Here is a 113,766-nt window from a genome sequence, read left to right as displayed (position 1 = left end):
GCGGTCAGCGACCGCCGTCGCAGCAGCCACAGCGCACCGGCGCCGAGGAGTCCGGCGACGGCGGCGCCGAGGAAGGCGAAGAGGGCGATGAGAAGGGTGTCGTGCACCGTTACCGGCCCTCCCCGGCGTCCGGGGCGACCGGATCCGCCGAGCCCGCCGGTTCGAACCGGTATCCGACGCCCCACACGGTCTGCACCAGCCGCGGGCGCGCCGGATCCGCCTCGATCTTGTTGCGCAGGCGGCGGACGTGGACGGTGACCGTCGACAGGTCGCCGAAGTCCCAGCCCCACACCTCGCGCATCAGGTCCTCGCGGCTGTACGCGCGTCCCGGGTGCCGCAGGAAGAAGGCGAGGAGGTCGAACTCGCGCAGGGTGAGGGCGAGTTCGCCGCCGTCCTTGGTGGCGCGGCGGGCCGCCGGGTCGACGGTGAGACCGGCCGCCGCCAGCGGACGGACCCGGGCACCGGCGGCGGGCCGGGACCTGCGCAGGACCGACTCCACGCGCAGCACCAGCTCGCGCGGGCTGAACGGCTTGGTCACGTAGTCGTCGGCGCCGACCTCCAGGCCGAGGATGCGGTCGTCCTCGTCGCCGCGCGCGGTGAGCATGACGACCGGGACCGGGCCGCTCTCGCGCAGCCTGCGGCACACCTCCAGGCCGTCCATGCCGGGCAGCATCAGATCGAGGACGACGAGATCCGGCCAGTGCGCGGCGGCCCCGGCGAGGGCGCCGCGGCCGTCCCCGGCCCGGTCCACCAGATACCCGGCGCGTTCCAGGTAGCCGGTCACGACCTCGGCGACCGTGGGGTCGTCGTCGACGACGAGCACCCGGCCCGGCGCGCGCTCCTGCGGCTGTTGCTGCTCCATGCCCCCAGCGTCGCACCGCCCCCGCGCCCGCGTCGCCGCCCGCCGGGCCCGGTGCCTCGGACGTCCGTGTTTCGTAAGGAGCTGAAGCCCGTTTTGCCCGATTGATGTTCGTAGGGTGGACGCCGTGCTGAACTCTCCTCCGCCGTCGTCCGCCGAGGCCGTCGACGTCGTGCTGCCCTGCCTGAACGAGGCCGGGGCGCTGCCCTGGGTGCTGTCCCGGATCCCGCCGGGCTGGCGTGCGCTCGTCGTGGACAACGGTTCGACCGACGGCTCCGCCGACCTGGCCCGCGAGCTCGGCGCCACCGTCGTCACCGAGACGCGGCGCGGCTTCGGCGCGGCCTGCCACGCGGGGCTGACCGCGGCCACGGCCCCGTACGTCTGCTTCTGCGACTGCGACGCCTCCCTCGACCCGGCGCTGCTCGTGCCGTTCGTCCGTGAGGTGCGCGCCGGGGAGGCCGACCTGGTGCTCGGCCGGCGCCGTCCGCAGGGCCGCGGCGCCTGGCCCGCGCACGCCCGCGCCGGCAATCTCGCGCTGTCCCGGATGCTGCGCCGCCGCACCGGCCTGCGCCTGCACGATCTCGGCCCGCTGCGCGCCGCCCGCCGCGAGGCGCTGCTCGGCCTCGGCCTGACCGACCGGCGCAGCGGCTATCCGCTCCAGATGGTGGTCCGCGCCGCCGACGCGGGCTGGCGCGTGACGGAGCACGACGTCCCCTACCGCCCCCGCACCGGCACCTCGAAGGTGACGGGCACCTGGCGCGGGACGTGGCAGGCGGTACGCGACATGAGCCACGTCCTGTCCGAGGCCCCGCGCCCGTGAGCACCCCCGCTCCCCCGCAGCTCTCCCCCGCCCGAGAGGCCCCCATGACCACCCTGCTCGTCATCGCCAAGGAACCGCGCCCCGGCCGGGTCAAGACCCGGCTCACCCCGCCCTTCACCCCTGAAGAGGCGGCCTCGCTCGCCGAAGCCTCGCTCGCCGACACCCTGCACACGGTGGCCGCGACGCCCGCCCGGCGCCGGGTGCTCGCGCTCGACGGCGCGCCCGGTCCCTGGCTGCCGCCCGGCTTCGACGTCGTGCCGCAGGGCACGGGCGGGCTCGACGAACGGCTCGCGGCCGCCTTCGCCGCCTGTTCCGGGCCGACGCTGCTGATCGGCATGGACACCCCGCAGGTGACACCGGAGCTGCTCGCCGTGGAGTTCGGCACGCCCGACGCCGCGAACGACGCCTGTTTCGGCCCGGCCGCCGACGGCGGGTTCTGGGCACTGGGTCTGAGCGACCCCGACCCCGCGCTGCTGCTCGGGGTGCCGATGTCGGCGCCCGACACGGGAGCCGTGCAGCGCGCCCGGCTCGTCGCCGCGGGCCTGCGCGTCAGGGACCTGCCGCCCCTGCGCGACGTGGACACGGCCGCCGACGCGCGGGCCGTCGCCGCCGAGGCCCCGCACTCCCGCTTCGCCGCGCGGCTCGACCGGTGTCGGGCGGCGACCGCCCGATGACCCTCGCGCACGGCCTCGACCCGGCACCGCACCGCTCCTGGTCCGCCGACCCGTACGCGGACGCCCTGCGCACCGGCCGCGGCCCCCTCTATCTGCGGCGCGGCGACGGCTGGCTGCTCCCCCTGGACGTGGAGCGCTGGTGCACCCGCGCCGACGCGGTGGACCGCGCGCTGCTCGACCGGTGCGAGGGGCCCGTCCTCGACGTCGGCTGCGGTCCGGGCCGGATGGTCGCGGAGCTCGCCGCCCGCGGGGTCCCCGCCCTCGGCATCGACATCAGCGCGGCCGCCGTCGCCCGCACCGCAGGGCTCGGCGGCCCGGCCCTGCTGCGTTCCGTCTTCGCGCCGCTGCCCGGCGAGGGCCGCTGGGGCACCGTCCTGCTGGCCGACGGAAACCTCGGCATCGGCGGCGACCCGGCGGCGCTGCTCGCCCGCGTCGCCCAACTCCTGACGCCCGGCGGCCTGCTGATCGCCGAGACGGCGCCGCTCGACGTCGACGAGCGGGTCAGCGTACGGATCGTCGGGCCGACGGCGGCGCAGAGCGCGCCGTTTCCGTGGGCCAGGGTCGGCACCCCGGCGCTGCTGCGGGCCGCCGCCCGCACCGCGCACTGGCGGCCCATCGCTCAGTGGTCGGCGGAGGGCCGCTGTTTCGCCGCCCTGCGCAGCCGGACCGGCAGCAGCAGCGCCGAACAGGCGAAGAGCGCGGCGGTGATCAGCAGCCAGCGCCCGAGGAACCCGTCCGCCGACAGCGTGGTGGCCGACGTGTAGTGCCGGGCGGCACTGCCGCTGATCATCGGGAACCACACGAGCAGCAGCAGCCCCGACAGCATCGCGGGAACCCGCACGTGCCCGGCCCAGGCCCGCCGGCCGCCCTCGCCCATGGCGCCGAGCGCCCCGAGGACGGCCCGGTCCACGGCTCCGTACAGCGGGAGCAGGACCAGGTCGTGCACGAGCGCCGCCCCGGCGAACCATACGCAGACCAGGAACCAGTCCCCGGCCAGCAGCCGCACCCCGGCGTAGGCGGCGAGCGCGAACGAGCACATCAGCAGGACGAGTTGGAACGGACTGCCCAGCTTCATCGGACCGCCTCCCGGAGATCGCCGAAGGTCAGCCGCGCGACCCATTTCGTGTTCAGCACACCGGGCGCGGCGGGCACGATGATCCGGGCCGGGTAGCCGTGATCGGGCGTCAGCGCGGCCCCGTTGACCTCCAGGGCGAGCAGCGAGCGCGGGTCGCGCACCTGGGCGGCGCTCAGGGCCGCCCGCCGGAACGCGCCGCGCCGCTGCAACGACTCCACCAGCACATCGGGCACCGCGCCCGCCCCGAACCCGGCCAGCTCCGCCAGATCCCGCAGCCGCACGCCCCGCCACGTCTGGTCGGACGTCGACCAGCCCTCCACGCAGGCGATGGGCAGCGCGGCCGTGTGCTGCGGCAGCCGCAGCAGCTCGGGTCTGCTGAACCGCACGGTCCCGCCGGGCCCGTCGAGCACCAGCCGCCACGCCTCGTCCGCCGTCTCGCGCGGATCGATCCCCCGGGACGCGGCGGTCTTGTTGATCTGGAACCCGGCGGGCCCGCTCCCCGGCTCCGCCCAGCCGTGCGGCGCGAGCAGCGCGGTCCGCCGCAGCGGCCCGTCGAACCCGCGCCCCGCCGTGGTGCCCAACAGCAGCACCGACGCGCCCCCGACCACGCCCAGCGCCCCGCGCCGCGACACGGTCGGCGCGGCGGGCCGGGTCGCGACCAGCTCACCGGTGTCACGGAGCGCCCCACGGCGCAGATTCCGCACGGCGGCCGGCGCCCGCAGCACGACGTGCAGGGCGAACGCGGCGAAGAACACCCAGGCCCCGTAGAAGTGCAGCGGATAGAAGGAGCCCGGGAAGACGTACTCCAACTGCACGTTGAGCACCCCGGTGACGAACTCGAACAGCACCCCGCCGACCAGCATGAGCAGCGAGATCCGCTCCAGCGCGTGGGCGAGGGAGCGCACGGGCGGCAGCGCGAACAGCTTGGGCACCACCGACCACAGCTTGGCCAGCAGTACGGGGATCAGGGTGATCCCGAGCGTCACGTGGACGCCCTGGGTGAGCCGGTACAGCCAGTACGGGCGGGTGGGCCAGCCGAAGAGGTAGAAGCCGAGCAGCCCCTTGTCGGGCGTCTTGTCGTTGACCGGCGAGAGGCCCGGGTTGTACGCGGCGTAGGACAGGAGCCCCGTCACGAACAGCACGGTGATCCCGGACAGCAGCACCAGACCGAGCACCGACGTGAACCACGGCCCGCGCACGGGGCTGCGCCAGAACGCCGGGGAGGTCGGGGAAACGGCAGTGCCGAACTTGCGTGACATGCGCCGACCGTAGGCCGCGGCACCCCGCGCGCGGGGCTCCCGACACATGACGAAACCCTGACGTCCGCCCGCGCCGCACCGCTGCCGGCGGCCGGGCCGCCTAGCGTTCCCGGTGTGATCCGCTCTCTCCCCCGTGCCGTCCGCCGCGACCTCTACGCCGTCGGTGCCGCCGCCCTCCTCGTCACGGCGGCGGCGCTCGTCGGCACCTGGATCGAGCGCGAGTACGGCACCCTGCACGTGGGGTGGCCGCCCCTGTACTCACGCTGGCTCCCGCACGTGGGCCCCGGCACCCCGGCCGCCCTCGTCGTGGCGGCCGCCGTCATCACCTGGGGTCCGCGCCTCGCCGCCCGGCTGCCCTGGCGCGGGCTGCTCGCGGCGGCCTGGGCGACCGCGATGGCGTGGACCTGGTCGCTGGCCCTGATCGACGGCTGGCGGCGCGGCGTCGCGGACCGGCTGACCACGAAGTACGAGTACCTCCAGGTCATCGACCGCTTCCGGGACATCCCGGCGACCCTGCGCGACTTCACCGGCCACATCCTGCTGCACTCCCCCGACCACTGGCCCCCGCACGTGGCGGGCCATCCCCCGGCGGCGACCGTCACCTTCGTCCTGCTGGACCGGATCGGACTGGGCGGCGGCGCGTGGGCGGGCGCGTGGGTCATCACCGTCGGCGCGTCGGCCTGCGCCGCGGTCCTGGTCACCGTGCGCGCGCTGGCGTCCGAGGAACTGGCGCGCCGGGCGGCCCCGTTCCTGGCGATGACCCCGGCCGCCGTCTGGATGGGCACGTCGGCGGACGGCTACTTCACGGCGGTCGCCGCCTGGTCCCTGGCCTGTCTGGCGCTGGCCGTGACGGGTCACCGCCCGCGCCTCACGGGCTTCGCGGCAGGTCTGCTGTTCGGCCTGACCTGCTATCTCTCGTACGGCCTGACGCTGTTCGCGCTCATCGCGGGCGCGGTCGTGCTCCTCGGCACCCACCGGCTGCGCCCGCTGCCGTGGGCCCTGGCGGGCCTCGTCGTCGTCCCGGCGCTCTTCACACTTCTGGGCTTCGACTGGTGGGAGGCGTACCACCTGCTGACCACCCGCTACTACGAGGGCGCGGGCGGCATCCGGCCCTACGGTTACTGGATCTGGGCCAACCTCGCCTGCACGGTCCTCCTGATCGGCCCCGCCTCGGTCGCGGGCCTGCGCCGCGCGCCCACCGCCCCCACCGGCCCGCCGCGCCGCCTGGCCCTGCTGACGGCGGCCGCCCTGACGGCGCTCCTCCTGGCCGACCTCTCCGGCATGAGCAAGGCGGAGACGGAACGCATCTGGCTCCCCTTCGCAGCCTGGCTCCCCGCCTCCTGCGCCTTCCTGCCGGGCCCCCGCGCCTGGCTCACCGCCCAGGCCGTACTGGCGCTGCTGCTGAACCATCTGTTGTTGACGGGATGGTGAACGCGGCGCCCGGCAGAGCCCTCGCCGGGCGATCCGCTCAGCCCTGCTGGTCCAGCTCGTCGGCGAAGGCGCGGAGAGCGTCGGCCAGTTCCTTCTTGGTGGGCAGTTCGTCCACCTTCTTCTCCAGGCCGTCGATGCGCTCGGCCAGGTCGTCGAGGTCCGCGGGATCCGTGGGAGAGGTGGTGGGCCCGTCCGTGGGGTTCGGCGTCGGGTCGGCGCCGCCCGTGCTTCCCTCGTCCGTACCGCCCGAGATACCTCCGGCCACACCGGAGTCACCGCCACCGGAGTCACCGCCGCCGGTGTCGGCGCCGGCGCTTCCTCCTCCGTCGGAGGGTTCCACGGACACGTCGCTACGACCGGAATCCGCGCCGCCCTGGTCCGCCACGGCCATCGCCCCGCCCACGCCCAGCACCATCGCGGCCGCCGCACCGACCAGTGCCACGGTCATCCGGCGCGCACGGAACTTCCCCATGATTGTCATGCGACGGACACTAACGACGGATTCGTGCGGAAGGATCCCTTCCGGAGATTCGGGCAACACCCGGGCAACGCGTCCATCTGAGTGGATGTTGCGCCGCGTCACACCCGGCCTGTTTTGACACGCCGTCAGGCCGGGGTAAGAAGGGCCCAGGTCAGAACGATTCTGCGTGGGGCCTGTGGTGGGGCGGGTGGGACTCGAACCCACGGCCGACGGATTATGAGTCCGCTGCTCTAACCGGCTGAGCTACCGCCCCGTACGGCGCGCCGCGCACATTTGTGCGCGCCGTCTGCCGCAGCATAGCCGCTCATACGATCTCCTGCTTCGGATGGTTCGGCTCTGCACGACCTTGAGGACATCGGTCGCGGCCGACCGGTTCCACCAGGCACGAAAAAGCCCCCCGGAGTGAACTCCGAGGGGTCTTGTTCGACAGCTCTCCCGACTGGACTCGAACCAGTAACCTGCCGGTTAACAGCCGGCTGCTCTGCCAATTGAGCTACAGGAGATCGAGCTCCCCCGACTGGACTCGAACCAGTAACCTGCCGGTTAACAGCCGGCTGCTCTGCCAATTGAGCTACAGGGGAATGACCTCGTTTGCTTCGAACGCGGGTGCCCGGGTACTTGCCAGGCGGCGTGCGCTCGCTGCGACACATACATTAGCGCAAGCAGGGGGGTGCTCCGCCAATCGGTATCCCCCCGGCGATCATCGAGCACGACGGTGACCGCCACGACGACCGCACCGTCCATGACGCCTCGCTAGGGAAAGGGTGGCCGACATGCGCTACCGGCTCACATTCATCGCCGGTCTGGCCCTGGGTTACGTACTGGGCACCAGGGCCGGACGCGAGCGGTACGAGAAGCTCAAGAAGACCGCTCGCGAGATCTCCCAGAACCCCGCCGTACGCAATACGGCCGAGTCCGCCGCGCAGCAGACGCGGGAGGTCGCCGGGAAGGCGTTCCACTCCGTCAGCGCCAAGGTGGAGGGCAAGGTTCCGGACTCCGTGGCCGACCGGGTGCGGTCGCTGCGCGAGCGCACCGGCTCCGGTGACGACGACGACTGGGGCACCAGCAACACCTGAGGGCACGCGCACCTCGGCGGTGCGGCAGAATTTCAGGCATGGGGATAGTCGCCGGGCTGGACAGTTCGCCCGATTTCACGCGCATTGTCGTTTGTGACGCGGACACCGGAGCCGTGCTCCGGCAGGGGTACGCCCCCCATCCGCTGGAGACCGCGGAGGGCGGCGGGCGGCCCAGTGACGTCGATCCCCAGGCCTGGCTGCTGTCGCTCGGCGAGGCGGCCGGCGGCGGGCTCCTGGAAGGCGTACAGGCCATCGGCGTGTCGGCGCAGGCCAACGCGCTGGTACCGCTGGACGGACAGGGCAACACCGTGCGCCCGGCCCTGGTGGGCGCCGACAAGCGGGCGCAGGTGGCGGCCGCCGATCTGATCGACCGGCTCGGCTCGCGCGAGGCGTGGGCCGAGGCAGTGGGCTGTGTGCCGCAGGCCGCGCAGCCGGTGACCAAGCTGCGCTGGCTGGCCCGGAGCGAGCCGGAGAACGCGCGGCAGGTGGCCTTCCTCATGCAGGCGCACGACTGGCTGGTGTGGCAGCTGCTCGGCCGCCCGGCCCGGCGGACCACCGACCGCGGCGGCGCCTCGGGCACCGGCTACTGGTCCGCGGCCACCGGCTCCTGGCGGCCCGACCTCGTGGAGCTCGCGCTCGGTCAGCGGGCCGCGCTGCCGGAGGTGCTCGGCCCCGGCGACGCCGCGGGCACGACCCCGGAGGGGCTGATCATCTCGGCCGGTACCGGGGAGACCATGGCCGCCGCGTTCGGCCTCGGCGTCTCCCCCGGCGACGCCGTCGTCTCGCTCGGCGCGTCCGGCTCGGTGATGGCCGTGCACCACGAGGCGCTGGTGGACTCCAGCGGCTCCATCACCTCACTCGCCGACGCCACCGGCATGCACCTGCCGGTGGTGCACACGCTGAACGCGGTGCGCACGCTGCGCGGCACGGCGGAGATGCTGGGGCTCGACGGCGGGCTCGACGAGCTGTCGGAGCTCGCCATGAAGTCGACGCCGGGCGCCCACGGACTCGTACTCCTGCCCTATCTGGAGGGTGAGAAGACGCCGAATCTGCCGCACACGGCCGGCACCCTCAGCGGGCTGCGGCGGGAGTCCATGAAGCCCGAGCATCTGGCGCGGGCCGCCTTCGAGGGCATGCTGTGCGGGCTCGCCGACGCCCTGGACGTGCTGCGCGGGCGCGGGGTCGAGGTGCGGCGGGTGTTCCTGCTCGGCGCGGCCGCCGAGCTGCACGCCGTGCAGGCCGTGGCGCCGATGCTGTTCGGCACGCAGGTCGTGGTGCCGCAGCCCGCCGACTACGCGGCGATCGGCGCGGCCCGGCAGGCGGCCTGGGCGATGAGCGGGCAGCTGCCGATGTGGCAGGGCGCGGCCACTCAGGTGTTCGAGGCGGGCGAGGAGCTCCCGGTGGGCCAGGCGGTGCGCCAGCAGTTCCGCGCGGTGCGCGAGCAGATCCACCCGGGAGCCTTCGCCCAGTCCTAGAACATCTGTCTTCCATGGCCGGTCTTTGAGCACTCTTGGGTTAATCAGTTGAGGTAACGCGGGTGGAGTGTCCGACGATAGGGGTCCATGCGTCGTCGTTTCGACGGGACGCGTCCCCCTCTCCCCGACACTCCCCAACCGCTCTCATCCAGTTCGCCGACCACCGAGAGACAGAGCGTGCTCATACGACTCCTGCGGACCCATCTCGGTCCGTACAAGAAACCCATCGGGCTGCTCGTGCTGCTGCAGTTCCTGCAGACCTGCGCGGCCCTGTATCTGCCCACTCTGAACGCGGACATCATTGACAACGGTGTCGTCGACGGCGACACCGGCTACATCCTCACGTACGGCGCGCTCATGCTGGGCGTCACGGTCGTCCAGGTCGTCTGCAACACCGGCGCCGTGTACTTCGGCGCCCGCACCGCCGCCGCGCTCGGCCGCGACGTGCGGGCCGGGGTCTTCGACCGGGTGCAGTCCTTCTCCGCCCGCGAGGTCGGCCGCTTCGGGGCGCCCTCGCTGATCACCCGCACCACGAACGACGTGCAGCAGATCCAGATGCTGGTGCTGATGGGCTTCACGCTGATGGTGTCGGCGCCGATCATGTGCGTCGGCGGCGTGATCCTGGCCCTGGGGCTCGACGTGCCCCTGTCGGGCGTGCTGCTCGCCGTGCTGCCCGTGATGGCGATCGTGCTGACGCTGATCATCCGCAGGATGCGGCCGCTGTTCCGGTCCATGCAGGTCAAGCTGGACACCGTGAACCGGGTGCTGCGCGAGCAGATCACCGGCAACCGCGTCATCCGCGCCTTCGTGCGGGACGACTTCGAGAAGGACCGGTTCGGCGCCGCCAACTGGGACCTGACCGAGACCTCGCTGGCCACCGGCCGGATCATGGCACTGATGTTCCCGTTCGTGATGACGATCGTGAACGTCGCCTCCATCGCCGTGGTCTGGTTCGGCGCCCACCGCATCAACAGCGGCGGCATGCAGATCGGCGACCTGACGGCGTTCCTCTCGTACCTCATGCAGATCGTGATGAGCGTGATGATGGCCACCTTCATGTTCATGCAGGTGCCGCGCGCCGAAGTGTGCGCGGAGCGCGTGCAGGAGGTGCTCGACACCGAGTCCAGCGTCGTCCCGCCGGCCGCCGACACCTCCGTACGGGAACTGCGCCGGCGCGGGCACCTGGAGCTCCGCGGCGCCGAGTTCGGCTACCCGGGCGCCGAGGAGCCGGTGCTGCGCGCGGTGGACCTCGTGGCACGGCCCGGGGAGACCACGGCGATCATCGGCTCGACCGGCAGCGGCAAGTCGACGCTGCTCGGCCTGGTCCCCCGGCTGTACGACACCACGGCGGGCGTCGTGTACGTGGACGGGGAGGACGTCCGCGGGATCGACCCCGAACTGATGGCGAAGACGGTCGGACTCGTCCCGCAGAAGCCCTATCTCTTCTCGGGGACGGTCGCGTCCAACCTGCGGTACGGGCGTCCCGACGCGACCGACGAGGAGCTGTGGCACGCCCTCGAAGTGGCGCAGGCCAAGGACTTCGTGTCCGAGCTGGAGGGCGGGCTCGACGCGCCCGTCGCCCAGGGCGGGACGAACGTCTCCGGTGGCCAGCGCCAGCGGCTCGCCATCGCGCGCACGCTCGTCCAGCGGCCGGAGATCTACCTCTTCGACGACTCCTTCTCCGCGCTCGACTACGCCACGGACGCGGCGCTGCGCCGGGCGCTCGGCGACGAGACCGCCGAGTCGACCGTGGTGATCGTGGCCCAGCGCGTGGCCACCATCCGCGACGCCGACCGGATCATCGTCCTCGACGAGGGCCGGGTCGTCGGCACCGGACGCCATCACGAGCTGATGGCCGACAACGAGACGTACCGGGAGATCGTTCTCTCCCAGCTGACGGAAGCGGAGGCCGCCTGATGAGCGGGCCGATGGCGGCGCGGATGGCGGCCGGTGCGCCCGGTTCGCGCTCGATGGACTTCAAGGCGTCCGGCAAGCGGCTGCTGAAGCGGCTGGCCGCCCACCGTGCGTCGGTGGTGGCCGTCCTGGTCGCGGTGGTGATCAGCGTGGGGCTCTCGGTGATCGGGCCGAAGATCCTCGGGCACGCCACCGACCTGCTGTTCGGCGGGATCATCGGCGGGCAGACGCCGGCCGGGCAGACCAAGGAACAGGTGATCGAGGGCCTGCGGGCCAAGGGTGAGAACGGCATGGCCGACATGCTCGGCGGCGTCGACTTCACCCCCGGCCAGGGCGTGGACTTCGACAAGATCGGGCAGGTGCTGCTGATCGGGCTCGCGGTGTTCGCGTGCGCGGGCCTGGCGATGATGATCGGCACCCGGCTCGCCAACCGGGCGATCAACCTGGCCGTGGCCAAGCTCCGCACGGACATGCAGGCCAAGCTGTCGCGGCTGCCGCTGTCGTACTACGACCAGCAGAAGCGCGGCGAGGTGCTGAGCCGGGCGACCAACGACATCGACAACATCGGGCAGACGCTCCAGCAGACGATGGGCCAGATGCTCAACTCGCTGCTGACCATCATCGGCGTGCTGACGATGATGTTCTGGATCTCGTGGCTGCTCGCGCTGGTCGCGCTGGTCACGGTGCCGCTGTCGGTGTTCGTCGCGGCGAAGGTCGGCAAGCGGTCGCAGCCGCAGTTCGTGCAGCAGTGGAAGACCACCGGCCGGCTGAACGCGCACATCGAGGAGATGTACACCGGCCACACGCTGGTGAAGGTGTTCGGGCGGCAGAAGGAGTCGGCGGAGCTGTTCGCCGAGCAGAACGAGGCGCTGTACGAGGCCGCGTTCAAGGCCCAGTTCAACAGCGGCATCATGCAGCCGCTGATGTTCTTCATCTCGAACCTGAACTATGTGCTGGTCGCGGTCGTCGGCGGGCTGCGGGTGGCCTCCGGCACCCTGTCGATCGGTGACGTCCAGGCGTTCATCCAGTACTCGCGCCAGTTCTCGATGCCGCTGACGCAGGTCGCGTCGATGGCGAACCTGGTGCAGTCGGGTGTCGCGTCGGCCGAGCGGATCTTCGAGCTGCTCGACGCCGAGGAGCAGTCGCCCGACCCGGCCTCCGCCGAGAAGCCGCAGAACCTGCGCGGGCACGTCGAGTTCGAGCACGTCGCCTTCCGCTACCAGGAGGACAAGCCCCTCATCGAGGACCTGTCGCTCACGGCGGAGCCGGGCCACACCGTGGCCATCGTGGGGCCGACGGGCGCGGGCAAGACGACGCTCGTCAACCTGCTGCTGCGCTTCTACGACGTCACCGGCGGCCGGATCACCCTCGACGGGGTGGACATCGCGAAGATGTCCCGCGACGAACTGCGGGCCGGGATCGGCATGGTCCTCCAGGACACCTGGCTGTTCGGCGGCACCATCGCGGAGAACATCGCGTACGGCGCCGCCAAGTCCACGTCCCGCGAGGACGTCGAGGAGGCGGCGAAGGCCGCGCACGCCGATCGCTTCATCCGGACACTGCCCGACGGGTACGACACCGTGATCGACGACGAGGGCACCGGGGTGAGCGCCGGTGAGAAGCAGCTCATCACCATCGCCCGGGCGTTCCTGTCCGACCCGGTGATACTGGTCCTCGACGAGGCGACCTCCTCCGTCGACACCCGGACCGAGGTGCTGATCCAGAAGGCCATGGCGCGGCTCGCCACCGGGCGGACCTCGTTCGTCATCGCGCACCGTCTGTCGACGATCCGCGATGCCGACACGATTCTGGTCATGGAGAACGGCGCCATCGTGGAGCAGGGCTCGCACGACGCGCTGGTCGCCTCCGGCGGGGCTTATCAGCGGTTGTACGAGGCGCAGTTCGCGCAGGCCGTGGCTGAGGTGGACTAGGTTTCGTCGTCGTCCTCAGGGGCGTGGGGGTTGCTCGCGCAGTTCCCCGCGCCCCTGTCGGCGCGCCTACGGGGCAGCCTCCCTAATCCAGGTAGCCACGCAGCTGGTCGGCGAAGGCGTGGTCCCTGAGTTTGTTCAGGGTCTTTGATTCGATCTGGCGGATGCGTTCGCGGGTGACGCCGAAGATGCGGCCGATCTCCTCCAGGGTGCGGGGGCGGCCGTCGGCGAGGCCGTAGCGGAGCTGGACCACCTTGCGTTCGCGTTCGCCGAGGGTGGAGAGGACCGCCTCCAGGTGTTCGCGCAGCAGGAGGAAGGCCGCCGACTCCACGGGGCTGGTCGCGTCGCCGTCCTCGATGAGGTCGCCGAGCGCGACGTCGTCCTCCTCGCCGACCGGGGCGTGCAGCGAGACCGGTTCCTGGGCCAGGCGCAGGACTTCGCTGACGCGCTCCGGGGCCAGTTCGAGGTGGGCGGCGACCTCTTCGGGGGTGGGCTCGTACCCGCGCTCCTGGAGCATGCGGCGCTGGACGCGGATGACCCGGTTGATCAGCTCGACGACGTGGACCGGGACCCGGATGGTGCGTGCCTGGTCGGCGAGGGCGCGGCTCATCGCCTGCCGGATCCACCAGGTCGCGTACGTCGAGAACTTGTAGCCGCGGGCGTAGTCGAACTTCTCGACCGCGCGGATCAGGCCGAGATTGCCCTCCTGGACCAGGTCGAGCATGGTCAGGCCGCGGCCCACGTAGCGCTTGGCCACGGAGACGACCAGGCGCAGGTTCGCCTCGATGAGGCGGCGCTTGGCCATCCGGCCCATCACCACCAACTTGTCGAGGTCGAGGGTGAGTTGGGAGCCGAGGTCGGGCGCCTTGGTGAGTTTCTCCTCGGCGAAGAGGCCCGCTTCGACGCGTCGCGCCAGGTCCACCTCCTCGGCCGCGGTGAGCAGGGGGATGCGGCCGATCTCGCGCAGGTACTGGCGGAACAGGTCGGACGAGGGGCCGCTGGTGTCGGCGCGGGCGCCGCGCACGGGTTCGGGCGGCTCGACGCTCTGCGCGGGCTCGCTCTCGCTCTCCGGCGGCTCCGCGGAGTCGTCCGACTCGGGGTGGTGCGTGACGCGGCTCTGTGGCGGCACCGTGGCGAGGACGTCGGCGTCCTCCACGGCGTCGGGGTCGGACAGGGCCTGCGCTGTGCTGTCGCTTTGAGTGAGGGTCTGGGTCTGCACGGGGGCGACCTCCAAGGTGATCGCTTCTGAGGCGTGCGGCAGGGGGGGGGCGGCAGCGGCGGTTACGTCACTGTCCGTCCCGTACGCGATGAGCGGAACCGCGGGGGTTTCGGACCCTTTGCTGTCCGGGCTCCGGCCGCGCTCCGAGGACTCAGGCACCGCCACCCAGTGTGGAGTACGACACAGTGCCGCCACGAGGGGCGTGCGATGACTTTTTGAGTCCGGTGCGTGACCGCTCGGTTACCGTGCTGTACGAGTGCCCCTGCTTCCCTGCCCGGAACGCACGCAAACGGCGCGGGGTTGCATCCCGGGCTGCTGTCCGCCCCGCCAGGGGCGCGGGCTGCACACATCAGCGCCTCCGGCGCGGGCCGCGATCAGCCCCGATAGGGGCGCGGGGAACTGCGCGAGAAGCCCCACCGGGCCGCACCCGCGAACGGCGCTGTACTGGCCGCCCCTTAGAGCGCTCACCCCGCACCGGGGTGCCGCCTTGCCCACCCTGCCGCCCCAGGCGGCAGATTGCCCAAGGCGGCGGGCGGGGCGGGTGCTGGTCCGGGTAGGGAGCGGAGCTACAGCGCGTCGGCGCCGCGTTCTCGGAGGGACTGGTCGTACTGCTGGAGGATCCACAACTCGTTCTGGACCGTGGCCAGTTGGGCCGGGTCGTTCGCGGAGTGGAGGCGGGTGAAGGTGCCCTGGACGTCACGGATGCGGCGCTCCACGGCGCGGCGACGGACGGCGACGAGTTGCATGTCGGCGTAGGCCTGGTCGACGGTCTTGCGATGGATGGCCTCGACGGCCAGCTCGGTGACCATGGCGCGCACGGCGTCGTCGGGCGCGGCCTCGCGCACCGAGACGAGATAGGTGTGCGAGTCGTGCACGCCCTGCTCGGCGCCGCCCGCGTCGAGAATGGCGGCGCGCACGGCGGCGTACGGCGCGGCGGTGAACTCGTCGACCCCGTACGCGTCGAACATCGGGGAGACCAGGTCCGGGTGCTGGAGTGCCAGCTTGAGCAGTTCGCGCTCGGTGGTGAACACCGGGTTGCGCAGCGTGAGCGCGGGCCCGCCGAAGGCGTGCGGCGCCGCGCCGATCGGCGCGGCCTGCGGGGAACTGGCCGGGGCCGGCCCCTTGCCGCCCCGGTCGCGGGCCCAACGGGCCAGCTGCGCCACCCGCTTGACCACGAACTGGGTGTCGAGGATGCCGAGCATCCCGGCGAGCTGGACGGCGACCTCGTGTTGGGAGGCGCTGTTCTTGATGCGGGCGACGACGGGCGCGGCCTCGTCGAGCGCGGCCGCGCGGCCCGCCGGGGTCTCCAGGTCGTAGCGCGCGACGATCTGGCGGAGCGCGAACTCGAAGAGCGGGGTGCGGGGCTGGACGAGGTCGGCGACCGCGTCGTCCCCCTTGGCCAGGCGCAGGTCGCACGGGTCCATGTTGTCCGGCGCGATGGCGATGTAGGTCTCGGCGGCGAACTTCTGGTCGTCCTCGAAGGCGCGCAGGGCGGCCTTCTGGCCGGCCGCGTCGCCGTCGAAGGTGAAGATCACGCGCGCCGAGCCGTTGTCCATGAGCAGGCGGCGGAGGATCTTGATGTGGTCGCCGCCGAACGCGGTGCCGCAGGTGGCGATGGCGGTGGTGACGCCCGCGAGGTGGCAGGCCATGACGTCCGTGTAGCCCTCGACGACGACGGCGCGGGAGGACTTGGCGATGTCCTTCTTCGCGAGGTCGATGCCGTAGAGGACCTGGGACTTCTTGTAGATCGGGGTCTCGGGCGTGTTCAGGTACTTCGGGCCGTTGTCGTCGTCGCGCAGGCGGCGGGCGCCGAAGCCGACGACCTCGCCGCCGATGTCGCGGATCGGCCACATCAGGCGGCCGCGGAAGCGGTCGATGGGGCCGCGGCGGCCTTCCTGGGAGAGCCCGGAGAGGGTCAGCTCCTTGTCGCTGAAGCCCTGGCCGCGCAGGAAGCGGGTGAGGTGGTCCCAGCCCGCCGGGCTGTAGCCGACGCCGAAGTGGGCGGCCGCCGCCTGGTCGAAGCCGCGCTCGGCGAGGAACTTCCGGCCGATCTCGGCCTCCGGGGACCCCAGCTGATCCACGTAGAACTGCGCGGCGACCTTGTGCGCCTCGACCAGGCGGATGCGCTCGCCGCGCTGGTGGGTGGGGTTGTACCCGCCCTCCTCGTAGCGCAGCGTGATGCCCGCCTGGCCGGCCAGGCGCTCGACCGCCTCGGAGAAGGAGAGGTGGTCGATCTTCATCACGAACGTGATGGTGTCGCCGCCCTCCTGGCAGCCGAAGCAGTGGAAGAACCCCTTGCTCGGACTGACCTGGAAGGACGGTGACTTCTCGTCGTGGAAGGGGCACAGGCCCTTCAGGTTGCCGCCGCCCGCGTTGCGCAGTTGCAGGTACTCGGACACCACGGCGTCGATCGGGACCGCGTCCCGAACCGCCTTCACGTCCTCGTCATTGATCCTGCCTGCCACGCGGCAAGTCTACGGTCCCCCACCGACAGTCCTGTCACTCCTCCCGTCACTCCTCCAGAAGATCACCGAGGGGAACGCTCGGGTCCGACAGGCGCTCGGTGCCGGGCCGCGCGCCGGTGCGGATCAGCTGCTGGATGGGGTCCGTGACGTCCCACACATTCACGTTCATCCCCGCGAGGACCTGGCCGTCGCTCAGCCAGAAGGCGATGAACTCGCGCTTGCCCGCGTCGCCGCGGATCACCACCTGGTCGTAGCTGCCCGGGGGCGCCCAGCCCGAGTACTCCAGGCCCAGGTCGTACTGGTCGGAGAAGAAGTAGGGCACGCGGTCGTAGGTGACGTCCCGGCCCAGCATGGCGCGGGCGGCGGCCGGGCCGCCGTTCAGCGCGTTCGCCCAGTGCTCGACGCGCAGGCGGCGGCTGTAGAGCGGGTGCTGGAGCCCGGCGACGTCACCGGCCGCGAAGATGTCCGGGTCGGAGGTGCGCAGGGTCGCGTCGACCGCGATGCCGCCGCCGTGCTCGCGGTCCACCAGGTCGAGGCCCGCGGACTCGGCGAGCGCGGTGCGCGGGGCGGCGCCGATCGCGGCGAGCACGTCGTGCGCCGGGTGCTCCTCGCCGTCGTCGGTGAGCGCGGCGAGCACCATGCCGTCGTGGCCGGTGATCTCGGTGAGCCTGGCGCCGAAGTGGAAGCGGACGCCGTGGTCGCTGTGCAGCTCGGTGAAGATCTGGCCGATCTCGGGGCCGAGGACGGAGTGCAGTGGGGTGGCCTCCGGCTCGACGACGGTGACCTCGGCGCCGTACTCGCGCGCGGCGGCGGCGATCTCCAGGCCGATCCAGCCGGCGCCGGCGATCACCAGGTGTCCGTTGTCCCGGCCGAGGGAGGCCAGGACGTGCTTCAGGCGCTCGGCGTGGGCGAGGCGGCGCAGGTGGTGGACGCCCGCGAGGTGGGTGCCGGGGATGTCGAGGCGGCGCGGCTCGGCGCCGGTGGCGAGCAGCAGCTTGTCGTAGCGGATGAGGGTCGCGTCGCCGAGCCGGACCGTCCTGGCCGCCCGGTCGATCGCGGTCACCGTCTGGCCGAGGTGCAGCTCGATGTCGTGGCTCGCGTACCAGGCCGGTTCATGGACGAAGACGCTGTCCCGCTCCTCCTTGCCCTGCAGATAGCCCTTGGACAAGGGCGGACGCTCGTACGGGTGGTCCCGTTCGTCACCGATGAGGATCACTCGGCCGGTGAAGCCCTCCGAGCGGAGTGTCTCGGCGGCCTTCGCGCCGGCGAGCCCTCCTCCGACGATGACGAACGTCTGGTCCGCGTCGACCACTTGATGCCTCCTCGTTGCGCTGCCGTCATATGCGAGCGTCCCGCACGCAGCGTGATGGGGGAAGGGGGCGTGGCCCTATCGGGGCACGCCCCCTGTGTCTTTTGCCTACTCGCCGTAATGGGAGCGCTTGTACGGCGGGTGCGGGGTGTGGTGGGTTGCTCGCGCAGTTCCCCGTGCCCCTGACGGGGCGCCTTGTGCAAGCCGTGCGTGCAGGGTGCGGGCCGAGGCGTCCGTCAGGGAGGCGATCTGGTCGACGATGACGCGCTTCTTCGTACGGTCGTCGGGGGCGTCGTCGAAGAGGGCGCGGAACTGCGGGTCCAGGCCGTCCGGGGCGCGGGCCGTCAGGGCCTCGGCCAGCTCGGCGACCACGATGCGCTGGTCGGCGCGGAGCGCCTCCTGCTGCGGGCGCTGCATCACGTACCGGTCGGCGACCGCCTTGAGCACCGCGCACTCGTACCGGGCCGCGCGCGGGACGACCAGCTCGGCGTCGTACCGGGTGAGGGGTCCGGTGCCGTACCGCGCCCGGGTCGCGCCCTCGGCCGCCAGGCAGAACCGGCCGATGAGCTGGCTGGTGGCGTCCTTGAGGCGGGCCTGGGCGACCGCCGTGCCGTCGTAGCCGTGCGGCCACCACTCCTGGTCGAGGAGGCGGTCGAGGGCGGCGGACAGCTCGGCGGGGTCGGTGTCCGCCGGGACGTAGCGCCCGACGGCGACCGCGAAGACGTCGGCCCGCTCGGGCTCGGCGTGCAGCACGTTCGGATCCAGGTGGCCCGCGTGCAGGCCGTCCTCGATGTCGTGCACCGAGTACGCGACGTCGTCCGCCCAGTCCATGACCTGCGCCTCGAAGCAGGTGCGGCGGCCGGGCGACGTCTTGCGGATCCAGTCGAAGACGGGGCGGTCGTCCTCGTAGACCCCGAACTTCACCGAGTGCGGGTCCGTGGGGTGCTCGCCGCGCGGCCACGGGTACTTGGTCGCCGCGTCGAGCGCCGCCCGCGTCAGGTTCAGTCCTACGCTGATCAGCTCGCCCGAGCCCTCGGCGCGGACGAAGCGCTTGGGCTCGATGCGGGTGAGGAGTCTGAGCGACTGCGCGTTCCCCTCGAAGCCGCCGCAGTCCTGGGCCACTTCATTGAGCGCCTGCTCGCCGTTGTGCCCGAAGGGCGGGTGGCCCAGGTCGTGCGAGAGACAGGCCGTCTCCACCAGGTCGGGGTCGCAGCCGAGCGCCGCGCCCAGCTCCCGGCCGACCTGGGCGCACTCCAGGGAGTGGGTCAGGCGGGTGCGCGGGCTGGCGTCCCAATGACGGCTCGTGGTCCCCGGGGTGACGACCTGGGTCTTTCCGGCGAGGCGGCGCAGCGCCGCCGAGTGCAGGACCCGGGCCCGGTCGCGCTGGAACGCGGTGCGGCCCGGGCGCTTGTCGGGCTCGGGGGCCCAGCGCTCGGTCGCGTCCTCGTCGTACGTGTCGCTGCCTTCCATGCCCCGACAGTAGACGCAGGCACTGACAAAAGGGCAGGTACCGGCGGACGGGGCGGTGTACTCAGGCCGTCGCGAGGTGCGGGGTGAAGGCGGTGCCGGGGGCCGCGAGTGCGCTGTCGTAGCGGTGCAGGACGAGGCGGGCCATCGCCGGGTGGGTGCCGAGCGGGGCCGCGGCGATGCCCCGGCCCGTGGCGAGCGCGGCGGCGGACTCGTCGGCGAAGCGGCCGGGCGCGGTGAAGTAGGAGGCGACGGCGATCCTGGTGCGGCCGCGCGCGGAGAGGGCGCGGACGGCGGTGGCCACGTCGGGCGCGGCGGCGGAGGCGTAGCCGGGGACGACCGGGACGCCGAGGCGCCGGGCGAGGAGGTCGGCGGTGCGGCGGGTGTCGACGGCGGCCTGCGGGTCCCGCGAGCCGGCGGCGGCGAGGACCACTCCGGTGCGGCGGCGCTCGTGCTCGGGCAGCGGGCCCTCGGGCCAGCCCGCCGCCGTGAGCCGGTCGTGCAGCGCGTCGACGAGGAGCGGGTGCGGGCCGAGCGGTGCGGCGACGACGGTGCTCAGGTGGCCCGCGGCGGCCGCCGCCGCGGGTATGTCCCGCTTGACGTGGTGGCCGCGGGAGAGCAGCAGCGGGACCAGGACGGCACGGCCCGCGGGGAGGGCGGCGAGGGTGTCGCCGAGCAGCGGGGCGTTCAGTTCGATGTGGCCGAGGCGGACGGTCAGCTCGGGGCGCAGCTCGCTGATGTCCGCCACCAGTTCGGTGACGGTGGCGAGGGCGCCGGGGTTGCGGCTGCCGTGTGCCACGAGCACCAGGGCCGGGGGCCGGGGGCGCTCGCGCAGGGGGCGGCGGTTGCTGAGCTGGTTGCCGAGTTGGGTGCTGATCATGGTGAGGAGTCCCGCCGTGCTGTCCAGTTCCGCCGTGGTGGCGTCGCGTTCTGTCGTGCGGGAGTGGTGGGTGCCGTACGACGTGTCCGTCATGGAGCGATCCTGCCGGAAGGGGGTTGCCGGGCTGTTGCGGGGTGGTGACGGGTGGTTGCGCGGGGTTCACCGTGCGGGGTCCGGCGCGGTGAGCGTGAACCGTCGGGGGCTCGGCGGCGTCCTGTGCCTGCGAGAGGTCCCTGTCTGCCCGGAGGTCACGTCCGATGCGCCTGCCCCGCCCGCGTCTGCCCCGCACCCGTCAGGAACAGCGGCGGGCGGTGCAGGTGGTCATGGCGCTGTGCGTGCTGGCCCTGGCGCCCTCGGCCTGGCTGTTCGCGTCGGCCGGTGACCGGCTCCGCGACGTCTCCGACGTGCCGCGCACCGATGTCGCCGTGGTGTTCGGGGCCGGGCTGTGGGACGGGGAGCCGTCGCCGTATCTCGCCCATCGGCTCGACGCCGCGGCCGAGCTGTACCGCTCCGGGCGGGTCCGGGTGCTGCTCGTCACCGGGGACAACAGCCGCGCCGAGTACGACGAACCCGATGCCATGCGTACGTATCTGACCCGGCACGGGGTGCCCTCGGGGGCCGTCGTCAGCGACTACGCCGGGTTCGACACCTGGGACTCGTGCGTGCGCGCCAAGAAGATCTTCGGGGTGGACCGGGCCGTGCTGGTCACTCAGGGGTTTCATGTGCGGCGGGCGGTGGCTCTGTGCGAGGCGGCCGGGGTTTCTTCTGTGGGGGTCGGGGTCGATGAGGTGCATGACGTGACCTGGTATGCCGGGGGTGCGCGGGAGGTTCTGGCTGCCGGGAAGGCCGTGGTGGACGTGGTGTTCCGTCCTGACCCGCATTTTCTGGGGCGCGAGGAGGATGGGGTACGGGCAGCACTGGACCGCTGACCGCGCAGTTCCCCGCGCCCCTTTCCGCTTGTCGTTCGGGCGCGGGCCGGTGGCCGCTTCTCGCGCAGTTCCCCGCGCCCCTAAAACCAGTTCGTCACGCGCGCCTCTCGTCGTGGCTGGTCGCGCAGTTCCCCGCGCCCCTGAGATGCGCACTTCGTGCGCCATCTCATCAGAGAGGCGCGCCACCGCTGTCTCGTCGGGAGGCGCGCCACCGTCGCCCCATCAGGAGAGGCGCGCCACCGTCGCGCTCATCGGGAGGCACACCACCGTGCCCCCATAGGGAGGCGCGCGGAGCGCAGCCTCAAGGGGAGGCGGCGCGCAGCGCATGCCTCAGGGGCGCGGGGAACTGCGCGAGAAGCCCCACCGGCCGGTGGACGAAGTGCGACCCAGGGGCGCGGGGAACTGCGCGACCAGCCACGACGGTGGCGCGCGTAACGAACAACCCAGGGGCGCGAGCAACCACGACGGTGGCGCGCGGGAGGAACCAGCCGCGCGTCACCGCACCTCTGCCGCGACCCACCCCAGATAGTCGGCAGCCCCGCGTACCACCGGCACCGCGATGATCTCCGGCGTGGTGTAAGGGTGATGGGACCTCAGCCAGGATTCCAGGGCCTCGTAGCGCGCCTCCGTCGTTTTCAGGAGGATCTGCCACTCGCGCGCCGTCTCCACGACTCCCTCCCACCGGTACACGGACATGACCGGCGCGCTGACCTGGGCGCAAGCGGCCACGCGGGCGTCGACGGCGCCGCGGGCCAGGGTCTCGGCGCGGTCGGCGTCGTCGACGGTGGTGAGGACGGCCAGTACGGAGGCGGGGGATTCAGGGTTCGGCATGGGGCCATTGTGCTTTCACAGCTCCGGCACAGCGGCACTCTGGACGCCTCTTGTCATGACCGCTTAAAACTGAGAGGCCATCAGCGAGTCGCCGCCCTCCGCAGAGGAGACCGATGAGATCGATCGCCGGACCCGCCACGACAGCCACGGCCGCGGCCACCCTGCTCCTCGCCGCCCTGTCCCCCGCCGCGCACGCCACGCAAGCCACGCAAGGCGCTGACACCCCGCGCCCCACCCGCGCCGAGGCGATCGCCCACGCCGCGACGGCCCTGACCGAGCACGCGGGCACCCTTTCCCTGACCCCGGCCCAGGACACCTCCGTACGGGACGTGATCGTCGACAGGGACGGCACCCAGCACGTCCGCTACGACCGCACCTTCCGCCGGCTCCCGGTCCTCGGCGGTGATTTCGTGGTCCACCTCGGGCCCGACGGAGCCTACGAACGCGCCGACCGCGCCACCAAGGGCACCCCGAGCGTCCCGACCACGACCCCGAAGGTCGCCGCCCCGCGCGCCGCCGACCTGGCCGCGGGCGCGCTGCGTTCCGCGCACCCGGGGGCGGCCCTGCGCGGCCTCACCGCCCGGCCCGAGCTCGTCGTGGACGCGCTGCACGGCTCCCCCGTCCTCGCCTGGCGCACGAACGCCGTGGCGAAGGACTCGCTGGGCAACCCGGTGGCCCGTACGGTGCTCACCGACGCCGGCACCGGGCGGCGGATCGACGCGTGGGACAGCATCGAGACGGCGACCGGCGACGGCAGCTCCCTGTACTCCGGCACCGTCGCGCTGGAGACGACCCAGCAGGCAAGCTCGTACCAGCTCAAGGACGCCACGCGCGGCGGCACGTACACGGGCGACGCCAAGAACAAGACCGACCTGTGCATCCTCGGCATCTGCCTCAGCCGCGCCCCGGCGACGCTCTTCACCGACGCCGACAACCACTGGGGCACGGGTACGACGGCCGACCGCGCCTCGGCCGCCGTCGACGCGCAGTACGGCACGGACGAGACCTGGGACTACTACCGGGAGGTCCACGGCCGCAGCGGCATAGCGGGCGACGGCAAGGGCTCGTACAACCGCGTGCACTACGGAAGCAACTACAACAACGCCTTCTGGGACGACAGTTGCTTCTGCATGACGTACGGGGACGGCGACGGGACCACCTTCGGGCCGTTGGTCGCGCTCGACGTGGCGGGCCACGAGATGTCGCACGGCGTGACCTCGTCGACGGCCGAGCTGACCTACTCCGGTGAGTCCGGCGGGCTCAACGAGGCGACCTCCGACATCTTCGGCACCCTCGTCGAGTTCCACGCGGGCAACACGGCCGACCCCGGCGACTGGCTCATCGGCGAGAAGATCGTCAAGCCCGGGTTCGGGAAGGCGGCGCTGCGCTTCATGGACCGGCCGAGCAAGGACGGGAAATCGGCGGACTGCTGGAGTTCGAGCGTCGGCAGCCTCGACGTGCACTACTCGTCCGGCGTCGCGAACCACTTCGCGTACCTGCTCGCCGAGGGCAGCGGCCCGAAGGTGATCGGCGGGGTCCAGCACGACGGCACCACGTGCGACGGCTCGACGCTCACCGGGATCGGCAAGGACAGGCTCGGGGCCGTCTGGTACCGCGCCCTGACGGTCTATATGACGTCGTCGACGAAGTACGCGGGCGCCCGCACCGCGACCCTGAGCGCGGCCAAGGACCTGTACGGGGCGGGCAGCACGGAGTACGCGGCCGTGGCCGCCGCCTGGAAGGCGGTGTCCGTGAACTGACGCTCCGCCAGTCGCGGCGGCGCCCGGCGGGCGACCGGATCACCCGGTCGCACGCCGGGCGCCGCCTTTCGGGCAATTCTCCTCCGACACGCCGATGACCTGCTGGAATGTTCCCGTCGGACCGTCAGCAGAACACCCTGAAACGGCTTTCTGACGGCGCATCAGGAGGCGCGGTGGTGCGACTGCCACTTACCTCGTGCTTGCAGGGCGCGTCCGCCGCCCGAGCTGGACGCACAAGGAGCAAGCAACGATGCGCACAGGCCGACCGCTGACCGCCGTCGCATTCGCCGTCGCCCTCACCGGGCTCGGGGCCGCCCCCGCGGGCGCCTCGCAGGGCGGCCTCGAGGTCTATCCGGCGACCACGGCCCCCGGGGCCACCGTGACCGTGGACACCACCGCCTGCGGTCCGCAGGGCACGGCGTCGGGCGACGCCAGCGCGGTCGGCGCGGGCACCTTCACCCTCGCGCCGAAGGCCGCGGACGCCGACGCCGACGCGGCCGGCTCCTTCACCGTTCCGCCGTCCGCGCAGCCGGGCACGTACGAGATCGTCGCCCGCTGCTCCGGCGGCACCGTGGTCACCGGCGACCTGATCGTGTCCCTCGCCGGGGCGGGCGGCTCGCCGGGCGCCCAGATGCCCCGCGGACACGTAGAGACGGGGGTCGGCGGCGCGCTCGGTCCCGACCCCGTGCAGACCGCGGCGGGTGTGGCGGCGCTGGCCGTCGCCGCCGCGGGCGGTACCTGGCTCCTGCATCGCCGGGCGAGAGGCGATGGGATCTGACGGACGGTTCCGACGGGCCGCACGGGCTCCCTCCGCCGTCCGCGCGCCCGTCCCTGCCCCGTCCGTCGTCCACCGGTACCGCCACCTCCCCGCCCCTCCGGCCGCACCCCCCTCGCGGCCGGAGGGGCCGGGGCAGGCCGTGTTCAGGAGCGTTCAGGGGTCCTGCCGCTCCGGGAGTGTTCGGGAGTCCTCATGCGCCTGCGCAACCTCGACGACCGCCGGGTCAACGCGGCCATAGGGGCGGTCACCGTGCTCGCCCTGTGCTCCGGCGGCTGGCTCCTGGCCAGCGGCTCGAAGGGGCACCCGCCGCCGCAGCCGGCCGCGGCCGAGGCCCGGCCCGGCACCGCGCGGCAGGACCCCGGCGCGGCCCCGATGTCCCCCTCCCCGCCCGACCGCGTCCGCATCCCGTCGCTGCGCGTGGACGCCCCGCTGATGGGCCTCGGCCTGAACCGCGCCGGGAGCCTGGACGTGCCGCCGCCGCAGCGCAAGAACCTCGCGGGGTGGTACGAGGCGGGCATCCGCCCCGGCGAACGCGGCACGGCGATCGTCGCGGGCCACGTCGACAACGCCGAGGGCCCCGCCGTCTTCTACGACCTCGGCGCCCTCACCCGGGGCCGCACCATCGAGATCGACCGGCGCGACGGCTCGGTGGCGGTGTTCACGGTCGACGCCGTCGAGGTATACAAGGCCGACGCGTTCCCCGACGAGAAGGTGTACGGGGCGGCCCGGCGGCCCGAGCTGCGGGTGATCACGTGCGGCGGCCCGTACTCACGGCGGACCGGCTACCAGGGGAACGTCGTGGTGTTCGCCCATCTGACGGGGAGCAGGTAGCGAGCGGGGGCCCACTGCTCGGGGAGGAGCCGCCCGCCGGGATCACTCCGGCGGGCTGGTGCGGACGGCCAGGACGGCGGCCGTGTCGTCGTCCGGGCCGTGGCCGCTGTAGCGGCGCAGGTCCTCGGCGAGGGCGGGCAGGACCTTGCGGTCGGGGGTGTCCTGCCAGCACGCGAGGCGGTCGGCGACGGGGTAGAAGTCGCCCGCGGCGTCCCGGGTCTCGCTCACCCCGTCGGTGTACATCAGGATCCGGTCGCCCATGCCGAAGGGGACCTCCTCCACCACGTACTCGTCGGTCATGCCCAGGTCCAGGTGGACGGGGAGCGAGACCCGGCGGAAGGCGACCGGGCGGGCGGGGCCGCAGCGCGGCTGGAGCACCGGTGGCGGGTGGCCGCAGCTGAGCAGCCGCAGCACGGGCCGGTCGAGCGGGATCTCGGCGAGCAGCACGGTGGCGAACCGGTCGGCGTCCCGCACGTCGGCGCGTGCCGTGTGCCGTTCCATCGCGGTCTCCAGCCTGCGCGCGATGGCCGGCAGATCGGGCTCGGTGTACGCGTACTCGCGGAAGGATCCGAGGAGGACGGTCGCGGACTCCACGGCGCCGAGCCCGTGCCCCTGGACGTCGCCGATCATCATCCGTACGGCGCCCGGGACCTTCAGCGCCTTGTAGAAGTCCCCGCTCATGTGGGCCCCGGCGACCGGTGTCTCGTAGAGCAGGTGGAGATCGAGCGGGCCCAGGCGTTCGGGCAGCGGGTGCTGGACGGCCCGCTGGACCACGTCGGCGACCTGCCGCGCGTGGCGCAGTTCGCGCTCGCGGCTCAGCCGTACCGCGCTGGACCAGGCGGCGACGGCGCTGATGACCAGCATGAGGACGATCACCGCGAGGCCGCCGGGCATGAACGCCACTCCGCGTTCCGCCTCCAGCAGGAGGATCACCAGGGTCGCCGCCGCGCCGAAGACGAGGGTGGCCGCGACGCCCCAGGACACGGCCGCCAGACCGGGCACCACGTAGAGGAACGCGTCGTAGCGCTCGCGCCCGGGCGTGAAGGTGTCCGTCACGGTCGCCGCCGCGATCATGATGGTCGGCAGCGCCCGCACCACCGCGTACCGTGTCGTCCCCTTCGCTTCCTGCCGCACTCAACGATCATTGGCGACCGGTCGCCGCACCGCACCCCGAGCCGGGCCGACCGGCCCCGCGTCACCGCTTCAGGCCACCCACTGCTCGTACGCCATCTTCACCACCAGCGCGCACACCACCGTCAGCAGCACGATCCGCACGAACCCGGCGCCGCGCTTCAGCGCCGTGCGGGCGCCGACCATGCCGCCGGCCAGGTTGAAGACGGCCATCAGCGCGGCCAGCTGCCAGTACACCGTGCCCTTGAAGGCGAACATCGCGAGCGCGCCCGCGTTGGTGCAGCAGTTGACGATCTTGGCGGTGGCGGAGGCGGTCACCAGGTCGAGGTGGAGGATCGCGGTGAGGGCGAGCACCAGGAAGGTGCCGGTGCCGGGGCCGATCAGGCCGTCGTAGAACCCGATGCCGAGGCCGGCGAAGCCGATCGCGGCCAGGATGCGGCGGGGGGAGGCCGGGGTCGCGGACGGGTCCGTGCCGAACGACGGGCGGAAGATGACGAAGGCGCCGACCCCGACCAGGACCACCATGACGATCGGCTTGAGGACGTCCGTGCTCAGGCCCGCCGCGAGCGCCGCGCCGCCCGTCGAGCCCGCGAGCGCCGCGAGACCGATCCGGACGGCGAGGCGTACGTCGACGGGGGCCTTGCGGGCGTAGGTCACGGCGGCGCCCGTGGTGCCGACGATGGCGACGGCCTTGTTGGTGCCGAGCGCGTACGGGCCCGCGTGCGCGCCGTTCGGCAGGCCGAGCAGCAGCGCGGGGAGCAGCAGCAGACCGCCGCCGCCGACCACCGCGTCGACCCAGCCTGCGGCGAGCGCGGCCACGCACAGGACGACGGTGGTGGTCAGGGATATGTCAGGCATGATCGCGAGCCTACGGACGGGATACGTGTGTGGTCCACGAATGTGTGGAGAGTTGAGGCTTTTCTGAGGTCGACGTTCCGGAACGGGGAGCGGCCCGGTCGGGGGCGGCGGGAGCGGCCGGGTCGACGGTCAGGGCGAGGCAGGCCGCGACGAGGGCGCTCGCCGAGGTGAGCCCCGCCGTGAGTCTGCGGCGGGCCTGGACCGTGGGCGCGTGGAAGGTGCGGGCGGGACTGGCGTGGCGGCCCATGGGCGGCTTCTCCGGGAGTCTCAGGTGCGTAGGTCGACAGGTCGGGGTCAGTACGTGAAGGACTCGGCGTGGACGCGGTCCGCCGGGACGCCGGCGCGGGCCAGGGCCGTCGTCGCGGCCGCGGTCATGCCGGGCGGGCCGCACACGTAGACGTCGTGGTCGGCGAGGCCGGGCACGAGGTCGCGCAGGGCCTGCGGCGCGAGGGGGTCGTAGGCGGCGTCGGAGGGGCCGAGGAGGTAGTGCAGGGCGGCGCGGCGGGTGCGGGCGATGGACTCCAGTTCCTCGCGCAGGATGAGCCGGTCGGCGTTGCTCGCGCGGTACAGGAGGGTGAGGTCGCCGGGTGCGCCGGGCAGCGTCTCGAACAGGGCGCGCAGCGGTGTGATGCCCACTCCCCCGGCGAGCAGCAGCACCTTGCGGCGGGTGCGCCGGTGGGCGGTGAGCGCGCCGAACGGGCCGGTGGCGACGACCCGTACGCCGGGCCGCAGCCGGCGTACCCGCCGGGTGTGCCGGCCGACGGCCTGCACGGTGATCCGTACGTGGTCGCCGTCGACGGGCGCGGACAGCGAGAACGGCAGGGCCGTGCTCCACAGTCGCCGGGTGAGGAACCGCCAGCGGAAGAACTGGCCCGGTTCGGCGCGCAGCATGCCGAGGTCGCGGCCGCGCATCAGGACGGAGACGACGCCGGGGCCCTCGGTCCGTACGTCGACGACGCGCAGGGCGTGCCGCAGCGCCTGCCGCGCCGGGACGACGAGGCGGTACCAGACCAGGAGGACGGCGACGGTGGCGTGCAGCAGCGACCACAGGCCGAGGCTCAGCGGGTTCGAGGCGATGTCGGGTCCGGCGAGCTGGTGCGCGAAGGCCAGGGCGGCGCCGAGGTACGTGAGCAGGTGCAGGCCGCGCCAGGTGGTGTGGCCGACGCGGCGGCGCACGGCGCGGGCGCTGCTCACGCCGACGGTGACGAACAGCAGGGTGCCGGCCGCCGCGGCGGCGAGTCCGGGGTAGCCGAGGAGTTCGGTGACCGTGGTGACGAGGTCGGTGCCGGTGTGGGCCGCGTAGGCGAGCAGGGCGAGGACGACGTGCGCGGCGCAGAGCGTGAGGACGTGCCGGCCGCCGCGGGCGTGGTGCCGGGCGAGCCGGTCGGCGCCGACGCCGTGCTCGATGGCGGGGACCCGCGCCATGAGCAGGAGCATGACCAGGATTCCGTATCCGGCGAGCAGTCCCGTCAGATGGGCGCCGCTCGCGAACAGCGCGTCGAGCCGTGGCGAGAAGCCGGCCTGCGCGGCCCACAGGAGGCTCACGGCGGCGGCGCCGGTGGCGATCCCGGTGCGCAGCGCGGCCGGGGTGACCCGTACGGGGGCGGCGGGCCGGATGCGCGGGGCACGGCGCGGGCGCGGGGGTACGGGCCGGGCGGGGGCGGGTCCCTCGGTCTGTCTGCGATAGGCCGACAGAGCCGGGTAGCGGGGAAGTTCGGGTTCGACGGCCTCGGTGCTCACGTCCGGCACACTAGGCTCCGGCGGACCGGAATACCGGCTGGTCAGAGTCGCCAGGGAGATCCTTAAGGTCCCCTTCAGGAGGGCCTGAACACGGGTTAAGCGTCGACGGGTTCGTCGTCGGGTGCGGGTGCGTGGGGGCTGGTCGCGCGGTTCCCCGCGCCCCTGAAGGCGCGCTGACGCGCAGCCTTCCCCCGGGGGCGCACGGAGGGTGCGCTTCAGGGGCGCGGGGAGCCGTGCGACCAGCCACGACGCGACCCGCGGAGGTCCTCACACCCTCCGTCCCGCCTCGCTGAGCCCACCGTTCCCCCGCCGAAACTGACGGGACGCCACCGAGAAACGTCCGCCCGCGAGGCTGCGGAGCATGACCGCACCGTACGCGTACGACGGAGGCCTCTGACATGGCGCCAGACCCGGCCGGACCGGCCCTGCCCACCCTCGTCCTCGTCGGCCACGGCATGGTCGGCCAGCGTTTCCTCGAAGCGGCCGCCGAGCGCGGGCTCACCGCGTCCCACCGGGTCGTCGTGCTCTGCGAGGAGCCCCGGCCCGCCTACGACCGCGTCCACCTGACCTCCTACTTCTCGGGCACGACACCCGAGGAGCTGTCCATGACGGACCCGGAGTTCATCGAGCGGCACGGCATCGAGCTGCACGTCGGGGACCCGGCGGAGGCCGTCGACCGGGAGGCGCGGACGGTACGCGCCCGGTCCGGCCTGACGGTCACCTACGACACGCTCGTCCTGGCCACCGGCTCCTACCCCTTCGTGCCGCCGGTGCCCGGCAAGGACGCCACCGGCTGCTTCGTGTACCGGACCATCGAGGACCTGTACGCGATCGAGGAGTACGCGAAGAACAGCGCGACGGTCGGCGCCGTGGTCGGCGGCGGGCTGCTCGGCCTGGAGGCGGCGGGGGCCCTCCAGGGGCTCGGGCTCGCGACGCACATCGTGGAGTTCGCGCCCCGGCTGATGCCCGTACAGGTCGACGAGGGCGGCGGAGCGGCGCTCCTGAGGACCATCGGGGACATGGGGCTCGACGTCCACACCGGGGTCGGCACCCAGGAGGTCGTCGCGGACGCGGACGGCCGGGTCACCGGCATGAAGCTGTCGGACGGCCGCGAACTCGCCACCGATCTCGTGGTGTTCTCCGCCGGGGTCCGGCCGCGCGACCAGCTCGCCCGCGACATGGGCCTGTCGGTGGGCGAGCGCGGCGGCGTCGCGGTCGACGAGCAGTGCCGCACCAGCGACCCGGACGTCTACGCGATCGGCGAGTGCGCGCTCGCGAGCGACGGCCGGGTGTACGGGCTCGTCGCCCCCGGCTACGAGATGGCGCTCACCGCCGCCGACGCGATCGCCTCCGGCACCTCCCTGACCGCCTTCACCGGCGCCGATCTGTCCACCAAGCTGAAGCTCCTCGGCGTGGACGTGGCCTCCTTCGGCGACGCGCACGGCACGGCCGACGGCTGCCTCGACGTCGTCTACGCGGACGCCCGCTCGGGCACGTACAAGAAGCTCGTCATCGGCGCCGGGGGCGAGTTGCTCGGCGGGATCCTGGTGGGCGACGCGGAGGCGTACGGCACGCTGCGCGCGCTCACCGGCACGGTGCCGCCGGTCGCGCCCGAGTCGCTGGTGCTCCCGGCGGGGTCCGGCGGGGCCGCGCAGCTCGGTCCCGAGGCGCTGCCCGACGAGGCCGTCGTCTGCTCCTGCCACAACGTGACCAAGGGCGAGGTCCGCGCGCACGGCACGCTGCCCGAGGTGAAGAAGTGCACCAAGGCCGGTACGGGGTGCGGCAGTTGCGTCAAGCTGATCGGGCAGCTGCTGCCGAAGAGCGGTGACGGTGGACTGTGCGGCTGCTTCCGGCACACCCGCCAGGAGCTGTACGAGATCGTGCGCGTCCGGCGGATCACCGGCTTCGCCCAGCTCCTCGACGAGTACGGCCGGGAGGCGGCGCGCGGCGGCGAGGGCTGCGAGGTCTGCAAGCCAACGGTCGGTTCGATCATCGCCTCGCTCGCGCCCTCGATCGGCGCGGACGGCCATGTCCTGGACGGCGAGCAGGCGGCCCTCCAGGACACCAACGACCACTTCCTCGCGAACCTCCAGAAGAACGGGTCGTACTCGGTCGTGCCGCGGATCCCGGGTGGTGAGATCACTCCGGAGAAGCTGATCGTGATCGGTGAGGTGGCCCGCGACTTCGGGCTCTACACGAAGATCACGGGCGGTCAGCGGATCGACCTGTTCGGTGCGCGGGTGGATCAACTGCCGATGATCTGGACGCGGTTGGTGGACGCGGGGTTCGAGTCCGGGCACGCGTACGGCAAGTCACTGCGGACCGTGAAGTCGTGCGTGGGGCAGACCTGGTGCCGGTACGGGGTGCAGGACAGCGTGCGGATGGCGATCGACCTGGAGCTGCGCTACCGGGGCCTGCGCTCCCCGCACAAGCTGAAGTCGGCCGTCTCCGGGTGCGCCCGCGAGTGCGCCGAGGCCCAGTCGAAGGACTTCGGCGTCATCGCCACGGCCAACGGCTGGAACCTGTACGTGGGCGGCAACGGCGGCATGACACCCCGTCACGCCGATCTGCTGGCGCAGGACTTGAGCGACGCCGAGCTGGTCCGGCTGATCGACCGCTTCCTGATGTTCTACATCCGCACCGCCGACCGCCTGGAGCGCACCTCGGTGTGGCTGGAGCGCGTCGAGGGCGGCCTGGACCATGTGCGGGACGTCGTCGTGCACGATTCGCTCGGCATCTGCGACGAGCTGGAGGCCCTGATGCGGGCCCATGTCGCGCACTACCGCGACGAGTGGTCGGACACCATCAACGACCCCGAGCGCCTCGCCCGCTTCGTGTCCTTCGTGAACGCCCCGGGCACCCCGGACCCGACGATCCGCTTCGTGCCCGAGCGCGACCAGATGAAGCCCGAACTGCCCCTGATCCCCCTGGAAGGACTGGCTGTCCGATGACCACGGCTCCGATCGCTCCCGAGAAGACGACCGTCATGGTTCAACTGGCCTTGGAAGATGATTGGTTGACGGTGTGCGAGCTGTCCCGTCTCACACCGGGGCGCGGTGTCGCGGCCCTGCTGCCGGACGGCCGGCAGGCGGCGGTGTTCCTGGACCGCTCCGGCCAGGTGCACGCCGTCGACAACACCGATCCGTTCACCGGGGCGTCGGTGCTCTCGCGCGGGCTGCTCGGCTCGGCGCAGGGCCGCCCGTTCGTGGCCTCGCCCCTGCTGAAGCAGCGGTTCGACCTGGAGACGGGGCGCTGCCTGGACGACGACGGGGTCGCCGTACGCGCCTACCCGGCACGCGCCATCAACCCGCAGCACGCCGGATAGTTGACCGTCCGTTCCGGAAACGCATAGGGTCGTTCCGTGGCCAGGACCAAGGAATTCGACCCCGACGCGGCGTTGCAGGCGGCCGTGGAGCTGTTCCATGCGCGCGGTTACGAGGCGACGTCGATGGCGGACCTCGTCGACCGGCTCGGCATCGGGCGCGCGAGCCTCTACGCGACGTTCGGCAGCAAGCACGAGCTGTACCTGAGGGCGATGGACCGGTACGCCGAGTCCACCGGCGCGGTCACCGTCGCCGAACTGTCGGGCGACGGCCCGCCGCTGGCGGCCGTGCGCGCCCTGGTGCGCCGCTTCGCGGCCGAGGCCGCCACGGGTGAACGGCGCCTGCTGGGCTGCCTGGTGACCAACACGGCGGCCGAGCTGGGCCCGCACGACACCCAGGCCGCGCGCCGCGTGGAGCGGTCCTGGGAGGAGATCGAGACGCTGCTGCACTCGGCGCTCGTACGCGCGCGGGCCAGGGGCGAACTGCCCGAGGACCGCGACCCGCGCACGCTCGCCCGGATGCTCCTCGTCCTGCTCCAGGGCATCCGGGTCACCGGCAAGGTGTCGCAGGACCCGGCCCGGGTCAGGGACGCCGCCGAGCAGGCCCTGACCCTGCTGGACTGAACTCCCGCAACCCCTCCCCTCACCCCTTCCGCTACCCGAATACTGGACTGCTCGTTCAAGAAAGAGGTACGCCATGTCCCGCACCCGCTTCTCCGGCCGGACCGCTCTCGTCACCGGCGCCGGTTCCGGCCTCGGCCGGGCCGTCGCGCTGGCGTTCGCCGCGGAGGGCGCGAACGTGGTCGTCGCGGGCCGCACGCCCGGCCCGCTGGAGGAGACCGTCGCCCTGATCGAGGCGGCGGGCGGCACCGCGCTCGCGCACCCCGCCGACGTGCGCCGCGCCGACGACATGACCGCAGCCGTGCGCGCCGCGGTCGACCGCTTCGGCTCCCTCGACGTGGCGGTGAACAACGCGGGCGTCTTCCGCGGCGGCGCCCCGATCGCCGACCTGCCGGCCGACGACTGGCAGACCTTGCTCGACATCAACGTCACGGGCGTCCTGAACGCACTCCAGGCAGAGGTGGCCCGGATGCGCGCCCAGGAATCGGGCGGCGCGATCGTCAACATCTCCTCGAACATCGGCCCGCACCGCACCAGGCCCGGCGTCACCGCGTACGGCGCCGCCAAGGCCGCCGTCTCCGCCCTGACCCGCGGCGCGGCCCTCGACCACGTCACGGACGGCATCCGCATCAACGCGGTGAGCCCGGGCCCCGCAGCCACCTCGATGTCCCTGCGCCCGGACGAGACGGAGCCCGAACGGGAGATCCGAATGAAGTCCGAGTCCCCACTGGGCCGCGTCGCGACGACGGCCGAGGTCGCGGCGGCGGTGCTCTATCTGGCCTCGGACGACGCGGGCTCGGTGGTCGGCACGGATCTGGTGATCGACGGCGGGGCAGCGGCATAACTCCCATCAGGCACTGCGCGCGGTGGAACGTGGCGGGAACAGTGGAGAACTCGCCACTGCACACCATCGGGTCATGACGCGTGTGAAAAACTGCCTGCCGACCATTGCCACCGGAGCATTGGTGCGTCCAAACGAGCAGAAGTCGGGGGACTTGCATGACGGGTTACTACGTCGATCCTGAGGTGCTTCGCGCGTCAGCAAAGTCGATCATGAAAGCCGTAGAGGCTGTCAGCAAAGTTCACTTGGACAAACTCAGCGGTGAGAAAACCGAGTTCGGACACGACGATGCCTCCGCCGCCTACAAGGAGTTCCTGGCGACCTGGCACCAGGCCCTGACGAAGGTTCTCAAGGACGAGTCCGAAGGCTCCGCGGACGGCTTGAAGGACTCAGCCGACCGGTATGAGCAAGACGATGGTCGGACCGCCGACGCCCTTGCGAAGCGTGCCGGCAGCCAGTGAGCTGAGGGGGAGCAACGACAGTGGCAGCGCGACTGGGAGAAACCCAGGATCCGAAGGAACTCATACCGGGCGACGCGCTCAGACTTCATGAGCAGGCCGCCCATCTGACCACTTGGTCGAAGACGCTAGAGGGAATCGGGGACGATCTGAAGGCCGTACGTGTCGACGGCTGGACCGGTGCGGCGAGTGACGCCTTCTGGGAGGACTTCGCCCCTCAGGCAGGCAAGTGGTTGCGGGGCGCGGACTCCTTGAACGCTGCAGCGGAGGCACTGCGGGCGTACGCCGACACCGTCGCATGGGCACAGGACAAAGCCGCAGACGCCATCGACCAATACGAGGGCGGCGACCTGCTCACCGCAGGGGTCACGCTGCAATCCGCTCGAGAGCAGCTGGAGGAAGCCGGGGAGACCACGGCCGAGCGGTTCAAGGCCCAGGGCGGCTCCGCCTCAGGCGCCCCCGCGTGGCTGTACTGGGCGGCACAGGACGCCAATACCTCGCCGTGGGCCCTGGGCGTGCAGATCCGCAACCCACTTGAGTACGAAAATCTCCTGAAGTACCCCGACGACCCGGACAGGGAAGTCCGGACATACAAAGGCTGGGGCACCAACGAAGACCGAGAGACAGCCGAACAGCGGCGGGAGAGAGGTGCCCACGGCGTCAGGGTCGCTGGTGTCTCTGTCTTCGGTGACGCCAAAGTGTGGGAGGAAGCGGCCGAGGGCCGCGGGGAGGCACTCGGCGGAGACGTCGCGGGACGTGTGAACGTCTCCGCCCTCGGAGTGGAGGGCAGTGCCGGGGCGGGGATCGAGGACGGCAGGCTCCAGGCGCAGGCTTCCGGGAAGGCCTACCTTGCCCAGACCACAGCAGAGGGGAAGTACGAGGCCGGACTTTTCGAGGCATCAGGCAAGGCGCAAGCGTTCGCCGGTGTCGATGCGAGCGCCAAGGCGAGTATCGGAACGGACGGCGCCCACCTTGGGGGCGAGGCCCTTGCTGGGGCGAAAGCCTCGGCGGAGGGGCATGCCTCGGTGGCCGGTGTCGGAGTCGGTGGCACCGCTGAAGGCTGGGCCGGCGCCGGCGTCTCAGCCCATGCCGACGCTGGCATGGAGGACGGCAAGCTGGTGATCGGCGGGGACGTGGGGGCCGCGCTTGGCCTAGGTGGCAAGGTGGGCTGGCAGGTCGAAATCGACCCGAGCAAGGTCGCGGACGCCGTGGACGACGGAGTGGATGCGGTCAAGGACTGGGGCGGGGGCGTGGCCGATACGTTCGACTCGATGTTCTAGCGCATCGGAATGGGCTTGGCGCGACCACCACTCGGCGCGACGAGACTCCTCACCCCATGCCCCCCTACACACATAGGAGTTGAACCAACATGCCGGGAACTCTTCCGGTACCGCTGACCTGCGAGATCCCCGAGGGCTGGGAGGCAGCGCCGCCCGAGGAGGTCGGCGCGCCGCAGGCGGCCTTCGTGGCCCTGCATTCCGCTTCGCGCGGCTCGGGATTCATGCCGAACATCACAGTGACCGGCACGGTCCGAGAGGACGGCGCGAGTCTGCACCGCGTCGCTGACGAGTCGGTGCAGCGGTTGCAGGAGACGGTCGGTCCGGTCACCCTCGTCAAGCGCACCGATGTGGGGACTCACTTCAAGCCAAGTCTGATCGACGCACCAGGTGTCGTACAGAATCTCCGAATCGCCGCCAATGTCAACGGCCAGCCGGAGCAGCTCGCCCAGAGCCAGCTGATCCTGCTCCTTGAGGATCCAGACCAGCCACGCCGACTCGCAGAAATCGAGATCGCGCTCACCGCGCGCTTCGACCAGCTACAAGACGTACTCGACGACTTCCAGGAGTTTCTTCGTACCGTCCGCCCCGCAGGGCGCAGCGACGTCGGAAAGGGTGGGGGCTGACGCGATGTCCGACGGCATGCGGGAGTTCATCGTCACGGCAGTCATCGTCGTGCTGTTCATCTCCCTTTCCTCACTCTGGCGGCGCCGGAAGCGGCGCCGGCAGCTCGGCAAGTACCAGGAGTTCACGAAGCGGCTCGGCTGGCAGTACGTCGAGCGTCCGCGGAACGGGGAGGTCGCCCGGCTGATGCGGGACGAGCCGTTCCCGCCCGGCGAGGCCACGAAGCGACGTCCCTCCGACTACTGCCACGGCACCTACCGCGGTCGTCCCGCCTGCTCCTTCGAGGCGACCCTGACCCGCCTGTCGTTCCCCGGAGCGGGCGACGACGACAGTGGGAAGCCGACCGCCGTCGCTTTCTGGGCCACCCAACTCCCCTACGCGGTCGGCGATTTCTCCGTACGTCACACGAACCGTGTGTCTCGCGCCTTCGGCGGTCCTGACGACCTGCGCATCGGACACCCCGAGTTCGACGAGCAGTTCACGGTTCGTGGACTGCAGGAGAGTGCCGCTGTCGCCGCGCTGCGGGGCCCGCTCGCGGAGTTCCTGCTCGCCGACCCGCGCAGCAGGGATTTCGCGCTGCGGTTCATCGGCACCGAGGTGATGGCGTGGGAGAAGGGCGAGCAGTCGCCCGACAAGATCGAGGCGGTGCTGCAGTTCCTGGGCGAGATCGCGGACCGTCTTCCCGTACCCGCCGCCGTGCCGGCCCAGGCAGGCGGTTTCGCGGGCGACGAGCTGATCCGGCACGCGCGGGCGGAACTCGCCGCCACAAGGGCTCCGTATCGCATCGAGATCAGTCAGTCACGCCTGGACGTCGTACCCGAACTGACCGATCCTCGCTGGCAGGAGGTGCTGGGCGAAGGCGGGCAGGACAGGGTCTACGTATGGAGGATCAGCTGTGATCCGCAGAAGAAGAGGATCACCAGCAGCCTGCGACACCACCGGGTGACCGTCACGGACGGCGGACATCCGGGGAACGGCCCCACCTTGAGCCTGGGCGGCGAGTTCGCACAAGACGGCTTCGGCCGTCGCGCCTCCGGCGCGGACCCGATGTCGGACCCGGCCTTCGGATCCGCCCTCGTCGGGCGGGCCGCAGCGAGGGCGGGGTGGCGGTCGTAGGGCGACGGCACCGCGGGCAGGCCCTGGCCCGAGGCTCGAGTCCGTCAGTCCTTCAACCCCTCGTACACCACCCCGGTCAACTGCTCCGAAGCCGCCCAAAGCCGCTCCCCCGCCGCGTCGTTGACGGTCCACGATGCGCGCCAGGACCTGGACGGGGCGCCGCGCAACATCAACAGGCGTGGGCCGTAGAAGTCGTCGGGCTGTACGCGCCGGGCGGTCGCCGCGTACAGGGTGGGGAGCGCTCCGTCCTCGGCGGGCTGGGCCAGGAGGCGGTTGCCCGTTTCGAAGAGGCGTTCCAGTGCCGCCCGGCCCTCCATCCGGGCGCCGCGCGCGTGCAGGGGCGTGGCGGCGTACCCGGGGTGCGCGGCGACGGCGAGGGGGCCGCTGGCGGTGGCGCGGCGGGAGAGTTCGTGGACGAACAGGAGGTTGGCGGTCTTGGCGCGGGCGTAGGCCGTCCAGCGCCGGTAGCTCCGCTCGCTGTTGAGGTCGGCGATGTCGATGTTGGCCAAAGCGTGCAGGGCGCTGGAGACCGCGACGACGCGGGGCGCGGGCGCCTCCAGGAGGCTCGGGAGCAGCAGGCCCGTCAGGGCGAAGTGGCCCAGGTGGTTGACGCCGAACTGAGTCTCGAAGCCGTCGGCGGTGCGGCTGTACGGCAGGGCCATGACCCCGGCGTTGTTGACCAGGAGGTCGAGGGGGCGGCCGGTCCAGCCCTCGGCGAAGCCCCGCACGGAGGCCAGGTCGCCCAGGTCGAGGGCGGCGAACTCGACGGCGGCGCCCGGCACCTCGTCGCGGATCCGGTCCACGGCCGTGCTGCCCCGCTCCGCGCTGCGGCAGGCGAGGACAACCTGGGCTCCGGCGCGGGCCAGCTCGCGCGCGGTGACGTAGCCGATGCCGCTGTTGGCTCCGGTGACCACGGCGGTGCGGCCGCTCTGGTCGGGGATGTCGCGCGCGTTCCAGCCGGTCATGGCTGTGCTCCCTGGACGGATCGGGCGGATGGGGCGGTGGTGGTTGCCCCTCAGTTAAGTGGGAGGCCGCGTTCCGCTCAACCCCGCCTTCCCGGCCACGCGCAAGGGCGGCACCCCCCGCACAGGGGTGCCGCCCTTGCCTTGCGCACCGGAGCCGCCGCGATCGGTGAGGGTCGGGGACCGACGGCGGCTCCGGCTGTCATCGGGCGTCAGCGGTGGTCGCTGCCCGCCGACGTCGAGGCCGCCCGGCCCGCTTCGAGGCGGGCGACCGGGATGCGGAACGGCGAGCAGGAGACGTAGTCGAGGCCCACCTCGTGGAAGAAGTGCACCGACTCCGGGTCACCGCCGTGCTCACCGCAGACGCCGAGCTTGAGGTCGGGGCGCGTGGCGCGGCCGGCCTCCACGGCGTTGCGGACCAGGGAGCCGACGCCGTCCTTGTCGATCGTCTCGAACGGCGACACCCCGAAGATGCCCTTCTCCAGGTACGCGGTGAAGAAGCTGGCCTCCACGTCGTCGCGGGAGAAGCCCCAGACGGTCTGCGTGAGGTCGTTGGTGCCGAAGGAGAAGAACTCCGCGGCCTCCGCGATCTGGCCGGCGGTCAGCGCGGCACGCGGCAGCTCGATCATGGTGCCGATGGCCAGCTTCAGCTTGACGCCGCTGGTGGCCTCGACCTCCGCGATGACCCGGTCGGCCTCCTCGCGGACGATCTCCAGCTCCTGGACGGTGCCGACGAGCGGGATCATCACCTCGGCGCGGGGATCGCCCTTGGCGTTCTTGCGCTCGGCGGCGGCCTCGGCGATGGCCCGTACCTGCATGGCGAACAGACCGGGGATGACCAGGCCGAGACGGACACCGCGCAGACCCAGCATCGGGTTCGACTCGTGCAGCCGGTGCACGGCCTGGAGCAGGCGCAGGTCGTTCTCGTTGGCGTCCTGGCGGGACTCGGCGAGGGCGACGCGCACCGACAGTTCGGTGATGTCGGGCAGGAACTCGTGCAGCGGCGGGTCGAGGAGGCGGACCGTGACCGGGAGGCCGTCCATCGCCTCGAACAGCTCGACGAAGTCCTGCTTCTGGAGCGGCAGGAGCTCCTCCAGGGACTTCTCGCGCTCGTCGTCGGTGTCGGCGAGGATCAGCTTCTCGACCATCTCGCGGCGCTCGCCGAGGAACATGTGCTCGGTGCGGCACAGGCCGATGCCCTGGGCGCCGAACCGGCGGGCGCGCAGCGCGTCCTCGGCGTTGTCGGCGTTGGCGCGGACCCGCAGCCGGCGGACCCGGTCCGCGTAGGCCATGATCCGGTGGACCGCGCCGACCAGCTCGTCGGCGTCGTCGGCGCCCGCGTGCATGCGGCCCTCGAAGTACTCGACGACCGGCGACGGGACGACGGGCACCTCGCCGAGGTACACCTTGCCGCTGGAGCCGTCGATGGAGACGACGTCGCCCTCCTCGACGACCACGTCACCGACGGTCATCCGGCGGCGCTTGGTGTCGACCTCCAGGTCCTCGGCGCCGCAGACACAGGTCTTGCCCATGCCGCGCGCGACGACGGCCGCGTGCGAGGTCTTGCCGCCGCGCGAGGTGAGGATGCCCTCGGCGGCGATCATGCCGTCGAGGTCGTCGGGGTTGGTCTCGCGGCGGATCAGGATGACCTTCTCGCCCGAGCGCGACCACTTGATGGCGGTGTACGAGTCGAAGACGGCCTTGCCGACGGCGGCGCCCGGCGACGCGGCGATGCCGCGCCCGAGCTGCTCGACCTTCGCGTCCTCGTCGAACTTCGGGAACATCAGCTGCGCGAGCTGGGCGCCCGTGACGCGCTGGAGCGCCTCGGCCTCGTCGATCAGGCCCTGGTCGACGAGCTGGGTGGCGATCCGGAAGGCGGCACCGGCGGTGCGCTTGCCGACGCGGGTCTGGAGCATCCACAGCTGGCCGCGCTCGATGGTGAACTCGATGTCGCAGAGGTCCTTGTAGTGGTTCTCAAGGGTCTCCATGATCTGCATGAGCTGGTCGTACGACTTCTTGTCGATGTTCTCCAGGTCGGCGAGGGCGACCGTGTTGCGGATGCCCGCCACCACGTCCTCGCCCTGCGCGTTCTGGAGGTAGTCGCCGTAGACGCCCTGGTGGCCGGAGGCCGGGTCGCGGGTGAAGGCGACGCCCGTACCGGAGTCGGGGCCGAGGTTGCCGAAGACCATCGAACAGACGTTGACGGCGGTGCCGAGGTCGCCGGGGATGCGCTCCTGGCGGCGGTAGAGCTTGGCGCGGTCGGTGTTCCACGACTCGAAGACGGCCTTTATGGCCAGGTCCATCTGCTCGCGCGGGTCCTGCGGGAAGTCGCGTCCGGCCTCGGTCTTGACGATCTTCTTGAAGCGCGTGACCAGTTTCTTGAGGTCGGCCGCGTCGAGGTCGGTGTCGACGGTGACCTTCTTGGCGTGCTTGGCCTTCTCCAGCTCCTCCTCGAAGAGCTCGCCGTCGACGTCGAGCACCGTCTTGCCGAACATCTGGATGAGGCGGCGGTACGAGTCCCAGGCGAAGCGGTCGTCGCCGGCCTGCTTGGCGAGGCCCTGCACCGACTTGTCGGAGAGACCGATGTTGAGGACGGTGTCCATCATGCCGGGCATGGAGAACTTGGCGCCCGAACGGACCGACACCAGAAGGGGGTTGTCGGGCTGGCCGAGCTTCTTCCCCATCTGCGCCTCAAGGGCGTCGAGGTGCTGGGTGACCTCGTCACGCAGTGCCACCGGCTCCTCGCCGCTGTCGAGGTAGACCTTGCAGGCATCGGTGGTGATCGTGAAGCCCGGAGGGACCGGAAGACCCAGGTTGGTCATCTCGGCGAGGTTGGCACCCTTGCCGCCGAGGAGGTCCTTGAGATCTTTGTTGCCCTCGGTGAAGTCGTAAACGAACTTCGCTACCTGAGGATCCTTGTTTTCCGACACGGGTCTCGACTCCTCGAGGCTCGGGTGGCTGCCCTGACGGCGAGGAACATACCCAGATCCAAGGGCTGTGGGTACGTCCACTCAGCTGTCATGCGGCCGTAACCACCCGTCCGCCAGGAGATCGAAAGTGACCAGCGGGTAGGCCACCCATCCCGCCCGCTTTCAAGTCTCGAAAACTCAACCCCCGTAGAGCCCGGATATCGCTCACATGAGCATGCCTACCACTCATATGCGTTCAAGAAATAAATGATCGAGCGGTGGCACTCAGTGCCAGGGCTTGAAGAAGCACAGACGAGGATTTCGCGCTCATCTGAGCGCAAGGGGTATCAGAGGTGGCGAGAATCACGCCGTTTGAAGCGGCTCGCGGACGCTCCGATGTCAGCATGCGGACAGCGATACGGGCGGTGAGCCGCGCGAAACGGGCTTGTCACACGCCCAGAGCCGCGAGCCGCCGCTCCGCCCGCTCGGGGGCGTACAGCTCCTCCACCACCAGCGCTGCCGCTCCGATGAGCGCGGAGCGCTCGCCGAGCCGCGCCGTGACCACGTCCAGATGCGCGGTCGAGCGGGGCAGCGCGCGCTGGTAGAGGAGTTCACGCACGCCCGTCAGGAAGGGAGTTCCGGCCAGATCTCCGGCGATCATGAGAACGCCCGGATTGAGGAGCGTCACGACGGTCGCGAGGACCTCGCCGACGTCCCGCCCCGCCTCCCGCGCGAGCCGCACCGCCTCCGGGTGCCCCGCGGCGAGCAGTTCCCGTACGTCCCAGCCGGAGGCGGCGGGCACCCCGGCCTCGGTGAGCCGGCGCGCCAGGGCCCGGCCGCTGGCGACCGCGGCCAGACAGCCGTACGAGCCGCACTTGCACAGCGCGGCCGCCGCCTCGGGCGCCTGCGGTACGCGGATGTGGCCGATGTCGCCCGCACCGCCGTCGATGCCCCGGTAGATGGCGCCGTCCACGACGACCCCGGCCCCGATCCCCGTGGAGACCTTGACCAGGACGAAGGCGCGGCAGCCGGGGTGGGCGGCGCGCTGCTCTCCGTACGCCATGAGGTTGGCGTCGTTGTCGACGAGGACCGGCAGTTCGGGCGGGGTGGCCGCGTGCTCGGCGGCGGCGCGGGCGAGTCGGCCCGCGATGTCGTAGCCGTCCCAGCCCGGCATGATCGGCGGCTGTATGACGCGGCCGCTGTCGATGTCCACCGGGCCGGGCACGGCGAGCCCGATCCCGCATACGGTGCCGGGGTCCCTGCCGGCCTCCTTGAGCAGGTCGCCGAACCAGACGCCGAGCTGGGTCAGGACGGTCTCCGGGCCCTCGTCCACGGTGAGGTCGCCGGTACGCTCGGCGAGGACCTCGCCGGACAGGGTCAGGACGGCGGCGCGGGCGTGCCGGGTGTCGAGGGCGGCGGCGAGCGCCACGGCGTGCGTGTCGTCGAACTCCAGGTGGATCGAAGGGCGCCCGCCCAGACGGGAGTTGACCGCCTCCGCGGCGCCCTCGCGCAGCCAGCCGGCCCGGAAGAGCCGGTCGAGGCGCTGGCCGACGGTGGCCCGGGACAGACCGGTGGCCTCCTGGAGCGCGCCGCGCGTGGTCGCGCGGCCACTGCGCACGAGCTGCAACAGATCCCCGGCGTTCGCCTGGTTCCCGGCCATCGGGCCCACCCCCTTGCGTTCATCAACTGCGCGTTACATTCTAGGTTTTGCGTGTTAAGTAGACGTAACTCTATGCTGCCTGCTGCGTAACCGACACCCTGTCAGGGGTTCGGCTTCTTTCGGCCCGGCAGTCCCGCAGTCCACGGGAGACCATGTGGAGCACACCACCGAGCGGCAGGCGACCGCGGCCGGCGCGGGACGGCGCGGGCAGCCGCCCGATCCGCTGCGGGAGCGTGCCGTCGACGTCCTCGACGCCAACTGGACGGGCGCGTCGACCGTCCCCTCGCGCACGCTGTACCCGCACCAGTGGTCGTGGGACTCGGCGTTCATCGCGATCGGGCTGCGCCACGTCTCCCCCTTGCGCGCCCAGTCGGAGCTGGAGACGCTGCTGAGCGCCCAGTGGGGCGACGGCCGGATTCCGCACATCGTGTTCAACCCCTCCGTCCCGCTGGACGCCTACTTCCCCAGCCCGGACTTCTGGCGCTCCTCCACCGCGGGCCGCGCCGCCGGAGCCCCGGCCGCCGTGCAGACCTCGGGCATCGTGCAGCCTCCCGCGCACGCGCTGGCCGCCTGGCTGGTGCACCGCGCCGACCCCGCCCTCTCCCGCTCGCGCGGCTTCCTGCACCGCGTGTACCCCGCACTCGCAGCCTGGCACCGCTATCTGCTGCACCGCCGCGATCCGGGCGGCGGCGGGCTCGCCTCGGTCGTGCACCCCTGGGAACAGGGGATGGACAACAGCCCGTGCTGGGACGCCCCGTTGAGCCGGATCACGCCGGCCGAGCCGCGCACCTTCCGACGGGCCGACCTGACGCACGGCGCGGCCGACGACCGCCCGACGGACCTCGACTACGGCCGGTACGTCCGCCTCGCGGCGGACTACCGCGACGGCCACTACGCCGACGGGGCGGGCGAGTTCGCGGTGGAGGACCCCTCCTTCAACGCGCTGCTCGCCGCCTCCGAGCACGCGCTCGCCCGGATCGCCTGCGAGCTGGGAGCGGCGGGGACGGCCCGGCACGCGCGCGCGGAGCGGCTGACGGCGGCGCTCGTCGACCGGCTGTGGGACCCGGCCGCGGGCATGTTCTTCTGCCGGGACGTGCGCGGCGGCGGGCTGATCCGCGAGTACGGCGTCTCGGGGCTGATCCCGCTGATCCTGCCCGCGCTGCCGCGCACCGTGGTCCGCGGGCTGCTCGACACCGCGCGCGGCCCGCACTTCGGCCTCGGCGACGGGGTGCGGCTCGCGCCGAGCTACGACCTGCTGGGCCCCGCCTTCGACCCGCACCGGTACTGGCGCGGCCCGGCCTGGTTCAACACCAACTGGCTGCTGGAGCGCGGGCTCCGGCTGCACGGCGAGCACGCGCGGGCGGCGCGCCTCCGGGCGGCGCTGCTCGACGCGGCGGACGCCTCGGACTTCGCCGAGTACGTCGATCCGTACACGGGAGCGGGTTGCGGCGCCCGCGGCTTCGGCTGGACCGCCGCACTCACACTGGATCTGCTGGACGGGCAGCCGGCGCGGGACGCCGACGGCGAGACGGACGCGGAGCACCGGCGGCCGCTGCCGCCGTGGTCGCGGATGCCGGACACCGCCGGGCGAGCGGGACCGCGGGGACAGGGCCGGAGGGAAGGAACCTCTCGATGACGGAGACATTCGGTGGCAACGGATACGGCCAGGGACAGGGCCGCACCGCACAACTCCTGATCCGCGGCGGCACGTTCGCGGCGCTCGACGCGGGCGGCGGGCTGAGCGCGGTGCGCGGAGCGGTCTCCTCGGACGGCCTGTTCGTCCGGGACGCCCGGCACCTGTCCCGCTGGCAGCTCACCGTCGACGGGTCCGCACCCGAGGTGCTCACACCGCTCTCGTACGAGGACGGGGGCGTTGCGCGCTGTGTCCTGGTCCCGCGCGGTGGGCGCCAGGAGCCTCCCGCGTACACGCTCTTCCGTGAACAGGCCCTGGGTGACGGCTCGTTGGTGGAGCTGTTGCGCATCGTGTCGAACCGGCCGGTGCCGACGACGGTCCGGGTGGCGCTGACCGTCGACGCCGACTTCGCCGACCAGTTCGAGCTGCGCTCCGATCACCGCACCTATACGAAGACCGGCGCGGTCCGCACGCGTGAAGCCCTCGACGACGGTGTGGAGTTCACCTACACGCGGGGCGACTGGCGCTCGTCGACGACCGTGACCAGCGATCCGGCGCCGGAGGCCGTCGAGGAGACGGGGACCGGGGCGCGCCGTCTGGTGTGGGCCCTGGAGCTGCCGGCCCAGGGCAGCGCCGGGCTCACCCTGCGGGTGGCGGCGCTGCCCTCGGGCGGCGATCCGGTGCCGGTGCCCGCGAGTCCGGCCGCGGCAGCCGCGGAACTCGCTTCCTCCGTCGCGGAGTTCAGTGCGGGCGTGGAGCTTCCCGGCGCCTGGCCGGAGCTGGCCACGGCCTGTTCGCGGGGGCTCGCCGATCTGGCGGTGCTGCGGGTGCCCGCGGCCGGTCCCGACGGGGAGCGGCATCTGGTGCCGGCGGCCGGAGTGCCGTGGTTCCTGGCGCTGCTGGGCCGCGACGCCCTGCTGACGTCCCTGTTCGCCCTCCCCTACCGGCCCGAGCTGGCCGCGGCCACGCTTCCGGTGCTCGCCGCGGCCCAGGCCACCGAGCAGATCGAGGGGGTCGTCGCCCAGCCCGGGAAGATCGTGCACGAGGTGCGGCACGGGGAGCTGGCGCACTTCGGGCAGGTGCCGTACGGGCGCTACTACGGCTCGGTCGACGCGACGCCGCTGTTCCTGGTGCTGCTCGGGGCGTACACGGAGCGCACCGGGGACTCCGGGCTCGCCCGGCGCCTGGAGTCGCACGCGCGGGCCGCGGTGGGCTGGATGCTGGACCACGGCGGGCTGACGTCGCGCGGGTACCTGGTGTACCGCGCCGACCAGGGCGGTCTGGCGAACCAGAACTGGAAGGACTCCCCCGGCGCGATCTGCTCCGCCGACGGGAGCCGGGCGACCGGGCCCGTGATGGCGGCGGGCGCCCAGGGATACGCGTACGACGCGCTGCGGCGCACCGCCGTGCTGGCCCGCACCGTCTGGGACGACGTGGTCTACGCGGAGCTGCTGGAGCAGGCGGCTGCCGATCTGCGGGATCGTTTCGTGCGGGATTTCTGGATGCCGGAGAAAGGGTTCCCCGCGCTCGCGCTCGACGGTGACGGGCGGCAGGTCGACGCGCTGGCGTCCGACGCCGGGCATCTGCTGTGGTCGGGGCTGCTCGACAAGGAGTACGGGGCGGCGGTGGGGCGGCGTCTGCTGGAGCCGGACTTCTTCTCGGGGTGGGGTGTGCGCACCGTGGCCGCGGGTCAGCCCGCTTATCACCCGCTGTCCTACCACCGGGGTTCGGTGTGGCCGCACGACAACGCGCTGATCGCGTTGGGGCTTGCTCGGTACGGGCTGCACGATGAGGCGCGGGTGATTGCCGGTGGGGTGGTCGCGGCGGCCGTCGCCTGCGGTGGGCGGTTGCCGGAGGTGGTCGCCGGGTACGCCCGCGACGCGTATCCCGCGCCGGTCCCTTTCCCGTACGCGTGCGCGAGGGAGTCCCGGTCGGCGGCGGCACCGTTGGCGCTGTTGAGCGCCGTTGGGGGTTAGGGGTCGCGCGGGTGACTGATCGCGCAGTTCCCCGCGCACCCTGGGCAGTTCTTCACGCGCGGCCCGGTGACCGCTTCTCGCGCCGTTCCCCCGCGCCCCTAGGTTCGTTCTTCACGCGCGGCCCGGTGGCCGCTTCTCGCGCAGTTCCCCGCGCCCCTGAGATGCGCACTTCGTGCGCCATCTCATCAGAGAGGCGCGCCACCGCCGCCCCATCAGGAGAGGCGCGCCACCCCTGCCCCCATCGGGAGGCACACCACCGTGCCCCCCATCGGGAGGCGCGCGGAGCGCAGCCTCAAGGGGAGGCTGCGCGCAGCGCATGCCTCAGGGGCGCGGGGAACTGCGCGACCAGCCACGACGAGAGCCGCGGACGAAGAACTGCCCAGGGGCGCGACCAGCCACGACGCTGGCGTGCCCGGAAGACGGTCCAGGGGCGCGGGGAACTGTGCGAGAAGGGGTGCCGGGGCGGGGTGAGGGGGCCGGGGGTCAGCCCCCCGACGTGTCCAGTTCGGCGTCCTCGGAGAGGCCCGCGCAGTCGTACGGGTCCTTCAGCCAGCCGTCCGGGAGAACCACCCGGTTGTTGCCGGACGTGCGCCCCCGGGGCCCATCGGCGCCGGCCGGCCAGTCCTGGTCCAGGTCCAACTCGTCGAGCCCGGACCGGAGTTCATCCAGCGACGACGTGATCGCCAGCCGCTTGCGCATCTCGGAGCCGACCGAGAAACCCTTCAGGTACCAGGCCACGTGCTTGCGGAAGTCGATGACCCCGCGGGCCTCGTCCCCGATCCACTCACCGAGCAGCGTGGCATGCCGCACCATGGCGTCGGCGACGACCCGGAGCGTCGGACGGACCCGCTCCTCACGCCCCTCGAACGCGGCGACCAGGTCAGCGAAGAGCCACGGCCGCCCGAGGCAGCCCCGGCCCACGACGACCCCGTCGCACCCGGTCTCGCGCACCATGCGCAGCGCGTCGTCGGCCGACCAGATGTCCCCGTTGCCGAGCACCGGAATCTCCGGGACGTGCTCCTTGAGGCGGGCGATGGCGTCCCAGTCGGCCGTGCCGCCGTAATGCTGCGCGGCAGTACGCCCGTGCAGCGCGATCGCGGTGACGCCCTCCTCGACCGCGATCCGCCCGGCGTCCAGGAACGTGATGTGGTCGTCGTCGATGCCCTTGCGCATCTTCATCGTGACGGGGAGATCCCCGGCGCCGGTCACGGCTTCCTTCAGGATCGCCCGGAGCAGCGGCCGCTTGTACGGCAGCGCGGAGCCGCCGCCCTTGCGCGTCACCTTGGGGACCGGGCAGCCGAAGTTCAGGTCGATGTGGTCGGCCAGACCCTCCTCCGCGATCATGCGGACGGCCTTGCCGACGGTGGCCGGGTCGACGCCGTACAGCTGGATCGAGCGGGGCTTCTCGGTCTCGTCGAAGTGGATCAGCTGCATGGTCTTCTCGTTGCGCTCGACCAGGGCGCGGGTCGTGATCATCTCGCTGACGAACAGGCCCTTGCCGCCCGAGAACTCCCGGCACAGGGTCCGGAACGGCGCGTTGGTGATGCCCGCCATGGGGGCGAGGACCACGGGCGGCGTGACGGTGTGCGGTCCGACGGTGAGGGGCTGGGTCGTAGCGGTCATGCCACCCATTGTCCCGTACGCCGAACGGGGCTCCGCACGGATTACCCTGCGCCCATGACCGCCGAGCAGCCCACCGCCCCGACCAGCGGGGAAAAACTCCCGAAGGGCGAGGGCACCCACACCCTCGACACCCGTAGCCTGCGCGCCCTGGCCCACCCCCTCCGCATCAAGATCATGGACTCGCTGCGCGGCGACGGACCGGCCACCTCGGCGGTGCTGGCCACCCGGTTCGGCGAGAACACGGGCACGCTGAGCTGGCATCTGCGCCACCTCGCGGAGAACGGGTTCATCGAGGAGGACGAGGACCGCGGCACCCGGCGCGAGCGCTGGTGGAAGGCGGTCCACAAGACGCAGGTGCTGCCCACGTCGAAGCTGCGCAAGGACCCGGCGGCCCGCGCCTCGCTGGATCTCTATCTCGGCCAGATGGTCCAGGACATGGCGGACCACGTCACCGCGTACCTGGCCGAGGAGTGGGGCGAGGAGTGGGAGGGCGCCTCTCTGCTCGCCGACTGGAACGACCTGCGGCTGACGCCCGCGGGCCTGAAATCGCTGCGGGTCGAGCTGATGGAGCTGGTCAACCGGTACGCCGAGGCCCCCGAGGAACCGGGCGCGCTGCCGGTGAAGGCGCAGATCCAGCTGTTCCCGCGGCGCGAGCGCCCCTGACGCCCGTACACCCACCCGAGATTCGCCCCTGACCAACCCCTGCCCACATTGCAGAGACTTCTCTGCAAATACCTCTATGCAGAGAACTCTCTGCAAGCTACGCTCCTCGCCATGCCCACCCCACCGTCACCCCCGTCGTCCCCGCGCCCCCTCCTGCGGCGCCACCGCGACTTCCGCAGCCTGTGGATCGCGTCCACCACCGGCCGCACCGGCGCCTCCGTGGCCTCGGTCGCGCTGCCGCTGACCGCGCTCACGCTCCTGGACGCCTCCCCGTTCCGGGTGTCGCTGCTGACCGCCGCCGCCTGGCTGCCGTGGCTGCTCATCGGGCTCGTCGCGGGCGCCTGGGTGGACCGGCTGCCGCGCCGCCCGCTGATGCTGGTCTGCGACGCGGTGTCGTTCACGGCCATCGCGGCGATACCGGCGGCCCACTGGCTCGGCGTGCTCACGTACGCGCAGCTCCTGGTCACGGCGCTGCTCACCGGGACCGCGACCGTCTTCTTCCAGACCTCCTACCAGGTGCTGCTGCCCCGGCTGGTCGACGGCGAGGACCGCGCGGCGGCCAACTCGACGCTGCACGCGAGCGAGGAGGCCGGGAAGCTCGCCGGGTACAGCGGCGGCGGCGCGCTCGTGGCGCTGCTCGGTCCGGCGGGCGCGATGGGCGTGCAGGCCGCGGCGTTCGCCGCGTCCTTCGCCTCGGTCCTCGGCCTGCGCCACCGCGAGCAGCGGGTACGGCGGCCCGCGGCGGGCGGCACGAACCTGGTCCAGGAGATCCGCGAGGGCCTCGCCTTCACCTTCCGCGACGGCTACATCCGGGCCTTCGTGCTGTGCGGCGCCGCCGCCAACCTCGCCCTGATGGGCTACCAGTCGATCCTGGTCGCCTTCCTGGTCCGCGAGGCGCAGCTGACTCCGGGCACGGTCGGCGTCGTGATGGGCGCGGGCGGGCTCGGCGGGATCGCGGGCGCGTTCGCCGCCCGCCGGCTCGGTGCCCGGTTCGGGACGGCCCGCGCGGTGTACGTGCTCACCCTGGGCACCCCGTGCCTGGCGCTGCTCATGCCGCTCGCCGCGCACACCCCGCTCGGCGTCGCGCTGTTCGCCGTCGGCTACACGGCCGTGGTCTTCTCGGTCGTCGCGGAGAACACGCTGACCGCGACCTTCCAGCAGGACTACACCCCGGCCGCCCTCTACGGCCGCTCGCGCACCGCCTCCGCGTTCGTCAACTACGGCACGATCCCGCTCGGCGCCCTGCTGGGCGGCGCGCTCGCCGAGACGCTCGGCCTGCGCCCCGCGATGTGGCTGACGGTGGCGCTGCTGCCGCTGTGCGGTCTGATCCTGCTGACCTCACCGATGCGCCACGACCGCGACCTGCCGACCACCGGTCCCGGTCACCCGGCGGAGGACGACGCGGAGGAGAGTGCCAGCGCCTCCAGCCGCTCCTCGGTCTCGTCGTCGGCGGGGAGGTAGGCGACCACCCGGTACGCGTCGTCGTCCGGGGCCAGCCACATGTGCCGGTGTTCGAGGCGCAGCAGCCCGATCGCCGGGTCGGGGTGCAGATACCGCTTGACGTGCGAGACCACCGGCGCGACATCGCGCCGCTCCCACAGCTCGCGGAACTCCGGTGACACCGCGAGCAGCGCGTCCACCGGCGCCCGCCAGGCGGGTTCGCCGACGTGCTCGGCCATCGCCTTGCGGTACTTGGCGACCAGGTCGCGCCGCATCGCGTCCAGGTCCAGGAACTGGGTGCGCCAGCGGTCGTTCATGAACATCCCCCACAGGGCGCTGCGGTGCTCCGGCGCGGACTCCTCCGGGGCGCCGAACACGTCGGCGTGGGCGCGGTTGTGGGCGAGCATCTCGTAGCGGGCGTTCTTCAGTTCCGCCGGGTAGGGCTCCAGGCGCCGCAGCATGCGCAGGATCGTGGGGGTGACGGCCGGGGACTCGGCCGCGGCGCGCGGGTCGGTGGCCCCGGCGAGGGCGAAGGCGTGGGCGCGCTCGGCGGGGTCCAGGAGCAGGGCGCGGGCGATGGCGTCGAGGACTCCGGCGGAGACGTTGATGGCGCGGCCCTGCTCCAGCCACGTGTACCAGGTGACGCCGACCGCGGCGAGGTGCGCGACCTCCTCGCGGCGCAGCCCGGGGGTGCGGCGCCGGGCGGTGCCGGGCAGGCCGACCCGGTCCGGGGTGATGCGCTCGCGGCGGCTGCGCAGGAACGCGGCCAGCTCGGCGCGGCGCAGCTCGGCGGACGTGGGGTCGGCGGAGGCGGCGGGGACGGCGACGGCGCTGGGCATGTCACCAGGATGCGCCCGCTCCCATCCCGTTGCCAGGTACTGCCTGTAACAGGATGAAGAGGCTCTGGTACCAGGCTGAGCGGCGGAGGATCGTCGTCGTCATGGCTTCCACCTCGCGTGCCCGTCCGGTCCCCACTCCGGCTACCGTCGATTACATGCCCGATGCACCCACCCTGACCGCGCGGCGGCGCATGCTGATCCTGGCGATCTGCTGCATGAGTCTGCTGATCGTCAGCCTCGACAACACCGTCCTGAACGTCGCCCTGCCAGCCATGGCGAAGGACTTCGACGCCACGCTCTCGGGCATGCAGTGGACGATCGACGCCTACACGCTCGTCCTCGCCTCGCTGCTGATGCTGGCCGGTTCGACGGCCGACCGGATCGGGCGCCGCAAGGTCTTCATGACCGGGCTCGTGATCTTCACGGCCGCGTCGGTGGCCTGCTCCCTCGCGCCCACCCTGGAGTCGCTCGTCGCCTTCCGGATGGTGCAGGCGGTCGGCGGCTCGATGCTCAACCCGGTCGCGATGTCGATCATCACCAACACCTTCACCGACCCGCGCGAGCGGGCCCGTGCCATCGGGGTGTGGGGCGGGGTCGTCGGCATCTCGATGGCCGCGGGCCCGCTGGTCGGCGGGCTGCTCGTGGACTCGGTCGGCTGGCGCTCGATCTTCTGGATCAACCTCCCGGTCGGCCTCGCGGCCCTCGTCCTCACCCTGCGGTACGTGCCCGAGTCCCGCGCCCCGAAGGCCCGCCGCCCGGACCCGGTCGGGCAGGTCCTGATCATCGCGCTGCTCGGCTCACTCACGTACGCGATCATCGAGGCGCCCTCGGCGGGCTGGACCTCCGCGCGGATCGTGGGCTGCGCGGCTCTCGCGCTGGCCGCGCTCGTCGGCATCCTGCTGTACGAGCCGCGCCGGACGGAGCCGCTGATCGATCTGCGGTTCTTCCGCTCGGCGCCGTTCAGCGGGGCCACCGTCATCGCGATCTGCGGGTTCGCGGCGCTCGGCGGCTTCCTGTTCCTTTCGACGCTCTACCTCCAGGACGTGCGCGGTCTGGACGCGCTGCACGCGGGCCTGTGGATGCTGCCGATGGCGGCGATGACGTTCGTCTGCGCGCCGCTGTCGGGCCGGCTGGTCGGCAGTCGCGGCCCGCGCCTTCCGCTGCTGGTCGCGGGCGTGATGATGACGGCGAGCGGGGTGCTGTTCGCCGCCTTCGACTCGGAGACCTCGAACACCACGCTCACCATCGGGTACGTGCTCTTCGGCATCGGCTTCGGTTTCGTGAACGCGCCGATCACCAACACCGCCGTCTCCGGAATGCCGCGCGCCCAGGCCGGGGTGGCCGCGGCCGTCGCCTCCACCAGCCGGCAGATCGGGCAGACCCTCGGCGTCGCCGTCATCGGCGCGGTGCTCGCCTCGGGCGTCGCCGGATCCGCTTACGCCGATGCGTTCGTCAGTGCCGGGCGGGCGTGCTGGTGGATCATCGCCGGGTGCGGGCTCGCGGTGCTCGTGCTCGGCGCGGTGACCAGCGGGGCGTGGGCGCGCGGCACGGCTCGGCGGACGGCGGAGCGCCTGGAGGAGCCGGAGGACGCGGCGCTGACGAAGGCGTCGGCCCGGTAGGGCTCAGCGGTCCGCGGTCAGCTTCTCCAGTTCGCGCAGGCGCTCGCGGCTCGTGTCGTCCGCCGGGGTGTACGTGACCAGGCGCGCGGCCGCGTCGCCGCCCAGCCACAGGTCGGTGTGGACGACGGAGACCGGGCCGACGTGGGCGTTGCGGAAGTGCTTGACCTTGCTGGTGGACGTCTGCTGCACCTCGTAGCGCTCCCACAGCCCGCGGAACTCCTCCGACGCCTCGGTGAGCCGCTGGAGCAGCAGCTTCCAGGCGGGTTCACCGAGGTGGCCCGCCATCGTCGCGCGGAACTTGGCGGTCATCGTCGGCAGCACCTCGTCCAGGTGCACGATCGAGGACCGCCACTGCTCGTGCGTGAAGGCCAGCAGCATCACGTTGCGGTCCTCGACGGGGACCGCCTCCAGGTCGCAGAAGAGCGATCCGTACGTGCGGTTGAAGGCGAGGATGTCGTAGCGGCTGTTCTGCACACAGGCCGGGAACGGCGCCAACTGGTCCAGCATCAGGCGCAGTTCGGGCGTGACGGTGGCGCAGCCCGCCGCCGGGGTCGGGTCGATGGCACCGGCCAGGCCGAAGAGGTGGGCCCGCTCCCCCGCGTCGAGCCGCAGCGCCCGCGCCAGCGCGTCGAGGACCTGCGCGGAGACCTGGATGTCGCGGGCCTGCTCCAGCCACGTGTACCAGGTGACGCCGACGGCGGAGAGGTGCGCGACCTCCTCGCGGCGCAGCCCCGGGGTGCGGCGCCGGCGGCCGCGCGGCAGGCCGACCTCCTCGGGCGTGATGCGCTCGCGGCGGCTGCGCAGGAATCCGGCCAGCTCGTGCCGCCGGATCTCGCCGGGCCGCCCGCCCGCCACGTCGCTCTGCCGAACTTCCTGCGTCAAGGTGGTCACGCTCCCAGCGTGCGACGCCGCGGATCCTGTTTCCAGGTAGAGGTTCTACCAGGATAAGAACACTCTGGTACCCGTCTCGCGGGCGGCGGATTCTCGATGCCATGACCACCCAGACACCCACCGCCGCACCGGCGCGGGCCACGCCCCCGGAAGCCCCCGTGCTCACCGGGACCGGTCTGTTCACGGTGCTGCTCGGTGCGGCCCTGCCTCTCATCGACTTCTTCATCGTCAACGTCGCACTGCCCGACATCGACCGCGATCTGCGCGCGAGCGAGTCGGTCCTGGAGCTCGTCATCTCGGGTTACGGCATCGCGTTCGCGGTGCTGCTCGTGCTGTGCGGCAGGCTCGGCGATCTGCTGGGCCGGCGCGCGCTGTTCTCGCTCGGCCTGACCACGTTCGCGCTGACCTCGCTGGCCTGCGGTCTCGCCCCGAACGCGACGTTCCTGGTGATCGCGCGGGTGGCGCAGGGCGCGGCCTCCGCGCTGATCGCGCCGCAGGTCCTCGCCACGATCCAGGCCACCACCAAGGCCGGGCCGCACCGGGCCCGCGCCATGAGCCTGTACGGCGCGATGGCGGGCCTGTCGATGGTGACGGGCCAGGTCCTCGGCGGGGTCCTGGTCTCCGCCGACCTGTTCGGCACCGGCTGGCGCGCGGTGTTCCTGGTGAACGTGCCGGTGGCCGCCGTCGCCCTCGCGCTGACCGCCCGCACGGTCCCGAGCACCCGCTCGCCGCGGCCCGAGCCGGTCGACGTACCCGGCACGGTCCTGCTCGCGCTGACGCTGACCGCGCTCCTCGCGCCGCTGACCGAGGGGCGCGCGGCGGGCTGGCCGCTGTGGACGTGGCTGTCGTTCGCCGCGTTCCCCGTCCTGGCGTACGTCTTCTACCGGGTGGAGCGCTCCGCCGACCGGGCGGGCCGCACCCCGCTGGTCCCGCCGTCCCTCTTCCGACTCACCTCCCTGCGCCGCGCGTTGGTCATGATCGTGCCCTTCGACATCGGGCTGAGCGCGTTCATGTTCGCGATCGCGGTGTCGCTTCAGCAGGGCGAGGGGCTCGACCCGGTCGTCGCCGGGCTCGCGCTCGCGCCGTTCGCGGTGGTCTTCTTCCTGACCTCGCTGGCCGGGCCCCGGCTCATCGCCCGCTGGGGCACGCGGGTGGTCACGGCGGGCGGCGTCCTCCAGGCGACCGGTATCGCGGTGGTCGTGTGGACGGCGTGGCGCACCTGGCCGCACCTCGGCGTCCTCGAACTGATGCCGGGCGCGGTCCTGATGGGCGCGGGCCAGGCCCTCCAGCTCCCGGTCCTGTTCCGCATCGTGCTGTCCGAGGTGCCCGCGGCGCGGGCGGGCGTCGGCAGCGGCGTCCTGACGACGACCCACCAGTCGGCCCTGGCCCTCGGCGTCGCCACCCTCGGCTCACTGTTCCTCGCCCTCGCCGCCGACGTGGGCATGCGGGACGCGCTGATCGTGACGCTGCTGGCGCAGTTGGGCGCGATCGTGGTGACGGCGGTACTGAGCCTGCGGCTACCGCGGGCCATCGCCTGAGGCGGCAGGCCGGGCGGACCCTCCCGTCGCCCGGCCTGACAAATAACAAGTGACAGATGACAGATATTGAAATCTGTCATCTGTCATGTCAGGCTGGAGGCATGAACCTCCCCACACGAACCCTCGGAACCACCGGCCCCCGCACCGCCGCCGTCGGCCTCGGCTGCATGGGCATGTCCGCGCTGTACGGCGAGAGCGACCGGGCCGAGTCCGTCGCCACCGTCCACGCGGCGCTCGACGCGGGCGTGACGCTGCTCGACACGGGCGACTTCTACGCCATGGGGCACAACGAGATGCTGATCGGCGAGGCGCTGCGCTCGGCGCCCGCCGCGGCCCGGGCCAATGCGCTGACCAGCGTGAAGTTCGGCGCGCTGCGCGACCCGGACGGCGGCTGGTCGGGCTATGACGGCCGGCCCCAGGCGGTGCGCAACTTCGTCGCGTACTCGCTCCAGCGGCTCGGCGTCGACCACATCGACGTCTACCGGATCGCCCGGCTCGACCCGGACGTGCCGATCGAGGAGACCGTCGGCGCCATCGCCGAGCTGGTCGAGAAGGGCCACGTACGGCACATCGGGCTGAGCGAGGTCGGCGCGGAGACGATCCGCCGGGCCGCCGCCACCGCCCCCATCTCCGACCTCCAGATCGAGTACTCGCTGATCTCGCGCGGCATCGAGGACACGATCCTGCCCACCACCCGTGAGCTGGGCATCGGCATCACCGCGTACGGCGTGCTCTCGCGCGGCCTGATCTCCGGGCACTACACCCGCGACCGGCAGCTCACCCCGGGCGACTTCCGCTCCTTCTCGCCCCGCTTCCAGGGCGAGAACCTGGACCACAACCTGGACCTGGTCGAGCAGCTCCGCAAGATCGCCGAGCAGAAGGGCGTCAGCGTCGCGCAGATCGCGATCGCCTGGGTGCTCAGCCGCGGTGACGACATCGTGCCGCTGATCGGCGCCCGCAGCCGCACCCGGCTGACCGAAGCCCTCGGCGCGCTCGACGTGACGCTCGACGACACGGAGCTGGCCGCGATCGAGGCGGCCGTGCCCGCGGGCGCCGCGGCCGGCGAGCGCTACCCGGCGGCCCAGATGGCACACCTCGACAGCGAGCGCTGACCGTGTCCGGGTACGGTCACTGACATGGCACCGACCACCGAGACCCTGACCCCCGAGCGCATCCTCGCCGCGACCGAGGACGTGCTGCGCCGCCACGGCGCCGCGAAGGCGACGGTGGTCGACGTGGCCCGCGCGCTCGGGGTCAGCCACGGCTCGGTGTACCGCCACTTCCGTACGAAGGCCGAGCTGCGCGGCGCGGTGACCAAGCGCTGGCTGGACCGGACGACCGGCGTTCTGTCGGCGGTCACGGCCGGTGCCGAGCCGCCCGCCGCCAAGCTGCGGCACTGGCTGTCGGCCCTCTTCGACGCCAAGCGGCACAAGGCGGGCGACGACCCGGAGCTGTTCGCCACGTACACGGTCCTGACGACGGAGAACAGCGAGGTGGTCGACGCCCACATCGCCGAACTCCTCGGCCAGCTCACGGCGATCCTCCAAGAGGGCGTGGACCGGGGCGAGTTCGAGGTGCCCGACACCGCGGCGACGGTCCGCGCGGTCTTCGAGGCCACCGCCCACTTCCACGACCCGGTGTACGCCCCGGAGTGGGCCCGCCCAGACGCGGAGGCGGCGTTCGGCGCGGTGGTCGATCTGGTGATGCGGGGCATCGAGAAGCGCTAGCCGCTTCCGGCGGCGCGGGACGCCCTGCGCCCCCGCCACCAGGTCACCGCCCACAGGACGTTGACCCCGCCGAGGACGAGCAGCACCGCTGCCGCGTCCGCGTTGCCCGCGAGACCGTGCCCGGGGCCGAGGCCGCGGGCCGCGCGGACCAGCAGGGTCACGTCGGCGGGCAGGGTCACGCAGGCCATGAACGCCAGGCAGAGCACGGTGCCGACGACGAGGACCACGCTGTAGCCGCGCACCGCCCTGCGCTCGTGCGCGGGCAGCCGGAGGCTCGGGTCGGCCGCCGCGCGGCGGGTCAGGCGCCGGGCCGCGTACCGGGCGTACGCGAGCCCGTCCCCGTACAGATTCCGGCAGCCGGTGAGGTCCTGGAGGACGAAGTACAGGTCGGTGCGGGTGAACACCATGAGCTGGAAGGGCAGCGGCAGCAGCGCGAGCAGCAGTCCGGCCGCCAGGAACCCGGCGGCCGTCGGGCCGGGGTCCGCCGCGGCCAGGACCAGCAGCAGGCAGGACGCGACGGACAGGTTGAGGGCGATGCCCGCCAGGTAGGCGGTCAACCGGTGCCGGCGCGGGGCCAGTTCGATGCCGCTGATGTCGGTCTGCATCACGAGGAACTGAAGCCGGGTGCCGAGCCGGATACGCCCCGGCACGCCCGCGGCGCGGGCCGCCACCAGGTGGGCCAGCTCGTGGGCGAGGACCAGCGCCCAGCCGGCCGCCGCCCCGCTGAGCAGGACCGGGCTCCCGTGTCTGCTCCACAGCAAGTCCCGGTAGCCCGGCAGCAGTTCGGGACTGCGGACCAGGGCGACGAGCGCCGAGGTGAGCAGTGCCGCGACGAGCCAGGGCAGCACCGGGTGCAGAGCGAGCCGGACGTGGCGCGGGCACAGCCGGGGCAGCGACGCGGGCGGCGGTGCGGTGTCCGGGAGCGGGTGTGCGCCGATCCGGGCCACGAAGCCGAGGGCGGCCAGGTCCTCGACGAACTCGGTGATCCCGAACTCCTCGCCCGTCTCGGCGCGCAGCACCTCGGCGGTACGGCCCACCGTCCGTCCCTCGCGCAGGAGTTGGACGGCGCGCACGCCGACGTCCGGCAGGGCGACGAAGGTGCGGGTGGTCATCCGGCCCACGATCCAGTCGTCCCGGTCGCGCCGCACCGCGAGGTCGTGCAGGACCACCCGGGTGGTGGGCGTGATGCGGGGCGGGTCGGCCGTGTCCGTCACGGGCGGCCCGCCGTCCCCGCTGTGCCGCAGGCGGGACAGCCGGGCCGGGGCTCGCAGCGATGGAGGACGGGATCGCCGGGGACCATGAGGTTGAGGCCGTGCCGGTAGCCGGGGTCGACCGGCGGGATGCCGCACAGCAGCGTGACGGCGGCCTGCGCGAGAAGGCTGCCGGACAGGCTCGCGGTGACGGCGTTGGCCGGATTCCACGGCATGCGGGGCGAGGCGACGTCCTCGTCCTGCCCGGGCGCGAGCCGTAGGTCCCGCCGCTCGGTCTCGGCGTCGCGCAGGCACTGCCAGCACGGGCCCCGGCCGGGCACGAAGACGCCCACGGAGACCAGCGGCCCCCGGTATCCGGCCTCGGCCCAGGGCGTGCCGGCGGCGAGGCAGACCTCGTTGGCCCAGCGCCGGATCACCGCGGGCCGGTCGGCGGCGAGCAGCAGCACGTCGTACGCCGACGGGCCGCCGCCGAGCAGGGCGTGCAGATCGTCGGGACCGCGCACCTCGGTGCGCTCGGCCGTGAGCCGGACCGCCGGGTTCAGGGCCCGCAGGGCGCGCAGGGCCGCCTCGGCCTTGGGGGCGCCGAGGTCCGTCTCCCGGTACAGGGTCTGCCGGTTGAGGTTGGACAGCTCGACGACGTCCGGGTCGACGCAGTGCAGGGCGCCCACCCCGGAGGCGACCAGGTCGCGCGCGGCGGCCCCGCCGGTGCCGCCGACGCCGAGCAGCAGGACCCGGGCCCGGCTCAGCCGCAGCTGCGGCTCCCAGGCGCCGGCGCGCGGGGTGAGGTCCATCCAGCGCAGCAGGGTCATGCCCCGGCTGTAGCGCTCCTGGTCCGACGCGGACAGCTCGGGCGGCGGCTCGGCGCCGGCGTCCTCGACGAACCCGGCCGCGGCCAGGTCGGTCATCGCCTGGACGATCTCCGTGTCCGGGAGCGGCTGCCCGGGATGGTGCCGGGTCACCTCGGCGACGACGGCGGCGGCGTCGCGGGTGCCGTCCATCGACTCCACCAGCGTCCACAGCCAGCCCTGGGGGTCGGCGACCTCGGCGCCGATGCCGTGCACGACGCTGCCGATCCTGATGTTTCCGTCGACGGTCCGGTAGGCCCGGTGCTCCGGTTTGATCCGGGGCCGCCGCATCGCTCGCACCGTCATCTTCGCGCCAATCTCGTGAGTCCCAACAGGCCCTGGGCCAACGGTGATTGACAACCCTCACCCCCGGCGCGAACTCTGGCAAGAGCACGTCAGCGAACTGACCGACCACCCCCCACACAGGGATCACCCCCGAAGGAAGGACAGGGCATGACGCACCAGGCGAAGCCGGCGACCCGGATCAGGATCCGTCCGCTGGACAAGAAGGAGACCACCGGAGAGAGCGGCGGCAACGGCGGATCCTGATCCGGACGTGTACCGCTGCCCCACAGCCGCCGAGGTCGTCGAGTCGGCCCGGCGGCTGGCCGCCCGGTATCCCGGGACCTGCCGGCTGCGCCGGATCGGGCTCTCCCGCGCAGGACGGCCGATCCTGCTGCTGTCCGTCGGGCACGGCGCCCGGCACGTCCTCGTCGTCGCGGGCCCGCATCCCGACGAGCCGGTCGGCGGGGCGAGCGCGCTGGCCCTCGCCCGGCAGGTGGCGGGCGGCGGGCACTCCTCCCCCGCGACCGATCCCGCGCAGGTCACCTGGGACATCGTCCTGTGCCTCGACCCGGACGGCGCCGCGCTGAGCGGGCCCGCACCGGACGACACCCTGGCCGGTTACTACCGCGCCGCGTTCCGCCCGGTCGCCGCGCACCAGCCGGAGTGGGCGCCGATCGCCGGGGGGCCGCTGCCGGAGACCCGCGCCCTGTTCCGGCTCATCGACGAGGTGCGGCCGGTGCTCCAGTGCTCGCTGCACGGCACCGACGCGGGCGGCAGCTGGGTGCAGCTGACCCGTGAACTGCCGGGCCTGGCAGCCCCGTTCGCGGCCAGTGCCGAGCGCTGCGCGATCCCGCTCCAGCACGGCACGTACGACGCGCCGAACTGGGACAATCCGAGTCCCGGTGTCTTCGTCCTGCCCGCGCGCGACCCCGAGGGGCGCCTTCCGGAGGGCACGGACGACATCGGGCCGACGACTTGGTGCGCCCCGCAGGTCCACGGCGGGATCACGGCCATCGTCGAAGTCCCCGTCTGGGCCGCGGAGTCGGCCGCGGACCCGACCCCGTACCCCGGCACCGGGAACGCGCTGCGCGAGCTGTCCGCGCTGGTGCGGGACGGTGGCGCCCGGGTGACCTCGATCCTCGACAAGGCCGCCGCGTTCCTGCCGTCCGCCGAGGACAGCGCGCCACGCCGCGTCCTGGACTGGATGGCCGACGACCTCTTCGACCTGGTCGCCGCGTCCTGGGAGCCGCTGGCCCGCCGGGCCGCTCCGCTGCCGACGGCGCAGCTCACCGCGCTGGAGATCGCGGCCCGCCGCCAGCCGCTGCGCGCTGCCGGGCTGCTGCTGCGGCTCCTCGACGCCTCACCCGATCCGGCCGCGCCCGCGCTGCACGCGGAGCTGGACCGGCTGTTCCGCACGTGGTGCGCCGACTTCGAGAAGGCGCTGCGGCTGCGCCGGGTGCCCGTCGGGCGGCAGGTCGCCCATCAGGCCGGCACGGTACTGGCGGCCGCCGAGTGCGTGCTCGCCGAGGGCTGCTAGAGCCTGTCCGGGCGACGGGTCAGGGCTTCTCGGTCGTCGTCCCCGCCGTCGGATCCACCGTCGCCTGGTGCACCTGTTCCAGATGCTCCTCGGCCTTGAGCCACGGCAGGAACTGCGCGTTCCGCCGCCAGCCGCACGTCTCGCACGTCAACTGGCGCTGCATACCCGCCTTTTCGACCCGCACGACATGTCCGCGCCCGTGCTGGTCCCAGCGGCTGACCTTGCTGCTCGTCATGTGAGGCACACGCCGCAGTGTGCAGCAAAAAGCCCCGGCCCACCGCCGAAACGGCGGGCCGGGGCTTTCGTCACATGCCTGGATCAGCAGCCGACCAGGCGAGCGGCCAGGTAGCCCTCGATCTGGTCGAGGGAGACGCGCTCCTGCTTCATGGTGTCGCGCTCGCGCACCGTCACCGCGTTGTCCTCAAGGGTGTCGAAGTCCACCGTGACGCAGAACGGCGTACCGATCTCGTCCTGGCGGCGGTAGCGGCGGCCGATGGCACCGGCGTCGTCGAAGTCGATGTTCCAGTTCTGGCGCAGCGCGGCGGCCAGACCCTTCGCCTTCGGGGACAGCTCGGGGTTGCGGGAGAGCGGGAGGACCGCGACCTTCACCGGGGCGATGCGCGGGTCGAAGCGCATGACCGTGCGCTTCTCCATCTTGCCCTTGGCGTTGGGCGCCTCGTCCTCGAAGTAGGAGTCGAGCATGAACGCCAGCATCGTGCGGCCGACACCGGCCGCGGGCTCGATGACGTACGGCGTGTAGCGCTCGCCCTTCTCCTGGTCGAAGTAGGAGAGGTCCTGGCCGGAGGCCTTGGAGTGCGCGGAGAGGTCGTAGTCCGTGCGGTTGGCGACGCCCTCCAGCTCGCCCCACTCGCTGCCGCCGAAGCGGAAGCGGTACTCGATGTCAGCGGTGCGCTTCGAGTAGTGGGAGAGCTTCTCCTTCGGGTGCTCGAACCACCGCATGTTCTCCTCGCGCAGGCCGAGACCGGTGTACCAGTTCCAGCGCTGCTCCATCCAGTACTCCTGCCACTTCTCGTCCTCGCCCGGCTTGACGAAGAACTCCATCTCCATCTGCTCGAACTCACGGGTGCGGAAGATGAAGTTGCCGGGCGTGATCTCGTTGCGGAACGACTTGCCCATCTGGGCGATGCCGAACGGCGGCTTGCGGCGCGAAGTGGTCTGCACCTGGGCGAAGTTGGTGAAGATGCCCTGCGCGGTCTCGGGACGCAGGTAGGCGACGGAGCCGCTGTCCTGGGTCGGGCCGAGATGCGTGGAGAGCAGGCCGGAGAACTGCTTGGGCTCGGTGAACGTGCCCTTGTTGCCACAGTTCGGGCAGGTGAGGTCGGCGAGGCCGTTCTCGGGCGCGCGGCCCTTCTTCTCCTCGTACGCCTCTTCAAGGTGGTCCGCGCGGAACCGCTTGTGGCAGGAGGTGCACTCGGTGAGGGGGTCGGTGAACGTGGCGACGTGGCCCGACGCCTGCCAGACCTCGGTCGCCAGGATCACGGACGAGTCGATACCGACGACGTCCTCGCGCGCGGTGACCATGTAGCGCCACCACTGGCGCTTGAGGTTCTCCTTCAGCTCCACGCCCAGCGGCCCGTAGTCCCAGGCGGCCCGCTGACCGCCGTAGATCTCGCTGCAGGGATAGACGAAGCCACGGCGCTTGCTGAGGCTGACGATGGTTTCGATCTTGTCGGCGGCCACGGTGCTCTCTTCATTACGACGACGGTGAGCGCGCTGGATACGCGCTCCGGGAGCGAATGCCTCAGGTTACCGGCGGGCCCACCTCCCGAACCAAATCGGTTCCGGGGCACAGAGCGGGACCGAGCGGGACGAAGGTCTCGCGAAGAGCTTGTTGACAATCGTTTCCACTTTTGTTGAAAATGACTGTCATGAACGTACGCCGCTCTCCGCGTCCCTCCCGCCGCCTGATATCCACCGCCGCCGTCGCCGGCACCACAGTGCTCGGCCTGACCGTGCTGTCCGCGTGCGGGTCCTCCGCCGCCGACGGCAAGAACAGCGACGGCAAGCTGGACGTGGTGGCGTCGTTCTACCCGATGCAGTACCTCGCCGAGCAGATCGGCGGCGACCACGTCGCCGTCACCAACCTGACCGAGCCGGGCAAGGAGCCCCACGACCTGGAGGTCAGCGCCCAGCAGCGCGGGCAGCTCGAAGAGGCCGACGTCGCGGTCTACCTGAAGGGCCTCCAGCCCTCCGTCGACGAGGCGATCAGCCAGTCCGGCATCGGCACCAAGGTCGACGCCGCCTCCCTGACCGACCTGGAGAAGCACGGCAGCGAGGTCGGCGGGCACGCGGACGAGCACGACGATCACGAGCACGGCTCCGAAGAGGGCACCGACCCGCACATCTGGCTCGACCCGGTGAAGTACGCCGAGGTCGCCGAGGGCGTCGGCAAGGCCCTGGAGAAGGCCGACCCGGACCACGCGGCCGAGTACAAGAAGAACACCGCGGACCTGGTCGGCAGGCTCGACGGCCTGAACAAGAAGTACGCGGCGGGCCTGAAGGACACCGACACCAAGGTCTTCATCACCACGCACGCGGCCTTCGGCTACCTCGCCGAGCGCTACGGCCTCACCGAGGAAGCCATCAGCGGCCTCGACCCGGAGAGCGAGCCCAGCGCCGCCCGCGTCAAGGAACTCCAGAAGATGGCGAAGGCCGACGGCGTCAGCACCGTCTTCTACGAGACCCTCGTCAGCGACAGGACGGCGAAGACCCTCGCGGGTGACACCGGACTGAAGACGGCCGTCCTCGACCCGATCGAGGGCATCACGAAGAAGTCGCAGGGTGACGACTACATCGCGGTCATGGAATCGAACCTGGCCGCGCTCCAGAAGGCGCTCGGCACCAAGTGACCCGGCGACCCAGCGAGCCGAAGGGCGGCCCGGACATGGCGGAGAACACCGACCCCGTGATCACCATGCGCACGGTGACGGCCGAGCTGGGCGCACGCCCCGTGCTGCGCGGCATCGACCTCACCGTCCGCCGCGGCGAGGTCGTCGCGCTGCTCGGCGCGAACGGCTCGGGCAAGTCGACCGCGGTGCGCAGCATCATCGGCCAGGTGCCGGTCACCGGCGGCGGCATCGAGCTGTTCGGCACCCCGCGCGGCCGCTTCAAGGAGTGGTCGCGCGTGGGTTACGTGCCTCAGCGCACGACGGCCGCGGGCGGGGTGCCCGCGACGGTGACCGAGGTCGTCTCCTCGGGGCGGCTCTCCCGCGCCCGGTTCGGCATCCTGCGCCGGGCCGACCGGGACGCGGTGGCCCGCGCCCTGGAGTCGGTGGGCATGGCCGACCGCGCCAAGGACTCCGTCGACGCGCTCTCCGGCGGCCAGCACCAGCGCGTGCTCATCGCCCGCGCGCTGGCCGCCCAGCCGGAGCTGCTGATCATGGACGAGCCGATGGCGGGCGTCGACCTGGCCAGCCAGGAGGTGCTGGCCGCGACGCTGCGCGAGCAGGTCGCGGCGGGCACCACCGTCCTGCTCGTGCTGCACGAACTCGGCCCGCTGGAGCCGCTGATCGACCGGGCCGTCGTGCTGCGCGACGGCTGCGTCCTGCACGACGGGCCGCCCCCGAAGGCCGTCGGCCAGCACGCGCTGCCCGGCCACGACCACGTCCACCCGCACTCCGCCGACGCGGAGCCCGTACGCACCGGACTGCTGAGCTGACATGGAATTCCTCGACTTCGCCTTCATGCAGCGGGCGCTGCTGGCCGCCGTCCTCATCGGCATCACGGCGCCCGCCATCGGCATCTATCTCGTCCAGCGCCGCCAGGCCCTGATGGGCGACGGCATCGGGCACGTCGCCATGACCGGTGTCGGCCTCGGCTTCCTGCTGTCCACGTCGCCCGTGTGGATGGCGATGGCGGTCTCCGTGCTCGGCGCGCTGATCATGGAGCTGATCCGCTGGTACGGCAAGACGCGCGGCGACATCGCGCTCGCCATGCTCTTCTACGGCGGCATGGCGGGCGGCGTCATGCTGATCAACCTGTCGCCCGGCGGCTCGACCGCCAATCTCAGCTCGTACCTCTTCGGCTCGCTGGCGACGGTCTCCCCGGCCGACATCACGGCGATCTGCTGGCTCGCCGCGTTCGTGGTCCTCGTCACCGTCGGGCTGCGCAGGCAGCTCTTCGCGGTCAGCCAGGACGAGGAGTTCGCGCGGGTCACCGGCCTGCCGGTGCGCGCTCTGAACCTGCTGATCGCGGTCACCGCCGCGGTCACGGTGACGGTCGCCATGCGCGTTGTCGGGCTGCTCCTGGTGTCGGCCCTGATGGTGGTGCCGGTCGCCGCCGCACAGCAGCTGACCCGCAGTTTCCGGGCCACCTTCATCGGCGCGGTGGCGATCGGTGTCGTGGTGACCCTGAGCGGCACCGTCACCTCGTACTACCAGGACGTGCCGCCCGGCGCGACGATCGTGCTCCTGACGATCGCCGTCTTCGTCGTGCTGACCCTGCTGGCCACCCCGCTCGCCCGGCGCCGGGCGAAGGCCGCCGCCACGCCCTCCGGCGACCCGGCCGCGTGCCCGATCCCGGAGCAGCAGGCGGCGACTCCTTCCCTTCATGGCTGACTCGGCCACCGCGCCGCCTGGCACAATGGCGGCGGTACGCAGGTGGCAGGGATGTGAGGAGGAACCCGTGGCAGCCCCGGTTCGAGGCAGGTCGACCCGCCAGCGCGCGGCAGTTGCGGCGGCGCTCGACGAGGTGGACGAGTTCCGCAGTGCCCAGGAACTGCACGACGTTCTCAAACACAAGGGCGACTCGGTCGGCCTGACCACGGTCTACCGCACGCTCCAGTCCCTCGCCGACGCCGGCGAGGTGGACGTCCTGCGCACCTCGGAGGGCGAGGCCGTCTACCGCCGCTGCTCCTCGGGCGACCACCATCACCACCTGGTCTGCCGCGTGTGCGGCAAGGCCGTCGAGGTGGAGGGCCCCGCGGTGGAGAAGTGGGCGGAGGCGATCGCGGCCGAGCACGGGTACGTGAACGTGGCGCACACGGTGGAGATCTTCGGTACGTGCGCGGACTGCTCGAACGCGTCCTGAGGTCCGGGCCGAGGCCACCGGCCCGGCCCGCGTAGCCCCTCGCATGGTCACCGCAGCGCCTCGGCGCTCCGGTCGCCCGTGATGACGGTCAGCGAGGGGACCGCGACGAGCAGCGCGAGGGCGACGAGGAGACCGCTCGCCCAGAACGGCCCGAGGACCCCGGCTCCGGTGCCGAGCGCGGCCGCGGCCACGACGGGGCCGACGGCGGCACCCGCGTTGAGCGCCGCCGTCGCGTACGAACCGGCCATCGTGGGGGCGCCCGAAGCCTCGTAGAGAACCCGCGTGATCAGCGTGCTGCCCAGCGCGAACGACAGCGCGCCCTGCACGAACACGAGGGTGAGCAGGGCGGCCGGCTCGTCGGCCAGCACCGCGAGCGCCGGCCAGCCGATGAGCAGCAGCGGACCGGCGACCGCGACGACCGGGCCGGGACTCCGGTCGGACAGCCGTCCGGCGACGGTGACGCCCACGAAGGCACCGGCGCCGAAGAGCACCAGAGCGACGGAGATCCACCACTCGCCCAGCCCGGCGCTGTCGGTCACCACGGGGGCGAGGAAGGTGAGGCTGCCGAAGGTGGCCGCGTTCACCAGCGCGCCGAGCAGCATCACCAGGATCAACCGCGGCCGGGCGAGCTGGGCCAGCTCCGCTCGCAACGCCGGCCTGCCGGTCGGCTCGCCCTCGTCGCGTCCCGCCGGAATGCCGCGCAGGATGCCGAGAGCGGCGGGCAGGCAGAGAGCGGCGACGGCCCAGAAGGTGGCCCGCCAGCCGAGTGCCGAGCCGAGCAGCGCCCCGCCGGGGACTCCGGCGACCGTGGCCACCGTCGTGCCGGAGAGCAGCACGGCCAGCGCGCGCCCCTTCCTGTCGGGCGGGACCAGCGCGGCCGCGGCCGTCAGAGCGACGGCGAGGAACCCGGCGTTCGCGAGCGCGGCGACGACCCGGGTGGCGAACAGAAGAGAAAAGCTGGTGGTGACGGCACCCACGGCGTGCGCCGCCGCGAACACGACGACGAACCCGAGCAGGGCCCGGCGCCTGGGCCAGTTGCGGGCCAGCGCGGCCACCGCGGGAGCTCCCACGATCATTCCGATCGCGAAGGCCGAGGTGAGCACGCCTGCGGTTGCGACGCTGACGTCGAAACCCGAGGCGATGTCCGGCAGGAGGCCGGCGAGCATGAACTCCGAGGTGCCCATGGCGAAGACCGCCAGGGCAAGCAGATACAGCGGGAGAGGCATCGAGTGGCTCCGAGACGAGGAGAGGAACAGCGAGGGTCTTCTCGTCACCGCGGCCGGCCCGGAGCACCCCTGCGCGACGGCAGGGCTACGAGCTCAGTGGTGCAGGGGGCTGACGGCGTGACCGAAAGCCCCCACCGTGTCTGACTCAGGACTCGACATGCCCCGCACGGTACCCGAGTTGCGGGCGGCGGAGCACCAGGTCGCCCGTCAGAGGCGGCGGATGTGCCGGTCGAGCAGCGCCCGGAGGGCGTCCGCGCCGCCGGGCTCCTGCGCGCCCCGCTTCGGCAGCAGGGTGAGGCACGAGACGTTCCTGTCGTCGCTGAGCAGGACGAACAGGTCGGGGGTCTCGGCGTAGTGCGGGGCGGCGGTCCAGTACAGGTGGGTGGAGCCGCCCGTGTTGATGACGGTGGCGCCGGTGTCGTCGACCACGGCGCGGTACGTGCCGTGCCGGGACGCCATCTTGTGGAACTGGCGGGCCATGAGCCGGGGCTGGAGCACGAACACCAGCACGACGACCAGGACGGTGGTCACCAGAGGCACCAGGTCGGGCCCCTCCCCGTGCAGCAGCGGCACCACCGACACCCCGCCGAGCAGCACCGCGGCGAGCAGCAACAGCCGCTGCATCCGCACCGCACGGCTCGACGCCCTGGCCCGCGCCTTGAGCGCCTGTCTCCAGTCCTCGCGCACCAGCTGGTACTCCAGCTCGACGCGCTCCCCCACCGTGGCTTCCGCCCGGTCCTCCATGGGCCCTCCCCTGGACCTCGTTCTTGATCGAACCGAGGGGAGGGTATCCCGGGACCGCGGGATCAGGACTCGGAGCGGCCCTCCAGCTGGAGCAGCACCTCGTTCGGGGTCGCGCCGCCGAAGCGGCGGTCCCGGGACGCGTACTCCACGCACGCGCGCCACAGGTCGCGGCGGTCGAAGTCCGGCCACAGGACGTCCTGGAAGACCATCTCGGCGTAGGCGCTCTGCCACAGAAGGTAGTTGGACGTGCGCTGTTCGCCGCTGGGCCGCAGGAACAGGTCGACGTCCGGCATGTCCGGGTAGTACAGGTACTTGGCGAACGTCTTCTCGCTGACCTTGGACGGGTCCAGGCGGCCCGCCTTGACGTCCTCGGCGAGCGCCTGCGCGGCGTCGGCGATCTCGGCGCGGCCGCCGTAGTTCATGCAGAAGTACAGGGTCAGCTTGTCGTTGTCCTTGGTCTGCTCCTGGGAGATCTCCAGCTCCTTGGCGACCGACTTCCACAGCTTGGGCATCCGCCCGACCCAGCGCACCCGCACACCCAGCTCGTCGAGCTGGTCGCGGGTCTTGCGGATGAAGTCCCGGTTGAAGTTCATGAGGAACTTCACCTCGTCCGGGGAGCGCTTCCAGTTCTCCGTCGAGAACGCGTAGAGGGAGATCGCGCCGACGCCCATCTCGATGGCGCCCTGGAGCACGTCGAGCACCCGCTCGGCGCCGACCTTGTGCCCCTCGGTGCGCGGCAGCCCGCGCTCCTTGGCCCAGCGTCCGTTGCCGTCCATCACGATGGCGACGTGCTCGGGAACCAGCTCGCCCGGGATCTTCGGCGGCCGCGCGCCCGACGGGTGCGGCTCCGGTACGACGTACTCGCGTCGTGACGACCGGCCGAGAATTCCGCGACGTGCCATGGTGGTGGGCCTCTCCCCTAGCTCAGCTCTAGCTTTTCTCTACGTAGCGCAGCGAGCGCAGTCCGCGCTCCAGGTGCCAGTGCAGGTACGCCGACACCAGCCCGCTGCCCTCCCGCGCGAACCGCGCCTCGCACGAGTCCGCCGTCTCCCAGTCCCCGGTCAGCAGCGCACCGAGCAGGACGAGGGCCTGCGGTGAGGGTACGACGCTGCCCGGTACCCGGCAGTCGACGCAAACCGAGCCGCCCGCACCGACGGAGAAGAAACGGTTGGGACCGGGCATTCCGCACTTCGCGCAGTCGCCGAAGGTCGGCGCGTAGCCGTTGACCGCGAGGGAGCGCAGCAGAAAGGCGTCGAGAATGAGATGCGGCTCGTGCTCGCCGCGCGACAGCGTGCGCAGGGCGCCGACGAGGAGCAGGTACTGCTGGACGGCCGGCTCGCCCTCGTGATCGGTGAACCGTTCCGCCGTCTCCAGCATCGCCGTACCGGCGGTGTACCGGGCGTAGTCCATGACGATCCCGCCGCCGTACGGGGCGATCGTCTCGCTCTGGGTGCACAGCGGCAGCCCGCGCCCGATCAGCTCGCTGCCGCGCGCGAAGAACTGCACGTCGACATGGGAGAAGGGTTCGAGCCGCGCCCCGAACTTCGACTTGGTCCGCCGCACTCCGCGGGCCACGGCGCGTACGCGGCCGTGACTCCGGGTGAGCAGGGTGATGATGCGGTCCGCTTCACCCAGCTTCTGGGTGCGCAGCACAATGCCGTCGTCGCGGAACAGACTCATGCCGCCATTGTCCCCCACCCGGCCGGCCACGACGGCGGCGCGCCCGAAAGCAGCCCTCAGGGCACCTCGCCCCGGCTGCGACGGTTCGCGTACGCCGTCGCGGCGCTCAGCCGCTCCGTCGTCGTCGCCTCCCGCACCACGTCCGGCGGACAGTCCCACTCCCGGCCGCCCCCGAAGGGCCGTAACTGCACGTACGGCCCTTCGTGCCCCATCACCATGCCGACCTGTCCCGTGCTCGTGTCGACGGCATAGGAGCCGATCGGCGGTTTCATGCGGTGGTGCTCCTGTCGTTCGGGGCTGACCTGAGCACGGCGGCCAGGCGTGCCGCCGCGTCAACCGAACAACGCCCCAATTCCACCAAGGGACACGGGGCAGTCCGCGCGATTGACCCCTGGTCGAGCCCGAGCGAGGGCAGCACAATTCCCGCTGCCGCGAGCGCCGATCGCAATCCGTCCACCGTTTCCTCTGCTTCCTCCACACACAGCGCGGCGTGGTTCGTCCGTCCCGTCACCTGGCTCCCCTGCCTGATTTGATTTCACGCTTCGTGCCTCAACGGTGACGCCCCGGATCTACAGTGGGGAGGGGTCTGTGCACTACAAGTACAGGGCATAGCTTGGGGGTTGGCGGTGGCCAATGGTTCGCGGCAGGCGGCGTGGGAGTTCTTCGGGCAGGAACTGAAGCGCCGGAGAGAAGAAGCCGGTCTCACTCAAGTCGAGCTGGGCATAAGGGTTTTCGTCTCCGGCGGCTACATCGGCCAATTCGAACAGGCAATTCGCAAGCCGCAGTTGGATGTCGCCCAGAGGATTGATGAGGTACTGCAATCCGACGGTATTTTCGAGCGCATGTGGCGCAGCCTGATCGACGACCACCGGTACGCGGATTACTTCGCGGAGGTGGTGGAGCTGGAGCGGCTGGCCACGAGGATCTGCGAGTTCGCGCCCACGGTGGTGCCGGGCCTGTTGCAGACGGTCGAGTACGCCCGCGCCGTCACGATCGCGGCCAACCCGTTCGTCACCGACGAGTACGTCGACGAGAAGGTCACCGCCCGCCGGGAGCGGGCGCGGATCCTCGGCGACGCTACAAGGCCCGAGTATTGGGTGACGCTGCACGAGAACGTGCTGCGTACGCCAGTGGGCGGACCGGCCGCCATGGCCGGCCAGTTGGAGCACATCGCCGGGCTGATGCGGGCTCGTACGGTGTGCGTGACCGTGATCCCGTACGCGGCTGGGGCGTACGCCTCGATGGGCGGCGATCTGCGCATCATGGACTTCGACGACGCACCGCCGGTCGCCTATACAGAGACATCGTTTTCGGGAACGCTCATCGACGAACCAGCCGTGGTGAAGCGGGCCCAACGCGCATACGATCTGCTCAGGGTCACCGCGCTGTCGCCGGAGGCGGCCCTAGTCCTGCTCGAATCGGCGGCGGAGGACTTCAGACGATGCGCGAGTACGACCTGAACAACGCCCGCTGGAGCAAGAGCACTTACAGCAACGGCGAAGGCGGCAACTGCGTCGAGGTCGCCGACAACATCCCCGGCGTCGTGCCCGTCCGGGACTCCAAGGTCACCGGTGGCGCCGTCATCGTCGTCGGCGCCGACGCCTGGCAGGCGTTCGTCAGTCGGGGCGTCTAGGCAGCCGGGCCGAAGTCCACACCGGCCGCCGGAAGCACCCGTACCCGGCGGTCCGGGAAGTCGATGTGCCGGTAGATCTCGTTGTGATGCGCGATCGACCGGTCCGCCGGGACGAAGTCCGAGACTGCCGGGCGCACCGACGTCGTATGGCCGTCCGCGACGAGGACGAGGTCGTAACCCCGGCTCAGTGCCTGCCGCGCCGTCGTCTCCACGCAGTTCTCGGTGGCGAACCCGGTGATCAGGATCTCCGTGATCCCGAGCGAGCCGAGGACCGTGTCGAGGTCCGTGCCCAGGAAGGCGTCCGCCGTGGTCTTGGCGACCAGGGGCTCGCCGGGCGCCGGGTCGAGTTCGGGGACGATGCGCCAGCCCTCCGTACCGGGTTCGAGGCCGGTGCCGTGGTGCTGGAGGGTGACGACCGGGACGTCGGCCGCCAGAGCCCGGGTGCGCAGGCCCGCGATGGCGGCGACCGTCGCGGCGGGGCGGTGCATGATCGGCAGCAGGGCGTTCTGCATGTCTATGACGAGGAGCGCGGGAGCGTGCGACATGCGGTCACCCTAGAGGTGGCCCCAAGAGCCTCAGCTGGGCGTCCTGGCGGCGGCCACCAGCAACTGCCCCACCTCGTCCGAGCACATCGTCAGCGCGGCGCCCACGGTGCCGAGGACATCGCGCTCGGCGGACGAGTACGGGCCGTCGGCGAGGGCGATGCGGGCGCCCTGGAGAAGAATCGATTCCCGCCCGGCCGGAGCGAGATGCGGTGCCAGCGGGTCGAGGGCCTCGTGCAGCTCGATGGCGAGGGAGGCGCCGGGGCCGGCGTGCTCCGGCATCCGCCCGGCGTCGGTCACCAGCGCCTCCACGAGCGCCGCGAGGCGCTCCTCGCAGGCGTCGTCGAACCCGGCGCCCCGCAGGACGCCCACGGCGCATTCCAGGGCCGTACGGGACCCCGCCCCGCCGGCGGCGAGGACGGCGAGGACGACGGTGTGCACGGCGTCGCGCAGCATCGCGGAGAAACGGTGCGTCGTCGGGTGGTCGAGGGCCTCGGTGCCGAACCGTTCCTGGCAGGCCGCGCACTCCACCACGGGCCCGGTCTCGCCGCGCGGCAGCACCGGCACGCCGAGCACCAGGAAGCGGCGGCGGCCCGTGCGCCGCTGGAAGTTGCGGTCACCGCCGCAGCCCGGGCAGAAGAACTCGCCGTCGCCCACGGTGGTCCATGTGGTGTGCACGCCCAGGACCCGCGAGATCCCGGTCCGTCGCCCCAGTTCCCTGTTCGGCAGCACGTCGCACACCTCCGTAACGGCGCCGCAACATCGCGGCGTTGGCGTGATGTTAGCCACATTGATGAGTCGGCGTCAGCACCTTGGTCACGCCAAGGTCACGGAGATCTTGTGACCATGGCCGAGATACGACCAGGCCCCGTACACCACGAACAGGTGTACGGGGCCGGGAAAGTCCAGCTCAACTGCCTCAGCGGGTCGCGCGGTTGACGGCGGAGACGACGGCCTTCAGCGACGCACGTGTCGTATTCGCGTCGATGCCGATCCCCCACAGAACCTTGTCGCCGATCGCGACCTCGATGTACGAGGCGGCGACGGCGGAGGCGCCCTCGCTCATCGTGTGCTCCTGGTAGTCCAGCAGCCGGGCGTCGATGTCGATGCCCTGGAGGGCGTGGAAGAACGCGGAGATCGGGCCGTTGCCGGTGCCGACCAGGACCTGCTCGACGCCGTCGACCTCGGCCTCGACGGTCAGCGTGTCGACGCCGTCGGTGTCGGTCGTGGTCTGGCCGGCCTTGACCTGGATGCGGCCCCACGGGTTGACGGGGTTCGGCAGGTACTCGTCCTGGAAGACGTTCCAGATGTCCTTCGGCGTGACCTCGCCGCCCTCGGCGTCCGTCTTCGTCTGGATGACCTTCGAGAACTCGACCTGCATGCGGCGCGGCAGGTCCAGCTTGTGGTCGTTCTTCAGGACGTACGCGATGCCGCCCTTGCCGGACTGCGAGTTGACCCGGATCACGGCCTCGTAGGACCGGCCGACGTCCTTCGGGTCGATCGGCAGGTACGGGACCGCCCACTCGATGTCGTCCACGGAGACGCCCTTGGCGGCCGCGTCGGCCTCCATCGCGTCGAAGCCCTTCTTGATGGCGTCCTGGTGGGAGCCGGAGAAGGACGTGTAGACCAGGTCGCCCACGTACGGGTGGCGCGGGTGGACCTCCATCTGGTTGCAGTACTCCCACACCCGGCGGATCTCGTCGATGTCGGAGAAGTCGATCTGCGGGTCGACGCCCTGCGAGAACAGGTTCATGCCCAGGGTCACCAGGTCGACGTTGCCGGTGCGCTCGCCCTGGCCGAACAGGCAGCCCTCGACGCGGTCGCCGCCGGCCATGACGGCCAGCTCGGCGGCGGCCACGGCGGTACCGCGGTCGTTGTGCGGGTGGATCGACAGGCAGACGTGCTCGCGGCGCGACAGGTTGCGGCTCATCCACTCGAAGCGGTCCGCGTGCGTGGACGGCGTCGAACGCTCCACCGTGGCAGGCAGGTTGAGGATGATCTCGCGGTCCGGGCCCGGCTGGTAGACGTCCATGACGGCCTCGCAGACCTCCAGGGCGAAGTCCAGCTCGGTGTCGGTGAAGATCTCGGGGCTGTACTGGTAGCCGAAGACCGTCTCGGGGCCCAGCAGCTTCTCCGCGTACTCCATCACCAGGCGGGTGCCGTCGACGGCGATCTGCTTGATGTCGTCCTTGGAGCCGCGGAAGACCACGCGGCGGAAGACGGGCGCCGTGGCGTTGTACAGGTGGAGCGTGGCGCGCTTGGCGCCCTTCAGGGACTCCACCGTGCGCTCGATCAGGTCCTCGCGGGCCTGGGTCAGTACGGAGATCGTCACGTCGTCCGGGATGGCGCCCGGCTCTTCGATGATCGAACGTACGAAGTCGAAGTCGGTCTGGCCGGAGGCCGGGAAGCCGACCTCGATCTCCTTGTAGCCCATCTTGACCAGCTGGTCGAACATCCGGCGCTTGCGCTCGGGCGACATGGGGTCGATCAGTGCCTGGTTACCGTCGCGCAGGTCCGTGGAGAGCCAGCGGGGGGCCTTGGTGATCCGCTGGTCGGGCCAGGTGCGGTCGGGGATGTCCACTTGGTCGTACTGGCCGTACTTGCGGATCGGCATGCTGCTCGGCTGCTGGTGGTTCGGCATGATGCGTGGGCTCCTCAGAGGTGGCCTTCTTCAGTCGGCCGACGGCGCAACGCCAAACTCCGCGGTGAGGGGGTCGGCCTCGACTACAGGCCCTCGCCGCGGCAGCTAAGGAGAAGCAGCCCGAATCGCATGATGCACCGCACCTTAGTCGAGTCGCGCCGGACGCGAGAACCCGTATCAGTATGCGGGACCGGGTGAAGGTAACGGGTAAGAGGTGATCGATCCCTCTATTTCACTAATCATGGCTCCAGGTAGTGACAGCGGCATGACCCAGTGCCACATTGCGTCGCATGACCGCCAACCCCACCACGGGGAACCCCGCCGGGTTCGAGCCCGTGTTCTGCACCATCGTGCCGCCGCACATCCTCGACAAGGCCGCCCGGTCCGGGGACTCCGCCGTCGCCGCCCGGGCCCGCAGGTCCCTGGAGCGCGACGCCATGGAGCGCACCCGCCGCCGGATGACCACCGTCATCGGCGCCCGCGCCGCCGCTCCCTCGTACGCCGACGCCGGTACGCAGTCGCCGCACCGGACCATCTACGACACCCGCCACACGACGACGCTGCCGGGCCACAAGGTGCGCGGCGAGGGCGACGAGCCCGGCCAGGACGCGACCGTCAACCGCGTGTACGCGGGCCTGGGCGCCACCTTCGAGCTGTACCTGGAGAAGTTCTCCCGCTACTCCATCGACGGCAACGGCCTGGCACTGAACGCGACGGTCCACTACGACGAGGACTACAACAACGCGTTCTGGAACGGCGAGCAGATGGTGTTCGGCGACGGTGACGGCGAGATCTTCCTCGACTTCACGCTGCCCGTCGACGTCATCGGCCACGAGCTGACCCACGGCGTCACGCAGTACACCGCGAACCTGGCCTACTACGACCAGCCGGGCGCCCTCAACGAGTCCGTCTCCGACGTCTTCGGCTCGCTCATCAAGCAGTACGCGCTGGGGCAGACCGCCGCCGAGGCCGACTGGCTGATCGGCGCCGGGCTGCTCGCGCCGCGCGTCACCGGGGTGGCCCTGCGCTCCATGAAGGCGCCGGGCACGGCCTACGACGACGACGTCCTCGGCAAGGACCCGCAGCCGGCCGACATGGACCACTTCGTGCAGACCGGCCGGGACAACGGCGGGGTGCACATCAACTCCGGCATCCCCAACCACGCCTTCTACATCCTGGCCGACGCGCTGGGCGGGCACGCGTGGGAGCGGGCCGGGCAGATCTGGTTCGACACCCTCACCGGCGGCGACCTGAAACCGGACAGCAAGTTCACCGACTTCGCCCGCGCCACGCTCAAGGCGGCCAAGACCCGCTACGGCGCCGCCGAGGAGTATCAGGCCGTACTGAAGTGCTGGGAACAGGTAGGCGTCCCCGCACAGTAGCTCCGGCAGGGTTGTCGCTCGCCTGCGGCCCGGTGGGGCCTGGTCGCGCAGTTCCCCGCGCCCCTAAAAGCCCGTTCCCACGCGCGCCTTTCGTCGTGGTTGCTCGCGCAGTTCCCCGCGCCCCTGAGATGCGCACTTCGTGCGGCATCTCATCGAGGAAGCTGCGCGCAGCGCATGCTTCAGGGGCGCGGGGAACTGCGCGAGAAGCGGCCACCGGGCCGCGGCCGAAGAACTACCCCCCGGGTCGCGGAGAGGAGTAGACAGGGGACATGCGTATCCATGTCGCGCGCACCGGAGGATTCGCCGGGATCGACCGCCACGCCGAGATCGACACCGCAGGCCGCGCCGACTCCCACGAGTGGCACGACCTGGCCGAGAAGGCGATGGCCGCAGGCCGGAGCACACCGCCCGTGGGAGTGCCGGACGGCTTCAGCTACACCCTCACCGTGGACGGCCGGACCGTGTACTGTGCGGACCCCCGCCTCACCGATGAGCAGCGGAGACTGATCTCGCGCGTCCTCAAAGAAGGGGCTTAGCGGACCCCCTACAGCGCGCCCGCGTCCCGGGCCGTCCAGACCGACGGGAAGATCGGGCGGAAGCCCAGCTCGTGGCGGATGCGGGCCGTCGACAGCACCGCGTGCCAGGGGTCCGGGGTGTCCTTCTCGTAGGACTCCTGCGGGACGTCGACCCCGCCGAGCTGAAGGATGTCCACGGTCGTGACAGGGGCGTCATCGGCGATGTTGTAGACGCCGGAGGCCCCGTCCGCGTACAGCAGGCGCCGCAGGCCCTGCGCCACGTCGGCGTGGTGCCCCATGTGCAGCCGCTGCATGGCGGGCCAGGCCGGCGCCCACTCGATCGCGGTGTCGAGGTGCGGGTCGCCGTCCCCGTACACGAACGGCAGCCGTGCGATCCGCAGGTCGTCGAGGCCCTCCAGCGCGCCCAGCGCCCGCTCGGCCTCCCACTTCGACTCGGGGTAGACGCCCCAGAGGTGTCCGCCCGGCACCGTCTCGTCCGTCTCGACGAGCGGCCTGCCGCGCCCGGCCCCGTACACGATCCCGGTGCTGACCTGCACGAACCGCCGTACGCCCGAGGCCACGGCGGCCCGGCCGAGCTCGATCGCCGCGTCCCGGTTCACGGCCCGCGCCTCCTCGTCCGGCACCCCGCGGAACGCGGCGGCGACGTTCACCACGGCGTCCACCCCGGCCGTCGCCTTGCCGAGCACCCCGGCGTCCCGCAGATCGCCGACCACGACCTCGGCGCCCAGCTCCGCGAACCGCTCCCCGCGCGCCTCGTCCCGGACGAGCACCCGCACCCGGTCGCCCTTGGGGGCGCTCTGGAGCAGCCGCGGCACGAACCGCTTTCCGACCTGTCCCGTCGCTCCGGTCACCAACGTCAGCATGGCCGCCTCCTCGTTGTCGTCGTACAGGGCCATGACCGAAGCCTGCGCGGCCCGCGCGTCCGGCGGGAGAGACGCGCTTATCCAGGGAGCGGCACTCCCTGGATGAGCGCTGGATACGCGGGCGGGGCCGCGCGATGCTGGAGGGGTGAACCGAGCCGAACTCGCCGACTTCCTGCGCCGCGCCCGCACCCGTCTCAGCCCCTCCGACGTGGGCCTGAGCGAGGGCGCCCGACGGCGCACGCCGGGACTGCGCCGCGAGGAGGTGGCGCAGCTCGCCGGGATGTCCACGGACTACTACACGCGGCTTGAGCAGCGCCGCGGCTCGCACCCCTCGCGGCAGATGCTGGGCGCGCTGGCCCGCGCGCTGCGGCTGACCGACACCGAGCGCGACCACCTGTTCCATCTGGCGGGACAGGAGCCGCCCCGGCCCGGCACCTCGTCGGGCCATGTCCGCCCGGGGCTGCTGATGATCCTGGACCGGCTGCACGACCTGCCGGCGGCGGTGCTGAGCGACTGGGGCGAGAGCCTGGCGCAGAACACGATGTCGGTCGCGCTGACCGGCGATCTGACCGGGGTGAACCTGATCCGCCGCTGGTTCGCCGAGCCGGAGACCCGGGCGCTGTTCCCGCCCGAGAACCACGAGAAGCACGCCCGCGCCCATGTGGCGAGCCTGCGCGCGGTCACCGCCGCCCGCCCCGACGACCCGGGGCCCGCCGCGCTGGTGGCCGAACTGCGGTCCGTGTCACGGGAGTTCGAGGAGCTGTGGCAGTCCCACGAGGTCGTGGTGCGCCGCCCGTCCCCCAAGCGGTTCCTGCACTCGGTGGTCGGCATGCTCGACCTGGACTGCGAGGTGCTGCTCAGCGACGGGCACGGCCAGCAGCTCGTGGTGCACTCGGCGCGGCCGGGCACGGACACGTACGAACGTCTGGAGCTGCTGCGGGTGATAGGGCTCCAGGATCTGAGCCCCGCCCCTCACGGAAGAAACTAGAAGCCGAGCTTGCGGAGCTGGCGCGGGTCGCGCTGCCAGTCCTTGGCGACCTTGACGTGCAGGTCGAGATAGACCGGCGTGCCGAGCAGCGCCTCGATCTGCTTGCGGGACTTGATGCCGACGTCCTTCAGGCGCTTGCCCTTCGGGCCGATGATGATGCCCTTCTGGCTGGGCCGCTCGATGTAGACGAAGGCGTGGATGTCGAGGAGCGGCTTGTCGGCCGGGCGGTCCTCGCGCGGCAGCATCTCCTCGACGACGACGGCGATGGAGTGCGGCAGCTCGTCGCGGACGCCCTCCAGGGCGGCCTCGCGGATCAGCTCGGCGACCATGACCTGCTCGGGCTCGTCGGTGAGGTCGCCCTCGGGGTAGAGCGCGGGGCCCTCGGGCAGCAGCGGCACGATCAGATCGGCGAGAAGGCCGACCTGCTTGTCGCCGACGGCGGAGACCGGGATGATCTCGGCCCACTGGAAGCCGAGCTCCTTGCCGAGCTGGTCGATGGCGATGAGCTGCTCGGCGAGCTGCTTGCTGTCGACGAGGTCGGTCTTGGTGACGATCGCGATCTTCGGCGTCTTCTTGATGGACGCGAGTTCCTTGGCGATGAAGCGGTCGCCGGGGCCCAGCTTCTCGTTCGCCGGGAGGCAGAAGCCGATGACGTCGACCTCGGCCCACGTGGTGCGCACCACGTCGTTCAGCCGCTCGCCGAGCAGGGTGCGCGGCTTGTGCAGTCCGGGGGTGTCCACCAGGATCAGCTGCGCGTCGTCGCGGTGGACGATGCCGCGCACGGTGTGCCGCGTGGTCTGCGGCTGGTCGGCGGTGATCGCCACCTTCTTGCCGACCAGAGCGTTCGTGAGGGTGGACTTGCCCGCGTTGGGACGGCCGACGAAGCAGGCGAAGCCTGCGCGGTGGACGGCTTCCCCGGAGGGCTGGGACTGCTGGGTACGAGCGCTCATGGCGCCCATTCTCCCTGATGTCCGGGGGCCCGCAGTACGGTGAGCTTCCGGTAACCCCTCGGCAACACGAAACACCGCGGAAACGCCGGGGTAGGGAAACGGAAACGCGGGCCCGTGACGCTGTCCCGATGACCGCGACGACCGGCATGACCGCAACGCCCCTGGCCGCCCCCGCCCTCGACTCCGGTGACACCGCCTGGCTGCTCGCCGCGACCGCGCTCGTCCTGCTGATGACACCCGGCCTCGCCCTGTTCTACGGCGGCATGGTCCGCACGAAGTCCGTCCTCAACATGCTGATGATGAGCTTCGTGTCGATCGCCCTCGTGACGGTGGTCTGGCTGGTCGCGGGCTACTCGCTCGCGTTCGGCGACGACGCGTTCGGCGGGCTGATCGGTGATCTGTCGCACGCCGGGATGGCGGGCATCGGCCCGGACTCGGTCACCGGCACGGTCCCCACGTTCCTCTTCACCACCTTCCAGCTGACCTTCGCGATCATCACGGCGGCGCTGATCAGCGGGGCGGTCGCGGACCGCACCCGGTTCGGGGCCTGGCTGGTCTTCGTCCCCGTGTGGGCGCTGCTCGTATACGTCCCCGTCGCGCACTGGGTCTGGGGCCCGGACGGCTGGATCGCGAACCGGCTCGGCACCCTCGACTTCGCGGGCGGTCTGGTCGTCGAGATCGCCTCGGGCGCCTCGGGCCTGGCGCTGTGTCTCGTGCTCGGCCCGCGCATCGGGTTCAAGAAGGACGCCATGCGCCCGCACAACCTGCCCATGGTGATCATGGGTGCGGGGCTGCTCTGGTTCGGCTGGCTCGGCTTCAACGGCGGTTCGGCGCTCGGCGCGAACGGGGTCGCCGCGGCCTCTCTCTTCAACACCCTGATCGCGGGCTGCACGGGCCTGCTGGGCTGGCTGTTCGTGGAGCAGAAGCGGGACGGGCACCCGACGACGTTCGGCGCGGCCTCGGGTGCGGTGGCGGGGCTGGTCGCGATCACGCCCGCGTGCGGGGTGGTCGGCGTGCTCGGCGCGGCCGTGGTCGGCCTCGCGGCGGGCGTCGTCTGCTCGTACGCCGTCGCCTGGAAGTTCCGCTTCTCCTACGACGACTCGCTGGACGTGGTGGGCGTGCACTTCGTCGGCGGTGTGGTGGGCACGCTGCTGATCGGCCTGTTCGCGACGTCGGCCATGACGGGCTCGGCGGCGAAGGAGGGCCTGTTCTACGGGGGCGGGTTCGGGCAGCTGGGCAAGCAGGCGCTCGCCGTGCTGGTCGTGGCCGCGTACACCTTCCTCGTCACGTACGGGATCGGGAAGGTCATCGACCGGCTGCTCGGCTTCCGTGCGGAGGCCGACGCGGAGCTGACGGGACTCGATCAGACGACGCACGCGGAGAGTGCGTACGATCACGGCGTCCTGAGTGCCTCCACGCACCCCGCCCACGCTCCCGCTGCCCGAAAGGTCGCGCCATGAAGCTGATCACCGCGGTCGTCAAGCCGTACCGCCTCGACGAGGTCAAGACGGCGCTGCAAGAGGTGGGTGTCCAGGGTCTGACGGTGACCGAGGCCAGCGGCTACGGGCGGCAGCGCGGGCACACGGAGGTGTACCGGGGCGCCGAGTACCGGGTCGATCTGGTGCCGAAGGTGCGGATCGAGGTCGTCGTCGAGGACGAGGACGCGGAGCCCGCGATGGATGCCATCGTGCGGGCCGCCCGGACGGGGAAGATCGGTGACGGCAAGGTCTGGGCCGTGCCCGTCGACACCGTGGTGCGGGTGCGGACGGGCGAACGGGGCCCCGATGCCGTCTGAGCTTTCGCTCTTCTTTACAGGCTGACGCCGCAGTGCGGCCAGGCGCCCGCACCCTGGTCCGCGAGGACCTTCTGGGCGACGGTGATCTGCTCGGCCTTCGACGCCTGGTGGGCGTTGGCGGCGTACTGCGTGCCGCCGTAGGCGGCCCAGGTGGACGGCGTGAACTGGAGACCGCCGGAGAAGCCGTTGCCGGTGTTGGCGGACCAGTTGCCGCCGGACTCGCACTGCGCGACGGCATCCCAGGAGCCGGCCGAGGCGGTGGCCGCCGAGGCAGAGCCGGTGCCGGCGATCACCATGGCGCCGGAGGCGCCGACGAGGGCGGTACCGACGATGAGGGCACGGGCACGGGACGAGGTCTTGCGGGCAAGGGAGAACACGTAGAAAAACCTTTGTTCGGGATCGGGGACCGCCCGGCGCTTCCCAGAAGCGGGAGCTGCGAAACGCATCGGCGTCGGGCAACTGCTCCACCATGACCGCCGTGTCCGGGTTTGCCCCATGAGGCGAAGGTCCCACCGACGGGACTTAAGTCCCTGGCTCGCGCCTCGCGGCGCCGGGCCGAAAGACCCGGGCCGAAAGTCCTTCACCCCTTGCCCCGCCTGGCATGCGCGGCCCTCGGGAACGCACACGCCGGCCGGGACCTAGGTCCCGGCCGGCGGCCGACGTGAGCGTCTTCACTCCCAAACGGCGGAAGCCGCTCTATTACTGGGCGAGCGGCCTTCCCTGTGACCCACGCCTCCCGAGGATCAACCGGCCTCGACGGTCGCCCGGACCGTCCCGTCCGCCCCCGCGAGGAACACCGGGGTGCCGCTGCCGCCCAGATCGCGCACGGCCGCGATGTCGGCCTCGTCCAGGGCGTCCGCGGCGGAGACCACGGCCGCCGCCTCCAGAGACTGCGCGCCCGAGGCCACGGCCATCGCGACGGCCGTCCGCAGCGCGCTCAGCTTCAGGGAGTCCAGGGCGACGGTGCCCGCGACATAGGTGCGCCCGGTCTCGTCGCGCACGGCGGCCCCCTCGGGCACACCGTTGCGGGCCCGCGCGGAGCGGGCCAGGGTCACGATCTTGCGGTCCTCGGCGCCGAGGTCGGTGCTGTCAGTCATGGGGTGAGCATAAGGAGGGGGCGCGGGGCGCCCCGACGCCGGGCGACTGCGGAGCACGCACCCTCTAGATAACTAACCAGTTCGTACATTAGGCTTGCATCCCCGAGGCAGCCGCCGCAGCCACCCGCAGGAGCCCGTATGAAGGCCGTCGTCCTCACCGCCCCCCGCAGCCTCGCCGTCATCGACGACCTGCCGGAGCCCGACGCCGGCCCCGGCGATGTCGTCGTCCAGCTCGAAGGGCTCGGCGTCTGCGGCTCGGACCTGTCCGTCTACGAGGGCCATCGCGCCGTCCCCGGCACGCCCTGGGTCGTCGGGCACGAGGCGTTCGGCCGGATCGTGGCGACGGGCTCCGCCGTCTCCGGGCACGTCGTGGGCCGGCGTGTCGTGGTCGAGCCGAACTACGCGTGCCTGGAGTGCGCGGACTGCCGCCGGGGCCTGACCTCGGCGTGCCCGCACCGGGCGATCGTGGGGATGAACGCGCCGGGGCTGCTGGCGGAGCGTTTCGCGGTCCCGGCCGCGTTCGCACATGTCGTCCCGGAGGATCTTGACGTGCGGGACCTGGCCGCGTTCGAGCCGTACGTGGTGGCGCGGACGGCGGTCGAGCGCAGCGGGATCGGCAAGGGCGAGCGGGCCCTGGTGCTCGGCGCCGGCGCGCAGGGGCTGCTGGTCAGCCAGTCACTGCTGGCCCTCGGCGCCGAGCCGGTCGTGATCGAACTCCACCCCGAACGCCTCGCCCGCGCGGTCGCGCTCGGCGCCGGCGCGGCGACCGCCGCCGACGGCGGCTTCCTCCGGCTCTACGAGACGACGGGCGCCGCCCCGGCCCTGGCCGCGGCCCTCCCCCGCCTGGCCCCGGGCGCCACCCTCACCCTGATCGGCCTCGACACGGCCCCTCTGCCGCTGACGATGGACCAGGTGGTCCGCGCCCAGCTCACACTCCAGGGCTCCCTGATCTACGACCACCCGCACGACTTCCGCGCGGCCCTGGACGACATCACATCCGACCGCGTCCACCCCTCGGTGGCCCTCACCTCGCGGTACGCCTTCGAGGAGGCGCCGCGGGCGTTCGCGGAGGCCAGGGGGCAGGCGGGGAAGACGTGGATCGCGGGGCCGCGCTAGGAGCCGACCTGCCGCCGGGCATCCGGATCGCCGTTGCCGGACAGGGAGTGCAGGAAGGAATCCCAGGCGGCAGGGGTCACAGTGACGATCCGACCGCGTCGACGCTTGGAATCCCGCACACACACTTCGGTACCGGTACGGGCGACTTCGACGCAGTTGCCGCCGGCGTCGCCGCTCGCGCTGCTCTTACGCCAAGTCCGTGACGCGCCCACCATCAACCTCCCCCGGTTGCGGACACTGCAGCCGGGGCGCCCCCGCACACCAGCCACGGGGACACACGACAGCCTGCCCATCATAGTGGTTAAGACCATCTGCGTGAGCATGGCAATTCGCGCCAACTTGCCTTTACTCAAGGCAAGTTGGCGCCCGTACGCACCTCAGGAAGACTCTGGCTGCAACAGCGCCTCCAGATCGTCGCCCCCCTCGGCAATTCGCTCAGCGAGCCGGCGCAGCACTACCTCCACTCCCTCCTTGAGGGACAGATCCTCCAGCTCCCAGAAACGCTCCAGGTACTGCCGCGCCTCAACCGGGTCGGTCGCGGCGGTGGTGATCCCCCGGGAGTCCTCCAGGAAAAGCGCGTCCTCCATGGCTTCATCCCGGAACTCGAACAAGGTGAAGGGGCCGAGGATGCCCGGGTGGGCTCCGACGCTGAACGGGAGGATCAGCAAATTGATGTTGGGGCGCGTGGCCAGATCCGCGAGGCGTTCCAGCTGAGCCCGCATCACTCCCCTGCCGCCCGCCGCCCGGCGCACCACGGACTCGTCCAGGATGAAGAAGAACTCGCATCCCTGCGCCTCTTCCAGCACCTCTTGGCGAGCGAGCCGCGCCTCGACGTACCGCTCGATCAGTTCCTCGGGCAAGTCCTTGTTGTACGAGCTGAAGACTGCCCTCATGTACTCCTCGGTCTGCAGCAGACCGGGGATGGCCAGCGAACCGAACTGCCGGTTGATCGATGCGGCGGACTCCAACGCCAGGAACTGCATGAAGTCCTTGCTGAACAGATCCCGGTACTCGGAGAACGGCATCCGCCGGCTCCCCCGGGCCATGGTCAGCAGCTCTTCCACCTTGCGCCGGTCCGAGATGTTGTACGCGGCGGCCAGTGGCCGCAGGTCATTGATCGAGATCCCCACCTCACCGGCTTCGATCCGGATCAGCTTGGAGGGGCTCCACTCCATCTTCTCGGCGACCTGCCGCTGAGTCAGACCGGCCGCGATCCGCGCCTTGCGCAGCTCGGTACGGAGTCGCAGCCGGAGGAGCGCCGCACTCGTCTGTGTCATGGCTGCTTCACCCCCAAGCGCATCCGCCTTTGTGCAACGTAGCAGATATACAGATTACTCATCGAGACCCTCATGGTTGCGACGTTTCCGAGTGACTTACACACGGGGTGTGCACGCCGCACACCAGGATCGAAACCCTCGCTCACGCACGCGACGTCCACACCTTACCCATCAATCTGCAACCTAGCAGAATGAGACTGGCCCGTTCGCCAGATCCGTTCGTCGTACCAGCCGATGGCTCCCTGCCAATAGGCACTGCACAAAATGACAGTCCCAAGCTACGCTGAAGCTGTACATGGTGCGAACAATCAAGCCAGCCAAGGGAGTTGATCGATCGCCATGTTCAACATCACTTGTCAAAACCGCAGATGGAACGCCTCAAGAACCACTCAGCGCCCATCCGTTCGTGGTTCGCCGTGAATTGACTCGGCGACGAGCGGCTGTGGAGAAGGAGCTAGTGATGACGGAAGGCCAGGGCGAGCAGGAAGGAGGGCGCCGACCCGAGCGGATCAAGCGCACGTGGGGTGAGCGGGCAGCTCAGCTGCTCCCTCTGATCAGTCTCCTCATCGCGATCCAAAAGATCGTCGACGAGTGGATTCTGCCCTTCGTGTAAAAGCAGTCAGCCCCGACCTGAAAGCCGGGGCCGAAAGCGGCGGGCGCCCGAAACAGACGCTGCCGTTCCGAGTTTCCCTGGTAGGCGGCCCGGAGCGGCGGCGTCACAGCGCACCGTCAGTCCATTCTGCCGCTGCGCCCCAGCGTTGGCGAGGGGGAGTCGGGCCATTTCGGTGCGTGCCTGGTGGGACGCCCAGCCCTCACGCCCGGTCGAGCTTCAGCCGCTCCGCCCGCGGCAACCCCGCCACCACCAAGTCGTACGAGTCCTCGACCAGTTCACGGACGAAGGGCCCCGGCAGCTCCCCCACCACCACCGTGTTCCAGTGGCGCTTGTTCATGTGCCAGCCCGGCCGGACCGCGCCCTCGTACTCGCGGCGGAGCCGGATCGCGTCCTCGGGGTCGCACTTGAGGTTCACCGTGAGGGGCCGCGCGTCCAGGCTGGACAGGGCGAACATCTTGCCCAGGACCTTGAAGACCGACGCCTCCGGGCCGAACGGGAACTCCTCCACCGCCGCGTTGAACGACAGGCAGAGCGTGCGCAGCTTCTCCGGAGTGAGTGTCATTCGGTGTCCTCGGGCTTCGGGGCGACCGGCTCCACGAGGACCGTCACGATCTTGTTCCGGCGGCCCGCCGAGTCCTCCGCGGTCAGCCGCAGCTCCCGCCCGTCCGGCAGCTCCACCTGCGCCGACGCGCCCGCGATCGGCACCCGGCCGAGCGCCTTGGCGAGCAGTCCGCCGACCGTCTCCACGTCCTCGTCGTCGTACTCCTCGATGCCGTACAGCTCACCGAGGTCGCCGATGTCGAGGCGCGCGGTGACCCGGAAGCGGTCGTCGCCCAGCTCCTCCACCGGCGGGAGTTCCCTGTCGTACTCGTCGGTGATCTCGCCGACGATCTCCTCCAGGATGTCCTCGATGGTGACGATGCCGGCCGTGCCGCCGTACTCGTCGATGACGACGGCGACGTGGTTGCGCAGCTGCTGCATCTCGCGCAGCAGGTCACCGGCGTTCTTGGTGTCGGGGACGAAGGCCGCCGGGCGCATCGCCGTCGAGACTAGCTCGGCCTCCGCGTCCCGGCTGATGTGCGTCTTCCTGACCAGGTCCTTCAGGTAGACGATGCCGACGATGTCGTCCTCGTTCTCGCCGACCACGGGGATGCGGGAGAAACCGGAGCGCAGGGCCAGGGTGAGCGCCTGGCGGATCGTCTTGTAGCGCTCGATGACGATGAGGTCGGTGCGCGGCACCATGACCTCACGGACCAGGGTGTCGCCCAGCTCGAAGACGGAGTGCACCATGCGGCGCTCGTCGTCCTCGATGAGCGACTCCTTCTCGGCGAGGTCGACCATGGCGCGAAGTTCCGCCTCGGAGGCGAACGGGCCGCGGCGGAATCCCTTGCCGGGCGTCAGCGCGTTGCCGATGAGGATCAGCAGCGGCGGGATCGGGCCCATGATCCGGGCCAGCGGCAGCAGGACGTACGCGGCGGCCGTCGCCGTGTTCAGCGGGTGCTGGCGGCCGATGGTGCGCGGCGAGACTCCGACGGCGACGTACGAGACCAGGACCATCACGCCGATCGCGACGAGCAGCGCCTGCCACGTCTCGGTGAACTGCTCCAGGCACGCGTACGTGACCAGGGTGGCCGCGGCCATCTCGCAGGCCACCCGGACCAGGAGTGCCACGTTCAGATAGCGGGTCGGGTCGGCGGCGACCTGGGCCAGCTTCGCGCTGCCGCGCCGCCCGGACCGGACGGCCTCCTCGGCGCGGAAACTCGATGTGCGGGCGATGCCGGCCTCGGCGCAGGCCGCCAGCCAGGCGACGACGACCAGGGCGACGGCGCCCGCGATCAGGGAAAGGCTCATGACACGGTCGGGGCCGGCGACGGACCCTCGATCCCCTTCTCCGCGCGCCAGCCGTCCACGATGGCCGCCTGGAGCCCGAACATCTCGGCCTTCTCGTCGGGCTCCTCGTGGTCGTATCCGAGCAGGTGCAGCACGCCGTGCACGGTGAGCAGCTGAAGCTCCTCGTCCATGGAGTGCTCCGTCGGCGCCTCCGCGCCCTGCTTCTTCGCGACCTCGGGGCAGAGCACGATGTCACCGAGGAGCCCCTGCGGGGGCTCCTCGTCGTCCTTCATCGGCGGACGCAGCTCGTCCATCGGGAAGGACATGACATCCGTCGGCCCCGGCAGGTCCATCCACTGCACGTGCAGCTGCTCCATGGCGTCGCCGTCCACGACGATCACCGAGAGCTCGGAGAGCGGGTGGATGCGCATCCGCGCGAGGGCGTAGCGGGCGATGTCGAGGATCGCCTGCTCGTCGACCTCGGTTCCGGACTCGTTGTTGACGTCGATCGACATGGCGCTGTTGGTTCTCTACTTCCCTCTGGGGCGGCCCTTGTGGGTGCCGTTCTCCGTGCCGTGCTCGGTGTCGTACTTCTCGTACGCGTCGACGATACGGCCGACCAGCTTGTGCCTCACGACATCCTGGGACGACAGGCGCGAGAAGTGCACGTCGTCGAGCCCCTCCAGGATCTCCTGAACCTGCCGGAGCCCGGACTTCGTGCCGTTCGGCAGGTCGACCTGCGTCACGTCACCGGTGATCACGATCTTCGACTCGAACCCGAGCCGGGTCAGGAACATCTTCATCTGCTCGGGGCTCGTGTTCTGGGCCTCGTCGAGGATGATGAATGCGTCATTGAGCGTGTTGTGCGTGAGCAGGTAGTCCTGCGTGACGTAGAGGGAGTCCTCCGCCGCCACCTGGATGCAGACCGTCTCCTCGCGCCCCGCGGGCTCGATCGAGTCGATGAAGCGCATCGGCCGTCCGCCTCCTCCGGCCGCACGGTACTTCTCGGCCTTGCGGGCGAGGCGGAAGGGCTCGATGCCTTCGGGAAGGCGGATGTCCAGGACGTGGCTGTCGTAGCGGTGGGCCGCCAGGGCGGTTCCCTGCTCACGGTCCCTCGCCAGCCGTCGTCGCGTGTAGGCGACACCGCCCAGCGACTGGACCAGGGCGATGACGTCGTCGCGCAGGATGATCGACGCGGTCGAATACTGGATCCGGCAGGTGCGGTCGGTCTGAGTGACCGGGCCGCCGTCGGAGTCGAGCAGTCCTTGGAGGACTGCGAGCCGCACCTCGGACGTGTTGTACAGGTAGTCGTCCGGGACGAACTTGGAGTGCGAGCGGGTGCCGATCAGGTCGAGCTGACGCAGCATGCCCGTCACGGGGTTCTCGATGGTGACGACGTCACCGGGCGACTTGATGCGGTTGAGCACGTAGTCCGGACCGGACTTGTGGCGCACCGTGACGCCCGGCAGAGCGTGCTCCAGCGCCTCCGCGAGCTCTTTGTCCTCCGTCGCGAAGGACGGAGTGGTGGAGCCTGTCAGGCATCCGTCGCCGAGCAGCAGCCCAAGCGCGTACGGGTCCATCGGTACGGCACGCTCTGGGAACTCCACCGGGGCCGTCAGCAGCGGCAGCTCGTACCTGCGGTAGTGCGCGGCCCGCAGATTGCCGATCATGTCCTGGGTTTCGAGGACCCGCCACGGCTTGTCGCGGCGCGCGTCGTCGCGCGTTCTGACCGTCCACAGGTGCTCGCCGCAGGCCAGGGTCCAGGAGCCGTCCTGGGCGGTGACGCGGTAGACGTCCTTCTCGCCCTGCGGGTAGACGCCGAGGACCGGAGTCGGTTCGCCGTCGGAGCCCATGACCAGATCGCCGACCTGAAGGTCACCGATGGGGCGCCAGCCGTCCGGCGTGAGGACGTTGGTGAACGTCGGCTGGGCGCGCCCGCGCATGTACGCCAGCGGTGCCACCTCGATCGTGCCCGCCGCCATCAGGCGCGGGATCGAGTCCGGGTCGAGCATGTCGTGCAGGGCGTCGTACAGCGGGCGCAGGTACGGGTCGATCTTCTCGTAGAGGGTGCCGGGCAGGAAGCCCAGGCGCTCGCCGGCCTCCACCGCGGGGCGGGTCAGGATGATGCGGTTGACCTGCTTGGACTGGAGGGCCTGGACCGCCTTGGCCATCGCCAGGTAGGTCTTGCCGGTGCCGGCGGGGCCGATGCCGAAGACGATCGTGTGCTTGTCGATCGCGTCGACGTACCGCTTCTGGTTCAGCGTCTTGGGGCGGATGGTGCGGCCGCGCGACGAGAGGATGTTCTGCGTGAGGACCTCGGCGGGGGTCTCCGCGCCGTCGCCCTCGCCGTTCTCCGTCGCTTTCAGCATCGCGATGGAGCGCTCCACGGCGTCCTCGGTCATCGGGGCTCCCGTCCTCAGGACCAGCATCATCTCGTCGAACAGTCGCTGGACGAGGGCCACTTCGGCGGGCTCTCCGGTCGCGCTGATCTGATTGCCCCGGACGTGGATGTCGGCCTCCGGGAAGGCCTTCTCGATCACTCGCAGCAGTGCGTCGCCGGATCCCAGGACCTCGACCATGGGGTGCTTGGCCGGGACGGTGAACTGCGCGCGGGCGCTGGATGGTGTCTGCGTCATGAGCCGGGCCGGTGGCCCTTGCTTCCTCCCCGTACGGGCTGGTGGAATCTGCGGGATCTTGCTGCGGGTGCTACACCGCCAAGGGTACGGCGCGGGTACGACAACGCCGAGCGGGTTTCCGGATACGGCCGGGGCGCCAGGGGCGGGCCCCGGCCGTGTCGGTGCCGGGTCCGCGTCAGACGTCGAGGCGTGCGTACCGGCGCGTGCCGCGCGGCCGGAACCCGACGCGTTCGTAGACGCGGCGGGAGTCCTGGCCGCCGTACTCCAGCCACACCGAGCCGGCGCCGCGTTCGTGGAGCATCGTGCGGGCCAGTTCCGCGGTGACGGCGGCGGCGATGCCCCGGCCGCGGTGGGCGGGGCGGGTGCCGACGCCGGCCAGTTCGGCGGTGCCCGCGGCGGGCGCGCTGCACAGGGCTCCCCCGGCGACGGTGCCGTCCGCGGCCCGGACGAGCCGGACGGCGCCGCCGGTCTCCGCGGTGCGGCGCAGCCGGGCCGCGCCCTCGTCGGACTGCGGGAACTCGCCTCCGAACGCCTCGGCGAGGGCCGCGTCGAGGGACAGGTAGTCGGCGTCCGTGGTCGGCGCTTCGACGGCCGGACCCGCCTCCGGCACGGCGAGCGTGTCGGGGGTGCACACGAGGTAGGTGTGCTCGGCCTCGGTGGTGAAGCCCGCCGCGGTGAGCGCGGCGGCGGCCTCGGGCGCGGCGTCCGGCGTGAACTCCAGGCGGGGTGTCAGGTCCCGCTCGCGGAACGCGGCGACGAGCGCCGCCACGTCGGCCGCGGTGGGGGCGGCGCCGGGCAGCGGGGTGGCGTAGTTGATGAAGGGGCTGGTGGTGTCCGGGTCGAAGCCGAGGACGAAGCCGCCGGTCTCCACGGGCGCCGGGCGGCGGCGCAGGTGGGTGACGGTGAAACGCTGGACGTCGTGGTCCATGGTGATGGTGGTTCCCTCACGTGAGAAAGGCGCACAACAGGGGGTGCGTGGGGCCGCCGTGAGGAGGGCGTGGGCGCCCGGTACCGAGCCGTGGAAGGCGGTCAGTACCGACGGCGGCCGCTGGAGGTCGCCGAGTTCATGGGCTTCAGTCCTTGGAGGATGAAAAGGCGTGATCGCCGCGGGATGGCGGCGGCCGTCACTTTCGCACGGCCGCCCGGCACCCGACAAGCACTTTTACGCGGACCGGCCGAAGCCGATGGTCGGCACCGCGCGCCGCAGCGGCCACGGCCGGGACGTCTCGGGCAGCAGCGGGTGCAGGAAGGCGTACCGGCTCAGCGCCGCCCGGTCCTGGTCCGCGTACGACCGCACCTGCTTCCACCATGCGGCGATCTCGGACCAGCCGGGCGCGGACAGGGAGCCGCCGAACTCCTGGACCGAGAGGGCGGCGGTGAGTCCGGCGAAGGCGAGGCGGTCGGCGAGGGGCCATCCTGCGAGGGTGCCGGTGACGAACCCGGCGACGAAGACGTCCCCGGCGCCGGTCGGGTCGAGCGCCTCGACCTCGATCGCGGGGACGGAGGCGGTCTCGCCGGTGCGGCCGTCGACGGCGTACGCGCCCTCGGCGCCGAGGGTGACGACGGCGAGCGGGACGTGTTCGGCGAGGGCGTGGGCGGCGGCGCGGGGGCAGGAGGTGCGGGTGTAGCGCATCGCCTCCTCGGCGTTGGGCAGGAACGCCTCGCACTGGCCGAGGTCGGGGAGCGCCGCCAGGTCCCAGCGGCCGGTGTCGTCCCAGCCGACGTCGGCGAAGATCCGGGTGCCGTGCCGGGCGGCCTCGCCCACCCAGGGTTCGTCGACGCCGGGGGCCAGGGAGGCGACGGCGGCGCGGGAGCGGGGCGGGCAGCGCGGGGCGGGCTCCTGGGGCGGCGGCTCGTGGCCGTGGCTCACCATGGTGCGTTCGCCCTCGTACGCCATGGAGACGGTGACCGGCGAGTGCCAGTCGGGGACGGTGCGCGAGTAGCCGAGGTCGATGCCCTCGCCCTGTTCGAGGGTGTCCCAGCAGTACTCGCCGTAGTGGTCGTCGCCGAAGGCCGCGGCGAGGGAGGTGTGCAGGCCGAGGCGGGCCAGGGCGGTGGCCATGTTGGCGACGCCGCCGGGGCTCGAACCCATGCCTCTTGCCCAGGACTCGGTGCCGCGCACCGGGGCCGAGTCGAGGCCGGTGAAGATGATGTCGAGGAAGACGGTGCCGGTCAGGTAGACGTCGCAGGGTGGGTCGGTGGCGGTGCGCAGGGGGGCGAGGGGGTCGGTTCGGGGCCTCTCTGCGAGCGGCACGGGGTCCTCCCTGGGGGTGCGGGTCCGGACAGTGTGCCTGAATCGCGGCGCGCCTCGTCGGACCCGTCAGCCCAACCGTCCCGCCGTCGTGGCTGGTCGCGCAGTTCCCCGCGCCCCTGAGCGAGCGCAGCTCGCTTCAGGGGCGCGGGGAACTGCGCGAGAAGAGGCCACCGGGCCGCGGACGGAGAACTACCAGCGCGGGACGGTGGGGGTCACCCACGACGGGTCCAGGACGCGCATCGCCGCCGCGTCGTCCCGGTCGCGCAGATGCGCGTAGGACGGGTCCAGCCACCGCCGGTGGAGGTGGGCGACCTTGTCGGGGTCCAGGGTGACGCCAAGACCCGGGGCGTCGGAGACGGTGACGCGGCCGGCGTCGAAGGTGAGGCGTTCCGTGAGGACGTCCTCGGACTGCCACGGGTAGTGGGAGTCGCAGGCGTGATGGAGGTTCGGCACCGTGGCCGCCACCTGGGTCATCGCGGCGAGGCTGATCCCGAGGTGGGTGTTGGAGTGCATGGAGATCCCGACCCCGAACGTGCGGCAGATCGCGGCCAGTTGCTGCGTGTTGCGCAGCCCGCCCCAGTAGTGGTGGTCGGAGAGGACCACCTGCACGGCGCCGGTGGTGAACGCCTCCTGGATCTCGGCGAACGTCGTCACGCACATATTGGTCGCGAGCGGCACCCCGGCCCGCGCGGCGACCTCGGCCATGGCGGGGGTGCCGAGCGCCGGGTCCTCCAGGTATTCGAGTACGTCCTTCAGCTCGGCGGCGACCTTGAGCGACGTCTCCACGGACCAGGCGCCGTTGGGGTCGAGCCGCAGCGGTTTGCCCGGGAACGCCTCGGCGAGCGCGCGGACGGCGGCGATCTCCTCGTCGGGCGGGAAGCAGCCGCCCTTGAGCTTGAACGACTCGAAGCCGTAGCGCTCGTGGAAGAGGCGGGCCTGGGCGACGACCCCGGCCGGGTCGAGCGCGGCGCCCCAGTCGTCGCGCTCGCCCGGGACGCCGGGCGGGTGCTCGGCGTTCTTGTAGAAGAGGTAGGCGCTGTACTCGACGGTGTCGCGCAGCTTGCCGCCGAGCAGGGCGTGCACGGGCAGGCCGAGCGCCTTGCCGAGCGCGTCGAGGCAGGCGACCTCGAAGCCGGAGACGACGGAGAGGCGGAGTTTGTCGGCGGTCTGGACGCCGCGGAGCCCGCCGACGTCGACCTGGTGGTCGACCCGGGACTCGTCGACGGAGACGGCGTCCGCGATGGTGAACAGGCCGTTCAGGTCACTGACTTGACGTCCTGTCAGCTTGTCGGCGAAGGGGCGGGCCAGCTCCAGGTACTTGGCGTCGCCGTACGTCTCACCGACACCGGTGACGCCGTCGGCCGTGACCACCTCGATGAGGAGCCGGGGCGTGTACGGCTGGTGCAGGCCCTGGGTGTTCAGCAGGGGCGGGTCCGCGACGAGGATCGGGGTGAGGCGGACGTCGGTGATCGTCAGATCGGTCATCGGGCGGCTCCGGAGAAGGGGGACGCGGAGGGTACGAGGTCGAGGCCGGCGGCGAGCACCCGCTCCAGGTCGGCGAGGTCGGCCGGGCCCGGGTCGGCGAGCGGGGCGCGGACCGGGCCGACGGGGCGGCCGCGCAGCCGGGCGGCGGCCTTGACGAGCGAGACGCCGTAGCCGGGGACGCGGTCGCGGATCTCGACGAAGGGCAGGTAGAAGTCGCGCAGCAGCCGGTCGACGCGGGGGTGGTCGGCGTCGCGCAGGGCGGCGAGGAAGGCGGCGGCGATCTCCGGGGCGAAGGCGTGCACGGCCGAGGAGTAGGCGGGGACGCCCACGGCCGCGTAGGCCCGTGCCTGGATCTCGGCGGTGGCGGCGCCGTTGAAGAACAGGAAGCCGTCGGGCGCGGCGAGGGTGAGGCGCTGGAGCCGGTCGAGATCGCTGTGGCCGTCCTTGAGGCCGATGACCGTGGGCAGGGCAGCGATCGACGTCAGGGATTCGGTGCTGAAGGCGACCTGGTCGCGCTGGTAGACGATCAGCGGGAGCCGGGTGCGCGCCGCGATCTGCTCCACCTGCGCCACGAGCCCGCTCTGCGGCCCGCTGACGAGGTAGTGCGGCAGGACGAGCAGGGCGTCGGCGCCCGCCTCCTCGGCGATGCGGGCGAAGCGGGCGGCCTGCGCCCAGCCGTAGCCGATCCCGGCGACGACGGGCAGCCGGCCCGCGCTCTCCTCGACGGTGGCCGTGACGACCTGCCGGTACTCGTCCTCGTCGAGGGAGAAGAACTCGCCGGTGCCGCAGGCCGGGAAGACCGCGCCGGGGCCGGTGGCCACCTGTGCGGCGACGTACTCCCGGTACGCGTCGAGGTCGAGCGAGCCGTCGGCCCGGAAGCTGGTCAGCGGGAAGGAGAGCACGCCGCGCTCCATCCCGGCTCGCAGTCGCTCCACTACGTCCATCGCGCCGTCTCCGTACGTAGATGACATCCACACATGTAGACGGAGATTAGATACACGAACACGCGGCGTCAATGGGGCGTCGAGAGGGAGACGGAGGCTCCGCCTTACGATCGGCCCATGTCTGAGATGCCGGGTGTCCGCGAGGTGAAGTCCGCGGCGCGCACCGTCGAGCTGCTGGACGTGCTCGCCGCCCGCGGCGACCGTCCGGCCCGCCTCCAGGAGCTGGCCGACGAACTGGGCGTGCCACGCAGCTCCATGTACGCGCTGCTGCGGACGCTGATCGCGCGCGGCTGGGTCCGCACGGACGTCACCGGCTCGCTGTACGGCATCGGTATCCACGCCCTGCTGACCGGCACCAGCTATCTGGACACCGACCCGTACGTGCGGATCGCGCGGCCCTTCCTCGACGAGGCGTCCGACGCGCTCGGCGAGACGATCCACCTGGGGCGGCTCGACGGCTTCGACGTCGCCTATCTCGCCACCCGTGAGTCGCACGAGTACCTGCGCACCATCAGCCGGGTCGGCCGCCGGCTGCCCGCGCACGTCGGCGCCCTCGGCAAGGCGCTGCTCGCCGAACGCGGCGACGACGCCCTCCCGCCCGGCCCGTACCCGTCCGCCACCGAGCACACCCGCACCACCCGCGAGGCGCTCGCCGCCGATCTCGCGGAGACCCGGGAGCGCGGCCACTCGGTCGACCGCGAGGAGGCCGTCGCGGGCATCGTCGGCTTCGGCTTCGCGCTGCGCTGCGCGGTCCCCGCGCACGACGCGATCAGCTGCTCGGTGCCGGTGGTGCGGCTGACGCCGGAGCACGAGGAGCGCATCGTGACGGTGATGCGGGAGATCCGCTCGAAGATCGAGACGGCGGCCCACCGAGGGGCGCCGGGCGCCCCCGACTGGCGCTGAACCAGGGGCGAAAAAGCCCTCGATTACCCGGCGACTCCAGCACCAAACCATATGTGTCTCAGGTCACAAGGCCCCGCCTTCTGTGCGGGGCCTTCGGCTTGATACAAATTGGCCGCACCCGACGTCCCCGGTTCGGTCCCGTTCGCAAAGACGTCGTGCTCCCCAACTCCCCTGCCTTACCACCCCCTTGCCCAAAAACAGCGTTCCCACGTGTCCTCGGCAAGGGGCCGTCCTACAGGAACGCCCGTGTCCTCGCGCACCCCCCGGCCCGCTCTCATAGCCCTCTTCACGGCCGGGTACCTCGCCGCTTATCTCCTGCCCACGGTTGTCGGCCGTCTCGCCGACAGCCTGCGCCTGAACCCCACCCAGGCCGGTCTCATCGGCAGCGCGCTGCTGCTGAGCTCGGCCACCGCGGGCCTCGGCCTCGCGACCCGCGTCGAGCGGATCGGAGCGCGCCGCGCCGCCCGCTCCGGGCTCCTCCTCGCGGCCGTCGGCTACGGCACCGCGGCGCTCGCCTCCTCCGTCCCGCTGGTCGTCGCGGGTGCGATGATCGGCGGCTTCGGCTCGGGCACCGCGACCGCGGTCGCCGCCACCGGGATCGCCGCCCAGAAGGACCCGCACCGCGCCTCCACGCTCGGCCTGCTGTCCGTCTCGGCGCTCGCCGGCGCCCTCTATCTCACGATCCCCCGGGTCAGCACCGGGCACGGGCTGCCGTTCGCGGCGCTGGCCCTGACCGCGCTGTGCGTCTGGCCCGCGACCCACTTCCTGTCCGGCCCGGCGGGCCCGGACAACAGCGCGGCTCCCGCGCCCAAGTCACCGCTCCCCTACGCCCGTTCGGGGATGGTCCTGGCCGCGGTCATCGTCTGCTGGTCGATGGCGCAGAACTCCCTGTGGGGCGTGAGCAGCCGTATCGGCACCCAGCAGGCGGGCCTGTCCGAGGTCGCCGTCGGCTCGGTCTTCGCGCTCGGGCTCGGCGCCGGGCTGCTCGGGGTGCTGGCCGCGGGCGCGCTCGGCGCCCGGCTCGGCCGCGCGGTCCCGATCGGCGCGGGCACGGCGGCCATCGCCTGCTGCATCGCGCTGAGCGCCCGCGCCGACGGCCTTGGGTCCTTCGCGTTCGGCGAGATCGCCTGGAACACCCTGTACCCGGTGGTGCTCTCCTACCTGCTCGGCCTCGCCGCGTCCCTCGACCCGCGCGGCCGCTGGGCGGTGCTGGTCGGCTCGGCGTCCTCGCTGGGCACGGCCTGCGGGCCGCTCGTGGGCAGTTCGCTGTCGCAGTCGGCGGGCTTCCCCGCGATGGGCGCGGTCCTCGCCACGCTGCTGCTCCTGCTCGCGGTGCCGCTGACCGCGGTGGCCCTGCACACCGGCGGACGCCCGCTGTTCGCGGGTGCGGCCAGGCGGCGCAGCGGTGCCCCGGTGGGCGCGATCGTCCCGCCGTCGGGTCTGCTGGAGCAGCCGGTGGTCGAGATCTCCGTGTTCGAGGTGCCCGCGGCCGTGTGCGAGGCCGGACCGGAGCCGGTCCAGGGCGAGTTCACGACGGCGGGCCCCGCGCAGTCGGGTCAGTCCGTGGCGTCGGCGCCCTCGTCGAAGGCGTACGCCTCGACCTCGGCGAGGTAGCGCGCCCGCAGCGCCTCCTCCTCGGCGCTGCCGTCCAGGAAGGACGCCACGAACGAGTTGCGGGCCAGTTCCCGCAGCCGTTCGTGGTCCAGGGCGAGCGCCTCGCCGACCGCGTGGAAGTTGTCCCCGGCGTAGCCGCCGAAGTAGGCCGGGTCGTCGGAGTTGACCGTGCAGACGAGCCCGGCGTCCATCATCGCGACGAGCGGGTGGTCCTCCAGGACGTCGATGGTGCGCAGCCGCACGTTCGACATCGGGCACAGGGTCAGCGGGATCCGGTCGCGCACCAGGCGGGCCACCAGCTCGGGGTCCTCCAGGGAGCGCAGGCCGTGGTCGACGCGCTCGACGCCGAGCAGGTCCAGGGCCTCCCACACATAGCTCGGGTCGCCCTCCTCGCCCGCGTGCGCGACCTTGCGCAGGCCCAGCGCGCCCGCGGCCTCGTACACCTCGCGGAACTTCGACGCGGGGTTGCCGACCTCGGCGGAGTCGAGCCCGACGCCGACGATCCTGTCGAGGTACGGCTTCGCCTCGTTCAGCGTCTCCATCGCCGACTCGGCGGACTGGTCGCGCAGGAAGCAGAGGATGAGCTTGGTGGTGACGCCGTGCCGCTCCTGGCTGCGGGCGAGCGCCCGCGACAGGCCCTCCACGACGGTCCCCATCGCCACCCCGCGGGCCGAGTGCGCCTGCGGGTCGAAGAAGATCTCCGCGTGCCGCACGCCCTGCGCGGCGGCGCGGGCGAGATAGGCGTCGGCCAGCGCCTCGAAGTCGTCCTCGGTGATGAGCACGGCCATCAGCGCGTAGTACAGGTCGAGGAAGGACTGGAGGTCGGCGAAGAGGTACGCCTTGCGCAGGGTCTCGGTGTCCGGGTACGGCAGGGTGATGCCGTTGCGGGCGGCGAGCTCGAAGGCCAGCTCGGGTTCGAGGGTGCCTTCGATGTGCAGGTGGAGCTCGGCCTTGGGGATCAGGGCGTGCGACCCGAGGGGCGCGAGTGGTGCGTGGGACATCCCTTCATCGTACGGCGCCCAGGTCAGCGGCGTTTGGGGACGGTGACGCGGTCCAGGTCCCGGGCGACCGTCAGCTCCCCCGCGAACCCGGCGGCCCGCGCCTGCCGGGCGAACTCGTCCGGGTCGGTGTAGCGCTGGCTGAAGTGGGTGAGCACGAGGTGCCGCACGCCCGCGTCCCGGGCGACGGCGGCGGCCTGCCCTGCGGTCAGGTGGCCGTGGTCGGCGGCGAGCCGCGCGTCCTCGTCGAGGAAGGTCGACTCGATGACGAGCAGGTCGCAGCCCTCGGCGAGCGCGGTGACGCCGTCGCACATCCGGGTGTCCATCACGAACGCGACCCGCTGCCCGCGCCGCGTCTCGCTGACGTCGGCGAGCGTGACCCCGTTCAGCTCGCCCGCCTTCTGGAGGCGGCCGATGTCCGGCCCGGTGACGCCGTGCGCGGCGAGCCGCTCGGGCAGCATCCGCAGCCGGTCGGGCTCGACGAGGAGGTACCCGTACGACTCGACGGGGTGCGACAGGCGGCGGGCCTCCAGGCGGTAGCCGGGCGTCTCGGCGAGCACCGCGCTGTCGCCGCTCACCGGTTCCTCGGTGATCCCGACCGTCTCGCGGTACGCGGTCGAGTACCGCAGCCGGTCGAAGAACCGCTGGCCCGACTTCGGGTAGTGCGCGGTGACCGGGTGCGGGACCCGGTCGAGGTTGATCCGCTGGATGACACCGGCGAGGCCGAGGCTGTGGTCGCCGTGGAAGTGGGTGACGCAGATCCGGTTCAGGTCGTGCGCGGCGACGCCGGCACGCAGCATCTGCCGCTGCGTGCCCTCACCGGGGTCGAAGAGGATGCCCTCGCCGTCCCAGCGCAGCAGGTAGCCGTTGTGGTTGCGGTGCCTCGTGGGCACCTGGCTCGCGGTGCCGAGGACGACGAATTCCCGTACGGACATCAGGGGTCGGCCGTGCTTATCCGGGGGGCCACTGGAGGCCGCGGCCGCCGAGGACGTGGGCGTGCGCGTGGAAGACGGTCTGGCCGGCGCCGCTGCCCGTGTTGAACACGAGCCGGTAGCTCTCCAGCTTCTCCTCCTTGGCGACCTCGCCCGCCTCGCGCAGCACGTCGGCGGCGATAGCCGGTTCCGCCGCGGCCAGGGACGCGGCGTCGGGGTGGTGGACCCGCGGGATCACCAGGACGTGCGTGGGGGCTTGGGGGTTGATGTCCCGGAAGGCGACCGTGGTCTCCGTCTCGCGGACGAGCGTGGCGGGGACGTCTCCCGCGACGATCTTGCAGAACAGGCAGTCCGCCTGGGCTTCGCCGGGCATGTTCCGTCTCCTTCACGAGGGGGTCGCGGCCTGGCCGCATGGTATCGATCACAGGCGTGGAGGGCGTCACCGGTCTCACCCGCCCCCGGCCCGGTGGGGGCTGGCCGCGCAGTTCCCCGCGCCCCTGGGTAGTTCATTCGCCTGCGGCCCGGCGGCCGCTTCTCGCGCAGTTCCCCGCGCCCCTGAGATGCGCACTTCGTGCGCCATCTCATCACCAGAGGCGCGGCGAAGCCGCAGCCTCTGAAGGGGAGGCGGCGCGAAGCGCCTGCCTCAGGGGCGCGGGGAACTGCGCGACCAGCCACGACGGTGGTGCACCCTGAGACGCGGCCTCACCCGGCAGACGGGTCCGGCAATCGCGGTGCGGACCTGGCCGGGGTCTGGTCGAGCGCGGCCAGCGCAAGGCGGACGGCCTCGTCGAGTTGGGGGTCGCGGCCCGCCGCGACGTCATGCGGCGCGGCGACCACCTCGACGTCCGGGTCCACGCCGTAGTTCTCCAGCCCCCACCCGAACCCCTCCATCCAGGTCGCGTACTTCGGCTGCGTCACCAGCGTCCCGTCCACCAGCCGGTACCGGCTGTCGATCCCGATGACGCCGCCCCAGGTGCGTACCCCCACCACGGGCCCGATGCCGAGCGCCTTGATCGCCGCGTTGACGATGTCACCGTCCGACCCGGAGAACTCGTTGGCGACGGCGACGACGGGCCCCCGGGGCGCGTCCATCGGGTACGTGAAGGGGCGGCTGCCGCGCGGCACGTCCCAGCCGACGACCCGGCGCGCGAGCTTCTCCACGACGAGCTGGGAGGTGTGCCCGCCCCGGTTCTCCCGGACGTCGACGACCAGCCCCTCCCGGGCCACCTCCACGCTCAGGTCGCGATGGATCTGCGCCCAGCCGGGCGCCTGCATGTCGGGGACGTGGAGATAGCCGAGCCGCCCGCCGGAGAGCCGGTGGACGTAGGCCCGCCGGTCGGCGACCCAGGCGTGGTAGCGCAGCGGTTCCTCGTGCTCCAGCGGTACGACGACGACATGCCGGGCGTCACCGCCGCCGGCCGGCGAGACGGTCAGCTCGACCGGCTTGTCGGCGGTGCCGACGAGCAGCGGCCCGGGCCCGGTGACGGGGTCGACGGGCAGCCCGCCGACGGCGACGACGGCGTCCCCGGCGCGCACGGCGACCCCGGGCGCGGCGAGCGGGGACCGGGCGCGCGGGTCGGAGGTCTCCGAGGGCAGCACCCGGTCGACGCGCCAACTGCCGTCGTCGTGGCGGGAGATGTCGGCGCCGAGCAGCCCCTGGCGGCGCCGTGCCGAGCCGCCCCCGCCGCTCGGGACGACGTAGGCGTGCGAGGTGCCGAGTTCGCCCTGCACCTCCCACAGCAGGTCGACGAGGTCGTCGTGGGTGGCGACCCGGTCGAGGACGGGCCGGTAGCGGGCGAGGACACCGTCCCAGTCGACGCCGTTCATGTCGGCGCGCCAGAAGTTGTCCCGCATCAGGCGGCCGGTCTCCTCGTACATCTGGCGCCACTCGGCGGCCGGGTCCACGCGCTGGGAGATCCGGGCCAGGTCGACGGTGATGTTGGTGTCGCTGGAGTCGTCGTGCGCGGGCCGCCGGTCGCTGGGGACGACCTTGAGCACCTCGCCGGTCCACAGCAGGACCCGCTTGCCGTCGCCGGTGACCTCGAAGTGGTCGGCGTCGGAGCCGATCTCCTCGATGCGCTGCTGGACCAGGTCGTAGCGCTCCAGGCGGGTCCTGGGCTCGGCGTCGGCGAGGGCGGCCCGCGCGTCGCCGAGGACACCGCGGACCGGGAGCCGCAGCCACAGCACGCCGTCCTTGGCGGTGCGCAGCGTCGAGTAGCGGGCGGCCTCGACGGGGAACGGCACGATCCGGTCGACGAGCCCTTCGAGGTCGACGCGGGTGGCGGGCGCGCCCTCGCTCTCCGGGGTCTCGGAGCCGGGGCTGTCCGGCGCGTCGAAGGGGCGTCCGTGCCGCTGCGGTCCGAACGGCGACGGGGTGGTCGCCGCCAGCGTGATCAGATGCGGCCGCGAGCCGCCGACGAACGCGAGGTCGAAGGAGTGCTCGTCGTAGAGCGGGTCGAAGGAGCGCGCCGACAGGAACGCCAGGTGCTTGCCGTCGAGCGTGAACGCGGGCGCGTAGTCCCGGAACCGGAGCGGGGTCGCCTCGCTCACGGACAGGTCCGCGGCGTTGGCCAGTTTGAGCTGGCGCAGGTCGTGCGGGCCCGGGTGCGACCAGGCGAGCCAGGCCGAGTCGGGCGAGAAGGTGAGTCCGGTGGCGTGGCCGTCCTCGCTGCGGTCGACCTCGCGGACGTCGCCGCTGTCCCGCTCGACGAGGAGGACCCGGCCGTCGTGCGCGGCGACGGCGACCCGCCCGCCGTCGGGGGCGACGGTGAGCCCGAGGACCCGGCCGAGCCGGCCCGCGCCGAGGCGGCGCGGGGTGGCGCCGGGCGTGGTGCCGGTGGCGGGCGCGAACTCCAGGGCGTCGTCGCCCTCGGCGTCCGTCACCCACACCACGTGCTCCTCGCCGCCGGCCCGGAAGGTGTGCGGGAGCCGGGTCCGCACACCGGGCTCGGCGGCCAGCGCGCGGGCCGGGCCGGAGCGGTGGGTCACCCAGTGCACGGCGCCGCGCACCGCGACGGCGCTGCCGCGCCCGGTGTGGTCGGGCGAGGCGGCGCCGAACCAGCGGGTGGCGTCCACCGCGCGCGGCCGCCGCCCGGAGCGTGCTCCGCCGAGCCGGATGTCGAGCCGCCGGGGCGCCGCGTCGGCGGCGAGCAGGTCGTCGACGGCCCACAGTTCACCGGCGCTGGACCAGACGACCCGGGTGCCGTCGGTCGCGGCGTGCCGGGCGTAGAAACCGTCGACGGGGCTGTGGCGGCGCAGGTCGGTGCCGTCGGCCGCCGAGGAGTACAGGGCGCCGACGCCCTCGTGGTCGCTGAGGAAGGCGACCCGCTCGCCGACCCACATCGGGTACTCGATGTTGCCGTCGAGGTCGGCGTGGAGCCGGACGAACTCACCGGTGCCCTCCGTGCCCGCGCCCTCGGCGGACCGGCCGATCCACAGCTTGCCCGCGGTGCCGCCCCGGTACCGCTTCCACCAGGCGGCCTCCCGGCCCATCGACGCGGAGAGCAGGACCACCTGGGAGCCGGGCCCGTACGCGACTCCGCCGACGGGCCCGTAGGGCAGTGTCTCGGCGGGCCCGCCGTCGAGCGGCAGCGCCCGCGCCCAGCTGCGGCGCAGCGAGGCCTGTCCGTACGTACTGATGGCGAGGACCCGGCCGTCGGGCGTCCAGCCCCGTACGGACGTGGTCCAGCTGCCCCAGTACGTCAGTCGCTCGGCGGGTCCGCCGTCGGCCGGCGCGACCTGCACCTCGGGCGCGCCGTCGCGGCGCGAGGTCCAGGCGACGGTGGTGCCGTCGGGGGATGTGCGGGGGTGGCTGACCGGCACGTTGTCCGTGCTGATCCGCCAGGCGCGGCCGCCGTCGAGCGGCGCGGCCCACACATCGTCCTCGGCGGTGAAGACCACCGACTCGCCGTGCGGATGCGGGAATCGGAGATACGCGGAGGCGGCAGGGTTCGTCACCCGGCCAGCCTAATTTTGTCGTGCGTCCCGCGTCCGCGGTTTTGCGATCACCGGGCGTTCACCCGGCCTCGGCGTCCTGGGAGTCGGTGCAGGTCGGCTCGGGCGCCGGGACGGTGACGGTCTCGGTGATCGTGCGGGTCTCCCCGGGCTCGGGCTCGTCCGTCGGCTTCCAGGTGTCGGACGGCTCGGGCTTCCAGGTGTCCGACGGCTCCGGCTCCCACGAGTCCGAGGGTTCCGGCTCGTCCGACGGCTTCCAGGTGTCCGAATGCTCCGCGGGCGGCGTCGAGTCCGGGGCCGAGCAGTTCCCGAGCACATCGACTCGGAACCAGAGCTTCCCCTCGACCTTCGCCGTGAACGAGCCCCGCACACACTTGCCCGAGACCACCGCATACGCGTCCCCGGTCAGCGTGATCTGCTTGCCGTCCGTCGTCTTCCCGTGGCAGTCGACGTGCACGTCCTGCGACGTGGACCCGTTGCCCGAGGTGCGGTTGATGTACGCGGCGCTGCAACTGAGCCACCGCACATGGGCGTTCTGCCGGTTGAGCTCGGCTGTGCCCTGCTGGTCCGTGGTGGCGGCGACGGTCGACGGGTTGAGATCCTCGTCGGTCGGCTGGCACGCCACGGCCCCCAGTCCGGCGGCGACGACGACCGCGGCAGCCGCCGCGACGCGCCGCCCCCGCAACCGGAGCAAACGGTCACCGATACCCCTCAATGCCCCCATGTGCGGCAGGATGCCACCGCGGGTCGCCGGGCGGTAGAACAGTTGCGGCCAGGACCGCGGTCCTGGCCGCAACCGGGAACTCCTAGCTCCAGCGGCCGGTGCGTCCCAGCAGCAACGCGACCGCCGCGGTCCCGGCCGTCGAGGTCCGCAGCACGCTCCGCCCGAGCCGGCAGGTCCGCGCCCCGGCCTCGTCGAAGACCGCCAACTCCTCGGGGGAGACGCCTCCTTCGGGGCCGACGACGAGCACGATCTCCCCGGCCGCCGGGAGGTCGACGGTGGCGAGGGCGGCGCTCGGGTGCTCCCGGTCCTCGTGCAGCACGACCGCGAGATCGGCTCCGGCGAGCAGCGCGGCGACCTCCTTCGTGGACGCCGCTTCGGCGACCTCGGGGAACCGCACGCGGCGCGACTGCTTCCCGGCCTCGCGGGCGGTGGCCCGCCACTTGCCGAGCGCCTTGAGACCGCGCTCGCCGCGCCACTGGGTGATGCAGCGCGACGCCGCCCAGGGCACGATCGCGTCGACGCCGGTCTCGGTCATGGTCTCGACCGCGAGTTCGCCCCGGTCGCCCTTGGGGAGGGCCTGGACGACGGTGATACGGGGCCGCTCCTCGGGCTCGGTGCGCACCGGCCCGGCCTCGACGAGCAGCCGGTCCTTGCCCTCGCTGCCCGCGACGACGCCCTCGCACCACGCGCCGAGGCCGTCGGTGAGCACCACCGGCTCCCCGGCCCGCAGCCGCTTCACGGAGACGGCGTGCCGCCCCTCGGGGCCGTCGAGGACGTACGTACGGGCGTCGGGGACGGGCCCCTCGACCACGAACACCGGCGCCGTCACGCGGCACCCCGCTGCCCCAACGCGCCCTGCGCCTCGGCGAGTTCGGCGGCGAGCACCTCGACGAGCTGCCCGGCGGGCAGTTCCCGGGCGAGCCGGTGGCCCTGGCCCGCCCACAGCGCCATGGCCTGCGGGTCCCCGGCCTTGGCGGCGGCCTTGCGGATCGGCGACGTCATGTGGTGCACCTCGGGGTACGCGGCGGGCGCGTACGGGCCGTGCTCGCGCAGGAAGCGGTTGACGAGGCCGCGCGCGGGCCGCCCGGAGAACGCCCGGGTCAGCTCGGTACGGGTGAACAGCGGGTTCGTCATGGCCTGCTTGTGCAGATCGGGCGCCCCGGACTCGGGCGTGACCAGGAACGCGGTGCCGAGCTGCGCGAGATCGGCACCGGCCGCGAGCACGGCCGCGATCTGCGCGCCCCTCATGATCCCGCCGGCCGCGACGACGGGCATCCGCACCGCCTCGCGGACCTGGGCGATGAGCGCGAGCAGTCCGACCCCGCTGCCGTCGGTCTCGGCGCAGTCGCGGTGGGTGCCCTGGTGGCCGCCGGCCTCGATGCCCTGTACGCAGACGGCGTCGGCGCCGACGGCCTCCGCGGCCTTCGCCTCGGCCGCCGTCGTCACGGTGACCACGGTGAGGGTGCCGACCCGGCGCAGCGCGTCGATCACCTCGACGGTGGGGCAGCCGAAGGTGAAGGAGACCAGCGGCACCGGGTCGTCGACGAGGATGGCCAGCTTGGCGTCGTAGCCGTCGTCCCGCCCGCTGTCGGGGTCGCCGAGCGGCGTCTGGTACCAGGTGGCCTCGCCGGCGAGCTGGTTGCGGTACACCTCGACGGCGGCCGGGTCGGCGTACTCGGGCTGCGGCATGAACAGGTTGACGCCGAAGGGGCGCCCGGTGAGTCCCCGTACCTGCTGGATCTCCTGGTACATCCCGTCGGCGGTTTTGTACCCGGCGGCGAGAAACCCGAGCCCTCCCGCCTCGGACACGGCGGCCACCAACTCGGGCCGCGACGCACCGCCCGCCATGGGGGCCTGCACGATCGGGCAGTGACAGAGATCAGCCAGCGCGGAGGAGGACATACCGGCATCGTGCCACGTCCGCGCAGGACCACCGAATCGCAGCCCGAGCCCTGTATCGCAGGCCACGACAACGGCCCCGACAGGGGCGCGGGGAACTGCGCGACCAGCCACAGACCACCCGCACCCGGGCACCAACAGCCAGGGGCACCCCCCTAGGGCCTGTCTCCCAGATCCCTCCTGCCCCGCGACGCCTGGCACGCGCTCTCGCCGCACCGGGCACAAGGCCGAGTACGCCCAGTACGAGGCCTCGCACCCGGCACGCCGAGAGCACGCACCAGACGCCGCAGGGCCCGCCCTCCGGGCGGACGGAGGGATCTGGGAGACAGGCCCTAGCCGCGAAAAGGGGCCCGGGGGTACACCCCGAGCCCCTCCGATTCACCAGCTCACCGCCCGTTGAAGGCATCCTTCAGCCGCGAGAAGAGCCCCTGCTGACCGGGCTGAAACTGCCCGTTCACGCGCTCCTCACCCCGCAACGTGGCCAGCTCGCGCAGCAACCGCTCCTGCTCGGGATCGAGCTTCTGCGGCGTCATGACCTCGACGTGCACGATGAGGTCACCGCGCCCGCCCCCGCGCAGATGCGTGACACCGCGCCCGTGCAGCGGCACGGACTGCCCCGACTGCGTACCGGGCCGGATGTCGATCTCCTCCAGCCCGTCGAGCGTCTCCAGCGGCACCTTCGTACCGAGCGCCGCGGCGGTCATCGGAATGGTGACCGTGCAGTGCAGGTCGTCGCCGCGCCGCTGGAACACCGGGTGCGGCAGCTCGTGGATCTCGACGTAGAGGTCACCGGCGGGACCGCCACCGGGCCCGACCTCGCCCTCACCGGCGAGCTGGATCCGCGTGCCGTTGTCCACACCGGCCGGGATCTTCACCGTCAGCGTCCGCCGCGACCGGATCCGGCCGTCACCGGCGCACTCCGGGCACGGGGTCGGCACGACGGTGCCGAAGCCCTGGCACTGCGGGCACGGCCGCGAGGTCATGACCTGGCCGAGGAAGGACCGCGTCACCTGCGAGACCTCACCGCGGCCGCGGCACATGTCACAGGTCTGCGCGGAGGTCCCCGGCGCGGCGCCCTCACCGCTGCAGGTCGTGCACACCACAGCGGTGTCGACCTGGATGTCCTTGGTGGTGCCGAAGGCGGCCTCGTCCAGCTCGACCTCCAGCCGGATCATGGCGTCCTGGCCACGGCGCGTGCGGGACCGGGGCCCACGCTGCGACGCCGTACCGAAGAACGCGTCCATGATGTCCGAGAAGTTCCCGAACCCGCCGGCGCCGAAGCCTCCGGCACCGCCTCCGCCGGACTGCGACAGGGGGTCGCCCCCGAGGTCGTAGACCTGCTTCTTCTGCGGGTCGGAGAGCACCTCGTAGGCGGCGTTGATCTCCTTGAACCGCTCCTGGGTCTTCGGATCCGGATTCACGTCCGGGTGCAGCTCGCGGGCGAGCCTCCGAAAAGCCTTCTTGATCTCGTCCTGGGAAGCGTCGCGGCGCACGCCGAGTACGGCGTAGTAGTCCGTGGCCACTTACGACTCCGCCAGGATCTGTCCGACGTAACGTGCCACTGCGCGTACTGCTCCCATCGTTCCCGGGTAATCCATGCGGGTCGGTCCGACCACGCCGAGCTTGGCGACTGCCTCGCCGCCCGAACCGTAGCCCACCGACACCACGGACGTGGAGTTGAGTCCCTCATGGGCGTTCTCGTGACCGATGCGTACGGCCATGCCCGAATCGCCCACCTCACCAAGCAACTTGAGGAGCACGACCTGCTCCTCAAGGGCCTCCAGCACGGGCCGGATGGTGAGGGGAAAGTCATGTCCGAAGCGGGTGAGATTCGCGGTGCCGCCGATCATCAGCCGCTCCTCGGACTCCTCGACGAGCGTCTCCAGCAGAGTGGAGAGCACCGTCGCGACCGTACCGCGGTCCTCCGCTTCGAAGGCCTCCGGCAGATCCTGCACCAACTGCGGCACATCCGCGAAACGGCGGCTCGCGACCCGGCTGTTGAGCCGGGCCCGCAGGTCCGCGAGGGCCGTCTCGCCGAAGGGCGCCGGGCAGTCGATCATCCGCTGCTCGACCCGCCCGGTGTCCGTGATCAGTACGAGCATCAGACGCGCGGGCGCCAGCGACAGCAGCTCGACATGGCGCACCGTGGACCGGGTCAGGGACGGGTACTGGACGATCGCCACCTGCCGCGTCAGCTGCGCGAGCAGCCGCACGGTACGCCCGACGACGTCGTCCAGGTCGACGGCGCCCTCCAGAAAGTTCTGGACGGCCCGCCGCTCCGGCGCGGTCATCGGCTTCACGCTGGTCAGCTTGTCGACGAAGAGGCGGTACCCCTTGTCGGTGGGGATGCGCCCGGCACTGGTGTGCGGCTGGGCGATGTACCCCTCGTCCTCCAGGGCGGCCATGTCGTTGCGCACGGTCGCCGGGGAGACGCCGAGCCGGTGCCGCTCGGTGAGCGCCTTGGAGCCGACCGGCTCCTCGGTGCCCACGTAGTCCTGGACGATGGCGCGCAGCACTTCGAGCCTGCGTTCACTGAGCATCGGCGCACACCTCCAGCTTCGCCCTGAGTGATCTTCGGCGATCTTTCCTGTCTGGCACTCGCTACGGGTGAGTGCCAGGAGTCCCCGGCTCAGTGTACGGCCGACGGGTACGGGCCCGGCAAGGCCGCTAGCGTCGACGTATGGAAGGCCATGACGAAATCAGCGCAGCCCGGGCAGTCAGGACGGTCATCGACTGGAAGGCCGCGGGCTGGGAGGAGCTGGCGCCCCATGTGGGGCGGATCCGGCTGCCGGGCTGGGACGCCACGACCGGCCTCGTCGTCGGGTCCGGCGCCGCCCTGCTGATCGACACGGGATCCTCACTGCGTGAAGGGGCCCGGCTGCGCGCGGACGTCCGGCGGCTGCTCGGACCACACGCGCGGGTGACGCACATCGTGCTCACCCACCCGCACTTCGACCACGTGCTCGGCACGGCCGTCTTCGCGGGCGCCGGGACCTACGGGGCGGTGGGCGTCGAGACCGTCCTCGGGCGGGGCCGCGACGCCCTGTACGAGGACGCCGTGCGGCACGGGCTGCCCGCGGACGAGGCCGCCGAGGCGACCGACGTCCTGGTCGTCCCGCGGCACCGGGTCAGCGGTGAGTGGACGCTGGATCTGGGCGACGGCCTCCAGGTGCTGCTCGCGAACCTCGGCCCCGCCCACACCGCCCACGACCTGGTGGTCCTGGTGCCGGGAAACCCGGTGACCGTCTTCTGCGGCGACCTGGTCGAGGAGTCCGGCGAACCGCAGGCGGGCCCGGACGCGGCGCCGGGGCACTGGCCGGCGGCGCTCGACCGGCTGCTCGCGCTCGGCGGCGAGGACGCGCGGTACGTCCCCGGGCACGGTTCGGTGGTGAATGCGGCGTTCGTTCGCGCGCAACGCGCCACACTGGTGGCCCGTTCCGGCGTGTCGTGACGGAGACCGGCGCCTTCCTCATATCGTCGGCCGAATGCGCCAGTACTCACCTGACCTGACCCCTCCCTGGAAGCGGAACAAGCCGGTTCCGGAGGTCCCCGCCGAGCCCGATCTGGTCGTCGAGGAGGTCGGTACGGGCTTCTGCGGGGCGGTGGTCCGCGTCGAGAAGACGGCGCAGGGGCCGACGGTGACCCTGGAGGACCGCTTCGGCAAGCAGCGGGTCTTCCCGATGGAGCCGCGCGGGTTCCTGCTGGAGGGCAAGGTCGTCACGCTGGTCCGCCCGTCGGCGGCCTCGGGGCCCGCACGTCCGGTCCGTACGGCGTCCGGCTCGATGGCGGTTCCGGGCGCCCGTGCCCGGGTGGCGCGGGCCGGCCGGATCTACGTCGAGGGCAAGCACGACGCCGAGCTCATCGAGCGGGTGTGGGGCGACGACCTGCGCATCGAGGGCGTGGCGGTGGAGTTCCTGGAGGGCGTGGACGACCTCCCGGCGATCGTCGCCGACTTCGCCCCCGGCCCCGACGCGCGCCTCGGCGTCCTGGTCGACCACCTGGTCCCCGGCACCAAGGAGTGGAAGATCGCCCGGTCGGTGACGAGCGAGCACGCCCTGGTGGTGGGCCACCCGTACATCGACATCTGGGAGGCGGTGAAGCCGTCCTCGGTGGGCATCGACGCCTGGCCGCGGGTCCCCCACGGCCAGGACTGGAAAACGGGCGTCTGCCGAGCCCTGGGCTGGCGCGTGGCCAACACGGGCGAGGCCTGGCAGCACATCCTGTCCCGCGTCCACACCTACAAGGACCTGGAACCGGAACTCCTGGGCCGAGTCGAAGAACTCATCGACTTCGTCACGGGGTAAGAAGCGCCCCGCAGGGGCGCGGGGAACTGCGCGAGCAACCACGACGCACGCGCACTCGCACACGCGCAGAAGCCCCTACGGCGAGTGGGCGCCTCAATCGACCAGGTCCCTGACCACGGCATCGGCCAGCAACCGCCCCCGCAGCGTCAGAACAGCCCGCCCCTCGTCGAACGGCCCGCTCTCCAACAACCCGTCGGCGACAGCCTTCCGCGCGGCGGCAAGCCCGGCGGGCTTCAGCAACGACACCGGGCACCCGTCGAGCAGCCGCAGCTCCAGCAGAATCCGCTCGACCCGCCGGTCCTCGTCGCTCAGCACCTCCCGCCCGGCCCCCGGAGAGGACCCGGAGGCCAGCGCAGCGGCATACGCGCCGGGATGCTTGACGTTCCACCACCGCACCCCGCCCACGTGCGAGTGCGCGCCGGGCCCGGCGCCCCACCAGTCGGCCCCACGCCAGTACAGCTCGTTGTGCAGGCACCGCCCCGCCTCGGTGGTGGCCCAGTTCGACACCTCGTACCACTGGAACCCGGCGGCCGCGAAAGCCTCGTCGGCGATCAGGTACCGGTCCGCGTGCACGTCGTCGTCGGTCATCGGCACCTCGCCGCGCCGGATCCGCCGGGCGAGCTGGGTGCCCTCCTCGACGATCAGCGCGTACGCGGAGACGTGGTCGGGCCCGGCCCCGATGGCCGCGTCCAGCGAGGCCCGCCAGTCGTCGTCGGTCTCGCCCGGGGTGCCGTAGATCAGGTCGAGGTTGACGTGCTCGAACCCGGCGGCCCGCGCCTCCGCGACACACGCCTCGGGCCGCCCGGGGGTGTGCGTGCGGTCGAGGACCTTCAGGACGTGCTGCCGCGCGCTCTGCATCCCGAACGAGATCCGGTTGAACCCGCCGGCCCGCAGCTCGGCGAGGTAGGCCGGGTCGACCGACTCGGGGTTGGCCTCGGTGGTCACCTCGGCGTCGTCGGCGAGCCCGAACTCGTCGCGGATCGCGCCCAGCATCCGTACGAGGTCGGAGGCGGCGAGCAGCGTCGGCGTACCGCCCCCGACGAACACGGTCCGCACGGGCCGCGGGTCGTCGCCGAGGACCTTCCGGGCGAGCCGGACCTCCTCCACGACCAGGTCCGCGTAGTTGTCCCGGGAGGCGAGGACACCGCCGGTGCCGCGCAGCTCGGTCGCGGTGTACGTGTTGAAGTCGCAGTAGCCGCAGCGGGTGGCGCAGTACGGGACGTGCAGATAGAAACCGAGCGGCCGCGAGGCCGCGCCGGCCAGGGCGGAGGCGGGCAGCGAACCGTCGGCGGGGACGGGCTCGCCGTCGGGAAGTGCGGAAGGCATGACGTCCATTGTCCCGCACCGGCCGCGGCCCCGGTGCCGCCGGGCGCTACTCGGCCTGCAGCACCAGCAGAGCCAGGTCGTCGTCCGGCGGGGCGTCGGCGAAGGCGTGCACGAGGCGCCGGATGCGCTCGGCGAGCAAGGGCGCCGACAGGCCCGCGCACCCGGCGAGGGCCTGCGCGAGCCCGTCCCCGTCGTCGAACTGGAGGGCCCCGCGGCGCCGCTCGGTCACCCCGTCCGTGACGCAGAGGAGGGTGTCGCCGGCGGACAGCTCGAAGGTCTCGCTGGTGTAGTCGGGGTCGTCGACGACGCCGAGCAGCACCTGCGGCCCGGCGGCGGGGACGACCTCGCCGCCGGGCCGCATCAGGAGCGGCAGCGGATGCCCGGCGGAGGCGATGGTGCAGCTCATGCCGTCCGCGGTGGGTGTCAGTTCGCCGTAGAGCAGGGAGAGGAAGCGGGAGGTGGAGCCCTCCGGCGGCACCCCCTGTCCGCCGACGGCGGCGAGCGCGCGGGCGGCGGCGTCGGCGGCCTCGGTGGCGTCGTCGAGCAGCAGCCGGTTGAGCCGGTCGAGGACCTGGTGGACCGAGTACCCCTCGCGGGCGAGGAGCCGCAGCCAGGGCCGGGCGAGCCCGATCACGACGGCCGCCTCGGGCCCCTTGCCCTGGACGTCGCCGAGCGTGAAGCACCAGCGTCCGTCCCCGGCGGGGAAGACGTCGTAGAAGTCGCCGCCGGGGCCGCCCTGCTCCTTCGGTTCGTAGACGAGGGCGCTCTTGAGGCCGGGGATCTCGGCGATGGAGGTGGGCAGCAGGCCGCGCTGGAGGATCCGGCTGATGGTGGCCTGCCGGGTGAAGCGGCGGGCCGCGCTGACGGCGAGCGCGACCCGGCGGCTGAAGTCCTCGACGAGGCCGGTGACCTCGTCGGGGAAGGCGTGCAGTCCGCTCCGGCCGATGAGCAGGATGCCGAGGGTGCGGCCGCCCGCCGAGAGGCGGTAGGCGAGCGCGGCGCCCGCGTCGCCGGGGGTGGTCTCGAAGGGGCAGGGCACGGGCACGGCGGCGGTGCGGACGGAGTCGGGCAGCCGGGGCGGTTCCTTCTCCAGGACCCGGCGCAGATCCTCGATGCGGTTCTCGTGGGCGTGCCAGACGCGGGCGAGCCGGGGCGCGTGCAGGGGGTCGCCGCCGCGCGCGTCGTGGTCGGCGATGCCCGGCAGGCCGCGCCCCTCCTCGTCGTAGAGCCAGATCGCGCACCAGTCGGCGAGCCGCGGCACGAGGAGCTGTCCGACGAGCGCGGCGACCATGTCCTCGTCGAGCTGTCCGGCGAGCAGGTCGGAGGCCTCGGCGAGGAAGGAGAGCGCGCCGCGGTTGATCCAGTCGCGGTCCTGCGGGTCGCGGCGGGGCACGGGCGCGAGGATCTCGGCGGCGCGCAGCCCGCGCTGGAGGGCGCGCGCGGACGCCTCCTGGCCGCCCTGGGGCGCCGCACCCTGCTCTCCCGCCGCCTGCTGTTCGGGTGCGGTGGTTCCGGCGCCATCGGTGGGCAGGCGGGCCCACACGGTCTTGGTGCCCGCGCGGTAGGTGATCCCCCACGCCTCGGCGAGCCCGGCGACGAGCTGGACGCCGCGGCCGTACTCGGAGGTCTCGGGCGAGCGCGCCGGGCGGTCGGTGCGCACGGAGCGCGACGGGTGGTGGTCGGTGACCTCGATGACGAAGCCCGCCGGGGTGCCGTCCGGTGTGGCCGGTTCCATGCGGCACAACAGCTCGACGCTGGTGCCCGCGTGCACGACGGCGTTCGTGACGAGTTCGCTCAGGACGACGACCGCGTCGTCGATCAGCCGGTCACTGAGGGTGGCGGCCACGGGCAGGGCGAGTTCGGTCCAGTCGGCGAAGGCGGCGCGGACGAAACGGCGGGCGGCCGCGGGGGCCATCGGGTTCCCGGGCAGCGACGTCCGCACCACGACCGGTCCTGCGTCCGACCCGACGTTCGCCAGGTCGGGGCCACTGATGGTGGTCTCCCGCTGAAGTGGAATGGGCCCCACGGTTCGGCTCCTGAGCAGTTCGGGCATTTACGCCTCAGGCGACAGGAACAGAGTGACAGACTGACCATGGCCATAAGCGCCGAGTCACCGAAGTGGGCCGCTATGAGTGAGAACAGTGCTATGCGTGTGGACTCCAGCGGGCTCGAGAGCGACACGCTCCGCGCCTCCGACCTGCGTCCACTTCTGGCCGCCATCACCGCCGCCCGGGACGGGAATTTCGTCCACGTCCTGGAGCCCGGGGACGGACTGGTCGGCGAGCTGGGGGCGGTGTTCAACCAACTGGTCGACCGCAGCGTCCACTTCAGCACCGAGCTGACCCGCGTGCGCCGGGAGATAGTCCGGCACGGGCGGCTCGACGAGCGCATGGAGGCGAGCCCCGGGTACGGCGCGTGGGCGACCCGCGTCCACGACGTGAACACCGTCATCGGGGCGCTGGTGGCCCCGGCGGCCAATGCCACCCGGGTGCTGGACGCGGTGGCGGGCGGCGATCTGACGCAGCGCGTCGACCTGCACGACGGCACCCGGCAGTTACGCGGTGACCTGCGCAGCCTGGGCCGCGCGGTCAACAAGATGGTGGACCAGCTCTCCCTGTTCACCGGTGAGGTCACGCGGGTGGCGCGCGAGGTCGGCACCGAGGGCCGGCTCGGCGGCCGGGCCAAGGCCCAGGGCCTGTCGGGCAGTTGGCGCGACGTGACCGAGGCCGTGAACACGATGGCGTCGCGGCTGACGGCGCAGGTGCGGGACATCGCGCTGGTGACGACGGCAGTGGCCCGCGGCGACCTGACCCGTACGGTCACCATCGAGGCGACGGGCGAGCTGCTCGAACTGAAGCTGACCGTGAACACGATGGTCGACCAGCTCTCCGCGTTCGCCGACGAGGTCACGCGCGTGGCCCGCGAGGTCGGCACCGAGGGCCAGTTGGGCGGCCGCGCCCAGGTCCGAGGCGTCTCCGGCGTCTGGAAGGACCTCACCGACAACGTCAACTTCATGGCGTCGAA

The 113,766-nt window shown here is 72.0% G+C and carries 103 protein-coding genes, 3 tRNA genes, 2 pseudogenes and 1 CRISPR repeat array (1 of these 109 only partly in view); of the genes and pseudogenes, 47 read left to right on the top strand and 61 right to left on the bottom strand.

Annotated features, from left to right (window positions below; all coding sequences use genetic code 11):
* Together K377_RS35400 and K377_RS35395 are read right to left on the bottom strand one after the other, a co-directional pair.
* Positions 1–107, bottom strand: partial view of a sensor histidine kinase KdpD gene (locus K377_RS35400; protein ID WP_111667721.1) — the start only. It extends 1,006 nt beyond the left edge of the window; only the first 107 of its 1,113 coding nucleotides appear in the window; its start codon is at positions 105–107; its stop codon lies off the left edge, out of view.
* A 2-nt stretch (positions 108–109) separates the two neighbouring features.
* On the bottom strand, positions 110–862 hold the full coding sequence (locus tag K377_RS35395; protein WP_111667720.1) for a response regulator transcription factor: 753 nt from the start codon (positions 860–862) through the stop codon (positions 110–112).
* A 115-nt stretch (positions 863–977) separates the two neighbouring features.
* Here K377_RS35395 and K377_RS35390 point away from each other — a divergent pair, with 115 nt between their 5' ends.
* The 3 genes from K377_RS35390 to K377_RS35380 are packed head-to-tail and all read left to right on the top strand — an operon-like array spanning position 978 to position 3,117.
* On the top strand, positions 978–1,679 hold the full coding sequence (locus tag K377_RS35390; protein ID WP_181512729.1) for a glycosyltransferase family 2 protein: 702 nt from the start codon (positions 978–980) through the stop codon (positions 1,677–1,679).
* 44 nt (positions 1,680–1,723) lie between these two features.
* Complete coding sequence (locus K377_RS35385; RefSeq protein ID WP_111667719.1) at positions 1,724–2,353, top strand: DUF2064 domain-containing protein; 630 nt, start codon at positions 1,724–1,726, stop codon at positions 2,351–2,353.
* Positions 2,350–3,117 (top strand): class I SAM-dependent methyltransferase, encoded by a 768-nt coding sequence (locus K377_RS35380; protein WP_111667739.1) that lies wholly within the window; start codon positions 2,350–2,352, stop codon positions 3,115–3,117. Before K377_RS35385 ends, K377_RS35380 begins: the two co-directional genes overlap by 4 nt.
* Before the next feature lie 307 nt (positions 3,118–3,424).
* Here the strand turns inward: K377_RS35380 and K377_RS35370 are convergent, their stop codons facing one another.
* On the bottom strand, positions 3,425–4,687 hold the full coding sequence (locus K377_RS35370) for a molybdopterin-dependent oxidoreductase (protein WP_161195111.1): 1,263 nt from the start codon (positions 4,685–4,687) through the stop codon (positions 3,425–3,427).
* Between the two features lie 114 nt (positions 4,688–4,801).
* On the opposite strand from K377_RS35370, the gene K377_RS35365 reads away from it, so the two are divergent.
* Entirely contained in the window at positions 4,802–6,118 is a 1,317-nt protein-coding gene (locus K377_RS35365) for a hypothetical protein (protein ID WP_111667716.1), read from the top strand.
* 37 nt (positions 6,119–6,155) lie between these two features.
* Here the strand turns inward: K377_RS35365 and K377_RS35360 are convergent, their stop codons facing one another.
* The 4 genes from K377_RS35360 to K377_RS35345 form a co-directional block, all read right to left on the bottom strand.
* Positions 6,156–6,599, bottom strand: coding sequence for a hypothetical protein (locus K377_RS35360; RefSeq protein ID WP_111667715.1), 444 nt, complete (start codon positions 6,597–6,599; stop codon positions 6,156–6,158).
* A gap of 176 nt (positions 6,600–6,775) precedes the next feature.
* Positions 6,776–6,852: transfer RNA gene (locus K377_RS35355), tRNA-Ile, on the bottom strand.
* Positions 6,853–7,029: 177 nt separating this feature from the next.
* A tRNA-Asn gene (locus K377_RS35350) sits at positions 7,030–7,102 on the bottom strand.
* A 5-nt stretch (positions 7,103–7,107) separates the two neighbouring features.
* Positions 7,108–7,180: transfer RNA gene (locus K377_RS35345), tRNA-Asn, on the bottom strand.
* Positions 7,181–7,372: 192 nt separating this feature from the next.
* On the opposite strand from K377_RS35345, the gene K377_RS35340 reads away from it, so the two are divergent.
* From K377_RS35340 to K377_RS35325, 4 genes are all read left to right on the top strand, one after another.
* Positions 7,373–7,675: a YtxH domain-containing protein gene (locus K377_RS35340; RefSeq protein WP_111667738.1), complete on the top strand. Its 303-nt coding sequence runs from the start codon at positions 7,373–7,375 to the stop codon at positions 7,673–7,675.
* A gap of 38 nt (positions 7,676–7,713) precedes the next feature.
* Positions 7,714–9,150: an FGGY-family carbohydrate kinase gene (locus K377_RS35335; protein WP_111667714.1), complete on the top strand. Its 1,437-nt coding sequence runs from the start codon at positions 7,714–7,716 to the stop codon at positions 9,148–9,150.
* Between the two features lie 177 nt (positions 9,151–9,327).
* Positions 9,328–11,067, top strand: a complete 1,740-nt coding sequence (locus tag K377_RS35330; RefSeq protein ID WP_111667713.1) for an ABC transporter ATP-binding protein — start codon at positions 9,328–9,330, stop codon at positions 11,065–11,067.
* A complete protein-coding gene (locus tag K377_RS35325) occupies positions 11,067–12,995 on the top strand; it encodes an ABC transporter ATP-binding protein (RefSeq protein ID WP_181512728.1) in 1,929 nt (642 codons plus the stop codon). Before K377_RS35330 ends, K377_RS35325 begins: the two co-directional genes overlap by 1 nt.
* Positions 12,996–13,077: 82 nt before the next feature.
* On the opposite strand, the gene K377_RS35320 is transcribed toward K377_RS35325, so the two are convergent.
* The 5 genes from K377_RS35320 to K377_RS35295 all read right to left on the bottom strand — a co-directional run bounded on the left by K377_RS35320 (position 13,078) and on the right by K377_RS35295 (position 20,425).
* Positions 13,078–14,370, bottom strand: coding sequence for an RNA polymerase sigma factor (locus K377_RS35320; protein WP_111667736.1), 1,293 nt, complete (start codon positions 14,368–14,370; stop codon positions 13,078–13,080).
* A 407-nt stretch (positions 14,371–14,777) separates the two neighbouring features.
* Complete coding sequence (gene dnaG, locus K377_RS35310) at positions 14,778–16,676, bottom strand: DNA primase (protein WP_111667712.1); 1,899 nt, start codon at positions 16,674–16,676, stop codon at positions 14,778–14,780.
* 46 nt (positions 16,677–16,722) lie between these two features.
* The gene (locus K377_RS35305; protein WP_111667711.1) at positions 16,723–17,988 is read right to left on the bottom strand and encodes an NAD(P)/FAD-dependent oxidoreductase; all 1,266 of its coding nucleotides are present in this window, start codon (positions 17,986–17,988) and stop codon (positions 16,723–16,725) included.
* A 105-nt stretch (positions 17,989–18,093) separates the two neighbouring features.
* Positions 18,094–19,455 (bottom strand): deoxyguanosinetriphosphate triphosphohydrolase, encoded by a 1,362-nt coding sequence (locus K377_RS35300; RefSeq protein WP_237551740.1) that lies wholly within the window; start codon positions 19,453–19,455, stop codon positions 18,094–18,096.
* Between the two features lie 61 nt (positions 19,456–19,516).
* Positions 19,517–20,425 (bottom strand): sirohydrochlorin chelatase, encoded by a 909-nt coding sequence (locus K377_RS35295; RefSeq protein ID WP_111667710.1) that lies wholly within the window; start codon positions 20,423–20,425, stop codon positions 19,517–19,519.
* Positions 20,426–20,589: 164 nt separating this feature from the next.
* Here K377_RS35295 and K377_RS35290 point away from each other — a divergent pair.
* A pseudogene (locus K377_RS35290) lies at positions 20,590–21,252 on the top strand (vancomycin high temperature exclusion protein); the annotation flags it as partial.
* A 2-nt stretch (positions 21,253–21,254) separates the two neighbouring features.
* Positions 21,255–21,403: a CRISPR direct-repeat array (repeat unit 21 nt; unit sequence CGCGCAGTTCCCCGCGCCCCT).
* A gap of 353 nt (positions 21,404–21,756) precedes the next feature.
* Here the strand turns inward: K377_RS35290 and cutA are convergent.
* Entirely contained in the window at positions 21,757–22,092 is a 336-nt protein-coding gene (cutA, locus tag K377_RS35285; RefSeq protein ID WP_111667709.1) for a divalent-cation tolerance protein CutA, read from the bottom strand.
* Positions 22,093–22,205: 113 nt separating this feature from the next.
* Here cutA and K377_RS35280 point away from each other — a divergent pair, with 113 nt between their 5' ends.
* The 3 genes from K377_RS35280 to K377_RS35270 all read left to right on the top strand — a co-directional run bounded on the left by K377_RS35280 (position 22,206) and on the right by K377_RS35270 (position 25,461).
* On the top strand, positions 22,206–23,852 hold the full coding sequence (locus K377_RS35280) for a M4 family metallopeptidase (protein WP_111667708.1): 1,647 nt from the start codon (positions 22,206–22,208) through the stop codon (positions 23,850–23,852).
* Positions 23,853–24,102: 250 nt separating this feature from the next.
* Positions 24,103–24,630: a hypothetical protein gene (locus tag K377_RS35275; protein ID WP_111667707.1), complete on the top strand. Its 528-nt coding sequence runs from the start codon at positions 24,103–24,105 to the stop codon at positions 24,628–24,630.
* 192 nt (positions 24,631–24,822) lie between these two features.
* Complete coding sequence (locus K377_RS35270) at positions 24,823–25,461, top strand: class F sortase (RefSeq protein ID WP_111667706.1); 639 nt, start codon at positions 24,823–24,825, stop codon at positions 25,459–25,461.
* Positions 25,462–25,503: 42 nt separating this feature from the next.
* On the opposite strand, the gene K377_RS35265 is transcribed toward K377_RS35270, so the two are convergent.
* The 4 genes from K377_RS35265 to K377_RS35255 form a co-directional block, all read right to left on the bottom strand.
* Positions 25,504–26,595 carry a PP2C family protein-serine/threonine phosphatase gene (locus K377_RS35265; RefSeq protein WP_258395244.1) on the bottom strand — a complete coding sequence of 364 codons (1,092 nt, stop codon included), beginning with the start codon at positions 26,593–26,595 and terminating at the stop codon, positions 25,504–25,506.
* Between the two features lie 69 nt (positions 26,596–26,664).
* Positions 26,665–27,450, bottom strand: coding sequence for a TSUP family transporter (locus K377_RS35260; protein ID WP_111667705.1), 786 nt, complete (start codon positions 27,448–27,450; stop codon positions 26,665–26,667).
* Positions 27,451–27,460: 10 nt separating this feature from the next.
* Positions 27,461–27,697: a hypothetical protein gene (locus K377_RS41460; RefSeq protein WP_146614815.1), complete on the bottom strand. Its 237-nt coding sequence runs from the start codon at positions 27,695–27,697 to the stop codon at positions 27,461–27,463.
* Positions 27,698–27,744: 47 nt separating this feature from the next.
* Positions 27,745–29,199: a ferric reductase-like transmembrane domain-containing protein gene (locus K377_RS35255; protein WP_111667704.1), complete on the bottom strand. Its 1,455-nt coding sequence runs from the start codon at positions 29,197–29,199 to the stop codon at positions 27,745–27,747.
* Positions 29,200–29,588: 389 nt separating this feature from the next.
* Between K377_RS35255 and nirB the strand changes: the two genes are divergently transcribed.
* The 8 genes from nirB (at position 29,589) to K377_RS35215 (ending at position 37,449) form a co-directional block, all read left to right on the top strand.
* A complete protein-coding gene (nirB, locus tag K377_RS35250; protein WP_111667703.1) occupies positions 29,589–32,141 on the top strand; it encodes a nitrite reductase large subunit NirB in 2,553 nt (850 codons plus the stop codon).
* Positions 32,138–32,515, top strand: coding sequence for a nitrite reductase small subunit NirD (gene nirD / locus K377_RS35245; protein WP_111667702.1), 378 nt, complete (start codon positions 32,138–32,140; stop codon positions 32,513–32,515). The genes nirB and nirD overlap by 4 nt, the downstream gene beginning before the upstream one ends.
* A 36-nt stretch (positions 32,516–32,551) precedes the next feature.
* On the top strand, positions 32,552–33,136 hold the full coding sequence (locus K377_RS35240; RefSeq protein ID WP_111667701.1) for a TetR/AcrR family transcriptional regulator: 585 nt from the start codon (positions 32,552–32,554) through the stop codon (positions 33,134–33,136).
* Positions 33,137–33,209: 73 nt separating this feature from the next.
* Positions 33,210–33,977, top strand: a complete 768-nt coding sequence (locus tag K377_RS35235) for an SDR family NAD(P)-dependent oxidoreductase (protein ID WP_111667700.1) — start codon at positions 33,210–33,212, stop codon at positions 33,975–33,977.
* Positions 33,978–34,132: 155 nt separating this feature from the next.
* Entirely contained in the window at positions 34,133–34,435 is a 303-nt protein-coding gene (locus K377_RS35230; protein WP_111667699.1) for a hypothetical protein, read from the top strand.
* Positions 34,436–34,455: 20 nt separating this feature from the next.
* Positions 34,456–35,712: a putative T7SS-secreted protein gene (locus tag K377_RS35225; protein WP_111667698.1), complete on the top strand. Its 1,257-nt coding sequence runs from the start codon at positions 34,456–34,458 to the stop codon at positions 35,710–35,712.
* A gap of 89 nt (positions 35,713–35,801) precedes the next feature.
* Positions 35,802–36,335: a hypothetical protein gene (locus K377_RS35220; RefSeq protein ID WP_111667697.1), complete on the top strand. Its 534-nt coding sequence runs from the start codon at positions 35,802–35,804 to the stop codon at positions 36,333–36,335.
* Positions 36,336–36,339: 4 nt separating this feature from the next.
* Positions 36,340–37,449 (top strand): hypothetical protein, encoded by a 1,110-nt coding sequence (locus K377_RS35215; RefSeq protein WP_111667696.1) that lies wholly within the window; start codon positions 36,340–36,342, stop codon positions 37,447–37,449.
* A gap of 44 nt (positions 37,450–37,493) precedes the next feature.
* On the opposite strand, the gene K377_RS35210 is transcribed toward K377_RS35215, so the two are convergent.
* The 3 genes from K377_RS35210 to K377_RS35200 all read right to left on the bottom strand — a co-directional run bounded on the left by K377_RS35210 (position 37,494) and on the right by K377_RS35200 (position 42,980).
* Positions 37,494–38,414, bottom strand: coding sequence for an oxidoreductase (locus K377_RS35210; protein ID WP_111667695.1), 921 nt, complete (start codon positions 38,412–38,414; stop codon positions 37,494–37,496).
* 209 nt (positions 38,415–38,623) lie between these two features.
* The gene (gene ppdK, locus K377_RS35205) at positions 38,624–41,341 is read right to left on the bottom strand and encodes a pyruvate, phosphate dikinase (protein ID WP_111667694.1); all 2,718 of its coding nucleotides are present in this window, start codon (positions 41,339–41,341) and stop codon (positions 38,624–38,626) included.
* Between the two features lie 427 nt (positions 41,342–41,768).
* A complete protein-coding gene (locus tag K377_RS35200) occupies positions 41,769–42,980 on the bottom strand; it encodes an ROK family transcriptional regulator (protein WP_111667693.1) in 1,212 nt (403 codons plus the stop codon).
* 154 nt (positions 42,981–43,134) lie between these two features.
* Between K377_RS35200 and K377_RS35195 the strand changes: the two genes are divergently transcribed.
* Both K377_RS35195 and K377_RS35190 read left to right on the top strand, forming a co-directional pair.
* On the top strand, positions 43,135–44,616 hold the full coding sequence (locus tag K377_RS35195; protein WP_111667692.1) for a hypothetical protein: 1,482 nt from the start codon (positions 43,135–43,137) through the stop codon (positions 44,614–44,616).
* Positions 44,613–46,589, top strand: a complete 1,977-nt coding sequence (locus K377_RS35190) for a glycogen debranching N-terminal domain-containing protein (RefSeq protein WP_111667691.1) — start codon at positions 44,613–44,615, stop codon at positions 46,587–46,589. The genes K377_RS35195 and K377_RS35190 overlap by 4 nt, the downstream gene beginning before the upstream one ends.
* A gap of 483 nt (positions 46,590–47,072) precedes the next feature.
* Here K377_RS35190 and dusB read toward each other — a convergent pair whose 3' ends face one another.
* On the bottom strand, positions 47,073–48,212 hold the full coding sequence (gene dusB / locus K377_RS35185; protein ID WP_181512727.1) for a tRNA dihydrouridine synthase DusB: 1,140 nt from the start codon (positions 48,210–48,212) through the stop codon (positions 47,073–47,075).
* Positions 48,213–48,266: 54 nt separating this feature from the next.
* Between dusB and K377_RS35180 the strand changes: the two genes are divergently transcribed.
* Positions 48,267–48,875: a helix-turn-helix domain-containing protein gene (locus K377_RS35180; RefSeq protein ID WP_111667689.1), complete on the top strand. Its 609-nt coding sequence runs from the start codon at positions 48,267–48,269 to the stop codon at positions 48,873–48,875.
* A 111-nt stretch (positions 48,876–48,986) separates the two neighbouring features.
* A complete protein-coding gene (locus K377_RS35175; RefSeq protein ID WP_111667688.1) occupies positions 48,987–50,336 on the top strand; it encodes an MFS transporter in 1,350 nt (449 codons plus the stop codon).
* Here the strand turns inward: K377_RS35175 and K377_RS35170 are convergent.
* Positions 50,258–51,154 carry a helix-turn-helix transcriptional regulator gene (locus K377_RS35170; RefSeq protein WP_111667687.1) on the bottom strand — a complete coding sequence of 299 codons (897 nt, stop codon included), beginning with the start codon at positions 51,152–51,154 and terminating at the stop codon, positions 50,258–50,260. The genes K377_RS35175 and K377_RS35170 overlap by 79 nt on opposite strands.
* Before the next feature lie 155 nt (positions 51,155–51,309).
* On the opposite strand from K377_RS35170, the gene K377_RS35165 reads away from it, so the two are divergent.
* The gene (locus K377_RS35165; protein WP_111667686.1) at positions 51,310–52,773 is read left to right on the top strand and encodes an MFS transporter; all 1,464 of its coding nucleotides are present in this window, start codon (positions 51,310–51,312) and stop codon (positions 52,771–52,773) included.
* 3 nt (positions 52,774–52,776) lie between these two features.
* Here K377_RS35165 and K377_RS35160 read toward each other — a convergent pair whose 3' ends face one another.
* Positions 52,777–53,664: a helix-turn-helix transcriptional regulator gene (locus K377_RS35160; RefSeq protein ID WP_111667685.1), complete on the bottom strand. Its 888-nt coding sequence runs from the start codon at positions 53,662–53,664 to the stop codon at positions 52,777–52,779.
* Positions 53,665–53,765: 101 nt separating this feature from the next.
* Between K377_RS35160 and K377_RS35155 the strand changes: the two genes are divergently transcribed.
* The 3 genes from K377_RS35155 (at position 53,766) to K377_RS35145 (ending at position 56,929) form a co-directional block, all read left to right on the top strand.
* Positions 53,766–55,202 (top strand): MFS transporter, encoded by a 1,437-nt coding sequence (locus K377_RS35155; RefSeq protein WP_111667684.1) that lies wholly within the window; start codon positions 53,766–53,768, stop codon positions 55,200–55,202.
* Between the two features lie 101 nt (positions 55,203–55,303).
* A complete protein-coding gene (locus K377_RS35150; protein WP_111667683.1) occupies positions 55,304–56,314 on the top strand; it encodes an aldo/keto reductase in 1,011 nt (336 codons plus the stop codon).
* A 24-nt stretch (positions 56,315–56,338) separates the two neighbouring features.
* Positions 56,339–56,929 (top strand): TetR family transcriptional regulator, encoded by a 591-nt coding sequence (locus tag K377_RS35145; RefSeq protein WP_111667682.1) that lies wholly within the window; start codon positions 56,339–56,341, stop codon positions 56,927–56,929.
* Here the strand turns inward: K377_RS35145 and K377_RS35140 are convergent.
* Complete coding sequence (locus K377_RS35140; protein WP_111667681.1) at positions 56,926–58,143, bottom strand: hypothetical protein; 1,218 nt, start codon at positions 58,141–58,143, stop codon at positions 56,926–56,928. The two genes, K377_RS35145 and K377_RS35140, sit on opposite strands and share 4 nt — an antisense overlap.
* A complete protein-coding gene (locus K377_RS35135) occupies positions 58,140–59,291 on the bottom strand; it encodes a ThiF family adenylyltransferase (protein WP_181512726.1) in 1,152 nt (383 codons plus the stop codon). Before K377_RS35135 ends, K377_RS35140 begins: the two co-directional genes overlap by 4 nt.
* Before the next feature lie 250 nt (positions 59,292–59,541).
* Here K377_RS35135 and K377_RS35130 point away from each other — a divergent pair, with 250 nt between their 5' ends.
* Positions 59,542–60,807 (top strand): M14 family zinc carboxypeptidase, encoded by a 1,266-nt coding sequence (locus K377_RS35130; RefSeq protein ID WP_111667680.1) that lies wholly within the window; start codon positions 59,542–59,544, stop codon positions 60,805–60,807.
* 19 nt (positions 60,808–60,826) lie between these two features.
* Here the strand turns inward: K377_RS35130 and K377_RS35125 are convergent, their stop codons facing one another.
* Positions 60,827–61,051, bottom strand: coding sequence for a hypothetical protein (locus K377_RS35125; protein ID WP_111667679.1), 225 nt, complete (start codon positions 61,049–61,051; stop codon positions 60,827–60,829).
* A 74-nt stretch (positions 61,052–61,125) separates the two neighbouring features.
* Complete coding sequence (locus K377_RS35120) at positions 61,126–62,508, bottom strand: glycine--tRNA ligase (RefSeq protein WP_111667678.1); 1,383 nt, start codon at positions 62,506–62,508, stop codon at positions 61,126–61,128.
* Between the two features lie 188 nt (positions 62,509–62,696).
* On the opposite strand from K377_RS35120, the gene K377_RS35115 reads away from it, so the two are divergent.
* From K377_RS35115 to K377_RS35100, 4 genes are read left to right on the top strand one after another with little or no spacing between them, the layout of a single operon-like run.
* The gene (locus K377_RS35115) at positions 62,697–63,677 is read left to right on the top strand and encodes a metal ABC transporter substrate-binding protein (protein WP_111667677.1); all 981 of its coding nucleotides are present in this window, start codon (positions 62,697–62,699) and stop codon (positions 63,675–63,677) included.
* 35 nt (positions 63,678–63,712) lie between these two features.
* Positions 63,713–64,486, top strand: coding sequence for a metal ABC transporter ATP-binding protein (locus K377_RS35110; protein ID WP_111667733.1), 774 nt, complete (start codon positions 63,713–63,715; stop codon positions 64,484–64,486).
* Position 64,487: 1 nt separating this feature from the next.
* Positions 64,488–65,384, top strand: a complete 897-nt coding sequence (locus tag K377_RS35105) for a metal ABC transporter permease (protein ID WP_111667676.1) — start codon at positions 64,488–64,490, stop codon at positions 65,382–65,384.
* Positions 65,385–65,409: 25 nt separating this feature from the next.
* A complete protein-coding gene (locus K377_RS35100) occupies positions 65,410–65,856 on the top strand; it encodes a transcriptional repressor (protein ID WP_111667675.1) in 447 nt (148 codons plus the stop codon).
* A 47-nt stretch (positions 65,857–65,903) separates the two neighbouring features.
* On the opposite strand, the gene K377_RS35095 is transcribed toward K377_RS35100, so the two are convergent.
* From K377_RS35095 to K377_RS42525, 6 genes are all read right to left on the bottom strand, one after another.
* Positions 65,904–67,082, bottom strand: coding sequence for a Cmx/CmrA family chloramphenicol efflux MFS transporter (locus tag K377_RS35095; RefSeq protein ID WP_111667674.1), 1,179 nt, complete (start codon positions 67,080–67,082; stop codon positions 65,904–65,906).
* Positions 67,083–67,289: 207 nt separating this feature from the next.
* Positions 67,290–67,826 (bottom strand): YcxB family protein, encoded by a 537-nt coding sequence (locus tag K377_RS35090; protein ID WP_111667673.1) that lies wholly within the window; start codon positions 67,824–67,826, stop codon positions 67,290–67,292.
* A 62-nt stretch (positions 67,827–67,888) separates the two neighbouring features.
* The gene (locus K377_RS35085; RefSeq protein ID WP_111667672.1) at positions 67,889–68,728 is read right to left on the bottom strand and encodes an isoprenyl transferase; all 840 of its coding nucleotides are present in this window, start codon (positions 68,726–68,728) and stop codon (positions 67,889–67,891) included.
* A gap of 28 nt (positions 68,729–68,756) precedes the next feature.
* Complete coding sequence (recO, locus tag K377_RS35080; protein ID WP_111667671.1) at positions 68,757–69,506, bottom strand: DNA repair protein RecO; 750 nt, start codon at positions 69,504–69,506, stop codon at positions 68,757–68,759.
* Positions 69,507–69,562: 56 nt separating this feature from the next.
* A complete protein-coding gene (locus K377_RS35075) occupies positions 69,563–69,778 on the bottom strand; it encodes a hypothetical protein (RefSeq protein ID WP_111667670.1) in 216 nt (71 codons plus the stop codon).
* Positions 69,775–70,017: a hypothetical protein gene (locus K377_RS42525; protein WP_111667669.1), complete on the bottom strand. Its 243-nt coding sequence runs from the start codon at positions 70,015–70,017 to the stop codon at positions 69,775–69,777. Before K377_RS42525 ends, K377_RS35075 begins: the two co-directional genes overlap by 4 nt.
* Before the next feature lie 115 nt (positions 70,018–70,132).
* On the opposite strand from K377_RS42525, the gene K377_RS35065 reads away from it, so the two are divergent.
* Both K377_RS35065 and K377_RS35060 read left to right on the top strand, forming a co-directional pair.
* Positions 70,133–70,966, top strand: a complete 834-nt coding sequence (locus tag K377_RS35065) for a helix-turn-helix transcriptional regulator (RefSeq protein WP_111667668.1) — start codon at positions 70,133–70,135, stop codon at positions 70,964–70,966.
* Complete coding sequence (locus tag K377_RS35060) at positions 70,948–71,139, top strand: DUF397 domain-containing protein (protein WP_111667667.1); 192 nt, start codon at positions 70,948–70,950, stop codon at positions 71,137–71,139. Before K377_RS35065 ends, K377_RS35060 begins: the two co-directional genes overlap by 19 nt.
* On the opposite strand, the gene K377_RS35055 is transcribed toward K377_RS35060, so the two are convergent.
* The 3 genes from K377_RS35055 to leuA form a co-directional block, all read right to left on the bottom strand.
* Positions 71,136–71,684: an isochorismatase family protein gene (locus tag K377_RS35055; protein WP_111667666.1), complete on the bottom strand. Its 549-nt coding sequence runs from the start codon at positions 71,682–71,684 to the stop codon at positions 71,136–71,138. The two genes, K377_RS35060 and K377_RS35055, sit on opposite strands and share 4 nt — an antisense overlap.
* A gap of 30 nt (positions 71,685–71,714) precedes the next feature.
* Positions 71,715–72,413, bottom strand: a complete 699-nt coding sequence (locus K377_RS35050; RefSeq protein ID WP_111667665.1) for a TerB family tellurite resistance protein — start codon at positions 72,411–72,413, stop codon at positions 71,715–71,717.
* Positions 72,414–72,600: 187 nt separating this feature from the next.
* A complete protein-coding gene (gene leuA, locus K377_RS35045; RefSeq protein ID WP_111667664.1) occupies positions 72,601–74,322 on the bottom strand; it encodes a 2-isopropylmalate synthase in 1,722 nt (573 codons plus the stop codon).
* Positions 74,323–74,612: 290 nt separating this feature from the next.
* On the opposite strand from leuA, the gene K377_RS35035 reads away from it, so the two are divergent.
* Both K377_RS35035 and K377_RS35030 read left to right on the top strand, forming a co-directional pair.
* On the top strand, positions 74,613–75,704 hold the full coding sequence (locus K377_RS35035) for a M4 family metallopeptidase (protein WP_111667663.1): 1,092 nt from the start codon (positions 74,613–74,615) through the stop codon (positions 75,702–75,704).
* A gap of 269 nt (positions 75,705–75,973) precedes the next feature.
* Entirely contained in the window at positions 75,974–76,240 is a 267-nt protein-coding gene (locus K377_RS35030) for a protealysin inhibitor emfourin (protein WP_111667662.1), read from the top strand.
* Between the two features lie 8 nt (positions 76,241–76,248).
* Here K377_RS35030 and K377_RS35025 read toward each other — a convergent pair whose 3' ends face one another.
* Positions 76,249–77,103 (bottom strand): NAD(P)-dependent oxidoreductase, encoded by an 855-nt coding sequence (locus K377_RS35025; protein ID WP_111667732.1) that lies wholly within the window; start codon positions 77,101–77,103, stop codon positions 76,249–76,251.
* 145 nt (positions 77,104–77,248) lie between these two features.
* On the opposite strand from K377_RS35025, the gene K377_RS35020 reads away from it, so the two are divergent.
* Positions 77,249–78,091, top strand: coding sequence for a helix-turn-helix transcriptional regulator (locus tag K377_RS35020; protein ID WP_111667661.1), 843 nt, complete (start codon positions 77,249–77,251; stop codon positions 78,089–78,091).
* Here the strand turns inward: K377_RS35020 and era are convergent.
* Complete coding sequence (gene era / locus K377_RS35015; RefSeq protein WP_181512724.1) at positions 78,088–79,050, bottom strand: GTPase Era; 963 nt, start codon at positions 79,048–79,050, stop codon at positions 78,088–78,090. The genes K377_RS35020 and era overlap by 4 nt on opposite strands.
* A 137-nt stretch (positions 79,051–79,187) precedes the next feature.
* Here era and K377_RS35010 point away from each other — a divergent pair, with 137 nt between their 5' ends.
* A complete protein-coding gene (locus K377_RS35010; protein WP_111667731.1) occupies positions 79,188–80,501 on the top strand; it encodes an ammonium transporter in 1,314 nt (437 codons plus the stop codon).
* Positions 80,498–80,836, top strand: coding sequence for a P-II family nitrogen regulator (locus K377_RS35005; protein WP_111667659.1), 339 nt, complete (start codon positions 80,498–80,500; stop codon positions 80,834–80,836). Before K377_RS35010 ends, K377_RS35005 begins: the two co-directional genes overlap by 4 nt.
* Positions 80,837–80,853: 17 nt before the next feature.
* Here K377_RS35005 and K377_RS35000 read toward each other — a convergent pair.
* Together K377_RS35000 and K377_RS34995 are read right to left on the bottom strand one after the other, a co-directional pair.
* Positions 80,854–81,168, bottom strand: a pseudogene (locus K377_RS35000) (transglycosylase family protein); the annotation flags it as partial.
* 411 nt (positions 81,169–81,579) lie between these two features.
* Entirely contained in the window at positions 81,580–81,933 is a 354-nt protein-coding gene (locus tag K377_RS34995; protein ID WP_111667657.1) for a cytidine deaminase, read from the bottom strand.
* A 138-nt stretch (positions 81,934–82,071) separates the two neighbouring features.
* Between K377_RS34995 and K377_RS34990 the strand changes: the two genes are divergently transcribed.
* The gene (locus K377_RS34990) at positions 82,072–83,049 is read left to right on the top strand and encodes a zinc-binding dehydrogenase (RefSeq protein WP_111667656.1); all 978 of its coding nucleotides are present in this window, start codon (positions 82,072–82,074) and stop codon (positions 83,047–83,049) included.
* Here K377_RS34990 and K377_RS34985 read toward each other — a convergent pair.
* Together K377_RS34985 and K377_RS34980 are read right to left on the bottom strand one after the other, a co-directional pair.
* Positions 83,046–83,264 (bottom strand): DUF397 domain-containing protein, encoded by a 219-nt coding sequence (locus K377_RS34985; RefSeq protein WP_111667730.1) that lies wholly within the window; start codon positions 83,262–83,264, stop codon positions 83,046–83,048. The two genes, K377_RS34990 and K377_RS34985, sit on opposite strands and share 4 nt — an antisense overlap.
* A 162-nt stretch (positions 83,265–83,426) precedes the next feature.
* A complete protein-coding gene (locus K377_RS34980; RefSeq protein ID WP_111667655.1) occupies positions 83,427–84,326 on the bottom strand; it encodes a helix-turn-helix transcriptional regulator in 900 nt (299 codons plus the stop codon).
* A 460-nt stretch (positions 84,327–84,786) separates the two neighbouring features.
* Here K377_RS34980 and K377_RS41890 point away from each other — a divergent pair, with 460 nt between their 5' ends.
* Positions 84,787–84,939, top strand: a complete 153-nt coding sequence (locus K377_RS41890; RefSeq protein WP_161195110.1) for a hypothetical protein — start codon at positions 84,787–84,789, stop codon at positions 84,937–84,939.
* Between the two features lie 199 nt (positions 84,940–85,138).
* Here the strand turns inward: K377_RS41890 and K377_RS34975 are convergent, their stop codons facing one another.
* The 8 genes from K377_RS34975 to K377_RS34940 all read right to left on the bottom strand — a co-directional run bounded on the left by K377_RS34975 (position 85,139) and on the right by K377_RS34940 (position 94,115).
* Entirely contained in the window at positions 85,139–85,501 is a 363-nt protein-coding gene (locus tag K377_RS34975) for an MmcQ/YjbR family DNA-binding protein (protein ID WP_111667654.1), read from the bottom strand.
* Positions 85,498–86,790 (bottom strand): hemolysin family protein, encoded by a 1,293-nt coding sequence (locus K377_RS34970; RefSeq protein ID WP_111667653.1) that lies wholly within the window; start codon positions 86,788–86,790, stop codon positions 85,498–85,500. The genes K377_RS34975 and K377_RS34970 overlap by 4 nt, the downstream gene beginning before the upstream one ends.
* Positions 86,787–87,284: an rRNA maturation RNase YbeY gene (gene ybeY / locus K377_RS34965; protein WP_111667652.1), complete on the bottom strand. Its 498-nt coding sequence runs from the start codon at positions 87,282–87,284 to the stop codon at positions 86,787–86,789. The genes K377_RS34970 and ybeY overlap by 4 nt, the downstream gene beginning before the upstream one ends.
* 15 nt (positions 87,285–87,299) lie before the next feature.
* On the bottom strand, positions 87,300–89,405 hold the full coding sequence (locus tag K377_RS34960; RefSeq protein ID WP_111667651.1) for a PhoH family protein: 2,106 nt from the start codon (positions 89,403–89,405) through the stop codon (positions 87,300–87,302).
* 175 nt (positions 89,406–89,580) lie between these two features.
* Positions 89,581–90,333, bottom strand: coding sequence for a GNAT family N-acetyltransferase (locus K377_RS34955; RefSeq protein WP_111667650.1), 753 nt, complete (start codon positions 90,331–90,333; stop codon positions 89,581–89,583).
* Positions 90,334–90,567: 234 nt separating this feature from the next.
* Positions 90,568–91,659: a carbohydrate kinase family protein gene (locus K377_RS34950; protein WP_111667649.1), complete on the bottom strand. Its 1,092-nt coding sequence runs from the start codon at positions 91,657–91,659 to the stop codon at positions 90,568–90,570.
* A gap of 189 nt (positions 91,660–91,848) precedes the next feature.
* Entirely contained in the window at positions 91,849–93,144 is a 1,296-nt protein-coding gene (locus K377_RS34945) for a glucarate dehydratase family protein (RefSeq protein WP_111667648.1), read from the bottom strand.
* Complete coding sequence (locus K377_RS34940) at positions 93,141–94,115, bottom strand: 5-dehydro-4-deoxyglucarate dehydratase (RefSeq protein ID WP_111667729.1); 975 nt, start codon at positions 94,113–94,115, stop codon at positions 93,141–93,143. Before K377_RS34940 ends, K377_RS34945 begins: the two co-directional genes overlap by 4 nt.
* Before the next feature lie 90 nt (positions 94,116–94,205).
* On the opposite strand from K377_RS34940, the gene K377_RS34935 reads away from it, so the two are divergent.
* Both K377_RS34935 and K377_RS34930 read left to right on the top strand, forming a co-directional pair.
* Positions 94,206–94,991, top strand: coding sequence for an IclR family transcriptional regulator (locus K377_RS34935; protein ID WP_111667647.1), 786 nt, complete (start codon positions 94,206–94,208; stop codon positions 94,989–94,991).
* A 246-nt stretch (positions 94,992–95,237) separates the two neighbouring features.
* Positions 95,238–96,605, top strand: coding sequence for an MFS transporter (locus K377_RS34930; RefSeq protein ID WP_111667646.1), 1,368 nt, complete (start codon positions 95,238–95,240; stop codon positions 96,603–96,605).
* On the opposite strand, the gene K377_RS34925 is transcribed toward K377_RS34930, so the two are convergent.
* From K377_RS34925 to hrcA, 9 genes are all read right to left on the bottom strand, one after another.
* Positions 96,548–97,606, bottom strand: a complete 1,059-nt coding sequence (locus K377_RS34925) for an adenosine deaminase (protein ID WP_111667645.1) — start codon at positions 97,604–97,606, stop codon at positions 96,548–96,550. The two genes, K377_RS34930 and K377_RS34925, sit on opposite strands and share 58 nt — an antisense overlap.
* A gap of 23 nt (positions 97,607–97,629) precedes the next feature.
* Positions 97,630–98,538 carry a ribonuclease Z gene (locus K377_RS34920; RefSeq protein ID WP_111667644.1) on the bottom strand — a complete coding sequence of 303 codons (909 nt, stop codon included), beginning with the start codon at positions 98,536–98,538 and terminating at the stop codon, positions 97,630–97,632.
* A 16-nt stretch (positions 98,539–98,554) separates the two neighbouring features.
* Entirely contained in the window at positions 98,555–98,908 is a 354-nt protein-coding gene (locus tag K377_RS34915) for a histidine triad nucleotide-binding protein (protein ID WP_111667643.1), read from the bottom strand.
* A 329-nt stretch (positions 98,909–99,237) separates the two neighbouring features.
* The gene (locus K377_RS34910) at positions 99,238–102,492 is read right to left on the bottom strand and encodes a S41 family peptidase (RefSeq protein ID WP_111667642.1); all 3,255 of its coding nucleotides are present in this window, start codon (positions 102,490–102,492) and stop codon (positions 99,238–99,240) included.
* Positions 102,493–102,550: 58 nt separating this feature from the next.
* Complete coding sequence (locus K377_RS34905) at positions 102,551–103,213, bottom strand: hypothetical protein (protein WP_146614814.1); 663 nt, start codon at positions 103,211–103,213, stop codon at positions 102,551–102,553.
* Between the two features lie 82 nt (positions 103,214–103,295).
* Positions 103,296–104,042, bottom strand: a complete 747-nt coding sequence (locus tag K377_RS34900) for a 16S rRNA (uracil(1498)-N(3))-methyltransferase (RefSeq protein WP_111667640.1) — start codon at positions 104,040–104,042, stop codon at positions 103,296–103,298.
* Positions 104,039–105,115: a nitronate monooxygenase gene (locus K377_RS34895; RefSeq protein WP_111667639.1), complete on the bottom strand. Its 1,077-nt coding sequence runs from the start codon at positions 105,113–105,115 to the stop codon at positions 104,039–104,041. Before K377_RS34895 ends, K377_RS34900 begins: the two co-directional genes overlap by 4 nt.
* A 383-nt stretch (positions 105,116–105,498) precedes the next feature.
* Positions 105,499–106,635 (bottom strand): molecular chaperone DnaJ, encoded by a 1,137-nt coding sequence (gene dnaJ / locus K377_RS34885; RefSeq protein ID WP_111667638.1) that lies wholly within the window; start codon positions 106,633–106,635, stop codon positions 105,499–105,501.
* Positions 106,636–107,652: a heat-inducible transcriptional repressor HrcA gene (gene hrcA / locus K377_RS34880; RefSeq protein ID WP_111667637.1), complete on the bottom strand. Its 1,017-nt coding sequence runs from the start codon at positions 107,650–107,652 to the stop codon at positions 106,636–106,638.
* Between the two features lie 140 nt (positions 107,653–107,792).
* Between hrcA and K377_RS34875 the strand changes: the two genes are divergently transcribed.
* Positions 107,793–108,563, top strand: a complete 771-nt coding sequence (locus tag K377_RS34875; RefSeq protein WP_111667636.1) for an MBL fold metallo-hydrolase — start codon at positions 107,793–107,795, stop codon at positions 108,561–108,563.
* A gap of 34 nt (positions 108,564–108,597) precedes the next feature.
* The gene (locus K377_RS34870; protein WP_111667635.1) at positions 108,598–109,416 is read left to right on the top strand and encodes a DUF3097 domain-containing protein; all 819 of its coding nucleotides are present in this window, start codon (positions 108,598–108,600) and stop codon (positions 109,414–109,416) included.
* 93 nt (positions 109,417–109,509) lie between these two features.
* On the opposite strand, the gene hemW is transcribed toward K377_RS34870, so the two are convergent.
* A complete protein-coding gene (gene hemW, locus K377_RS34865; protein ID WP_181512723.1) occupies positions 109,510–110,742 on the bottom strand; it encodes a radical SAM family heme chaperone HemW in 1,233 nt (410 codons plus the stop codon).
* Positions 110,743–110,788: 46 nt separating this feature from the next.
* Entirely contained in the window at positions 110,789–112,768 is a 1,980-nt protein-coding gene (locus tag K377_RS34860) for a SpoIIE family protein phosphatase (protein WP_375605987.1), read from the bottom strand.
* Positions 112,769–112,870: 102 nt separating this feature from the next.
* Here K377_RS34860 and K377_RS34855 point away from each other — a divergent pair.
* The coding region (locus K377_RS34855) for a HAMP domain-containing protein (RefSeq protein WP_161195109.1) at positions 112,871–113,766 on the top strand (896 nt) is incomplete at its 3' end.

The organism is Streptomyces sp. PsTaAH-137, assembly GCF_003259365.1.
Classification (GTDB): Bacteria; Actinomycetota; Actinomycetes; order Streptomycetales; family Streptomycetaceae; genus Streptomyces.
Note: the sequence above shows the minus strand (reverse complement) of the source record. Positions and strands in the feature narration are given on the sequence as shown.

Coding starts and splice junctions, on each gene's coding strand:
- K377_RS35010 (WP_111667731.1), top strand. CDS start 79,188: ATGACCGCAACGCCCCTGGCCGCCCCCGCCCTCGACTCCGGTGACACC.
- K377_RS34915 (WP_111667643.1), bottom strand. CDS start 98,908: ATGCCCGGCGAAGCCCAGGCGGACTGCCTGTTCTGCAAGATCGTCGCG.
- K377_RS41460 (WP_146614815.1), bottom strand. CDS start 27,697: ATGGGCCGCCACGCCAGTCCCGCCCGCACCTTCCACGCGCCCACGGTC.
- K377_RS35360 (WP_111667715.1), bottom strand. CDS start 6,599: ATGACAATCATGGGGAAGTTCCGTGCGCGCCGGATGACCGTGGCACTG.
- K377_RS34955 (WP_111667650.1), bottom strand. CDS start 90,333: ATGGACCACGACGTCCAGCGTTTCACCGTCACCCACCTGCGCCGCCGC.
- K377_RS35030 (WP_111667662.1), top strand. CDS start 75,974: ATGCGTATCCATGTCGCGCGCACCGGAGGATTCGCCGGGATCGACCGC.
- K377_RS35260 (WP_111667705.1), bottom strand. CDS start 27,450: ATGCCTGACATATCCCTGACCACCACCGTCGTCCTGTGCGTGGCCGCG.
- K377_RS35210 (WP_111667695.1), bottom strand. CDS start 38,414: ATGACCGGCTGGAACGCGCGCGACATCCCCGACCAGAGCGGCCGCACC.
- leuA (WP_111667664.1), bottom strand. CDS start 74,322: ATGCCGAACCACCAGCAGCCGAGCAGCATGCCGATCCGCAAGTACGGC.
- hemW (WP_181512723.1), bottom strand. CDS start 110,742: ATGCCTTCCGCACTTCCCGACGGCGAGCCCGTCCCCGCCGACGGTTCG.
- K377_RS35055 (WP_111667666.1), bottom strand. CDS start 71,684: ATGTCGCACGCTCCCGCGCTCCTCGTCATAGACATGCAGAACGCCCTG.
- K377_RS41890 (WP_161195110.1), top strand. CDS start 84,787: ATGACGGAAGGCCAGGGCGAGCAGGAAGGAGGGCGCCGACCCGAGCGG.
- K377_RS35280 (WP_111667708.1), top strand. CDS start 22,206: ATGAGATCGATCGCCGGACCCGCCACGACAGCCACGGCCGCGGCCACC.
- K377_RS35170 (WP_111667687.1), bottom strand. CDS start 51,154: ATGCCCAGCGCCGTCGCCGTCCCCGCCGCCTCCGCCGACCCCACGTCC.
- K377_RS35380 (WP_111667739.1), top strand. CDS start 2,350: ATGACCCTCGCGCACGGCCTCGACCCGGCACCGCACCGCTCCTGGTCC.
- K377_RS35190 (WP_111667691.1), top strand. CDS start 44,613: ATGACGGAGACATTCGGTGGCAACGGATACGGCCAGGGACAGGGCCGC.
- K377_RS35370 (WP_161195111.1), bottom strand. CDS start 4,687: ATGTCACGCAAGTTCGGCACTGCCGTTTCCCCGACCTCCCCGGCGTTC.
- K377_RS34970 (WP_111667653.1), bottom strand. CDS start 86,790: ATGAGCCTTTCCCTGATCGCGGGCGCCGTCGCCCTGGTCGTCGTCGCC.
- K377_RS35105 (WP_111667676.1), top strand. CDS start 64,488: ATGGAATTCCTCGACTTCGCCTTCATGCAGCGGGCGCTGCTGGCCGCC.
- dusB (WP_181512727.1), bottom strand. CDS start 48,212: ATGACCGCTACGACCCAGCCCCTCACCGTCGGACCGCACACCGTCACG.
- K377_RS35035 (WP_111667663.1), top strand. CDS start 74,613: ATGACCGCCAACCCCACCACGGGGAACCCCGCCGGGTTCGAGCCCGTG.
- era (WP_181512724.1), bottom strand. CDS start 79,050: ATGGGCGCCATGAGCGCTCGTACCCAGCAGTCCCAGCCCTCCGGGGAA.
- K377_RS34995 (WP_111667657.1), bottom strand. CDS start 81,933: ATGACTGACAGCACCGACCTCGGCGCCGAGGACCGCAAGATCGTGACC.
- K377_RS34925 (WP_111667645.1), bottom strand. CDS start 97,606: ATGTCCCACGCACCACTCGCGCCCCTCGGGTCGCACGCCCTGATCCCC.
- K377_RS35200 (WP_111667693.1), bottom strand. CDS start 42,980: ATGGCCGGGAACCAGGCGAACGCCGGGGATCTGTTGCAGCTCGTGCGC.
- K377_RS35075 (WP_111667670.1), bottom strand. CDS start 69,778: ATGAAACCGCCGATCGGCTCCTATGCCGTCGACACGAGCACGGGACAG.
- recO (WP_111667671.1), bottom strand. CDS start 69,506: ATGAGTCTGTTCCGCGACGACGGCATTGTGCTGCGCACCCAGAAGCTG.
- K377_RS35085 (WP_111667672.1), bottom strand. CDS start 68,728: ATGGCACGTCGCGGAATTCTCGGCCGGTCGTCACGACGCGAGTACGTC.
- K377_RS35005 (WP_111667659.1), top strand. CDS start 80,498: ATGAAGCTGATCACCGCGGTCGTCAAGCCGTACCGCCTCGACGAGGTC.
- K377_RS34905 (WP_146614814.1), bottom strand. CDS start 103,213: ATGGGGGCATTGAGGGGTATCGGTGACCGTTTGCTCCGGTTGCGGGGG.
- cutA (WP_111667709.1), bottom strand. CDS start 22,092: ATGCCGAACCCTGAATCCCCCGCCTCCGTACTGGCCGTCCTCACCACC.
- K377_RS35090 (WP_111667673.1), bottom strand. CDS start 67,826: ATGGAGGACCGGGCGGAAGCCACGGTGGGGGAGCGCGTCGAGCTGGAG.
- K377_RS35060 (WP_111667667.1), top strand. CDS start 70,948: ATGCGCGAGTACGACCTGAACAACGCCCGCTGGAGCAAGAGCACTTAC.
- K377_RS35325 (WP_181512728.1), top strand. CDS start 11,067: ATGAGCGGGCCGATGGCGGCGCGGATGGCGGCCGGTGCGCCCGGTTCG.
- K377_RS35215 (WP_111667696.1), top strand. CDS start 36,340: ATGTCCGACGGCATGCGGGAGTTCATCGTCACGGCAGTCATCGTCGTG.
- K377_RS35095 (WP_111667674.1), bottom strand. CDS start 67,082: ATGCCTCTCCCGCTGTATCTGCTTGCCCTGGCGGTCTTCGCCATGGGC.
- K377_RS35025 (WP_111667732.1), bottom strand. CDS start 77,103: ATGCTGACGTTGGTGACCGGAGCGACGGGACAGGTCGGAAAGCGGTTC.
- K377_RS34895 (WP_111667639.1), bottom strand. CDS start 105,115: ATGTCCTCCTCCGCGCTGGCTGATCTCTGTCACTGCCCGATCGTGCAG.
- K377_RS35135 (WP_181512726.1), bottom strand. CDS start 59,291: ATGACGGTGCGAGCGATGCGGCGGCCCCGGATCAAACCGGAGCACCGG.
- K377_RS35145 (WP_111667682.1), top strand. CDS start 56,339: ATGGCACCGACCACCGAGACCCTGACCCCCGAGCGCATCCTCGCCGCG.
- hrcA (WP_111667637.1), bottom strand. CDS start 107,652: ATGCTCAGTGAACGCAGGCTCGAAGTGCTGCGCGCCATCGTCCAGGAC.
- K377_RS35180 (WP_111667689.1), top strand. CDS start 48,267: ATGACCGCCGAGCAGCCCACCGCCCCGACCAGCGGGGAAAAACTCCCG.
- K377_RS34940 (WP_111667729.1), bottom strand. CDS start 94,115: ATGTCATCTACGTACGGAGACGGCGCGATGGACGTAGTGGAGCGACTG.
- nirD (WP_111667702.1), top strand. CDS start 32,138: ATGACCACGGCTCCGATCGCTCCCGAGAAGACGACCGTCATGGTTCAA.
- K377_RS35235 (WP_111667700.1), top strand. CDS start 33,210: ATGTCCCGCACCCGCTTCTCCGGCCGGACCGCTCTCGTCACCGGCGCC.
- K377_RS35295 (WP_111667710.1), bottom strand. CDS start 20,425: ATGACGGACACGTCGTACGGCACCCACCACTCCCGCACGACAGAACGC.
- K377_RS34975 (WP_111667654.1), bottom strand. CDS start 85,501: ATGACACTCACTCCGGAGAAGCTGCGCACGCTCTGCCTGTCGTTCAAC.
- nirB (WP_111667703.1), top strand. CDS start 29,589: ATGGCGCCAGACCCGGCCGGACCGGCCCTGCCCACCCTCGTCCTCGTC.
- K377_RS35275 (WP_111667707.1), top strand. CDS start 24,103: ATGCGCACAGGCCGACCGCTGACCGCCGTCGCATTCGCCGTCGCCCTC.
- K377_RS34875 (WP_111667636.1), top strand. CDS start 107,793: ATGGAAGGCCATGACGAAATCAGCGCAGCCCGGGCAGTCAGGACGGTC.
- K377_RS35270 (WP_111667706.1), top strand. CDS start 24,823: ATGCGCCTGCGCAACCTCGACGACCGCCGGGTCAACGCGGCCATAGGG.
- K377_RS34920 (WP_111667644.1), bottom strand. CDS start 98,538: ATGTCCGTACGGGAATTCGTCGTCCTCGGCACCGCGAGCCAGGTGCCC.
- K377_RS35230 (WP_111667699.1), top strand. CDS start 34,133: ATGACGGGTTACTACGTCGATCCTGAGGTGCTTCGCGCGTCAGCAAAG.
- K377_RS34990 (WP_111667656.1), top strand. CDS start 82,072: ATGAAGGCCGTCGTCCTCACCGCCCCCCGCAGCCTCGCCGTCATCGAC.
- K377_RS35115 (WP_111667677.1), top strand. CDS start 62,697: ATGAACGTACGCCGCTCTCCGCGTCCCTCCCGCCGCCTGATATCCACC.
- K377_RS35395 (WP_111667720.1), bottom strand. CDS start 862: ATGGAGCAGCAACAGCCGCAGGAGCGCGCGCCGGGCCGGGTGCTCGTC.
- K377_RS35155 (WP_111667684.1), top strand. CDS start 53,766: ATGACCACCCAGACACCCACCGCCGCACCGGCGCGGGCCACGCCCCCG.
- K377_RS34960 (WP_111667651.1), bottom strand. CDS start 89,405: ATGACGCAGACACCATCCAGCGCCCGCGCGCAGTTCACCGTCCCGGCC.
- K377_RS35150 (WP_111667683.1), top strand. CDS start 55,304: ATGAACCTCCCCACACGAACCCTCGGAACCACCGGCCCCCGCACCGCC.
- K377_RS34935 (WP_111667647.1), top strand. CDS start 94,206: ATGTCTGAGATGCCGGGTGTCCGCGAGGTGAAGTCCGCGGCGCGCACC.
- K377_RS34985 (WP_111667730.1), bottom strand. CDS start 83,264: ATGGTGGGCGCGTCACGGACTTGGCGTAAGAGCAGCGCGAGCGGCGAC.
- K377_RS35165 (WP_111667686.1), top strand. CDS start 51,310: ATGCCCGATGCACCCACCCTGACCGCGCGGCGGCGCATGCTGATCCTG.
- K377_RS35100 (WP_111667675.1), top strand. CDS start 65,410: ATGGCGGCGGTACGCAGGTGGCAGGGATGTGAGGAGGAACCCGTGGCA.
- K377_RS35335 (WP_111667714.1), top strand. CDS start 7,714: ATGGGGATAGTCGCCGGGCTGGACAGTTCGCCCGATTTCACGCGCATT.
- K377_RS35340 (WP_111667738.1), top strand. CDS start 7,373: ATGCGCTACCGGCTCACATTCATCGCCGGTCTGGCCCTGGGTTACGTA.
- K377_RS35175 (WP_111667688.1), top strand. CDS start 48,987: ATGCCCACCCCACCGTCACCCCCGTCGTCCCCGCGCCCCCTCCTGCGG.
- K377_RS35300 (WP_237551740.1), bottom strand. CDS start 19,455: ATGGAAGGCAGCGACACGTACGACGAGGACGCGACCGAGCGCTGGGCC.
- K377_RS34870 (WP_111667635.1), top strand. CDS start 108,598: ATGCGCCAGTACTCACCTGACCTGACCCCTCCCTGGAAGCGGAACAAG.
- K377_RS35110 (WP_111667733.1), top strand. CDS start 63,713: ATGGCGGAGAACACCGACCCCGTGATCACCATGCGCACGGTGACGGCC.
- K377_RS34945 (WP_111667648.1), bottom strand. CDS start 93,144: ATGACCGATCTGACGATCACCGACGTCCGCCTCACCCCGATCCTCGTC.
- ybeY (WP_111667652.1), bottom strand. CDS start 87,284: ATGTCGATCGACGTCAACAACGAGTCCGGAACCGAGGTCGACGAGCAG.
- K377_RS34980 (WP_111667655.1), bottom strand. CDS start 84,326: ATGACACAGACGAGTGCGGCGCTCCTCCGGCTGCGACTCCGTACCGAG.
- K377_RS35220 (WP_111667697.1), top strand. CDS start 35,802: ATGCCGGGAACTCTTCCGGTACCGCTGACCTGCGAGATCCCCGAGGGC.
- K377_RS35385 (WP_111667719.1), top strand. CDS start 1,724: ATGACCACCCTGCTCGTCATCGCCAAGGAACCGCGCCCCGGCCGGGTC.